The sequence below is a fragment of the Comamonas sp. wu1-DMT genome, from assembly GCF_040187805.1.
Taxonomy (GTDB): Bacteria; Pseudomonadota; Gammaproteobacteria; order Burkholderiales; family Burkholderiaceae_C; genus Comamonas; species Comamonas thiooxydans.
On the sequence record NZ_JBANEM010000006.1, the window covers coordinates 1 to 115343 of the forward strand.

A 115343-nucleotide genomic window follows, 5' to 3' on the forward strand; every position below is an offset into this window, starting at 1 on the left:
GAACTTGAAGATCTGGCCCGCGCGGCCGACTTCGCCAATGGCTTCGGGCAGGGTCTTGCCTTCTTCGCGGGCCAGCAGCTCGCCCAGCTCCGCCTTGCGTGCCAGGATCTCCGTGCCTATCTTGTCCAGGGCGTCGGAGCGCGCCTGTATGCCCGAGGTGGACCAGGCCGGAAACGCTGCAGCGGCAGCAGACACGGCGGCCTGCACATCGGATGCTCCGCCCTGGGCGTACGCGCCGATCAGATCGGACAGATCGCTGGGATTGGTGTTGGGGGAATAACTGTCAGCAGCCGTCCACTGGCCATTGATGAGATTGTCGTAGCGGGACATGGAGTTCTCCGTAAGAAAAAGAGGAACGCGAAGCAAGCGTCGTGCAAATCAGGGCGCGGCCCAGGCCAGAGACGCCGAGCAAGGGCCTGGCCGGCCGCGCCGCCCCGCAGCGATGGCGTCGTCCCCCTGGGGGGGGAAGGCGCACAGCGCCTCAGGGGGGAGGCATTACCTCACCATGCAAGGCCGTTTGTTGTCGAACTTCCAGCCGGGGATCAGGTGCTGCATGGCAATGGCGTCGTCACGCGCGCCCAGGCCGTGCTCCAGATACAGGGCATTGGCGCGCTTGAGCGCCTCGCGGTCCACGGTCACCCCCAGGCCGGGGGTCTTGGGCACCTCCACAAAACCGCCCTTGATCTGCAGGGGTTGCTGCGTGAGGTGCTGGCCGTCCTGCCAGATCCAGTGTGTATCGATGGCCGTGACCTTGCCGGGCACCGCGGCGGCCACATGGGTGAACATGGCCAGCGAGATGTCGAAATGGTTGTTGGAGTGCGAGCCCCAGGTCAGGCCCCAGTCGCGGCAGGTCTGGCCCACGCGCACCGAGCCGGCCATGGTCCAGAAATGGGGGTCGGCCAGCGGGATGTCCACGGACTGCAGCGACAGGGCGTGCACCATCTGGCGCCAGTCGGTGGCGACCATGTTGGTGGCCGTGGGCAGGCCGGTAGCGCGGCGAAATTCAGCCATGACCTCGCGGCCCGAGAAACCGCCTTCGGCGCCGCAGGGGTCTTCGGCATAGGCCAGCACGCCGCGCATATCGCGCATCAGGCGGATGGCGTCCTTGAGCAGCCAGCCGCCGTTGGGGTCCAGGGTGACGCGTGCCTCGGGGAAACGCTTGGCCAGCGCGGTCACGGCTTCGACTTCCTGCTCGCCGGCCAGCACGCCGCCCTTGAGCTTGAAGTCGTTGAAGCCGTAGCGTGCGTAGGCCGCTTCGGCCTGGCGCACGATGGCCTCGGGCGTCATGGCCGTCATGTGGCGCACCTGGGTCCAGTCGTCCGTGCCCAGCTTGTCTTCGCCGGGCTTGACGTAGTCCAGGCCGGTCTTGTCGCTGGGGCCCACGAAGAACAGGTAGCCCAGCATTTCCACGCGATCGCGCTGCTGGCCTTCGCCCAGCAGTGCGGCCACGGGCACGCCCAGGTGCTGGCCCAGCAGGTCCAGCAGGGCGGATTCGATGGCCGTGACCGCGTGCACGCCGATGCGCAGATCAAAGGTCTGCAAGCCGCGGCCGCCGGTGTCGCGGCCTTCCAGGGATTTCTGCAGCTCTTGCAGCAGCTGCAGGTGCTGGCCGATGGAGCGGCCGATCAACACCTGCTTGCTGTCCTCCAGCGCCTGGCGAATGCCTTCGCCGCCCGGCACCTCGCCCACCCCGGTACGGCCCGCGCTGTCGTGCACCAGCACGATGTTGCGCGTGAAGTAGGGCGCATGCGCGCCGCTGAGGTTCATGAGCATGCCGTCGCGGCCGGCGACGGGAATGACTTCGATGGCGGTGATGGTCGGGGTAGTGGACATGGGAAGACTCTTCAACAGACTCGGAGGGAAAGGGACATCACTGCGCGGCGGACCAAGGCACCTCGGCCGCTGGGCGGCCCGTGGCGATGAACTGCTGCAGATTCAGCAGCACCAGGTCGGCCATGGCACGGCGGGTTTCGTGGGTGCCGCTGGCGATATGGGGTGCCAGCACCACGTTGTCCAGGGCCAGCAGGGCCGGCAGGGGGCGGGGCTCGTCCTCGAATACGTCGAGGCCCGCACCGGCGATGCGCTTGTTCTCCAGGGCATCGGCCAGGGCGACCTCGTCGACCACGCTGCCGCGGGCCACGTTGACCAGGAAGCCCTGCGGGCCCAGCGCGGCCAGCACTTCGGCATTCACCAGGTGGCGCGTGCCTTCACCGCCGGCGGCGGTGATGACCAGGATGTCGGCCCAGCGCGCCAGCTCCAGCAGCGAGGGCAGGTACTGGTAGGACGAGCCTTCGACGGGGCGGCGGTTGTGGTAGGCCACTTCCATGTCGAAGCCCGAGGCGCGGCGCGCCACGGTGCTGCCGATGCGGCCCATGCCGAAGATGCCCAGACGCTTGCCGCTGGCGCGGGTGCGGATGCCAAAGCGGCCCCGGCTCCAGTCGCCGCGGCGCACGAAACGGTCGGATTCGCTGAGGCCGCGTGTAGCGTCCAGCAGCAGGGCAAAGGCCAGGTCGGCCACACAGTCGTCGAGCACGCCGGGCGTGTAGCCCACACGCGCGCCGCGGCGCAGCAGGGCATCCTTGTCCAGGGCATCGAAGCCCACGCCGAAGCTGCTCACGAACTTGAGCTTTGGCAGAGCGTCGACCACATGGGCGGGCAGGCCCATGGCGGCCGAGGTGACCAGGTATTCGAACTGCGCTCCATGCTCGGCCAAGAAACGGTCGGGATCGGCTTCCTGAGAAAGGATATGTACGTCATAGGCCTGAGCCAGTTCGGCGTCGAGTTGGGCCAGTGGCATCTGGCCGTATTGAAGAACGCGTGGTCGGATGGTCGCCATGCCTTGAAATCCTTGGAACTTGCGGGGACTGAAAGCCCCGGTGAAAAGGGCCTGCGTGGTGGCTGGCCTGCGGGAAACGGCCTGGGGGCCGTCCCGTTGTTTCTAGCTCAATCTGCGGTGATCTTGCGGGTATGGATCAGTTGCTTCCAGCGCTCGTTCTCCTGTGCCTGAAAGCGCGTGAATTCTTCGGGCGTGTTGCCCACGATTTCCAGCCCTTGTTCCACAAAGCGCTTGCGGATGTCGGGCTGCTGAACGGCGGCGATCGCGGCCTTGGACAATCTGGCCTTCACATCGACCGGCAGGCCCTTGGGAGCGGCCATGCCTTGCCACGAATAGACCTCGGCCCCCTTGACGCCGGACTCGGCCAGTGTGGGCACATCGGGCAGCACGGGCGAACGCTGGGTTCCGGTCACGGCAATGGCGCGCAGCTTGCCGCTACGCAGATGAGGCAGGACGGCATTGACGTTCTGGAAGGAAAAATCCACCTGTCCACCCAGCAGATCGGTGATGGCCGGTGCTCCGCCCTTGTAGGGCACATGCACGGCTTCGGTGCCCGTTTGCTGCCAGAACAGCTCGGCCGACAAATGATCCGAAGAGCCATTGCCGGAGCTTGCAAAACTGATCTTGCCGGGACTGGCCTTGAGCGCGGCAATCACCTCGCTCACGCTGCGGGCCTTTTGCGTCGGGCTGGCAACGAGCACATTGGGCGCCTGCACGGGGATGGTGATGTAGTCGAAATCCTTGCTGGCGTCATAGGGCACGTTCTTCACCATATGAGGGGTCACCACAAAAGGGCCCAGCGAAGCCACCAGCAGGGTGTAGCCATCGGCCGCCGCACGCTTGACGGCTCCCGCACCGATGGTGCCCGTGGCTCCAGGACGGTTTTCCACGACAAAGGGCTTGCCCAGTTGCTCGGCCATGCTCAGGGCCACCGCACGCGCCACTGTGTCGGTGGAGCCGCCAGCCGGGAACGGCACGATGATGTTCACGGGCCGGTCGGGAAAGTTGCCGGCCGCCTGGGCGGCCAGGGCCAGGGTGGCACCCAGCGTGATCAGTATCTTTTTCATGCCTTGTCTCCTGAAGACGCGGGGCCCGGTTCTTGGCCTGACCCCTGCATCGGGTCTTACTGGGGGCCGAGCTTGTCGATCAGTACCTTGAGTTCTTCCATCTCGGCAGGCTTGAGGTCGGTCAGGGGAGCGCGCACGGGACCGGCATCGTGGCCGACCAGCTTGGCGCCGGCCTTGATGATGCTCACGCCGTAGCCTTCGACACGGTTGCGGATCTTCAGGTAGGGCATGAAGAATTCCTTGAGCAGCTTGTGCTGCGTGGCCTGGTCATCGGTGCGCACGGCTTCGTAGAACGCCATCGCCGTCCTGGGGATGAAGTTGAAGACTGCAGAGGAATACACCGGCGTGCCCAGAGCCTTGTAGGCGGCCGCGTAGACCTCGGCCGTGGGCAGTCCGCCCAGATAGGCGAAGCGATCACCCATCTTCATGAAGATGGAGGACATGGTCTCGATATTGCCCAGACCGTCCTTGAAGCCCACCAGGTTGGGGCAGCGCTCGGCCAGGATGGCCAGGGATTCAGGCGTGAAGCGAGAGCGGTCGCGGTTGTAGACGATGACGCCGAACTTCACGCTCTTGCAGACCTGCTCCACATGGGCGATCAGGCCTTCCTGGCCGGCTTCGGTCAGGTAATGAGGCATCAGCAAAATGCCGTGAGCACCCAGTCGTTCAGCCTCCTGGGCATGGGCGATGGCATTGCGGGTGGGACCGCCGGCGCCGGCGATGATCGGCACCTTGCCACGGCAGGTATCCACGGCGGTCTTGATGATCTGGCCGTATTCCTCGCCATACAGCGAGAAGTATTCGCCCGTGCCACCGGCGGCGAACAGGGCACTGGCGCCATAGGGAGCCAGCCATTCAAGGCGCGCGGCATAGCCCTTGGCATTGAAGTTGCCCTGGGCATCGAAGTCCGTCACGGGGAAGGACAGCAGGCCGGAACTCATCACGTCTTTGAGGTCTTGGGGTGTCATGGTAATCCTTGAATAGAGGAGAGCAAAAAAGATCTGGCAGCTCAATCCAGCTGCAGTTGGGCGGCTTGCACCACGGTGCGCCAGCGCGCGCGCTCGGCGTTGAAGAATTTGTCGGTTTCTGCGGGCGTCATCGTGACGACCTCGGCACCCTGGCCGGTCAGTCGGGAGCGGACCTCGGTGGAGCGGATGGCAGCGAGCAACACCTGGTTCACACGCTGCACCACGGCTTCAGGCGTCTTGGCGGGCAGCACCACACCCTGCCAGGTGCCCGAGGCAAAACCCTGTGCGCCCTGCTCCGCCAGCGTCGGCACATCGACGATCAGGGGCATGCGGGTGTTCTTGGAAATGCCCAGCAGCTTGAGCTTGCCGCTTTGCACATGCGGATAGGTGGCCAGCATGCCGTTCATCAGCACCTGGGTCTGGCCTGCCACCGTGTCCTGCACCGACTGCACGCCGCCCTTGTAGGGCACATACACCCATTTGGCGCCAGTGATGCGGGCCAGCTCCACGCCAGCCAGATGGGGAGCACTGCCCGATGCGGTGACGGCAAAGTTCAGGTCCTGCTTCTTGGACAGCTCCACCAGCTCCTTGAGATTGCTGGCCTGGACGGAGGGGTGCACCACCAGCATATGGGGCGAATAGGCCAGCATGGCCGCACCACGCAGCGCCTTGGAAGGATCGAAGCTGAGCTTGGTATAGATCGAGGGAGAGATGGCCAGTGCACCGAGATCGCAGAGCAGCCAGGTATAGCCATCGGCCGGTGCACGGGCGACGAATTCAGCGCCCAGATTGCCATTGGCGCCGGGCTTGTTGTCGATCACCACGGTCTGCTTGAGCTCCTGGGAGATCAGCTGCCCGATGGAACGCGCAATGATGTCGGAGCTGCCGCCGGGAGGATAGGGAACGACCAGGCGGATGGGTTTGCTGGGCCAGGCATCGGCAGCCAGCAATGTGGACGACAGCAAACCGCCGGCCGCCAGGGCCAGCAGAGAGCGCAGAAAGTGCGAGCGTCGGACCATGGTGAAATGTCTCCTTGTTGTGGTCAGTCATCATACAACTAGGTTTTTCTGAACACCAAGACATTTTTTCTAAGGGTAAGCACGGGTCACCGCCGTTGATCAGGTTTCAGCGCGTGCGACTCTCATCCATTAAATACGCTTCAAACTCAATAATGAAGAGCGTTTCAAGCTATCATTTTTAAATCGCCTTCATATGTTTGGCGCAGCGGAGCCACAGCGACCGCCGGGTGCCGCGGGCAGTCCATCGCCCGTTGCTGCGGTCAGGCTCTTCCATCAAGCGCCCGCCCAGGCGCCTGGGCACGGCGGGCTCAGGACTCTGCGCTCAGACTCAGGCGCTGGGCCAGGCGCAAACGCTCCCGCGAGTTGGTCAGATGGATGCGCATGGCGGCGCGTGCCGAATCGGCATCCTGGCGCACGATGGCGGCATAGATCTCCTCGTGCTCGCGGTTCACCCGGCGCAGATAGTCGGGATCGCGTGCCGGCGTATGCATGGAGGCGATGCGATTGCGCGGAATCAACAGCGTCCCGAAATGCTGAAGGATGTCCTGAAAATACCGGTTGCCTGTGGCCTGCGCGATGCTCAGGTGAAAGGCCAGATCATGTTCGACGGTGTCGTGCCCCAGGGCGAAATGATGCTCGAACTCCTGCAGAGCCTCGCTCATTACCTTCAGATGGGCTTCACTGCGGCGCTGAGCAGCCAGACCGGCAGCCTCGGTCTCCAGACTGATGCGCAGCTCCAGCACGGCCAGCACATCGACGGACTCGCTGAGCTCGCGCGCGCTGAGCATGGGGCTTGCACTCTGGCGCGCGGGCAGCACAAACGTGCCTATGCCATGGCGGGTTTCGACCAGCCCCGCAGCCTGTAATTTGGACAAGGCTTCGCGCACCACGGTGCGGCTGACGTCATAGCTGCGCACGAGTTCGGACTCGGTGGGCAGCTTGTCCCCCTCATGCAGCAGGCCCTGACGGATCTTGTGCTCGAACTCCTCGGACAACAGATTCGCCAGACTGCGGCTGCCCTTGCTGGTTTTGCTGCGCAGCGCGTACCCCTCCGTCAGCGGCAAAGACGGGGTTGATTGGGGTAATTCCGATGTCTGAGTACTCATGAGCCTGATGATAATGGCTTTCAGTTGTACGACAACATACCACAAAGACTCCCTATTTCAACCTCGGCCCGCAGCTCCTGCGCCGCACCAGTCATCTCAAGATGAGCACTTCTCACCAGATCCGCCACATCCGCATCACGCCGATTGCCTTCCGTGATCCGCCGCTGCTCAACGCCGCCGGCATTCACGAGCCCTGGGCGTTGCGCTCCATCATCGAGATCGAGACTGCTTCCGGCCTGGTCGGCATCAACGAGAGCTATGGCGACCAGCCCATGCTGGATGCTCTGGCCAAGGTCGCACCGGCCCTGGTCGGGCTCTCGCCCTGGGCGCTCAATGAAATGGAGGCCCGTGTCGCCGCCCTGGTCACCCCGCCCAAGCTCACGGCCTCGGAATTTCTGGGTCAGCAGGTCTCGCTGGCCCCTGGCACCCATGTCTCCAAGACCGTGGCCAAGGTAGTCAGCGCCTTCGAGGTCGCCATGCTGGACCTGCAGGGCCAGATGGCCCAGGCTCCCATCGTCGACCTGCTGGGCGGACCCGCACGCGACCGCGTGCCCTACTCGGCCTACCTGTTCTACAAATACGCCGAACATGTGGGCCAGCCCTATGCACCCGACGCCTGGGGCGAAGCCCTGACGCCGGCCCAGCTCGTGGCCCAGGCCCGGCGCATGATCGACCAATACGGCTTCCAGAGCATCAAGCTCAAGGCCGGCACGCTGCCGCCCGAGCAGGAAGCTGCCGGCATCCTGGCGCTGGCCGAGGCTTTCCCCGGCACACCGCTGCGCATTGACCCGAATGGCAACTGGACCGTGGAAACCAGCCTGAAGATCGTGCAGCAGTTGCGCGGCGTGCTCGAGTACTACGAGGACCCTGCCCCGGGCCTGGATGGCATGGCCGCCGTGGCACGCGAGTGCGATGTGCCCTTGGCCACCAATATGGTGGTGACGGACTTTGCCGAGTTCCGCCGCAACGCCGACATGGGCTGCCCCGTGAAGATCGTGCTCAGCGACCACCATTACTGGGGCGGCCTACGTGCCACACAGCGCCTGTCCACGCTGTGCCGCACCTTCGACCTGGGCCTGTCCATGCACAGCAACTCCCATCTGGGCGTGAGCCTGGTGGCCATGACTCATCTGTGCGCCAGCGTGCCCCTGCTGACCTATGCCTGCGACACCCACTATCCATGGCAGGACGAGGAGGTCGTCGAAGGCGGCCGCCTGCAGTTCGAGCAGGGCAGCCTGCGCGTGCCCACCACACCCGGCCTGGGCGTGACCCTGGACCGCGAGGCCCTGGACCGACTGCACGACAACTATCTGCATTGCGGCATTCGCAACCGCGACGACCTGGGCCAGATGCGCAAATACGATCCGGAATTCACCGGCAAACAACCGCGCTTCTGAACTCCAGCCCCCTGCACATAGAGACCGCAAAGAGCAAACATCCAGCCCAAGCCGAGCTGGTTCGATCGCCCCCTTTCCACAGCGCAAAAAGACGCTTTTCAACCGGAGACAACCATCATGCAACGCCGCTCCCTGCTTCAATCCACCCTCGCCGCCAGCGCCCTGCTGCTGGGAACATCCCTTGTCGCCGCACCGGCCCTGGCACAGGGCAACTGGCCCACGGGCAAGCCCATCACCTATCTGGTGCCGTTCCCCCCCCGGCGGCAATACCGACACCCTGGCGCGCGTGATTGCGCAGCCGCTGAGCAAGGCCCTGGGCACGCCCGTGGTCATCGAGAACAAGGGCGGCGCCGGCGGCAGCGTGGGTTCGGCGCTGGCAGCACGTGCCCCGGCCGACGGCTACACCATTCTGGGCGGCACCATCAGCTCGCACGCCATCAATGTCAGCCTGTACTCCAAGCTGGACTATGACCCCGTCAAGTCCTTCACGCCCGTCGCTATGCTCGGCTCCGGCCCTCTGGTCCTGGTGGTGCCCGCCTCCAGCCCCTACAAGACTCTGGCCGACGTGCTGGCCGGCAGCAAGGCCAAGGCCTCCTCTGGCGGTCTGACCTCGGCCTCTCCAGGCAACGGCACCTCCAATCACATGGCACTGGAACTGCTGGCCTACCAGACCGGCGTGAAGTTCACCCATGTGCCCTACAAGGGCAGCGGTCCCGCCGTGCAGGATGTCATGGGCGGACAGGTGGACATGATGTTCGACACGGCCCTGGTTGTCGGCCCCCACATCCAGTCCGGCAAGCTGCGCCCCATCGCCGTGAGCAGCTCCAAGCGCCTGGAATCACTGCCCGATGTACCCACGATTGCCGAGGCCGGCGAGAAGGGTTTCGACATGGGCTCCTGGCAGGCCGTTTTCGCCCCTGCGGGCACGCCCAAGCCCATCGTGGACCGTCTGCATGCCGAAATCCTGAAGATCGTGGCCACTCCCGAAGTCCAGGCCCGCCTCAAGAACTTCGGCATGCTGCCGTCGAACATGAGCACCGTCGAGCTGGCCGACTACCAGAAGGCCGAGGTGAGCAAATGGGCCAAGGTGATCAAGTCAGCTGGAATAAAAGCTGAATGACCCCCTGAGGCGCTTCGCGCCGTCCCCCTTCTCACTTCGTGGAGGGGGACAACGCCTTCGCCGCAAGGCGGCTCTTGCTCGGCGTTCCTGAGTTGGGAACCTGAAGTCTGCGAGGGCTGCACTCCGATTGCGACAGGCACCTAAAAAATTGAGACATTGACATGAGTACCCCACTTCCGCTTTCCATCAGCATGCATCCGGCCGACAACGTTGCCATTGTTGCCAACGACGGCGGCCTGCCTGCGGGCACTGTGCTTCCGTCCGGCCTCACGCTGCTCGACAAGGTGCCGCAGGCGCACAAGGTGGCGCTGGTGGACATTCCCGAAGGCGGTGAGGTGCGCCGCTACAACGTGATCATCGGCTATGCGCTCAAGCCCATTGCTGCCGGCAGCTGGGTGCATGAGCGCTTGCTGCAGATGCCCGAGGCACGCTCGCTTGAGGGCCTGCCCATCGCCACCGTCAAGCCGCCCGTGCTGGAGCCGCTGACAGGCTATAGCTTCGAGGGCTACCGCAATGCGGACGGTACGGTGGGCACGCGCAACATCCTGGCCATCACCACCACGGTGCAATGCGTGGCCGGGGTGCTCGACTTTGCGGTGCGCCGCATCAAGTCCGAGCTGCTGCCACGCTACCCCCATGTTGACGATGTGGTGGGTCTGGAGCACAGCTATGGCTGCGGCGTGGCCATCGATGCCGTGGGAGCAGAGATCCCGCAGCGCACGCTGCGCAATATCAGCCGCAACCCGAACTTCGGCGGCGAGGTCATGGTGGTCAGCCTGGGCTGTGAAAAGCTGCAACCCGAGCGCCTGCTGCCGCCAGGCAGCTTTCCCATCGTCGACGAGCGTGAACCCGAACTGGACGTGGTCTGTCTGCAGGACGAGGCCCATGTGGGCTTTATGTCCATGATCGACTCCATCATGCGCCAGGCCGAGCAGCATCTGCGCCGCCTCGACGCCCGCCGCCGCGAGACCGTGCCTGCCAGCGCCCTGGTGGTGGGCGTGCAATGCGGGGGCAGCGACGCCTTCAGCGGCGTCACCGCCAACCCGGCCGTGGGCTTTTGCACCGACCTGCTGGTGCGCGCGGGCGCCACCGTGATGTTCAGCGAGGTGACCGAGGTGCGCGACGGCATAGACCAGCTCACCTCACGCGCTGCAAGCCCCGAAGTGGCCGAAGCCATGATCGAGGAAATGGCCTGGTACGACGCCTATCTGGACAAGGGCCGTGTGGACCGCAGCGCCAACACCACACCGGGCAATAAAAAAGGCGGATTGTCGAACATCGTCGAAAAGGCCATGGGCTCCATCATCAAGAGCGGTACAGCCCCCATCACCGGCGTGCTGTCACCGGGTCAGCGGCTGGCCGATCGCGACATCAGCCAGGGTCTGGTCTATGCGGCCACGCCGGCCAGCGACTTCATCTGCGGCACGCTGCAGCTGGCGGCCGGCATGAACCTGCATGTCTTCACCACGGGCCGCGGCACGCCTTACGGTCTGGCTCAGGTGCCGGTGATCAAGGTGGCCACGCGCAGCGACCTGGCGCGACGCTGGCACGATCTGATGGATATCAACGCCGGACGCATTGCCGACGGCGAGGCCACGATCGAAGACATAGGCTGGGAGATGTTCAGGCTGATGCTCGATGTCGCCAGCGGCCGCAAAAAGACCTGGGCCGAGCATTGGCAGTTGCATAACGCGCTGGTGCTGTTCAACCCGGCCCCGGTGACCTGAAGCCGTACGGCGCCCTCACCTCTGAAACGCTTGCAAATCCAGAGCGCTTTGCGAAGCTGTTGCCTGAGCTGCAGACAGAATCGCCAGAAACGCTGCCATGGCAGCGTTTCCGGTTTGCGCATGCGCCCTCAGGCCTGCATGGAGCCCGTCTTCAGATAGCGCTGATGCCAGGCATAAGCCTGGTCGAGCAAATGCGGCGTGTGCTTGCCCGGTGCGTCGCGCAGCGCGCGCTCCAGGTACTCGCTCATCGCCGCCTTGTAGTCGGGGTGCACGCATTTCTCGATGATCAGACGCGCGCGCTGCACCGGAGCCAGGCCGCGCAGATCGGCCAGACCCTGCTCGGTCACGATGACCTGCACGTCGTGCTCGGTGTGATCGACATGGGAGACCATGGGCACGATGCAGCTGATCTTGCCGCCCTTGGCCGTGGATGGCGTCATGAAGATGGACAGATAGGCGTTGCGTGCAAAGTCGCCGCTGCCGCCAATGCCGTTCATGATGGACGAGCCCATGACATGCGTGCTGTTGACGTTGCCGTACATATCGGCCTCGATCAGCGCGTTCATCGAAATCAAACCCATGCGGCGGATCAGCTCCGGGTGGTTCGATATCTCCTGCGGGCGCAGCATGATGCGCTGGCGGTAGTAGTCGATATTGGCCAGAAAGCGCTCCATGGCCGCCGGGCTCAGCGCCAGCGAGGTGGTCGATGCAGTATCGAGCTTGCCCGACTCCAGCATGTCCAGCATGCCGTCCTGCAGAACCTCGGTATAGGCGTTCAGGTGGTCGAACGGGCCCTTGTTCAGCCCCGCCAGCACGGCGTTGGCGATATTGCCAACGCCCGACTGCAGAGGCAGCAACTCTGGCGGCAAGCGGCCCGCCTTCACCTCGTGCTGCAAAAAGTCGATGATGTTCTCGGCAATGCGCATGGAGCCTTCATCGGGTGCCGTGAATGCCGCCAGCCTGTCGCGCTGGGCGGTGGGCACCACGGCAATCACCTTGCTCGGATCGCAATGCAGATAGGGCTCGCCGATGCGGTCGAACGGATGCTCCATGGGTATGGGCTTGCGCTTTGGCGGCACGGCCGCGCCGTAGTAGATATCGTGCATGCCTTCGAGTTCGGCGGGCTGTGCGCTGTTGACCTCGAGAATGATCTTGTCGGCCTGCTCCAGCCAGGTCTTGTTGTTGCCCACCGAGGTCGACGGAATCAGGCGACCGTCTGGCAAGACTCCCGCAACCTCGATCACCGCCACGTCAAGATGACCAAGGAAGCCGAACCACACATGCTGCGCCACATGGGACAGATGGATGTCCACATACTGCATGCGGCCCTCGTTGATCTCCTTGCGCACTGTTGGGTCCGACTGATAGGGCAGACGGCGTTCAATGCCATGTACCTTGGCCAGTGCGCCATCGAGTTCGGGCGAGGTCGAAGCCCCCGTCCACAGACTGATGCGGAAGTTTCCGCCGTTGGCGTTGCGCTCTTCAATGCGGCGTGCCAGTGCCTGGGGCACAGCCTTGGGTGCACCTGCGGGTGTGAAGCCGCTCATGCCCAGCGTCATGCCGGATTGAATCAGGCCGGCGGCCTGGTCCGCCGTCATGATGCGCTCGCGCAAGACAGGGCAAAGCACGCGATCTGCAGGAGAAGCGGTGGAAAAGGAAGTCTGCATGTAATGTGTCTCGTCTTGCCAGCCTTCTTGAAGAGGGATGGTATTTTTTTGTAGTTCAATGGTTGCACTTTGACTGGTGCAAACCCGGATTGAACTACGACACACAGAGAGTCGCCAAGCGTAGTTGACTAGAGAAAACCCCGATGCGCTTTCTTTAAAGAAGCCGACGAAGTTGGATTCATAACTCAAAAAAGTGAGCATTCATCGCTCAACGGATAAAGGATGAAAACTTGAAACCGCTGAAATCGACCACCATGGCAGAGTTGCCAGAATGCAGGCGGAAATTACAAAATATTTGCCCGTACTCACTGCCAGCAGACATAGGCTGACAAAACCACCATGGTTCAGCAACCAGAATTCGACACATGGCTTTTGATACCTCCGGCTGGCAGCACAAGCTGCGACGCCTCGCCCAACCCCTGCAACCGCTGATCGACTCCGTACAGCTCTGGCTGCAGGCCGACGGTCTGCGCATGAGTGCCGCCATGTCGTTTTACGGCATGCTGAGCCTGGCGCCGCTGTTGCTGGCCGTCGTGGGGCTGCTGGGCTGGTGGCTGGATCGCAGCTATGTGGAAAGCACCTTGATCAGCCAGATACAAAGCGTGGTCGGGGAGCGCGCGGCACAGGTCGTCAAGAGCGCTCTGGCCAGCGCCCAGAATGCCAATCAGGGCTCGCTAGCGTCCGTACTCGGTCTGGTGATGATGCTCTCGGGCGCCACCGGTGTATTTGTGGAGCTGCAGGCTTCGCTGGACAAGCTCTGGTCCATGGGCGAAGAGTCTCGCCCGCAGGAAAACAAGCCCTGGTGGAGCATGGCCATCTCACGTCTGTGGGGATTGAGCTATGTCGTGGGCCTGGGCTTTTTGCTGCTGGTGTCCATGGTGCTTTCGACCGCCATCCAGATGATCACCAAATGGGCCAATGACGAGTTGCAGCTTGTGCCGCTGGGCCCGCTGATGGGACTGATCAACGAGGGCCTGTCCTTCGGCATTGCGGTGCTGCTGTTCTGGGGTCTGATGCGCATGGGTAGCGGCATCAAACCCGTCACCAGATACCTGCTGCTGGGCTCGCTGACGGGAGCAGCCCTGTTCACCATCGGCAAACAGGCCCTGGCCTGGTATCTGTCCACCGCCGCCGTGGTATCGGCCTATGGCGCAGCCGGCTCGCTGGTGGTCGTGCTGATGTGGTTTTATTTCACCTCGGCCATCCTGCTGTTCTCGGCCGCCACGGCCAAGGCCTGCAGCAAATCCAAGGTCCAGCTGGGCATCCCGTTTGTCTCGCGCAAGCCGTCCAGCGCCACACCCATGGATGTGCAGCGTCTTCCCGAAAATGCAGGGGAGAACATATGAAGCCGCCGAGATCGACTGCCATACCTGGGCTCGCAACCATCTGCGTCATGTCGACAATGTAAAAAGGCCTGCTGATGCAGGCCTTTTGCTCGGGGCAAGGTGGAATCACTTTTCCACAAATGCACGCTCAATGACGAAGTCGCCGGGCGTGGTGGTGTTGCCTTCCTTGAAGCCGCGCTTTTCCAGCAGCTCCTTGAGTTCGGACAGCATGGCGGGGCTGCCGCACAGCATGACGCGATCGGTCTCGGGATTCAGATCGGGCAGACCCAGGTTTTGCGGGAAGGTGCCGTTGTTGATCTGGGCCGAGATACGGCCCTGGTTGCGGAAGGGCTCGCGTGTCACCGTGGGGTAGTAGTGCAGCTTGCCCTTGACGATATCGCCGAGGAATTCATGCTCGGGCAATTCCTTCTCGAACAGCTCCTGATAGGCCAGCTCCTGCACCTGACGCACGCCATGCACCACGACCACGTTGTCGAAACGCTCATAGGTCTCGGGGTCTCGCGCCACAGCCAGCCAGGGAGCCAGGCCGGTGCCCGTGCCGATCAGATACAGATTCTTGCCGGGCAGCAGATAGTCGATCAGCAGCGTGCCTGTGGGCTTCTTGCCCACGATGATGGTGTCACCCACCTGGATGTTCTGCAGCTTGGAAGTCAGAGGGCCTTCGGGAACCTTGATGGACAGGAACTCCAGATGCTCTTCGTAATTGGGGCTGGCGATGGAGTAGGCGCGCAGCAGGTTCTTGCCATCCACCTTCAGGCCGATCATGGTGAAGTGGCCGTTGGAAAAGCGCAGCGATGTGTCGCGGGTGGTGGTGAAGGAGAAAAGACGGTCGGTCCAGTGGTGGACGGACAGCACGCGTTCTTCAAGAAAAGCACTCATGATTCGTCTGAAATAAAAACTCTAAGCAGAAAACCTGCGCGGCAAATGCTGGGCGGTGGCGGGGCACTGCAGGTCAGGGCTGCTAGCGCGTTGGCTGCCGGTTGCCAAGCGGGACAAGACCTATATTGTCCGGCAATTGCACAGAAACGGGTGAATCACCCATCAATGTCTTGAGATCGAATAGTGATAAGCAGAATGAAGCTGTCCGATACTGCGGTATCGACGAAAAACTGCCCCGCCGTTCTTGACTCAGGGAAAACGCTGCTCTAGGATCATTCCCCACGCGCTTTGAACAAGCGCTTTATTTGTCTATATAAATGCTCAGATTGAGCATTAGTGATTGCGGCGACCCTGTGTCTCAGGCCATGGTCGCCCATCTAGAACCAAGGAGAATGACAATGCAGCTGCGCTGGTCCCTGCCCCTGCTGACACTGGCCGCCCTGCCCGCCTGGGCACAGGGCGTGATCAAGATTGGCGAAATCAACAGCTACAAGGCTCAACCCGCGTTTCTGGAGCCCTACAAGAAGGGAATGGAACTGGCGGTTGAACAGGTTAATGCCGCAGGCGGCATTGCCGGCAAGAAGCTGCAGCTCATCGTGCGCGACGACAACGCCACGCCGGGCGATGCCGTGCGTGCCGCCGAAGAGCTCTACACGCGCGAAAAGATCGATGTGCTCACGGGCAGTTTTCTCTCGCATGTGGGCCTGGCACTGACCGATTACGCCAAGCAGAAAAAGCGCTTCTTCCTCGCCTCCGAGCCGCTGACCGACAAGATCGTCTGGGCCGACGGCAATCACTACACCTACCGTCTGCGCGGCTCCACCTATATGCAGACCGCCATGCTGGTGGAGGAAGCGCTCAAGCTCAAGAAGAAGCGCTGGGCCATCGTCTACCCCAACTACGAATACGGCCAGTCCGCGGTTGCCACCTTCAAGACGCTGATGAAGGCCAAGCAGCCCGATATCGAGTTTGTGGCCGAGCAGGCACCTGCGCTGGGCAAGATCGACGCCGGCTCCGTCGTGCAGGCGCTTGCTGACGCCAAGCCCGATGCCATCTTCAACGTGCTGTTCGCCACCGACCTGGGCAAATTCGTGCGCGAAGGCAATACACGCGGCCTGTTCAAGGGCCGTGAAGTCGTGGGCCTGCTGACGGCAGAGCCCGAATACCTGGATCCGCTCAAGAAGGAAGCGCCTATCGGCTGGACCGTGACCGGCTACCCCTGGTATTCCATCAACACCCCCGAGCATGCCGCCTTCCTCAAGGCCTATCAGGCCAGGTTCAAGGACTACCCGCGCCTGGGCACCATCGTGGGCTACAACGCCATACAGTCGATTGCCGCAGGCCTGCGCAAGACCAAGGGTGACCCCGACACCGAAAAGCTGATTGCGGCCTTCAAGGGCCTGGAAGTCTCCACGCCTTTCGGCCCCATCACCTACCGGGCACAGGACAACCAGTCCACCATGGGCGCCTATATCGGCAAGACCGCCTATGACGAGAAGCTGGGACGCGGCGTGCTGGTCGACTACCACTATGCCGACGGCAAGAACTACCAGCCCACGGACGAGGAAGTGAAGAAGCTGCGCCCCGCGACTGCGAACTGATTCCGCTTCGGCGAAAATGCCAGGCCACCTGCACTGCAGCAGGTGGCTTTTTCATCTCCGAAAACACTATGTCGAGCTTCAGGAGCTACGCAGCATGAGTGCATCCGGCCTGCTGGCCCAGTTGCTCAACGGACTGGCCAGCGCATCGTCGCTGTTTCTGGTTTCGGTCGGGCTGTCGCTGATCTTCGGTGTCACCCGCACCATCAACTTCGCCCACGGCTCCTTCTATATGCTGGGCGCCTTCATCGCCTACAGCAGCGTGGACCGGCTTTCGCCCCATATCGGTTTCTGGCCCGCGCTGCTGCTGGCTCCGCTGGCCTGCGGCGCACTGGGGGCGCTGACCGAGACACTGCTTCTGCGCCGCATCTACAAGGCGCCAGAGCTGTTTCAGCTGCTGGCCACGTTTGCGCTGGTACTGGTCATCAAGGATGCGGCGCTGTGGCTGTGGGGCCCCGAAGAACTGTTCGGCCCGCGTGCCGCAGGGCTTGAAGGCTCGGTGGAGATTCTGGGCCGCCAGTTCCCCACTTACGATCTGTTCTTGATAGCTGTCGGCCCTTGCGTCCTCCTGGGCCTGACGCTTTTGTTGACCAGGACCCGCTTTGGCACCCTGGTGCGTGCCGCCACGCAGGACCGCGAAATGGTGGACGCCCTGGGCGTCAACCAGGCCTGGCTGTTCACCGCCGTCTTCGCATTGGGTACGCTGCTGGCAGGCCTGGGCGGCGCGCTGCAGCTGCCGCGCGAGCCCGCCAGCCTGGAGATGGACATGCTCACCATTGGCGCCGCGTTTGTGGTGGTCGTGGTCGGCGGCATGGGCAGCATACCGGGCGCCTTCATTGCGGCACTGCTGGTGGCAGAGCTCAAGGCCGTCTGCATCTGGCTGGGCGTGCAGGAGATCGCGGGCATTGAGCTATCGTTCTCCAAGCTCACGCTGGTGGTGGAGTTCCTGGTCATGGCCGTGGTGCTGATCTGGCGGCCCTGGGGCCTGCTGGGCAAGCCACAGGCGCTGGCACGCAACGCGGGCGAACCCGAGCAACCTCTGCACCGCGCAGGCCGTGGCGCATCGGCCGCCTGGCTGAGCCTGCTGACCTTGCTGGTGCTGCTGCCGCTGATGGCAAGCGGCGCCGAAGGCGGCAGCTATGCCACCGTGCTGCTGGCCGATATCTTTGTCGCCGCGCTGTTTGCGAGCAGTCTGCACTTCATACTCGGGCCCGGCGGCATGCACTCCTTCGGTCATGCGGCCTACTTTGGCCTCGGTGCCTACGGTGCGGCACTGCTGGTGCGTACGCTGGATTTGCCCATGGAAGCGGCGCTGTTGCTCGGCCCCCTGGCCGCCGCTGCGGGCGCCCTGCTCTATGGCTGGTTCTGCGTGCGGCTGTCGGGCGTCTATCTGACCATGCTGACGCTGGCGTTTGCGCAGATCAGCTGGGCCATCGTCTTTCAGTGGGATGACTTCACGGGCGGCAGCAACGGCCTGACCGGCGTCTGGCCCCCCGAATGGGCATCGCAGGGACCGGCGTTTTACTGGCTGGCTCTGGGCATCTGCGCGCTTGGCATCTATCTGCTGCGCCGCCTGCTGTTTTCGCCGCTGGGCTATGCGCTGCGCGCATCGCGCGACTCGGCTCTGCGGGCCGATGCCATCGGCATCGACGTGCGCCGCATTCAGTGGACGGCATTCGTGATCGCCGGGCTGTTTGCCGGTCTGGCCGGAGCGCTGTTTGCCTTCAGCAAGGGCGGCGTTGCGCCCGACACCATGTCTGTCACCAAGTCGGTGGATGCACTGGTCATGGTGCTGCTGGGCGGCGTGCAGACACTGGCCGGCCCCGTGGTGGGCGCGGCCGCCTTTACCTGGCTGCACGACACCGTGGCACGCAACACCGAATACTGGCGCGCGCTGATGGGGGCGACCATGCTGATTCTGGTGCTGCTGGCACCGCAGGGCATTGCAGGCTATGCACAACTGCTGTGGTCGCGCACATGTGGCAAGGTATGCGGCAAGGACAAAGCAGGAGCCAGGACATGAACCTGCTGCAAGTACAGAACCTCAGCAAGGCCTTTGGCGGCGTGAAGGCCGTGCAGCAGGTCTCATTCAGCCTGCAGGCAGGCGAGCTGCTGGCCCTGATCGGCCCCAACGGCGCCGGCAAGAGCACCACCTTCAATATGGTCGGCGGCCAGCTGCCGCCCGACAGCGGCCAGGTGCTGCTTAACGGCCGTTCCATCACCGGCCTGCCGCCGCGCGCCATCTGGCGCAAGGGCGTGGGACGCACCTTCCAGATTGCACAGACTTTTGCCTCGCTCAGCGTGGTGGAAAACGTGCAGATGGCCTTGCTGTCGGCCGATCGCAGGATCTTCAGTTGGTGGCCGCGTGCCGCCAGCCACCGGCGTGCGGACGCCCTGGCCCTGCTGGAACAGGTGGGCATGGCGGCTCAGGCCGATCGCCCCTGCAGCGCTCTGGCCTATGGCGATGTGAAGCGAGTGGAGCTGGCCATGGCGCTGGCCCATGATCCGCTGCTGCTGCTCATGGACGAACCCACGGCCGGCATGGCCCCGGGCGAGCGTGTGGCCCTGATGCAGCTGACGCGCCAGCTGGCGCAGCAGCGCCGCATGGGCGTGCTGTTTACCGAACACAGCATGGACGTGGTTTTCGGTCAGGCCGACCGTGTGGCCGTGCTGGTGCGCGGCCAGCTGCTGGCCGAAGGTAGGCCGCAAGCCATTCGCGACGACGCGCGCGTACAGCAGGCCTACCTCGGTACCGGCCTCGTTCTTGAAAAACAGCAATGAATCAAATGCATAGCAACCAGCGCTTGATGGATAAGGGCAAGAGCCCCAAATTGCTTGAAGTTCAGAACCTCGATGCCTGGTATGGCGCGGCCCATATCCTGCATCAGGTATCACTGGCCGTGGGACGCGGCGAGGTCGTGGCGCTGATGGGTCGCAATGGCGCTGGCAAGTCCACCACGCTCAAAAGCATTGCCGCCCTGGTTCCGCGCCGCGAGGGCAGCATTCGCTTCATGGGAGAGGCGATAGAGAAAAAAGCCTCGCACCAGATCGCGCAGCGCGGCCTGGGCTATGTGCCCGAGGATCGCCGCATCTTCACCGAGCTGACGGTGCTGGAGAACCTCGAGGTCGGCAAGCAAAAGCCTCGCCGATGGCCCGACGGCTCCGCCATGCCGCACTGGACGCCCGAAAAGCTTTTTGCGCTGTTCCCCAACCTGGGCGAGATGCCCGAGCGCCTTGGCGGGCGCATGAGCGGTGGCGAGCAGCAGATGCTGAGCGTGGCCCGCACGCTGATGGGCCAGCCCTGTCTGGTGCTGCTGGACGAGCCCTCCGAGGGGGTTGCTCCGCTGATCGTCGAGCAGATGGCGCGCACGATTCTGGAGCTGAAGGCACAGGGCATAGGCATCTTGCTCAGCGAGCAGAACCTGCCGTTTGCCGAAGTCGTGGCCGACCGGGCCTATGTGCTGGAAAAAGGCCAGATCGTGCACGCGGCCAGCATGGCCGAGCTGGCGAGCGACAAGGCGGCACGCCAGCAATATCTGGGCGTCTGAAACCCTGGTCTAGCGTAACGACAGCAAGGGCGTCAGCGGGCGCAAACGGGATGAGCGCAGCAGCTTGCCGGGCAGCAGGTAGCTCCCCCCGAAAATCGGCAGTTCCACTTCGGTGAAAACCACCTCTAGATCCACGCCGCTTTGCAGCCAGGCCTGCCAGACCAGCGTGGTGCAATAGACGCCCTGGCCCGAACCCTGCAGCTGAAACGGCTTACCCTGCTGCGCCATGGCCCAGGCCACGGCCCGCTCACGCGTGCCGGGGTCTGCCGTGACCTGATACAGGCGAAAGGCCTGAGCGCGCTGAACGCCCAGGAAAAAGTCCAGCGAATCCAGCACCACGGCATCGGGCTGGCCCTCGCGTTCGGACGGCGTGGCATGCAGCACCTGCCAGTGACCGGGCCGGCCCACCAGCATGCCCACATGGCTGAAGTCACCACCGTCCACGGCCTGCACCAGTTGGCTGACGTTCTCCGTACCCTGGCGAAAGATCAGATCACCCGGCGCAGCCTGCGGCGGCAGCTGCGGCGTTGCAAAAGCCAGGCCAGCACAGCAGGCCGACAGCGCCATCACAGCGGCCATTGCCAGCCGCCGAGAAATCACAGCTGCACTTTCCAGACGCCCTGTTCCTGGAACAGATTGATGCGCTCGCGGCGGGTGCTGCCATCACGATAGCTGACCAGCACCCTGAGCTTGATGACCTGCTCCTCCTCGGAAACTATTCTTTCCACCACTTCCACCTTGGCCAGACCGCCCTTGGCGTCGATCATTCCCTTGGCGCCAGCCAGCATGCGGCGCAGCTTGTGCTCAAAACTCGCCAGCTGATTCCTGGAAATATTGCGTGCCGAGATCAGGGCAATGCAGGTGTCGAAATCGCCAGCCGCCATCAGCGCGTAAAAGCGCTGGATCAGCGCATCCTGGCTTTGTTCGGGGGTAGTCGTGGCACAGGCCGACAGCCCCAGAGCCAGGGGCAGCGAAAAGGAGAAATGCAGACAGCAGCGGCGGGAAAGGGAGACAGAAGCAGACACGGACCGGGTACAGCAAAAGCAAAGAAGGCCGCAGTGTAGTCGCCACAACGGCCCTGCTCTTGCGTGCAGTCAGTGCACCGGCCTATTCGACCACCACTGGGCTGAACTCCGGTGGCGCGCCGAAGTAGGCACGCGGCGACGCAGGCTGCGCGCCATCGATGTCCTGCACGCCATACTCGCTGGCCAGCTCGGCCGTATAGAACACGCCGCCGGAGCGCTGCTCCAGACAGTCGGCATCGCCATGCAAGGCCAGTACCACCCGACCTATGAATTGCGGCGTTTCGGCGCTGTCGAAGCTGTCGCCGTACTTGTCGGGCTCGGCCGCGCAGACGCGTTCGGAGCGCTCGGTCCTGACCAGTCCGGGCCAGAGCGAAACCACACTCACGCCGGCAGGCCTGAAATCGTGGGCCATGTCGAAGCTCATCTTGTCCGTTCCGGCCTTGCCCGCGCCATAAGCCGGCCCATGCATATAGCAGCGGCTGCCTGCCGACGAGATATTGACCACCAGGCCGCGCGCCGCGATCAGCAGGCCGGCCGCGCAATGACTGGCCACGTAGGTGGAACGCAGACCCACATCGAGCAGCCCTGTCATCTCCAGCGGCTTCTGCCAGAAGGGGCCGGGAACGGTCAGCGCATCGGGAATCGCAATCGCACAATTGACCAGAATGTCGAGCCGACCATGCTCGCGGCGCACACGCTCGAACAGCGCCGCCACCTGGACATCATCGCCATGGTCACAGGCCACGGCAATGCCGTGGCCGCCGGCTGCCGTCACATCGGCAGCTGTTCTGCCTACCGTACCGGGCAGCGGCGAGTCGCCCTCCTTCACGCTGCGCCCCGTCACATAGACGGTTGCACCCGACGCACCCAGCGCCAGCGCCACACCCCGGCCCACGCCACGGCTGGCCCCCGTCACCACACATATCAAAGCCTGGTTCATGCTCTTCCCTTTGTGTCTTGAAGCAGCATGAATCTGGAGCAAACTGCGGCGCCCGGCAACGTCTGATAAGACTATGTCTTGCGATGCATGCGCTGCTGTGCCCGGGCGTGACGAGCCAACGTCTGCTGTGCCATGTGGAGCACCGGCGCATCGACCATGCGGCCGTCCAGCACGCAGACACCGCCGCCAGCCTCGGACAGCGCCTGGCACAGGCGCTGCGCATGGGCCACGGCTGCGGGGTCGGGGTCGAAGACGGCGTGCAGGGGCTGCACCTGGGCCGGGTGAATGCACAGCTTGCCGCCAAAGCCCATGCGCCTGGCGCGCGCCGCGTCCAATGCCAGTCGTTCGGGGTTGCGCGTTTCCACGGTCACGCCGTCCACGACCGCGCCAATGCCGGCGCGGCGCGAGGTCAGGACCAGGGCCATGCGCATGGGCAGCAGCTCTTCCTCCTCCAGCCCGCAGGCCATGCCTGCATCGACCTGGAAGTCCAGATGGCCGAAGGCCAGCCGCACCACCTGAGGAGCCGCGGCCAGGGTAGCCGCAGCGTCCAGTCCGGCCACGCTCTCGATCAGGGGCAGCAAGGCCGCCTGTGCCCCCGCAGCCCGGGCCACCGCATGCAGGGTCTGGGCACGCTCGGCCTTGGAGACCACGACGCCGGCCACGCCCATCTCCACCAGCTGCGTCAGCGCGCGCAGGTCCTCGGCATGCCAGGGTGTGCCTTCGGCGTTGATGCGCACCAGCAGGCGTGCGCGCTGCGTGCCTTCCAGCGCTTCCACGGCCTGGGCCAGCGCCTGGCGCGCGCCCTCCTTGTCGGCCGGTGCCACGGCATCCTCCCAGTCGGCGATCACCATGTCGGCACCGCTGTCCATGGCCTTTCCAAGGCGTTCGGGTCGCGTGGCAGGAACGAAAAGAAAGGAGGTGGCCTGTCGCGCCAGATCGTGCATGCGTATGTCCTTGAAGAATGGCTTATTCGGCTGAAACGCCGGCGGCCTTGATGACCTTGTTCCAACGCACCACTTCGGCCTGCAGATGGGTGCGCAGGCCTTCGGGCGTGGCCTTCTCAGGCGATACCAGGTCGGAGCTGAGCTCGGCGATGCGCTTTCTGACGTTCTCGTCCTTGATGGCCACGTTCAGTGCCTTGTTGATGGCCATGACCACCTCCTTGGGCGTGCCCTTGGGCGCATACATGCCGTGCCAGACCTTGACATCAAAGCCCTTGAGGCCCTGCTCGTCCAGCGTCGGGATATTGGGCAGCGACGACAGGCGCTGAGGTGTGGTCACGCCGAAGACCTTGGCGCGCTGACCGTCCTTGATCACGGGCACGGTCTGGGTGGTCTGGTCGCACAGCAGGTCCACCTGACCACCCATGAGGTCGTTCATCGCGGGGCCCGCGCCCTTGTAGGGCACGGTGGTGAGCTTGACGCCCGCCTGGTGCATGAACAGCATGCCGCACAACTGGGACACGGCACCGATGCCGGCATTGGCCAGAGAGACCTTGTCCTGGTTCTTCCTCACGTAGTCCAGCAGCTCGGCGAAGTTGTTGGCCGGGAAGTCCTTGCGCGACAGCAGGGTCATGGGGACGTCCAGCACCTGGCCGATGTACTCGAAGTCCTTGAGCGGGTCATAGGACAGTTTCTTGTACAGCGCCGGCGCCGTGGCCATGCCCATGTGGTGGATGAGGATGGTGTAGCCGTCCGCCTTGGCCTTGGCCACGCGGGCCGGTGCGATGGTGCCGCCCGCTCCCACGGTGTTTTCCACCAGCACGCTCTGGCCCAGCACCTGCCCCATGGGGATGGCCAGCAGGCGCGCCACCACGTCGGTAGGTCCGCCCGCACTGTAGGGAACGACAAGGACAACCGGCTTCTCCGGCCAGGAACTGGCTTGGGCGCCGGCGCATGCCGCCAGCGCGCAGGCGGCGGCCGCTGCGTGAACAAGGCGGCGGCGGAAAGGGTTTGTGCTTTGCATGGTTTGTCTCCTGTGCACTTTGGTGGAAGCGGGAGGCGCTCTGTGACGGCGCCTTTCCCGTGGATCCGCCGGCCTGGACCGGCGGGAAAACTCAGTCCAGCAGGCGCCGCACGCGCGGCCATTGCGCGACCTGCCACTGCCTTGCCACCGCTGCCTGGGCATGCTCGGCGGGCACATGGCCGCCGTAGGCGATCAGCCGCAGCGCCTTGGCCGTGATTTCCTCGCGCGACAGCGTGTTGCCGGGGTCGCCCTTGGGCTCGTCGACACGGCCCTTGAGCAAACGGCCATCCGTGGTCTGCACGCTGACCTTGCCTATCCAGCGTCGGGGATAGGCAGCGTCGACCTCGGCATCAAGCTCCATGCTCACCTTGTCGCGCAGCTCCACGGTTTCCTGTGCCAGATAGTCGCCGTCGAACTCCGTCAGCCCCGCATGGCCGTGACGCGCCGCCAGCGCCAGCACGGTACCCATGGAAAACTTGCTCTGGTGCACGGTGCTCGGCCTGACCACGGGGCCGAGCACATCGATGGCACCCTGATGCACATGACAGGTGACCTGGGCCAGGTCGGCGGGGGTCAGGTCATGGTCCTGCATGACCTGCAGCAGCGCATCGGCGGCCGGGTGGGTGTGGCGGCATGAGGCATGCCATTTGAACGAGGTCTCGGCCGTGGCCCAGCGTGTGCCCAGCCCGTCGCTGAGCCGTGCCGGGTCGGCATCCGTGGACATGCCTGCCGCCAGTCCCTGCGGCCCCGTGAAGATGTCCTGTGCGCCCGTGAAACCGTCCTGCGCCAGATAGGCCGACATCAGGCCCGCGGCGGCAGCATGCGCCGTGTGCAGCTGCTTGCTGTCGGCGCCTGTGCGCAGAAACTCCCACAGCCCCGCCGACTGCGTGCCGGCCGAGCCGAAGGCATGCTGCATCTGCTCGGGCGTCAGCTTGAGCAGACGGCCCACGGCGGCAGCCGCCGCCAGCGTGCCTGCCGTGGCCGTAGTGTGGAAGATGCGGTAGTGGCTGCGGCCCAGAAACTCGCCCACCCGGATGCCGACCTCATAGCCGGCCACACAGGCCTGCATAAGCTCGACGCCGCTGGCACCAAGGCTCTGCGCCACCGCCAGCGCGGGCGGGAAGACCACGGCCGCAGGGTGGAACACCGAGCCGTTGTGCACATCGTCCTGCTCGGCCACATGCGAGGCAGCGGCGTTGGCCTGGGCCGCCATCAGAGGTGAACTGGTGGCGGCACTGCCCAGTATCTCGCAGGGGCCCGCGGCCGGGCCCTGGGACAGCGCGAAGCGCGTGATGCTCTGCACGGGGCGCGCGTTCTGGCCTGCGAGAGCGGAGCCGAACCAGTCCACCCACAGATCCTCGGCGCGGCGCTGCACCTGCAGCGGGACATCCTCCCAGCACAGCGTGGCCGCGAACCGGGCCAGCGGATGAACGCTCACTTGGGTCTCGTTCTTCATGGAATCACTCCCGCGCATACGCTGCGCACAGCTTTCACAGAGTTGCTTCTTCGGCGTACAGGGCACGGATGCGCTCGGCCGACCAGCCCAGCTCGGCCAGGATGGCCTCGCTGTGCTCGCCTACGGACGGCACAGCCTCCATGCGGTAGTCAAAGGCGCTGTTGGCGCCGGGCGGCAGCAGTGCCTGCACCGGCCCGGCCGGCGTTCCCACGCTGCACCAGCGCTGACGCGCGGCCAGTTGCGGATGGGCCCACAGGCCGGCCATGTCGTTGACTCGCGCATTGGCAATGCCAGCCGCGTCCAGCCGCTGCACGACCTGGGCCGCATTCAGCGCGTTGAACACATCCAGAATCAGCGCTCGCAGCTCCTCGCGGTTGGCGTTGCGCTGCGCATTGCTGTCAAAGCGCGCATCGCTGGCCAGAGCAGGCTGCAGCAGCACCTGCTCGCAAAAAAGCTTCCATTCGCGCTCGTTCTGCAGGCCCAGCATCACCGTGCCGCCGTCGCCCGCCTCGAAGGGACCATAGGGGTAGATGCTGGCATGCGATGCGCCCGTGCGCGGCGGCGGCGGCGCGCCCTCCCAGGCGTAGTACATGGGGTAACCCATCCACTCGCCCAGCGCCTCCAGCATGGAGACATCGATATGGCTCCCCTCACCCGTGCGGCCGCGCAGCAGCAGGGCCGACAGGATGTTGGTGTAGGCGTACATGCCGGCCGCGATGTCGGCCACCGAGATACCGGCCTTGGACGGCACCTCGGGCGTACCCGTGACCGATAGAAACCCCGCCTCGCTCTGGATCAGCAGGTCGTAGGCCTTCTTGTCGCGGTAGGGACCGTCGGCGCCATAGCCGCTGATGTCGCAGACGATGAGCTTGGGGTTATGGACTTTCAGCACCTCCCAGGACAGACCCATGCGCGCGGCAGCGCCGGGTGCCAGGTTCTGCACCAGCACGTCAGCGCCTTCGAGCAGTTGCATCAGCGCCTCGAGTGCGTCGGGTCGCTTGAGATCGAGCGCCAGGCTTTGCTTGCTGCGGTTGATCCAGGTGAAGTGCGAGGACTGGCCGTTGACGCGCTGGTCGTAGCCGCGCGCGAAATCGCCGCTTCCCGGACGTTCCACCTTGATCACGCGCGCCCCCAGATCGGCGAGCTGGCGGGTGCAGAAAGGCGCAGCCACCGCATGTTCCAGCGAGACCACGGTAATGCCGTCGAGGGGTCGAAGACTATGCTTTTTCATCTTGGAAATCCATTGCACTTTGGCGAAACTCACGACCCGAACAACTGACGCGCTCAAAGCCAGGGACAGCAAGCAAGGGCCTGGGCCGGCCGCGCCGCCCCGCAGCGAGGCTGTCGTCCCCCTTTCAGGGGGAAGGCGCGCAGCGCCTCAGGGGGGTGTCGCACATCAAAACGAACGTGGCAGACCCAGCAGGTGCTCGGCCACATAGGAATAGATCAGGTTGGTGGAGATCGGCGCCACCTGATAGAGGCGGGTCTCGCGGAACTTGCGCTCCACGTCGTACTCGCAGGCAAAGCCGAAGCCACCGTGGAACTGGATGCAGGCATTGGCGGCCTCCCAGCTGGCCTTGGCCGCAAGATACTTGGCCATATTGGCCTGAGCTCCCATGGACTCTCGCGCGTCGAACAGTTCACAGGCCTTCCAGCGCATGAGATTGGCGGCCTCGACCTCGATGAAGGCATCGGCGATCGGGAACTGCACGCCCTGGTTCTGGCCTATTGGACGGCCGAACACCTGGCGGTCCTTCACGTAGTTCGTCACACGGTCCAGGAACCAGTAGCCGTCGCCTATGCACTCGGCCGCGATCAGCGTGCGCTCGGCGTTCAGGCCGTCGAGGATGTACTTGAAGCCCTTGCCTTCCTCGCCGATCAGGTTCTCCTCGGGAATTTCCAGATCCTCGAAGAACAGCTCGTTGGTCTCGTGGTTGACCATATTGAGGATGGGGCGCACGGTCATGCCCTTCTTCTCGGCCTCGCGCAGATCGACCATGAAGATGGACATGCCCTCGCTTTTCTTCTTCACTTCTGCCAGCGGTGTGGTGCGCGCCAGCAGAATCATGAAGTCGCTGTGCTGGATGCGGCTGATCCAGACCTTCTGGCCGTTGATCACATAGCGCCCGTCCTTCTTCACAGCGCTGGTCTTGATCTTGGTGGTGTCCGTGCCCGTGGTGGGCTCTGTGACACCCATGGACTGCAGCCGCCATTCGCCCGAGGCGATGCGCGGCAGGTATTTCTCCTTCTGCGCCGGCGAGCCATGGCGCAGCAGCGTGCCCATGTTGTACATCTGGCCGTGGCAGGCGCCCGAGTTGCCTCCGCAGCGGTTGATCTCCTCCATGATGACGCTGGCCTCGGTCAGGCCCAGGCCGCTGCCGCCGTACTCCTGCGGAATCAGCGCGGCCAGCCAGCCTGCGTTCGTGAGCGCGTTGACAAAGGCTTCGGGGTAGACGCGCTGCTCGTCGATCTTGCGGAAATACTCGTCGGGAAACTCCGCACACAGCGCACGGATGGCATCGCGGATCTCATGGTGGTTGTTGGAGCTGGTGTGTTCGATCATTTCAAGCCTTCTGGCGACAAACGCTTGTCCAGCAAGCGCTATCAGCTATGGGTTTCACTCTTCAAGCCACGGTGGCCGTGGCCTGCATGGTCAGAAGCCCTTCGTGGTCCTGTGCCCACAGGTCGATGGTCCTGCCGTCCTCGCGCGGCTTGCCGTGCACGCTGAAAGGGTGCAGGTCGAAGGTCGGTCGCAAGGCCTTGAAGTCGAACGCAACCACCCTGGCGCCGGGCAGCTGGCGGCGCAGCAGATCGAGCAGCAGCGTGGCAATCAGCGGACCATGCACGATCAGGCCCGGGTAGCCCTCGACCTGGGTCACGTACTGACGGTCGTAGTGGATGCGGTGACCGTTGAAGGTCAGCGCCGAGTAGCGAAACAGCAAGATGTCGTCGGGCACGATGGTGCGCGACCAGGCAGCCTGGCCCGCGAGCGGCGGCTGCTGCGGTGGCGGCACCGGATCGCCGGGCCTTGCAGCGGCCCGGTAGACGATGTCGTGCTCTTCGACCAGCGCCAGGCCGTCGTGATTCAAGAACCGGTGCTCCACCAGCACGAACAGCAGCTCGCCCGAGCGTCCGGTCTTGTGCAGCACGCTGCGGATGGTGGAGATGCGCTGCACCTCCTGCCCCACACGCAGCGGATTGTCTGCTTCCCAGCGCAGCCGCCCGCCCGCCCACATGCGGCGCGGCAGCGGCACGGGCGGCAGGAAGCCGCCGCGCCGGGGATGCCCGTCGGGGCCGATCTCGCTCTGGCGCGCATGCGGCAGGAAATACAGCCAGTGCCATAGCGCAGGCACGGCTGAGCCATCTTCAGGCACGGGATCGTCACGGTCCAGCGTGGCCGAGAGGGCACGCAGCGGAGCTGCGGTGATGACGTCGGACATGGTCTCGCTGCGCTCCTGCCAAGACTGGAGCTTGGTCATGGTGGCTGCGTCGATCTGGACAGTGTTCGGGTGCATGGATGGAAGTGCTGGAAGAGATTCAGTTCACCGTGGCGCCGGAGGTCTTCACGATCTGCGCCCATTTGGCGATGTCCTGCTTGAGGACGGCAGCCAGCTCGTCGGGCGTGACTTGACGCTCTGGCGTGCCCGCAAGCTCCACGCCCTGAGCCTGCAACTGGGCGCGCATGTCCTTGTCCGCCATGGCCTGCTGCATGCCTTCGCGCAGCCGGCTCATCACCGCAGGCGGCAGGCCGCGCGGCGCGAACAGGGCAATCCACAGCGTGCCGTTGTAGCCGGGCACGAACTCACCCAGCGATGGCACGTCGGGCAGCAAGGGCGAGCGCGCTGCGCTGCTGACCGCCAGTGCCCGCAGCTTGCCCGACTTGATGTACTGCAGCGTGGACGGCAGGCTGCCGAACAGCAGCGGCAGCTGCCCGCCCAGCACATCGTTAAGCGCCGGCGCCACGCCCTTGTAGGGGACATGCTGCAGCTGCACGCCGGCCATCTGGTTAAGCATCTCGCCCAGCAGGTGGTTGAGCGTACCGTTGCCTGCCGATGCATATTGCAACTCGCCGGGTTTGGACCTGGCCAGGGCCAGCAGCTCGGGAACAGTCCGGGCAGGAAATGATGGATGGGCCAGCAGCACATTGGGCACGGCGCCGATCATGCTCACCGGCGTGAAGTCGCCCACGGGATCGAAGCCCGGCGACTTGTAGAGTGCGGGATTGATGGCCTGGCTGCTGCTGATGGTCATCAGCAATGTATGGCCGTCCCTGGCGGCCTTCGCCACGGCCTGGGTACCGATGTTGCCACCCGCACCGGGGCGGTTCTCGACCACCGTGCCCACGGACAGCTTCTCGCCCAGTTTCTGTGCCACGATGCGGCCCACGATGTCATTGGTTCCGCCCGCTGCCTGGGGCACTACCAGCACGATGGGGCGGGCGGGATAGGAGGTCTGCGCCCAGGTCGGCAGGCCCAGGGTCAGCAGGGCGCCGGCGCAGAGGCTGCGGCGCGATACCGATGGAGTGGAGGGCGGGGCTGATCGGACTGGCACGGCGACTGTCTCCTCTTTTGGGGTTGATAGCCCTATGCTCGCTGGCGCCAGCTCTGTGCACAATCTCTGATATTGGAATCAAGCCTTTTGTTTTTCCGAAGCCTTGACTTGATTGGTATAAACCATGAGCCGCCATGCAATTCGATCTCAAGGATTTAAGACTCTTTGTTTTGATAGCACAGACAGGAAGCCTGACAAGGGCTTCTGAACAGTCTCACCTATCGCTTGCAGCCACCAGCGCACGTGTCAAGGCACTGGAGGAGCAGGCCGGCATGCCTTTGCTGATACGAGAGGCTAGAGGGGTAAAGCTGTCGGCACCCGGCGAGGCCTTTTTGCACCATGCGCGCGCCATGCTGCAGCATTCGCAGCAATTGCAAGCCGACCTGCAGGAGTACGGCGCGGGCCTGCGCGGCCATGTGCGCGTATTCGCCAACACCACGGCCGTGACGGAGTTCATGCCCGACATACTTGCGGCCTACCTCACCCAGCACCCGCACATCAGCGTGGACCTGCAGGAGCGCCCCAATGCCGGCATTGCCGCCGACATCCGCGACGGCCGCGCCGACCTGGGCATCGTGGCCGGCGAGGTGGACACGCACGGCCTGCGCGTGCTGCATTTCAGCACTGACCGGCTGGTGCTGGTGACCCCCGACACCGCGCGCTGGGCGGACATGAGCAGCGTGGCCTTTGCCGATGTGCTGCACGAGCGCTTTGTGGGCATGCACCGTGGCAGCACGCTGCAGACCTTTCTGGAGCGGCTGAGCCAGCAACTGGGCACCACGCTGAAGCTGCGCATACAGCTGTCCAGCTTCGACTCGATGTGCCGCATGGTCGCGGCAGGTGTGGGCGTGGCCGTGGTGCCCGAGACCGTGGCCCAGCGCTACCGCGGCCTGCCGCGCGTCTGCCGCGTGCCGCTGACCGACGCCTGGGCAGTGCGCCCCCGCTATATGTTGGTGCGCGAGGAACAGCAGGTATCGGTCCAGCTGCAGGAACTGATGGACGCCATCGCTGCCTACCATGAGCACGGCGAGAGCAACGTGACGCAGAGCGAATCTGGCCGCTAGAACGACGCCGCGGCGAGCACACGCGTGCGCAGCCGCGGCAGGTCGACGACGGTGATGCCGCCGTATTCGATCTCTATCAGGCCGGCCGCCGCCAGGCGCCGCAGCGCTGCGTTGCAGCGCTGGCGCGACAGGCCAGAGAGGTTGGCAATCTCTTCCTGGGACACCCGCAGGCGCGGGTCGCTTCCCGGATGCAGCCAGGGGTGGAACAGGCCTACCAGTGCACGCGCCACCTGACTGTCGGTATCGAGCAGATGGTGGGCCGCAAAGTTGCCCAGGAACCAGTGCATGCGCTCGTTGATCTGACGCAGCAAAAAGGCTTCGAAGCTGCGCTCGCTGCCGCGCAGCCATTCAAAGACCTCGGCAGGCATCAAGGCCACGCGGCTGTCGCGCAGAGCGATCACGTCCGCGGTGCGCGCCACTCCGCGCAGCACCGTTCCCTCGCCGAACCAACTGCCCACCGACAGGCCGCCCAGCGTGACAGAGCGGCCGTCGGCGCTGCTCACCGACCATTTGAGCAGCCCTTCGATGGCGCCATACCAGTGTCGAGGCGCATCGCCCATACGGCACAGCGCAGTGCCCGCGGGCAGGTCCACCTCGCGCATCTCGGCACGCACGCGTTCGCGCACGGCAAGGTCGAGCACGGGAAACCAGGCCGAGCCGGAGAGCAGTTCGTCGAGGGTGGGACGGGCCGCGGCCGTTGAGCGGTGATGGCGGGCGATGGTGAAGCTCCTTGCGTACTTACCCCGAGGTCAAATGTCATCGCAACGACTGATTCGTGCAGGGGTGAAAAAAATAATAGCTGACGACCCAACCCCACGCATCAGGAGACGCCATGAGCAAGCGCAAGGTGATCGTGACCATTGCCCCCACGGGCGGCATGGCCCACAAATCGCAGAACCCCCATCTCCCTACCCAGCCGGACGAGATCGCCGAGGACGTGGTGCGCTGCTGCAATGCAGGCGCCAGCGTGGCCGCCATCCATGCGCGCCGCCCCGACGACGGCGCCACCTGCAATGCCGACATCTACCGCGACATCAACACCCGCATCCGCGCTGCGGGCTGCGACATCGTGATCAACAACTCCACGGGCGGCGGCGTGCACGGCGACATGGTGCGCGAGCTGCAGGGCGGGCGCTGGGAAATCGCCTGGGAGGAGCGCATCAAGGGCATGGACGCAGGCGCCGAGATGTGCACGCTGGATGCGACCACGCTGAACCTGAGCTTCGGCGGGCGCGAGATCCTCATGGACACGCCGCTGTCCCGGGGTCGCGAGCTGGCCGTAGGCATGAAGGCGCGCGGCATCAAGCCAGAGTGGGAAGTCTTCGCACACACCCATATCCTGCAGGACGTGACGACGCTGATCGAGGAAGACCACGATGCCGCACCGCACTTCATCAACCTGGTGATGAATGTCCACCGCAACTTCCAGAACGCCATGCCGTTCTCGCCGCGCTATCTGCAGCAGATGGTGGACGTTCTGCCCGCCAACAGCATCTTCTGCGTCAGCGGCATCGGCCCCTCGCAGCTGGAGGCCAATGTGGCTGCGCTGCTGCTGGGCGGCCATGCGCGTGTGGGCCTGGAGGACAACCTCTACTACCGCCAGGGCGAACTGGCCACCAATGTGCAGCTGACGGAGCGCATCGTGCGCCTGATCCACGAGCTCGACATGGAGCCCGCCACACCCGAGGAGGCACGTCAAATCATGGGGCTACAACGCAGTGGCATGCCGCTGCCCGCGTTCGCGCCCGCCGCCATGGCACAGGCGGCCTGAGCCGCGCACGGCGCAGCACAGCTCACAAAACAACGAGGAGACAGCATCATGAACTTCACATGCAAGGCCCTGGCTGGCGCCATGACGCTGGCCGGTGCGGCCACGGCAGCAGCTCAGATTTCGGACGATGTGATACGCATAGGCTTCATCAGCGATATGTCGGGCGTATACCGCGACTACGACGGGCCGGCAGGCGCAGAGGCCATACGCATGGCCATCGCCGACATGGGCGGAGCCATCAACGGCAAGAAGATCGAGCTGGTGGCGGCCGACCACCAGAACAAGGCCGACATCGCCGCAGCCAAGGCGCGCCAATGGTTCGACGTGGAGCGCTTCGACATGCTGATCGGTGGCGTGAATTCGGGTGCGGCCATTGCCATGGCGGGCGTGGCGCGCGATAAGCGCAAGCCCTATTTCGTGGTCGGCTCGGGTGCTTCCAGCCTCACCAACGAGCAGTGTTCGCCCTACACGGTCATGTATGCCTACGACACGGTGGCCATGGCGCGCGGAACGGCCAGCGCCGTGCTCAAGAGCGGCGGCAAGCGCTGGTTCTTCGTGACGGCCGACTATGCCTTCGGCAATGCGCTTCAGGCCGATGCCGCCAAGGTGCTCGAAGCCGGCAGCGGCAACGTGGCCGGTGCGGTCAAGCACCCGCTGGGCGCCAGCGACTTCTCGTCCTTCATGCTGCAGGCTCTGGCGGCCAAGCCCGATGTGCTGGCCCTGGCCAATGCGGGTGGCGACACGGTCAACGCCATCAAGTCGGCGGCGGAATTCGGGCTGGCGCAGAAGATGAAGCTCGCGGGCATGATCATCACCATTCAGGACGTACACGCCCTGGGCCTGAAGACGGCAAAAGGCATGTATCTGACCGACAGCTGGTACTGGAACCAGAGCCCCGAGGCCAGCGCATGGGCGCGGCGCTTCTTCGACAAGCACAAGCGCATGCCCACCTCCTTCCATGCGGGCGACTACTCCGCCACGCTGCAGTACCTCAAGGCCGTGCAGGCCGCGGGCACGGACGATGGCACCAAGGTGATGGAACAGCTCAGGAAGACCCGATTCAACGACATGTTCGTCAAGGACGGCTGGCTGCGCGCCGACGGCCTGATGGTGCATGACATGCATCTGATGCAGGTGAAGACGCCAGCCGAATCCAGAGAGCCCTGGGACTACTACAAGGTGGTCGAGACCATCCGGGGCGAGGCCGCCTGGACTACCCGCGCAGAGACACGCTGCGCGCAATGGAAGACATCATGAGCGCGGCCACAACCGTGATACGGCACGTGGCCGTGGTCGGCACCGGCGTGATCGGTGCCAGCTGGGCAGCGTTCTTCCTGGCGCGCGGCCTGGATGTGACGGCCACCGATCCCGCACCCGGCGCCGAGCAGCGCCTGCGCGAAGCGGTGCAGCGCCACTGGCCGACCATGCAACGCATGGGGCTGGTGGATGGAGCTCCGCCCGAACGCCTGCGCTTCGATGCCGCACTGGAGCGTGCGCTGGACGGCTGCGACTTCGTGCAGGAAAGCGGCCCCGAGCGCGCCGACTTCAAGGCTGACCTCTATGCGCGCATGGACGCGGCCACACCATCCCGGGTACTGCTGGCCAGCAGCAGTTCGGGTCTGCCGGTCAGCGGCATGCAGGCCCGCTGCAAGACGCCGCAGCGCGTGGTTCTGGGCCATCCCTTCAATCCGCCGCACCTGATTCCGCTGGTGGAGGTGGGTGGTGGCGATGCCACCTCGCCAGACAGCATCCAGCGCGCCATGGACTTCTATGCAGCGCTGGGCAAGCGCCCCATTCATGTGCGGCGCGAAATCGCTGGCCACATCGCCAACCGTCTGCAGGCAGCGCTGTGGCGCGAGGCTTTTCACCTCGTTGACCAGGGGGTGGCCAGCGTCAGCGACATCGACACGGCCATCGCCCACGGCCCCGGCCTGCGCTGGGCGCTGATGGGGCCATTCATGAACCTGCATCTGTCTGGCGGACAGGGCGGCATGCAGCATCTGCTGGAGCACCTGGGCGGCCCCATCGAGAGCTGGTGGCGCGATCTTGGCAATCCAGCCATGACAGAGGCGCTCAAGGACAATGTGGTGCAGGGCGTGGCCGAGGCGCGCGGCATGCGCCGCGAGGAGGAGCTGGAGCGCACGCGCGACGAACTGCTGACCGACCTGATACGTGCCAAGGTCCAGGGCTCGCTGTTCTGAGCCCACATAAAGGAGCATGCATGCAAGCCATAGACTTCCTGTCCGACCCGCAGCAGGTCGCCCCGCCGCGCAGCCTGCGCATCGATCTCGACGACGGCAGCTTCGTGCTGCGATCGCCCGTGGCGCTCAAGCCCTATGCACGTTGCGTGGGCGAGTGGCTGGAACGCTGGGCGCGCGAGACCCCCGAGGCGCCGGCTCTGGCCGAGCGCACGCCCGACGGCAGCGGCTGGCGCATGCTCCGCTGGGGCGAGCTGCGCGAGGCCGTGGGACGCACGGCCCAGGGGCTGCTGGACCTGGATCTGCCCCCCGGCCCTGTGGTCATCCTGTCGGACAACGCCATCGATCACGCGGTGCTGATGCTGGCCGCCATGCACGTGGGCCGGGCAGCCTGCTCGCTGTCCAGTGCCTACTCGCGCACGGCGCGCGACTTCGGGCGGCTGCGCCAGATGCTCCAGGTGCTGCAGCCCGCGCTGATCTACGCATCGGACGCGCGCCTGTACGGACCGGCGCTGGCGGCCTGCGAAACCCGCGCGCCCTGCGTCTTCAGCGCACATGCACCGCACTGGCCTGGCGGGCTGGATTTCGAGGCGCTCATGGCCAGACCCGAGACGGCCGCCGTGCGCACTGCATACGAGGCCATCGCGCCCGACACGCATGCCAAATACCTGCTGACCTCGGGCTCCACAGGCACGCCCAAGGTGGTCATCAACACGCACCGCATGCTGTGCGCCAACCAGCAGCAAATGGCGCAGACCTGGCGCTTCCTGGAGCAGGAAAAGCCCGTGCTCGTGGACTGGCTGCCCTGGAGCCACACCTTCGGCGGCAACCACAACCTGCATCTGGTACTGGCGCACGGCGGCACGCTCTACATCGACGAGGGCCGGCCCGCACCGGGCCTGATCGAGAAGACGGTGCGCAATCTGCGCGAAGTCCGCCCCACGCTGTGGTTCAACGTGCCGCGCGGCTTCGACATGGTGCTGCCGCTGATGGAGGCCGACGACGCGCTGGCGGCAGACATGCTCTCGCGCCTTCGCCTGGCCTTCTATGCGGCTGCGGCGCTGGCCCCCTCGACCTGGAAGCGACTGGAGGCGGTGGCCCAGCGCGTGCGCCCGGGCCGCCCCCTGTGGCTGACCACGTCCTGGGGTTGCACCGAGACCTCGCCCGCGATCACCTCGGCCCACTGGCAGCTTGACAGCGCAGGCTGCATAGGTGCGCCACTGCCCGGGCTGGAGCTCAAGTTCGTACCCAACGGCAACAAGCAGGAAATGCGCGTGAAGGGCGTGTCGGTTTTCCCCGGCTACCGCGACGCACCGCGCGAAACGGCAGCGGCCTTCGACGAGGAAGGTTATTACCGCATCGGCGACGCAGGCTTCGTCGTGGACGAGCAGCGACCCGAGCGCGGCGTGATCTTCAACGGCCGCGTGGCCGAGGACTTCAAGCTCTCCAGCGGCACCTGGGTCTCGGTGGGAACGTTGCGCGTGGAACTGGTGTCGCGCCTGGCGCCATGGGTGCAGGACATCGTCATCGCAGGCCACGACCGTGACGAGCTGGGCCTGCTGGTATTTGCCACGCCCGCAGGCGCTGCCGCCCCCGAAACCCTGGCACAGGCACTGCGCCGCGTGATGCACGAGCAGCGCGACGCAGGCGCGGGCAGCTCGCAAAGCCCCGGCTGCGCGCTGGTGCTGGCCGATCCGCCGGACGCAGAGGCCGGAGAGATCACCGACAAGGGCTACGTCAACCAACGCGCGGTGCTGACGCGGCGCGCCGATGCGGTGCGACGTCTGTTCGCTTCAAAGGATGCATCGGTCATTCGCTGCAACAGCTAAAACCATAGCAGTCATCGCAATTCAGTATTCAAATCTTGGCAAAAACAATCCAGATCTGATGCATTACAAGCGATGACAGCTATCAAATCAGATGGTTACTCCAGGCGCACCGAAATCCGCTCAAGCCCGGTCAGGCGTGCTCCGCCTGCTCCAGCTCCTGCGCCAGCGTGCGCACGAGTTCGGCGGCGGGCATGGCGCGAGCCAGCGGTGCGCCCTGGCCGGCCCAGTGCGCGGCATAGTCGCTGCTGCCCTGCGCGCTGGCGGCCTGGTGCAGCGCCTTGCCTGCGTCATACACCATGGGATAGGCGGGCAGTGCTCCCGCATAGTCTCGTCCCAGCTGGTGCAGACGGTTGAACATGCCGCGCGCAGGACGGCCGGAAATGGCGGCGGTGATGGCCGTGTGCTGCGCGCTGTCGCCTTGCAGCTCGGCGCGGTAGGCCTGGCTGGCTGCGGATTCGGGGCAGAGGATGAAGGCCGTTCCCATCTGCACGGCGCAGGCTCCGAGCTGCAAAGCGGCAGCGATGCCTGCACCGTCCATGATGCCGCCTGCGGCGACCACGGGCAGGCGGGACTCGCGCGCCAGCAGCCGCACCAGCGCCAAAGTCCCCATCAGTCTGTCCTGCTCGGGCACGAAAGCGCCGCGATGGCCGCCCGCCTCCATGCCCTGAGCCACGATCACATCCACCCCGGCCTGCTCGATCTGGCGCGCCTCGTCGAGGCTGGTGGCGCAGGCCAGCGTGGTGATGCCGGCGGCGCGCAAGGCATCGACAAAGCCCTGCTCCGGCAGGCCGAAATGAAAGCTCACCACGGCAGGGCGCAGCTCCAGCAGCATGGCCTGCAACCGCTCATTGCCCAGCGCTGACTCGTAGATGCAGCGCAGGCCAGACGGCACGGACGCGCCGTAGCGCTCGAACTCTGGCGCAAGATAGTGCAGCCACTGTGCTTCGCGCTCCGCATCTGCTACCGGCGCACGGTGACAAAAGAGGTTGACGTTGAAGGGGCGATCGGTCAGCGCACGCGTCTGTTCGATGTGCTGGCGCGCCTGCTCAAGGCCGTAGGCGCCTATGCCGATCGAGCCCAGGGCGTATGCATTGCTCACGGCAGCCGCCAGCTGCGGGGTCGAGGTCCCGGCCATCGGGGCCTGAATGATGGGATGCTGCAGACCCAGGCCTGTCATCCACAAAGGTAGTTTGCTCATCGCACGTCTCCTGGTTGTCACTTCTCGATCCTGATCATTGCGCAGTGCGGGCCAGGCGGCTTGAGGCCACCAGCAGCGCCCCCAGGCCCAGCGCCGCGCAGCCCAGCACGAACAGCTGGCGATAGCTGCCGCTGCTGGCGTAAACAAATGCCATCAGATAGCCGGAGCTGGCCTGCAGCAGCGCAAATGCCGCCGTGGCGTAGCCCCACATTTTCTTGTGCTGGCCGGGGCCGATGAGCTGCATCAGATAGCCCGAGGTGATGGCAGCCATGCCAGGCGACAGCGCCCCCACCACAAAGCCCGACAGCGCATGGCCACCGAAACCGGCCCAGGCCAGCGGCAGGCCGATGGCCACGGCCTTGAGGGCATAGGCGCCCGTGGTCGTACCCCACCAGCCCCAGCGCGTGGCACAGTAGGCCGCACACAGCGGCCCGACCATCGCGCCAAGCCCGAAGAATGCCCATTGCGTCGAGGCATAGGCGCCGCCCAGCTGCAGCTCGCGATCCAGGTAGTCCACCCAGAACACGGTGTGCGGCACAAAGCCGAAGGCGTCGCAGGCATAGGCGACCAGCACCAGAATCACCGCCAGGCTCCACGGCGTTGTGCTGGAGGCTGGGACCGCCGTGGGCTGGATCGCCACCGGTGCATGCAGCGGGATCTGGCGCGCAGCATGCCGGCCGCTGTAAAGCGCCAGCGCAGACAGCGCCGTCAACGCCCACCAGACGGCACTCAGGCTGCTGCGCGCAAACATGGGCACCAGCGTGGCGGCCAGCAAGGCGCCCACGCCAATGCCGCAGAACATCAGCGGGCCCAGCGTGGCACGGCGCTGCGGCGCTGCTGCAGCCATGGCCACCGACGGGCCCAGCACCATCAGCGCGGCACCGGCAATACCCGAGAACAGCCGCCAGACAAAGAACAGGGCCATGGGCTGGGGCAGGCTGCAGCCTGCAAAGCTCAGCATCACGGCCACCCAGCAGATCACCAGCACGCGCAGCGCGCCCATGCGCTCGGCCAGCGGCGCGGCGACCAGGGCGCCGATCAGATAGCCGAGCAGATTGGCGGCGCCCAGATAAGCCACCTGCTCGCCGCTGAACCAGCCCGCATGCACCATCTGCGGCATCAGCGCGGTATAGGCGAAACGGGCCAGGCCGACGCCGCTCAGGGTGGCCATGAAGCCGGTCAACAGCAGGGGAAGTTCTTTGCGTTCGATCACAGCTCGGGTTATGGAGGGGAAATTGGCATCAAGCCTAAACGCTGCGACTCGATCATGTCCAATGATTCAAAATGATGACTTGCATCTCAATTTGAGATATTGGAGCCGCATATGCAACTCAAATCCCTGCGCATGTTCGAAGCCGTCTGCGAAAGCGGCAGCTTTGGTGCCGCAGCCCAGCTTCTGCACACCGTGCAATCCAATGTCACGGCCCATATCAAAAAGCTCGAGGACGAAGCAGGCGTGCAATTGCTCATGCGGGCCAACCCGGTCTTTCCGACTCCGGCCGGACGTACGCTGCTGGAATCTGCGCGGCAGATGCTGCAGTCGCATGACCAGGTGCTGGCCATGCTGCAAGCCCGGCAGTTTGCCGCCGGCCAGGTCAAGGGCGCCTTGCGCATAGGCTCGATGGAAACCACGGCCGCACTGCGTCTTCCGCCACTGCTGGCCGAGTTGCGCAGGCAGCATCCGGGTATCGACCTGGAGCTGGACGCCCAGCCCAGCGCCGCATTGCTGATGGAGCTGGCGGCTGGTCGCATCGACTGTGCCTTCATCAACGGTGCCGCACCACAAAACGAGCTGCAATCCTGGCCGGTATTTCGTGAAGAGCTGGTGCTGGTCAGCGGACAGCCGCTGACGCGCTTCCCCACCGCCGCAGAGTTCAGCAGCTCCGTGTTTCTGGCCTTTCGCCAGGGCTGCAGCTACCGCCAGCGGATCGAGCTGCTGATGGCTTCGATGGGGGTGACGGCGGTACGCATCATGGAGCTGGGCATGCTGGACACCATCCTCGGCTGCGTGGCCGCCGGCATGGGCTATGCGCTGCTGTCGCGCTCGCTGGTCGAAGCCCAGCAGCAGCGCTTTGGCGTGCACTGGATGACTCTGCCCGGCAGGAGCGGACAGGAGCTGGCCTTTGTCGACACCTGTTTTGTGACCGCTGCCGTACAAGGCTGGTCGCCGGCACTGCATGCATTTGCGCAGGTACTGGGTGTCAATCCGCAGGCCACACGGGCACAGCCCGTGGCGCTGGCTCTTGCCGCCTGAGAGCGGCAGGACATCACGGCTGCATCAGCGCTCGGCGGTATTGCAATGCCTCGGCCAGATGGGTTTGCGTGATGGAATCCGAGTCCGCCAGATCGGCAATGGTTCGCGCCACCTTCAACGCCCGGTGCGTGCCGCGCGCCGACCAGCCAAGGCGCGCTGCAGCCTTGTGGGCAAAGGTCAGCGCCTCGGGCTCCAGCTGCAGATGCGTGTCGAGCTGTGCCCCCTGCAACTGATGATTGGGCAGGCCCTGGCGCTGCAAGGCCTTGTCCCTGGCCGCGCTCACGCGTTGCTGCACGGCAGCGCTGCTCTCCCCTTCGGGCGCTGCCAGCAACTCCTCGGGCGACAGTGCCGCCACCTCCACATGCAGATCGATACGGTCCAGCAAGGGACCGCTGATGCGTGCCTGATAACGTGCCACCTGATCGGGCGAGCAGCGGCAGGCCCTGATGCGCGACCCCCAGAAGCCGCAGGGACAGGGGTTCATGGCTGCCACCAGCTGGAAACGGGCCGGAAACTCCGCCCTCTGCACGGCCCGCACGATGGTGATGCGCCCAGTCTCCAGCGGCTCGCGCAGGGCCTCCAGGGCGCTGCGCGCGAACTCGGGCAGCTCGTCGAGAAACAGCGCCCCGCAATGGGCATATGAAATCTCGCCGGGCCGGGGCGGAGAGCCGCCGCCGACCAACGCGATGGAACTGGCCGTGTGATGAGGAGCGGCAAATGGCCGCTGGCGCCACAGCTGCGGCGTGAAACGACCGCTGAGGCTGGCAATGGCGGCGGCTTCGAGCGCTTCCTCATCGGTCATGCCCGGCAGCAAACCCGCAAAGCGCTGGGCCAGCATGGATTTCCCCGAGCCCGGAGGGCCGATCATCAGCACACCATGTGCGCCGGCAGCTGCAATTTCAAGCGCGCGCTTGGCCTGCATCTGGCCGCGCACCTCGCGCAGATCCAGCGACGGCAAAGAAGCTTCAGCAGGTCTGGAGTGCACCCGCTGCCAGCCCTCCACGCCATCGCCATGCTCCGACAGGGTGCAGTCATGCGCGATGAACTGCCTGACCACATCCAGCAGATGCGCGGCGCCGAAGACTTCGATGGCCGGCACAAAGGCTGCCTCCAGCGCACTGTCTGGCGGCAGCACCAGCCGCACGCGCTGTTGCTGACGCTGCAGGGCCAGCGCAGTAGCCAGGGCGCCGCGTACCGGGCGCAGGGCACCGGTCAGCGACAGCTCTCCTGCAAACTCATAATCGGCGAGCCGCCGTGCATCGACCTGCCCGCTGGCCGCCAGAATGCCCAGCGCTATCGGCAGGTCAAAGCGGCCTGAGTCCTTGGGCAGATCCGCCGGAGCCAGATTGACCGTGATGCGCTTGTTGTTCGGGAACTCCAGCCCCGCATTGACGATGGCTGCGCGCACGCGCTCGCGGGCCTCCTTGACCTCCACATCCGCCAGACCCACCAGGGTGAATGAAGGCAGTCCGTTGGCCAGATGGACCTCCACCGTGACAGCCGGTGCCTGCAAGCCCAGCAGTGCACGACTTTGAACCAGTGCCAGACCCATCACGCTCCTCCCCTTCAAGCCGGACTGTAGGGCCTAGCGTATGCGCGGGCGGCTCAAACAGGCAATAGGGGTGTGCACAGGCCGTCAGCCGGCGGCGTCGTCGTCACGGGCAGGCTGTTTGCCCGCGGCCCGGCCACGGCGGCGCTCGGCCTTGGGAAAGCTGCCCTGCTCCTGCATGAGCGCCGCCCGATTGCGCACGCGCTCGAACACCTGCGACAGCACCTCAAGCTCGGCATCGCTGACGTCGCCGAGCAGCTCCTGGTTGATCGCCTGTATCTGCGGGAACAGCTGGGCGTGCAGCGCCAGCCCGGCGTCGGTCAGCTGCACCATGGCCTGGCGCCCGTCGCCGGCCATGCCCTGCTTGTGCAGCAGCCCCTTGGCAATCAGCGTGGAGATGGTGCGCGAGGTGCGCGTGCGATCGAGCTGCGCCAGCTCCGCGAGCCGGGACGGCTGCATGGCACCCTTGGTGGCCAGCAGGCCGATCATGCGCCACTCGCGCCGGGTGATGCCGAAGCCGCCCTCGCACAGGCGCACCACCATGGTTCCGGCCGAACTCATCAGGCGGGCCAGATGGTAGAGGAACAGATCGTCCAGCTCGGACGGCTGCCGCCAGGGGTGGCGCTGCGCCTTGGTCATGGGTCTTTGTGGGTTTTCTCTAGGAATGATGGATTAGATCCATTATCGAGTCACTGCTTACAGTGGCTCCAAAGAAAACGACAGGAGACACCATGCCTTGCACCCGTATCGCCCGCCGCACTCTGGCCGGGCTGGCGGCCGCCGCGCTTCTGACGGCATCCCATGCTGCCGACAATTGGCCCGCCAAGCCCATACGCATCATCGTTCCCACGCCGCCAGCCGGCCCTTCCGACATCGCCGTGCGCCCGCTCGCGGCGGCCGTGCAAAAGGCGCTAGGTCAAGCCGTGATCGTGGAAAACCGGGCCGGTGCCAACGGCAATATCGGTGCTGCCGAGGTCGCCCGAGCCCCGGCCGACGGCTACACCTGGCTGTGGGCCATGGACCCGGTGCTCACCGTCAACAAGCATATCTACAAGAACATCGGCTACTCCAGCGATGCCATCGTGGTGCTCAACGCCGCCGCCAGGTTCTCGCAGACCCTGATCTGCAACCCCGGCCTCGGCTTCAAGTCCGTCAAGGACATGCTGGAGGCCGCCAAGTCGCGCGAGCTGACCTATGCCACCGGCGGCGCGGGCTCGCCCGGTCATCTGGTCATGGAGTCCCTGCTGTCCAGCACCGGCGTGAAAATGGTGCATGTGCCCTACAAGGGGCCGGCACCGGCCATGCAGGACCTCATGGGCGGCCAGGTGAACTGCGGCTTCCTGGCGGCACCCACGGTGCTGCCACAGATACAGAGCGGTCGCGTCACCGCCCTGGCCACCTCGGGCCGCACGCGCTCGCCGCTGCTGCCGACGTTGCCCACGATTGCCGAGTCTGGCTACCCCGATTTCGACGGCACTTACTGGCTGTTGCTCGCCGCCCCCAAGGGCGTTCCTGCCGAGATCCAGAAGCGCTTTCTCGCAGCCATGGATGCCGCCATCCGCTCGCCGCAGCAGCAGGAGCGGGTGAAGGCCGTGGATATCGAGATGGTGGGCAGCAGCCCCGAGCAGGCCCAGGCCAGGGTGCGCGAGATCTCCGACAAATGGGAGGCGCTGACCCGCAAGATCAATCTGAAACCCGATTGATGCCCAAAGCCCGGGCGCCGGCCATCTGAGCATTTCAGGCCGGTGCCGGAGCCCACCTACACTGCCCGGTTTCCAATCATTAATGGTGTGAATTCGCGAGCCGGTACCAGCGCGGACCACAGACCAGGAGAGACATGACGATGCAAAGAAGAATCTTCGGCAAGCTCGCCGCGGGGCTCGGCCTGAGCGCAGGCTTGCTGGGCGGCGGCGCGCTGCAGGCCCAGGAGAGCCATGCCCTGTTTCCCAGCAAGACACCGCTGCGCATGGTGGTCGGCTATCCGCCCGGCGGCGCCACCGACCGCGTGGCGCGCATCGTGGCCGACCGGCTGCAGGCCCGCCTCGGCAGCCCGGTCATCGTGGAAAACAAGCCCGGTGCGGGCGGCCGTCTGTCAGCCCAGTACGTGAAGAATGCAGCAGCGGGCCAGCCCGCCATTTTGCTGGCCAATCCTGCCGTGATGGTGGTCGCGCCGCTGGTGTTTCCGGACTCGGGCTACGACCCGGAAAAGGACTTCCGTCCCATCAGCGAGGTGAACCGCTACGAGTTCGGTCTGGCCGTGGCCAGTGCCGTCCCCGTGAAGGAGCTGCCGCACCTGCTGGCCTGGCTCAAGGCCAATCCGCAGCAGGCCAATTTCGGCGTGCCGGCCACGGGCAGCCTGCCGCACTTTTTTGCGCTGATGCTGGGCGAGACCGCCAAGGTGCCCGTCGAGGTCGTGGGCTACAAGGGCTCGGGTCCGCTGCTCACCGATCTGATGGGCGGGCAGGTCCCCATCGCCGTGGACACTCTAGACACCCAGATCGCCCAGCACGAAGCAGGCAAGCTGCGCGTGCTGGCCACCTCGAGCGAGCGCCGCAGCACCATGGCACCCGGCATTCCCACGCTCAAGGAGCTCGGCGTGAACCTGGTCGGCACGGGCTGGAACACCTTGTTCGCGCCGCAGAGCATGGCGCCGGCCACGGTGCAGCGCCTGTCCCAACTGGTGCAGGAGGTGATGAAGGAAGCCGACACGCAGCACAAGTTCGCCGCCTCCAACCTGGTGCCCGTGGTCAGCAGCGCGCAGGACACGGAAAAAATGCTCAAGGCCTACCGCGCGCAATGGGCGCCGGTGGTTCAGCGCTCGGGCTTCAAGCCCTGATATTTGAGGAGCATCTATCGCTTGCTACCAAATATTTCCAGCATCAAATCCATCCAGAATTCTTGCATAACAAGCGATAAAAGCTCCTTTTTTTGAATGTTCCCCGATCTCCCATGACCGACTCCCGCCCCAATCTGATCTTCATCCTGGCCGATGACCTCGGCTATGCCGACCTGGGCTGCACCGGTGCGCGCGATGCGCACAACAACGCCACCGACGTCTCGCCACGCCTGGACGCCATGGCCGCCCAGGGCCTGCGCTTCACGCGCGGCTACTCCAACTCCTCGGTGTGCTCGCCCACGCGCTTTGCGCTGGCCACGGGCCGCTGGCAGTACCGCCTGCGCGGTGCGGCCGAGGAACCCATCGCCAGCGTACATGGCGACAAGGTGCTGGGCCTGCCGCCCGATCACCCCACGGTGGCCTCGCTGCTGCGCGATGCCGGCTACGCCACGGCCCTGGTCGGCAAATGGCACCTGGGCTACCCCCCGCATTTCGGCCCGCGCCTGTCGGGCTACGAGGAGTTCTACGGCTTTCATGCCGGCGGCGCCGACTACTTCGCCCACTGCGACCCGCGCGGGCGCCCCGACTTCTGGATCAACGAGGAGCCGCACACCGAAGACGGCTACCTCACCGATCTGCTGAGCCGCCGCGCGGTGGACTTCGTCAAGCGCCAGACGGCCGACCAGCCCTTCTATCTCTCGCTGCACTACAGCGCCCCGCACTGGCCCTGGCTGACGCGCGAGGACCGCGCCGAATCCGAGCGCCTGCAAGGCATGGGCAAGCATATCGACGGCGGCTCCATCGATACCTACCAGCGCATGATCCATCACATGGACGAAGGCATAGGCTGGCTGCTGGATGCGCTGGAGGAAAAAGGCATGAGCGAGAACACGCTCATCGTCTTCACCAGCGACAACGGCGGCGAACGCTTCTCCAATACCTGGCCCTTCGTGGGCCAGAAGATGGACCTGCTCGAAGGCGGCATCCGCGTGCCTTTGCTGGCACGCTGGCCGGCGCGCATGACGGCCGGTGCCGTCTGCGACACGCCCAGCCTGACCATGGACTGGTCAGCCACCTTCCTGGCCGCCGCCGGCGTAGCCGCACATGCCGACTATCCACTGGACGGCATCAGCCTGCTGCCCCTGATGCAGGATCAAAGCTGGATGCCCGAGCGCGACCTGGCCTGGCGCATGAAGCACCGCGAGCAAAAGGCCTTGATACGCGGCGACTGGAAATATCTGCAGATCGAGGGCATCGAATACCTGTTCCACATCGGCAACGACCCGCGCGAGCGCGCCAATCTGCGTGATCGTGAGCCCCGGAAACTGGCCGAGCTGCGCAGCGCCTGGGAGCGCTGGAATCAGGAGCTGCCGCCGATTCCGCAGGAAGCCAAGGTCTCGCTGGTGTTCACCAAGGCAGACCTGCCCCAGGCCAGCTTCTGAATTGCGGCCGCCCCCCAAGCCCATCGCCCAGCCGATGGGCTTTTTCTTTGCCTGCGCCCAGATAAAGAGCATGTGCTCACTTTCAAATCCCCTGATTGGTGCAAAAAGCCGGGGAAAAGCAGAGCCATGGCGGTGCACAGCAAAAACGCACCATCTTGGTGCAATGGATTCCAGCTAGCACCCAGGTGGCGAAAGTTGCGCTCAGCGATTGTGAAAACTCGTAGCTTTTTGTACTGGCAGCTATGGCCCGCTGCCTGTTCTGGGGCTTTGGACAGCGAACCGCGCCGCAGCCGCCGCAGAGACTGGCACGGTCTGTGCTTTGAGAGTTCATCCGAGATTTTTGCCACGAAATTTTCAAACCGGAGGAACCCTGAATGCCTAGTCCCGCTGCAAGCCGTTTCAAGACTTTCGCCAAGACTGCCGCCCTGGCCTGCGCCGTTGTCGCCCCCATGTGGGCCCATGCCCAGCTCTCCGCCAACGTTGCCCTGACCACCAACTACAAGTTCCGTGGTCAGGATCAGGACGCCAGCCGCACCAGGGCCGTCAAGCCTGCGCTGCAAGGTGGTTTTGACTACACGTTCGGCGACAGCGGCTTCTACGTCGGCAACTGGAACTCTTCCGTGGACTGGCTGCCCGGCAACTCACTGGAAACCGACTTCTACGGCGGCTACAAGTTCAAGGCCGCCGATGTGGACTGGGACGTGGGCATGCTGACCTATGTGTACTCGGGCAATGCCAACGGCAACACCACCGAGATCTACGGCTCCGGCACCTACGGCCCGTTCACGGCCAAGTATTCGCACACGGTGTCCAAGGACTACTTCGGCTGGGCCGGCGCCAAGGCGGGCTCGGGTCTCAAGGGCCGCAATACCGGTTATCTGCAGTTCTCCTACAGCCAGGAAGTGATGCCCAAGGTGACACTGAAAGCATCAGTTGGTTACACCCATTTTTCCAGCGACATCAAGGACCTGGGCGTTCCCAACTATGTGGACTACAGCGTCGGTGGTGCCTATGACCTGGGCGACGGCTTCTCTGCAGCAGCTGCGGTGACCGGCGCCAACAAGAAGGCCTACTTCGGCGATGTGAACAAGGCGCGTCTGATTCTGACGCTCTCCAAGACTTTCTAATTTTTCAGGAGCCCGTCATGAAAATGGTGATCGCCATCATCAAACCCTTCAAGCTCGACGAAGTGCGTGAAGCTCTTTCCCAAATCGGTGTTCAAGGCATCACCGTGACCGAAGTCAAGGGCTTTGGCCGTCAGAAGGGCCACACCGAGCTGTACCGCGGTGCCGAGTATGTGGTGGACTTTCTGCCCAAGCTGAAGATCGAGGCCGCGATTGCCGACGATCTGGTCGATGCCGCCATCGACGCCATCGAGGGCGCAGCCCGTACCGGCAAGATCGGCGACGGCAAGATTTTTGTGCAGGCGCTGGAGCAGTCGATCCGTATCCGTACAGGAGAAACCGGCGACGCGGCCCTGTAAAGGCCCAGTCTCTCTGGAACCGTTTTGAGAAAGATTGCCATGATCAAGAAACTATTGAGCGCAGGCCTGGGACTGGGCCTGCTGGCTGCCGGCGCCACCGGCTTTGCCCAGGAAGCTGCAACGGCTGCCGCCGCAGCAGCACCTGTGGCCGAAGCAGCGGCCGAGGCCGTTCCCACCCTGAGCGCCGGCGATACCGCCTGGATGCTGACCTCGACCATGCTGGTGATCCTGATGGTCATCCCCGGCCTGGCGCTGTTCTACGGCGGCCTGGTACGCAGCAAGAACATGCTGTCCGTGCTGGCACAGGTCTTCGTGATCTTTTCGCTGATCACCGTGCTGTGGGCCATCTACGGCTACTCGCTGGCTTTTGGCGGCGAGGGCAAGTTCTTCGCAGGCTTCGACAAGCTGTTCCTCATGGGCATCACGCCTGACACGCTGTCGTCCATGCTCAAGACCATCCCCGAATACGTGTTCGTGGCCTTCCAGTCCACCTTCGCCGCCATCACCGTGGCGCTGATCGTGGGAGCGTTTGCCGAGCGCATCAAGTTCGCGGCCGTGATCGTGTTCTCCGTGCTGTGGTTCACCTTCAGCTACATCCCCATGGCCCACATGGTGTGGGGCGGCGGTCTGCTGGGTGCCGATGGCGCGCTGGACTTCGCGGGCGGCACCGTGGTGCACATCAACGCCGCCGTGGCCGGCCTGGTGGGTGCCTACATGCTGGGCAAGCGCATCGGCTTCGGCAAGGAAGCCCTGCCTCCTCACAGCCTGACGCTGACCATGGTGGGCGCTTCGCTGCTGTGGGTGGGCTGGTTCGGCTTCAACGCCGGCTCCGCCGGTGCCGCCAACGGCATTGCCGGCCTGGCCTTCATCAACACCATCCTGGCCACCGGCGCCGCCGCCATCTCCTGGATCGTGGCCGAAGCGCTGCTGCGCGGCAAGGCCTCCATGCTGGGCGCCGCCTCGGGTGCCGTGGCCGGTCTGGTGACCATCACCCCCGCCGCCGGTTTCGTCGGCCCCATGGGCTCCATCGTCATGGGCATCATCGCCGGCCCTCTGTGCTTCTGGGGCGTGTCTGGCCTCAAGCACCTGCTCAAGGTTGACGATGTCTGCGACGTGTTCGGCGTCCACGGTGTCGGCGGTATCCTGGGTGCCATCCTGACCGGCGTGTTCTGCGCCAAGGGCCTGGGCGGTATCGAACCCGAGGGCTACAACATGGCCCATCAGCTGTGGGTGCAGGTCGAGAGCGTGCTGGTGACCATCGTCTGGTCTGGCGTGGTCTCCTTCGTGGCCTACAAGATTGCCGATCTGACCGTGGGTCTGCGTGTCTCGGAAGAGTCCGAACGCCAGGGCCTGGACATCACTTCTCACGGTGAGGTGGCCTACACCCGTTAAGCGGCAGGCTCTTCGCTAGTTCAGTTTCATTACGTTGCCCCGCAGTGCGAACTGCGGGGCTTTTTTATTCACGCCTGCTTTTCAAAAAAATCAAAGACCAGGCCTTCCTGCCCCGGGGGCGCCCCGGCTACCATGCAGGCCATGGATTCAGCCACCAGCCAAATCAATCAGCTCGGCGAGCGCATTCGCGCCGCTGCCAGTGACAAGACCCCGCTGCGCATCTGCGGCGGCGGCAGCAAGGACTTCTACGGCCTGCGTCTGCAGGGCGAGCCGCTGTCCACGCGCGCGCTCAGCGGTATCGTCAGCTACGAGCCCAGCGAGCTGGTGGTGACCGTTCGCGCCGGCACGCCGCTGGCCGAGCTGGAGGCAACATTGGCCAGCCAGGGCCAGTGTCTGGCTTTCGAGCCACCGCACTTCGGCGCCGCCAGCACCGTGGGCGGCATGGTCGCCGCAGGCCTGTCCGGTCCGTCGCGTGCCAGCGTTGGCGCAGTACGTGACTTCGTGCTGGGCCTGGAGATGATCAACGGCCAGGGCGAGCTGCTGCGCTACGGCGGCCAGGTCATGAAGAATGTGGCCGGCTATGACGTCTCGCGCCTGATGACGGGCAGCTGGGGCACGCTGGGCCTGATCACCGAGATCAGCCTCAAGGTCCTGCCCGTGGCTCCGGCCGAGGCCACGCTGCGCTTTGATAGCTGCAGCCAGGAGCAGGCTCTGGACTGGCTCAATCACTGGGGCGGCCAGCCTCTGCCGCTCAATGCCAGCAACTGGCTGGAAGAAGACGGCAAGGGCACGCTGTATCTGCGCCTGCGCGGCGCCCGCGCCGCCGTTCAGGCCGCCACGCTGCGCCTGGGTGGCGAGCGGCTGGACAGCGACGCCGTCGCCGCCGACTGGAGCGCAAGCCGCGATCTGAACCTGCCCTGGTTCCAACAGCGCGCTGCCGATCATTGCCTGTGGCGTCTGTCCACTCCTGCGACCGCAGCGCCGCTGCCATTGCCGCAAGGCGCGGCAGGCCCGTTCATCGACTGGCATGGCGCTCAGCGCTGGGTGCAGGCCCCGCGTTCGGCCGCCGCAGCCTTGCAGCAACTCGCGCAGGCAGTCGGCGGATCCGCTTCTCTTTTCAGAGCCGAGGACGCCAGCCAGACAAGCGCCAACAGCGATCTCGATGTGCATGCACAGGCCAGCCCGGCAGGCCGCACATCGGCACAGCTGCATGCCCGGCTCAAGCAGGCCTTCGACCCCGCCGGCATTCTCAATGTGGGCCGTCTCTCGGCGCATTGGTAAGAACAAGGACAGCACCCCATGCAAACCAATCTCGCGCCCGAATACCGTGCCACGCCAGAAGGTCAGGAAGCCGAAGCCATCTTGCGCAAATGCGTGCATTGCGGCTTTTGCACCGCCACCTGCCCCACTTACCAGACCCTGGGCGATGAGCTGGACGGCCCGCGCGGCCGCATCTATCTGATCAAGCAGGTGCTGGAAGGGCAAACACCCACGCGGGCCACGCAGCTGCATCTGGACCGCTGCCTGACCTGCCGCAACTGCGAATCCACCTGCCCCAGCGGCGTGCAGTACGGCCACCTGGTCGATATCGGCCGCAAGATCGTCGATGAGCAGGTCGAGCGCCCCACAGGCGAGAAGCTGCAGCGCTGGCTGCTCAAGGAGGGCATGAATTCCCCGCTGTTCGCCCCCGCGCTGAAGCTGGGCCGCGCCGTCAAAGGTCTGTTGCCGGAGTCTTTGGGCGAAAAAATACCGACCGTCCAGGATGCCGGGGCCTGGCCCGTGCGCGAGCATGCGCGCAAGGTGCTGCTGCTGGCAGGCTGCGTGCAGCCGGCCATGATGCCACGCATCAATTACGCCACGGCCCGCGTGCTGGACGCCGTGGGCGTGCAGACCGTGATTGCCGACAAGGCGGGCTGCTGCGGTGCGGTGAAATTCCACCTCAACGACCAGGACGGCGGCAAGGCCCAGATGCGCGCCAATATCGACGCCTGGTGGCCGCTGGTGGAGCGCGGCGAGGTCGAGGCGATCGTGATGAACGCCTCGGGCTGTGGTGTCACCGTCAAGGAGTACGGCCATCTGCTGCGGCTGGAGCCTCAATACGCCGACAAGGCCGCGCGCATCAGCGCCTTGACCCGCGACCTCAGCGAACTGTTGCCCGCCATGCTGCCCGAGCTGGTGGACAAGCTCAAGGACCGCGTCACGGTGCCCCCCGCTCCCGTGGCCTACCACCCGCCCTGCACGCTGCAGCATGGGCAGAAGCTGCGTGGCGGCGTGGAAGCGGGCCTGCGCGAGCTGGGGTTCGATCTGCGCGTGGCGCGCACCGAATCCCATCTGTGCTGCGGCTCTGCCGGCACCTACTCGGTGCTGCAGCCTGAAATCTCGCACCAGCTGCGCGACCGCAAGATCGCCGCACTGGACGAGCCGTTCGCCCCAGAAAAGCCCGCGGCGATTCTCTCGGCCAATATGGGCTGCATCGTCCATCTGCAAAACGGCACCGAGGTCCCGGTCATGCATTGGGTGGAGCTGCTGGATCAGGCCCTGGCCGCCGGCTGACACCCCCGCATGCCACTGCAGTTTGCAATGCTGGCATGATTGGGGGTTTTGTTTTCCCAGGCCCACGGGCTTTGCCATGACTGAAATCGTGTCTGAATCACAAGAGCAGAAAGCCTCGCAAGCGGCGTCGCAGCACAGCGTGCAGGACTCGCAGCCCGGCTCACGCTCGCGCCGAGGCGGCCGTGGCCGCCAGAACCCGGCTCCCGCAGCCAAAGCCGCCCCGCAGGCCGCACGTCCGCAACACCCCTTGCTGGAGCAGCTGGCACAGTGGCACCCGGCCCTGTTCGGCGAACAGCTGCTGCCCTTCAAGCGCGGCATTTTTGAAGACCTGCTGGCCGCCCACCCGGAGCTGGACAAGGACGCACTCAAGAGCGCGCTGCAGCAGCACACCCGCTCCGGTCGCTATCTGGCGGCCATGGCCAGCGGTCAGCAGCGCCATGACCTCGACGGCCAGCCCGTGGAAGCCACTCTGCCCGAGCATGTTCACCACGCGCTGATCGAAGTCTTCCGCCGCCGCCAGCAGCGCACGCAGGAAGACCTGACGCCCAAGCTGCGCAACCGCATCGTCATCGCCTACGAAGCCTCCGGTCTCACGCGCGAGGAATACGCCGAGCGCGTGCAGGGCCGTGACGAAAAGACCAACGCCCTGGTGGTAGATGCCCTGGCCGAGGCCGATGCCCGCGCCGCCAAGGACGAGGCGCTGCTGCGCTCCTTCCAGCTCAGCGGCCAGACTTCGGAGCAGGAGTTCGCCGAGATGTACGGCATGAATCCGCGTCAGGTCGTACAGCAGCTGGAACGCGCGCGTCGCCGTCAGCAGAATATTCAGTAAAAATAGCTGCTGGCGCGCATCAGACAGGCACCAGCAGCTATTGATTTTGAATAGATCAGGCCGCGCCGTAGCCCATGACTGCCTTGGTTTCGAGGAAATCGCGGAAACCGTGCTCGCCCCATTCACGGCCATTGCCTGACTGCTTGTAGCCGCCGAACGGCGCATTGAAGTCAGGCCCCGCGCCGTTGAGGTGGACCATGCCTGTGCGCAGGCGCGCGGCCACGCGGCGCGCACGCTCCAGGCTGCCCGATTGCACATAGCCCGAAAGGCCGTACACCGTGTCGTTGGCCATGCGGATGGCGTCTTCCTCGTCATCGTAGGGAATCATCACCAGCACGGGACCGAAGATTTCCTCGCGCGCAATGCTCATGTCATTGCTCACGTCGGCAAACACCGTGGGTTTGACAAAGTAGCCCTGGACCAGCCCTTCGGGGCGGCCTGTGCCGCCCACCACCAGGGTCGCCCCCTCTTCAATGCCCTTGCGGATCAGGGCCTGGATCTTGCCCCATTGCGCCTCGCTGACCACGGGGCCCATGTGCATGCCCTCGGCCAGCGCATCGGCCACGGTCGCTGCGCCGGCGACGCTACGGGCGATCTCCACGGCCTGCCCATGCAGGGCGCGCGGCACAAACATGCGCGTGGGTGCGTTGCAGCTCTGGCCCGAATTCATCAGCACCGCCTGCACGCCCTGGGTCACGGCCTTCTGCAGGTTGGCGTCATCCAGCACGATGTTGGCAGACTTGCCGCCCAGTTCCTGGGCCACACGCTTGACGCTGTCGGCTGCGGCCTTGGCCACGGCAATGCCCGCGCGCGTGGAGCCCGTGAAGGTCATCATGTCTATGCCGGGGTGGGAGGACATGGCCTCGCCCACACCGGGGCCGTCGCCGTTGACGAGGTTGAAGACGCCGGCCGACACGCCCGCCTCGTGCAGCACCTCGGCCACGAGCAGGGCGTTGAGCGGGGCGACCTCCGAGGGCTTGAGCACCATGGTGCAGCCGGCGGCCAGGGCCGGGGCGACCTTGCACATGATCTGGTTGATGGGCCAGTTCCAGGGCGTGATCATGCCGACCACGCCCACGGGCTCATGCACGACGGCCGTGCTGCCCTGCACATGTTCGAAGGCGAAGTTCTTGAGGACCTCGATGGTGGAGCTCAGATGGGCCACGCCCATGGCGGCCTGTGCCGCCTTGGACAGCCACAGCGGCGCCCCCATCTCCTGCGAGATGGTCTGCACAAAGTCGCCGTAGCGGCTCTGGTAGACCTCCAGCACCTTGGCCAGCAGGGCCAGGCGCTCTTCGCGGCTGGTGCGCGAGTAGCTCTCGAAGGCCCGGCGCGCGGCGGCCACGGCCTTGTCCACATCGGCGGCCGATCCCATGCTGATGCGGGCGATGGCTTGCTCGTTGGAGGGATTGATGACGTCCAGGCTGCGCGGGCTGACCGGATTCACCCATTGGCCGTCGATATAGAACTGCAGATGGTCTTGCATGAGGCTATTTCCTTGGTGTCGAGTCAAAAGAAGAGGTTTGCGATCCGGGGCCGCCGGTGCGTGGCTCGGGCGAACCGGCGGTCCGGCGCACCGGCGTGGTGAAGTGCAGGCTTCAGGGCTTGGGCCGGATGGCGTCCGCCGTGCCCTGGATGAAGGCCTTTATGGACTCCACGTCATCGCCCGACAGCTTGCCCGTGAAGTCCGGCATGCCGCGCGCCATGGCCGGGCCCTTGAAGACGAAGCTGGGCAGGTTCTCGATATAGCTCGCGTCCATATAGCCCAGGTTGGGAATATTGCCGCCGCGGTCCACGCCAGGCACGCCATGACAGAACACGCAGTTGGCCACGTACAGCATGGTGCCGGCCTCGACCTTGGCGGGGTCGTATTTCACGCCCTGCAGCAACCGGCCTGTGCGCTGGGCCACGAATTCCGGCATCCTGGCCTTGCCGCCCACGACGAAGGTATAGACCGTGCCCGGGCCCTGGCGCTCGGTGGCGCGCGCAGCCAGGCCGTAGACACCGCCCCAGCCCACGGCCACCGAGACATACTGCTTGCCGTCCACCATATAGGTGCTGGGCGCGGCCACCACACCGGTACCCGTGGGCGTTTCCCACAGCTTTTCGCCACTGGTCGCGTTGTAGGCCACAAGGCGGCCATCGGCCGTGCCTTGGAACACCACATTGCCCGCCGTGGTCAGCGTGCCGCCGTTCCAGGGCGAGACATGTTCCACACTCCAGGCAGCCTTTTGCGCAACCGGGTCCCAGGCCAGCAGGCGGCCAAAAGGCTTGCTCTTGGGCGGCTCGGCATTGAAGAACTTGGCCGTGTTCCAGCCCGTGCCCGACTGGGGCTTGCCCGGTCCGGCCTGGTTGAACTCCCACTTCTTGTCGTCCATCAGATTGACGGGCACGTTCTGCGCAGGCAGATACACCAGGCCAGTCTGGGGGTTGAAGGACATGGGGTGCCAGTTGTGCGCGCCATAAGGGCCGGGAACCGCGTCATGGGGCTTGCTGCCGTCGCGTGCCGCGGCAATGTTCATGGGCTTGCCGTTCTTGTCGTAGCCGCTGGCCCAGTTCACAGGCACGAAGTTCTTGGCCGAAATGAACTTGCCGTTGGTGCGGTCGAGCACGAAGAAGAAACCGTTCTTGGGCGCATGCAATATGACCTTGCGCGGCTTGCCGGCGATCTTGATGTCGGCCAGGATCATGGGCTGGGTGGAGGTGTAGTCCCAGTTGTCGCCCGGCGTTTCCTGGTAGTGCCACTTGTATTTGCCGGTGTCGGGATCCAGAGCCACGATGGAAGCCAGATACAGGTTGTCGCCGCCCTTGGGGCTGCGCACCTTGTGCGACCAGGGCGAGCCGTTGCCCGTGCCCACGTACATGGTGTTGAGCTCGGCATCGAAGGTCATGCTGTCCCACATGGTGCCGCCGCCGCCGGCCTCCCACCATTTGCCGCTGGGATCCCAGGTCCTGGCGGCGCGTTTCATGGATTCGTCCTCAAAGGGTTTGGACGGATCGCCGGGCACGCTGAACCAGCGCCATTTCTGCTCGCCGGTCTCGGCGTCATAGGCCGTGATGTAGCCGCGCACGCCATATTCGGCGCCGCCGTTGCCGATGATGACCTTGCCCTTGAACACGCGCGGCGCACCCGTGATGGTCAGCGACCCCTTTTGCCCCTCGAAGGTATTTTTCTGCCAGACCTCCTTGCCGGTGGCGGCATCGAGCGCGATCAGGCGGCCGTCCCAGGCACCCACAAAGACCTTGCCCTTCCACAGCGCCACGCCGCGGTTGACGACGTCGCAGCACCCCTTGAAGCCGGTGCTGCGGTCGACCTGCGGGTCATAGGTCCAGATCCTGTTGCCGGTACGGGTGTCGATGGCGTGCACAACGCTCCACGAGGCACTGACGTACATGATGCCGTCCACGACCACAGGCGTGGCCTCCACGCCGCGCGTGGATTCGAGGTTGTACGACCAGGCCAGGCCAAGGTCCTTGACGTTGGTGGCATTGATCTGATCGAGGCGGCTGTAGCGGGTCTCGGCATAGTCCACGCCGATGGTGGGCCAGTCGGGCGTCTTGGCGGCATTGGCGCTGATGAAAGCGCCATCGACTCGCTGCACGGCGGCCGCGGCCTGCGCCGCAGGGTCGGCTTGCGCGAGGGCCGCTGCGCTGCCCAGGCAGGCGGCCAGCATCCAGGCCATGCGGCCGGGCCGTCCATGAGAGTTGTCGATCAGCCGTTTCATCGAGGTCTCCTGTTGTGATTGCTATGCCGCAAAGCATGGTGTATCGCCTGTTTTTCTTCATGATCGGGATTTCCCCAGGCTAGAACTGTTCCATTGCGGAACACATTGACCGCTCCTGCGGACAGCCTGGACATGACATGAACGTTGATGAGCCACGCGCGATGGACGCGCTACAGCAGTGCTTCTCGAGCACCGGGGCGGAGCGGGCCTTGCAGGCTCGCCGCCAGTTCTTCGAGGCCGGCATACGCCCCTCGGGCCTGGTCAGCGAGGCGGTCATCCAGTCCTGGCTGCGCAGCCAGCGCCAGCACTGCCATGGACGGCGGCTGGCTCTGGCTCCGGTCAGCCCCAGCCGGCTGCATGCCACGCAGGAGCGCTGCCGCGGCCTGCTGCAGGCATTGCAGCACGAGTTGCCGACCCTGGAGCAGGCGTTAGCGGGCACCGGCACGCGCGTGATGCTGACGGACGACAAGGGCATCGTGCTCCATGTCTCCCCGGCATCCATGCGGCCCCGTGACGAGCGGGTCGGCCTGAATATGTCCGAGCAGGCCATGGGCACGAACGCACCGGGCATCGTCGCCGCCACCGGCCAGGCCTGCACCGTCACCAACGGCGAGCACTATTTCGACGAGCTGCACGCCTTCCGCTGCGCAGCAGCACCCATACGCGACGTGCACGGCCGCCTGGCCGGGGTGCTCAATCTGATGGTGGAGGAGCAGCATTTCAGCTTCGATGCCGGTCCCGTGGTCGGCATGTACGCCACGACCATCGAAAACACCTTGCTGCAGGCTCAGTCGCACGAGCATCTGGTGCTGCGCTTTCAAGTGACGCCAGCCCTGCTGCACACGCCGCTGCAGGCGCTGATGGGCGTGGCTGCCGATGGCCGCGTCGCCTGGATGAACGGCACCGCAGCCCAGCTCATCGGCCAGCCCTTGGATACAGCGTGCAGCGCGCAGGAACTGCTGGGCCATGATCTATCGCGCCTGCTGCAACTGAGCGGCCAGCCCAGCCCCGCGCCGCTGCGCCTGGCCAGCGGCCTGGGCGTCTGGATGCAGGCGCATCTGCAAACCTCGCATGGCCTTGGCTCGCACCTGGACGCCTGCAGCGCGGAAGACCTGGCCTGCCCTGCAACCACCGAAGCAACGCCCGTCGCCGAGGCGCAGCCTCTAGCGACGCTGCGCGAGCACAGCGCGCAGCTGATCAGGGAGACGCTGGACCAGCATGGCGGCAATGTCTCCCAGGCAGCGCGCGCCCTGGGCATCTCGCGCGGTACGCTGTACCGCCGCCTGCGCGGCGGTCGGGACTAGGGTTTCTGAGCCCATTCCCGACCCATGGTGCAAGACTCTTTTGCGTTCGCCCAGGGTTCCGCCCCGCCCCGCTCGGCCCCACAATCCTCGCCGCGCTGCACCGGCCTGCAGCCAAGGAGCGTGTATGTGGTTGGGTTTGTCGCTGTTTTATGTGGGTGCGGTGCTGTTTCTCAACGGCCTGTGGATGCTGGGCAAGATTGCCGACAAGGAAATCTGGGTCATCAATATCTTCACCGGGGTGGTGTCGCTATGCATCGGCCTGGCCAGCATCTTCGGCCCGGCGGCCGACGCGGCATCGGTCAAGAGCGGCGCTCTGACCCTGCTGTTCGCCTTCACCTATCTCTGGGTGGCTTTCAATCGCTTCAGCGGTGCCGACGGCCGAGGTCTGGGCTGGTTCAGCCTGTTCGTGGCGATCACCGCTGTTCCCGTCGCCCTCGATACGCTGACCAGCGCCAGCTCGGGGCTGGACTGGTGGATGGGCGTCAACTGGGCCGCCTGGGCCGTACTCTGGGCCTTGTTCTTTGCTCTGCTGGCCCTCAAGAAAAGCATTGAACGCCCCACGGGCTGGCTGTGCATTGCCCAGGGCGTGCTCACGGGCTGGGTACCCGGATACCTGATCCTGGCGGGGAAGCTGATGTAACCCCCTGAGGCGCTGTGCGCCTGGGCGGCCCCGCCTTCCCCCTCTCTCTTCGGGAGGGGGACGACACCTTCGGTGCGGGGCGGCGCGGCCGGCCCAGGCCCTTCCTCGGTGTCCTTGATGTGGTTTGGGCTATTTTTTCGGGGCTCTGCCCAAGGTGGCCAGCAAGGCTGCTCCCATGATGAGCGCACCGCCGGCCAGCGTGCGTGCGCTGAGCTGCTCGTGGGCGATGAGCACCGAGGAGATGCTGGCAAACACCACTTCCGACAGCATGACCACCGAGGTCACGCCCGAGGGCAGACGCGCTGCGCCAAATTGCAGAGCCCAGTTACCAAACATCAAAACCACGGCCAAGCCAAGTGCGAGAAAGCCCCAACTGCCATCAAAAGCAGGAAAGCCCGGCACCATGCCAGCGCTGCTGGCGCTCAAGGCGGTCAGCAGGCCCATGCTCATGCAGCCGGCAAACATGGCCAGCATGCGGGCCTGGGCCGGAATGCCTTGAAAGCGGCGCAGCAACACATTGGTCAGTGCAAACATGAAGCCGCCGAACACGGCCAGCGCATCGGCCAGGGTGAGACCGGCAAACAACCCGGAGAGCGAGGCATCGGCGGGCAGCAACACCAGCACCACACCGCCAAAGGCCAGCAACAAGCGCAGCAGCGCCATGGGCGTGGGCTTTTCGCCCAGCAGCTTCCAGGCCAGCAGCACCGCCCAGGCCGGCATGAGATAGAACAGAAGGATGACGCGCACCACGTCGCCAACGGTCACGGCCCAGTTGAAGGCCACGTTGTTCAGGCCCGAACTGGCAGCCAGCAGCAGGAGCACCGGGTATTGCCAGGCCTGCCTGAGGCTGGCCGGGCGCAGTATCAGCAGGCCGGCCAGCACCAGTGCATACATCGCTGCCGTGGCCCACAGCGGATGCAGTCCGGCCTCATGCATGAGACGAAACGGCCACCATGACAAGCCCCAGATCAGGGCATTGAGCAGCAGCGCAAATACAGGCAGTGGACTATGCATAAAAAAGGCTTCTAACGTTTGCTCTGCAAGCGTTAGAAGCTATTGATCGTGTAGTGAATGCAGCTTGTCGGCGCCAGCTGCAGAGCTTCAATGGCAGTCGCGGCGGGCGACTTCCAGCAGCTTTTCAACCTCTGCCGGGTGCCTTCTGCAATTATTCCAGTGCCAGATGCCGATCAGCACCATGCTAGCGGCAACCAGCAGACCGAATACCGTGATCGCACCAAAGGCAGTCAGCCCCATCTTGGTGGACAGGCTGTAGAAGCCGCCCATGGCCAGAATGGCCAGTTGCTCGTTGAAGTTCTGCACCGCAATCGAGCGGCCCGCGCCCATGAGATTATGGCCGCGATGCTGCAGCAGCGCATTCATGGGAACGACCAGAAAACCGCCCAAACCGCCAAGCAGAATGAGAAAGGGCACGGCCACCCAGAGATTGTCGATAAAGATCATGCAGACCACGAGCAGGCCCATGAGCACGCCCAGGGGGATCACACGCGTGGCGTTGTCCAGGCGCATGCGCATGGATGCCAGCACCGCACCGACGGCCGTACCGATTGCCACCACCCCCACCAGGGCCGAGGCCTGGGTGGTGCTGTAACCCAGAGCCGCAGCTCCCCAGGCCAGCACGATATAGCGCAAATTGCCCGAAGCCCCCCAGAACAGCGTGGTGGTGGACAGCGAAATCTGGCCCAGCTTGTCGGCCCACAGGCGCTTGCTGCACTGCCAGAAGTCGGGCAGCAGGCCCAGCAGATTGGCAACCAGGCTCTTGTTCGGGTCTTCGCGCAGCGGGCGCATGGCCACGCCCGTCAGCGGAATATGCAGATTGAACCAGGCCGCAACGACGTAGATCAGGATCAGCAGGGCAATTGCGGCCTCGGCTGGGGTGTCCACGCCGGTATTGAAATACGGGAAGTCAAAGCCCAGCAGATGCTGGGAAACGGTCGGCCCCACCAGTTGGCCGCCCACCAGCACGCCCAGAATGATGGAGGTGATGGTCAGCCCCTCGATCCAGCCATTGGCCTTGACCAGTTGAGAGGCCGGCAGCAGCTCGGTCAGGATGCCGTACTTGGCCGGCGAATAGGCGGCCGCGCCCAGCCCGATGACGGCGTAGGCGATCAAGGGATGATGGCCGAAGAGCATCATCAGACAGCCCATCACCTTGATGGCATTGCTGATGAACATGACCCTGCCCTTGGGCAAGGCGTCCGCAAAGGCTCCGACAAAGGGGGCCAGGACCACATAGAACAGGGCGAACATGGGCACCAGGGCAGCACGTTGCCACTCGGGGGCACCATTGGCACGCAACAGCTCTACAGCGGTCACAAACAAGGCGTTGTCTGCCAGCGAGCTGAAAAACTGCGCTGACATGATGGTGTAGAAACCGCGCTTCATGAATTAGCTGTAACTGGCACCGGACGGACCGATGCCAAGGAAATAATAGACCCCGTGGCAAGTGACTGGCGGTTATATCACGCAGGCTCCAGCTGACAGTGCCAGAATCCCACTGGTCTGATTGAGAAAAACCATGCCTCGTCCCATTACTGCCACCATCCATCCTGAAGCCGTTCGCCACAACCTGGAGCGGGTACGGCAAGCCGTCCCTGATGCCAAATTGTGGTCCGTGATCAAAGCCAACGCTTATGGCCACGGTATCGAAAACGTGTTTGAGGGTCTGCGAGCGACGGACGGTTTTGCCATGCTGGACCTCGACGAGGCCCAGCGCGTGCGCAATCTGGGATGGCGCGGCCCCATCCTGCTGCTCGAAGGCGTGTTCGAGTTGCGCGACCTGGAAATCTGCTCGCGTCTGGGCATCTGGCATGCAGTGCACTGCGACGAGCAGATCGACTGGCTGGCCGCCCACAAGACCCAGGTCGGCCACCGAGTTTTCCTCAAGATGAACAGCGGGATGAACCGGCTGGGCTTTACACCCGAGCGTTTTCGTGCGGCTTATGCGCGGCTGAACGCTCTGCCCCAGGTCGACGAGATCTCGTTCATGACCCACTTCAGCGATGCCGATGTGGAGCATGGCCTGGATCACCAGCTCAGGGTCTTTCACGAAACCACGCTGGACCTGCCCGGCGAGCGCAGCGTCAGCAACAGCGCAGCCACCTTGCTGCATGGTGATGAAAACAATGTGCGCTGCGACTGGGTGCGCCCCGGCATCGTGCTCTACGGCAGCTCGCCAGACTTTCCCACCCATGATGCGGCTCATTGGGGTCTTGAGCCGACCATGACGCTGTCGTCAAAAATCATCGGCACGCAGGAGCTGCATGCCGGCGACACAGTGGGCTACGGCTCGCGTTTTCAGTGCGACGGACCGCTGCGCCTGGGCGTGGTGGCCTGCGGCTATGCGGACGGCTATCCGCGCGTCTGCCCCACGGGTACGCCCGTGCTGGTGGACGGTGTGCGCACCCGCACGCTGGGCCGCGTCAGCATGGACATGATGGCTGTGGACCTGAGCCCTGTTCCCAAGGCCAGGCTGGGCAGCGAAGTCACGCTCTGGGGTCGCGCCAGCAATGGTGCCGTGCTGCCCATCGACGAGGTCGCCGCTGCTGCCGGCACGCTGGGCTACGAGCTGATGTGTGCCGTGGCTCCCCGCGTCCCCAAGCAGGTGGAGGGTGCGGGCAAGTAGACCGGCCTGCTCCCGACGCGATGCAGGCAGGTAGGCAGGCAGGCAGACAGGACCGCGCATCAGAGTCCGGAATGCGGCGCCAGGAACGACTTCGGCCGCAGCGCTCACGCACCGGCAGCTAAACAGCGTGGCGGCTTGGTGCGCTGTCCTGGCACAGGCTGGCGACTCTGGCAACGATGTCGTCAATCTGTGCCTCATCGCAGATCAGCGGCGGCAACAGCCGGATCGTGCGCTCACGGGTCACGGTAATCAGCAATCGCTGTTCGGCCAGCGCGCGGCCGACCAGCTCCTGGCAGTTCCGGTTCAACTCGATCCCAGCCATCAGGCCCAGGCCTCGGATGGCCTGCACACCCGGGTGTCCTCCCAGAGCCCGCCGCAGCCCGGCCAGCAGGCGCTCGCCCAGCTGTGCTGCCCGCTGCGCAATGCCGTCTCTTTCCATGATGTCGAGCACGGCACAGGCCACGCGGCATGCCAGCGGATTGCCGCCGAAGGTGGAGCCGTGCTGGCCGGGACAGAACAGGTTCGCGACGGAGCCACGCGCCAGACAGGCGCCAATGGGAACACCGTTGCCCAGTGCTTTGGCGAGGGTCATCACATCGGGCGTGATACCGGCGTGCCGGTGCGCGAACCAGGCCCCCGTACGGCCCAGGCCGGTCTGGATCTCGTCGAGCATCAGCAGCCAGCCCTGGCTGTCGCAGAGCTCGCGCAGAGCGCGCAGGTAGCCGGGACTGGCGACACGGATGCCGCCTTCGCCCTGTACGGGCTCGACCAGCACGGCGACGATACCTGGTACTTCCTGGGCCGCACGGCGCACTGCATCGATGTCGTCATAGGGCACGCGCACAAAGCCCGGCATCTGCGGCTCGAAGCCTTGTTGCTTGGCCGCGTTGCCCGTGGCGGCGAGTGTCGCCAGCGTGCGGCCATGAAAAGCGTTCTCCATCACGAGAATTTGCGGCTCGGCCACCTGCTTGCGATGCCCGCGCAAGCGGGCGAGCTTGAGAGCCGTCTCATTGGCCTCGGCACCCGAATTGCAGAAGAACACCTTTTCCATGTCGGCGAGCGCGCACAAGCGCTCGCCAAGCTGCTCCTGCCAGTCGATACGGAACACGTTGGAGGTATGCAGCAGCGTCGCGGCTTGCTCGGCCATGACGGCGGCGATCTCCGGATGTGCATGACCCAGGCTGGTGACAGCCACGCCGGCGATGGCGTCCAGGTATTCCACCCCCTGCTCGTCCCAAAGGCGGGCACCGCGACCGCGCACAAAAGAAACAGGTTGGCGGGCGTATGCCCTCATCAGATGGGAATCGGTTTGTGGCATGCAATGCTCCGGTGGGATGTAAAAGAAAACTGGCGGACATCAACCAGCTCAAGAGAACTCTGCAGCGGGCCAATGCCCGGTCTCAGCGGCAAAAATCGCGCGTTGCGCTTGCCGGGCATGGCGCAGCACCCGCAGGACCTGGCGGCAGATTGGCCGGCTTGCTACGGCCGCAACGCACCGCGCGGGTACAAGCCACCTGCGATTGCGCCTATGCCATATCAATCGGTAACGGATTCCGGCGTATCCGGATCAGAGCGCGTTGGCCAGTAATAGCTATCGGGTAACGGACGCGCGCCGAAGATGGCCTGCCCCACGCGCACCACGGTAGCGCCCTCCTCGATGGCGATCTCGAAATCGCCGGACATCCCCATCGACAGAGCATCCAGCTCCATGCCCGCAGGCGCGCTTTGCTGCAACCGATCGCGCAGCTCGCGCAGGAGAATGAAACACCGACGCACCCGTTCGGTCTCGGCGGAAAACAGCGCCAGCGTCATCAGACCACGCACGCGCAACGCGGAAAACACAGGCAGTTGCTGGATGAAGTCCGGAACAGCCTCGGGACTCAAGCCATATTTGCTGGCCTCGCCCGAGGTATTGACTTGCACGAACACGTCCAGCGACCGCCCTTGGGCCTGCAGATGCCTGTCCAGCGCCTCTGCCACGCGCAGGCTGTCCAATGCCTGGAACTCGCTGGCAAAACGTGCCACCAGCCTGGCCTTGTTGGTCTGCAGGTGGCCGATGACCGACCAGCGCAGATCGGCCAGGTCCTGCATGGACTCCCATTTCCCAAACGCTTCCTGTACCTTGTTCTCGCCCAGCAGGCGGCAGCCCGCTGCATAGGCCAGACGCAGGCTGGCTTGCGGCTTGGTCTTGCTGACGGGCAGCAAGCGCACGCTGGCTGGATCACGCCCCGCGCGCTGGCAGGCCGCTGCAATGCGTTCCTGCACGGTGGCGAGGTTGCGACGAAAGCCCTCTACCGTGCCGGCCTCGGGGTACAGGCCATGTTGATCGTGACGGGTCGGGGTTTCTGAAGTCATGGGCATCACCTCATCCTTTTTCCATGGCGGCTATCGCGGCCGACTGTGCGCTCCAAGGCAGCCGGCCGTTGAGGACGGCATAGGCGAGCAGCCCTATGACCAGGCCCCAGAAGGCGCCGCCAATACCCAGCAACGTGATGTTGGCGGCAGCAGCCAGGAAGGTGATCAACGCGGCCTCGCGCACCTTGGCATCCGCCAGGGCCGTGGCCAGGCTGGCGCCAATGGTGCCCAGCAGGGCGAGGCCTGCCAGCGTGGTGATGAAGGTGGCAGGAAAAGCCATGAAGACCGCCGCCAGCGTGACCCCGAACACGCCGACCAGGATGTAGCACATGCCTGCAACAACGCCGGCAATCCAGCGCCTGGAGGGATCTTCATGCGCCTGCGGGCCCGTAGCGATTGCAGCCGTGATCGCGGCGATGTTGAACGCATGCGAACCAAACGGAGCCATGAGCAGCGAGCCCAGGCCCGTGATCGTGACGATGGGATTGGCGCTGGTCTTGAAGCCATCGTTGCGCAGCACCAGCATGCCGGGCATGTACTGGCCGGTCAGCGTGATGAGAAACAGCGGCAGCGCGACGCTGAGCAGGGCATTGAGCGAGAATTCCGGCCTGGTGAACACTGGGGCAGCAAGCTGCAACTCCAGCCCGGACAGATCGACCCGATTCTGCGACAGCAAAAAGACCAGCCCCAGCACCAGGATGCCGACGACGGCATAGCGTGCCGAAATCCGTTTGAGCACCACATAGGTCGCGATCAGCAGGCCCGCCAACATGGGATCGACGCTCATGCCACCAAACGCCTTGATACCGAATTGCAGCAGGATGCCCGCGAGCAGTCCGGCCGCAATGCCGGCAGGAATAAGCCGGATGACGCGCTCGAAATATCCCGACAGCCCCAGCACCACGAAAGCCAGCGCGGAGACCAGGTAGGCCCCCACTGCTTCGGCATAGGGCGTGCTCGCAAGGGCAGTCACCAGGAATGCCGCAGCAGGTGTGGACCAGGCCGTGATGATGGGCTCGCGCGTCGCCCAACTGAGCAGCAGACCTGTCAGCCCTACGCCAATCGAGATCGACCATACCCAGGAGGCCGTCAACTCGGGGCCGAGGCCCGCCACCTTGGCCGCCTGGAACACAAGGATGAAGGTACCGCCGTAGTTGACGATGACCGAGATCAGGCCTGCCACGACGGGATGTGTGAGATCGTTCCAGCGAAGAGACGAAGGCGAGTGGGTGGTTGACATGGTCTTGCAAGGGCTCCCGGAAAAGTGATTGACCCCATGGGGTAGCAGATTTATAGAATCGAAATGGCCTGATACTCCCGGCCACTTTTTTGCAGGAATACAGACCATTTGTTCAAGCACGCCCAACTCGAATCCGTCAAAGCCTGGATCGGCGACCCCGCTCATGGCGCCTTGCCGCTGCATGTCCGCATCCAACGGGCCATACGGCAGCTGATCCTCGATGGCGCGCTGGACGTGGGCCGGCGCCTGCCGGCATCGCGAGCCCTGGCCCAATCCTTGGGTGTCTCGCGCGATACGGTGGAGGCCGCCTATGGCCAGTTGCATGCCGAAGGCTTTATCGAACGACGCACGGGCAGCGGCAGCTTTGTGTCCGAGCAGGTGCAACGCCTTCCGGGGCGTGGCCTGATGCAAAGTCCTTTGGCGCGCGTTCCCGCCCTGCGTTTGAGCCAACGCGGCGCAGCCATGTTCGCGGGCGGTGGCCTGCGTGACTTCCTCGCGCCACGCGCTTTTGCGCCCGGTGTGCCTGAGACACGCAACTTCCCGCTTCAGACCTGGGAGCGCCTGCAGCGGCAGGTGCTCAAGGAGCACGGCACCCGGGCTCTGCTGCACAGTCCACCGCAGGGCACCGAGGCTTTGCGCCAGGCCATTGCCGCCTATGTCAACCTGGAGCGCGGCGCGCGCGCCACGCCCGAGCGCGTGCTGGTGCTGACCAGTTCGCAACAGGCTCTGACCCTGTGCGCCAATGTACTGCTCGATGCCGGTGATCGCATCTTCATCGAAGACCCTGTGTATCACGGCGCACGCAAAGCCTTCGATGCGGCGGGGCTGGAATGTGTGCCCGTGCCGCTGGACGGCGACGGCATGCGGGTGGACTTACTGCAGACCCTACCCGCTGCCAGGGCGGTGTTCCTGACTCCATCCCACCAGTTCCCGACGGGCACCACGCTGGCTCTGGATCGCCGGCTGGCCGCCATAGCCTGGGCGCAGCAGGAGCAGGCCTGGATCATCGAAGATGACTACGACAGCGAATTTCACTACGCCGGCAAGCCCATGGCCTGCGTACAGGGGCTGGATCAGCACGAGCGCACGATCTATGTCGGCACCTTCACCAAATCGATGTTCCCTGGGCTACGCATAGGCTATATGGTGTTGCCGGCTTCGCTGGTCGCCCCCATGACGGTGGCGCGAACCTTGCTGGATGGACACAGCGCAGCGATTGCGCAATTGACGCTGGCGCGGTTCATCGAAGGCGGGCACCTGGGAGCGCATGTGCGTACCATGCGCGCCGTCTATGCCGAGCGACGCGATGTGCTGGCGCGGCTGGTGCGCGAGCATCTGGGCGACTTCCTCGAGCCACGGGTGCCGGCGGGAGGCATGCAGATGCCGTGCACCCTGTTGCACGGCATTGCTGAACGCGCCGCCGTGGATGGTGCGCGCAGGGCGGGCATAGACCTGCTCGGCTTGACGCAGCTGCATGCATCGAGCCCGCAACAGACGGGTTTTCTCATGGGATTTGCCGCTCACGCACCGCATGAACTGGAAGTCGCCGCGAGGAAGCTGGCGCAGGTGCTGCAGGCGCTACGCCACTGACAGCGACCGGCGCGCCAGCGCAAAACGGCCAGGCCTCAGCCGGCAAGCTCCTGCAGCGCCGCCAGCAATTGCTTCACATCGGCCTCGGTATGCAGCGCCGACAAGGCGATACGCAGCCGAGCCGTGCCCACGGGCACGGTGGGAGGGCGAATCGCGGGCACCCACAGGCCATGGCGGCGCAGCCCCTCCATAAGGCCGAGCGCAGCGTCGTTGCCGCCCACCACCAGTGCCTGCACGGCCGTGTCCGATGGCAAAAGCCGCCAGCCCTTGCCCTGCAACAAGGGCTGCAGACCCGCGCGCAGCTGGGCAATACGAGCCTGCAGCTGCTCACGCAAAGCGCTCTGCTCCTCAATCAGCTGCAGACTGGTTTGCAATGCACGCGCCAGCATCGCAGGGGCGGCCGTCGCAAAGGTGTAGCTGCGCGTTTTCTGCAGCAGCCACTCGATCAGCAACTCATGACCTGCCACAAAGGCGCCCGAGACACCGGCCGCCTTGCTCAGCGTGGCCATGTAAAGCACACGTGGCGAGGCCTTGACCCCTGTCAGCCCCGCAGCCGCGAGGCTGCCACGGCCTTGCGGGCCGAGCACGCCGAAGCCGTGGGCATCGTCGAGCAGCAGCAACGCGTCGTAGCGCTCGCACAATGCCAGCAGCCCCTCGATATCTGCCACATTGCCATCCATGCTGAAGACGGCATCGCTCACCACCAACTTGCGCTGCACCGGGCAAGCAGCCAGCAGTTGCTCCAATGCAGCCAGATCGCCATGCTCGAAACGGTGGATCTGGCCACGCGACAGGCGACAGCCATCGATCAGGCTGGCGTGGTTCAGAGCGTCAGAGAAAATGGCGTCGCCCGCCCCCACCAGCGCCGGGATGATGCTGGCATTGGTGGCAAACCCGGCATAGAAGTAAAGCGCACGGGGCAGCTGCACAAAGCGGGCCAGTTCCTCCTCCAGCGCGGCATTGGCCGTGCTATGGCCGTTGACCATGGGAGAGCCGCCCGAGCCCACACCGAAATCCTGCGCACCGGCGCAGGCCGCCTCAATCATGGCCGGGTGCTGTGCCAGCCCCAGATAGTCGTTGCTGCAGAACTGCAGCATGGGCTGCCCGTCGACCAGAATGCGCGCGCCTTGCAGGGGCGCTACGGTACGGCGGGTACGGCGCAGCGCGGCGGCGTCCAGGGCTGCCAGCTGCCGTGGAATATCCTGCAGCCAGAAATTGGAAGATGCTGTCATTGCCATTCCTTGGGTAAGGAGAAACTGGTCAGGCGAGGATCGGGAGTGGCCTGCCACGGAATATCGGCCAGCAGCGGCGCGCCAAGCCGTCCCAGCTGGTTGCGCAGCCAGTCCATGTTTTCCTCGGGCACCAGCATCTGCGGCTCCACACGGCTGGCCACCCAGCCCGCCAGCGGCAAGCCTGCTGCGCGAATCGCCTCGGCGGTCAGCACCGCATGGTTCAGGCAACCGAGCTTGAGGCCCACCACCAGCACCACTGGCAGTTGCAGCGCCACGGCCAGATCGGCAATGCACAGAGTCTCGGACAGCGGCACACGCCAGCCGCCTGCGCCCTCGACCACCACGGCATCGGCCTGCGCGGTCAGTTGCCGGTAAGCGTCCAGAATCGGCGCCAAAGTCACCTCCACGCCCGCGCGCCGGGCCGCGATATGCGGCGACATGGGGTCTGGCAGCAGCACGGGGTTGTCCAGCACTGCCGGCACGGCCAGCGTGGAGGCAGCACGCAGGGCTACCGTGTCTTCGTTGACCCAGCCCCCATGCCCGTCGGGCTCGGCGCCTGCGGCCACGGCCTTCATGCCCACCACGCGCGAATGGTGTCCTGCCAGTGCGTGCAGCAGTGCGCAGCTGGCCAGGGTCTTGCCCACACCGGTATCGGTGCCCGTGACGAAACAGCCGATCATGCTTTTCCCTTCTTCGCGGCAAGCTCCGCTTCCTGCTGCAAGCTGGTATTCAACGCGGCCAGCGCCGCCTGACCCAGGTGGGCGATATCGGTATCGTTCAGCACATAGGGCGGCATGCAGTACAGCGTGCGTCCTATGGGGCGCAGCAGCAGGCCCAGATCCAGCGCCGCCTGGTGGTAGCGCTGCGCAAAGTCCGGCAGGGAGGTATCGATGTCCCAGGCCCAGATCATTCCCTGCTGGCGCGGGTTGCTGACACGGGGGTGAGCATTCAGCCCGGCGAATGCAGCACTGATCTTTTCAGCCAGTTGCCGGTTGGCAGCCAGCTGGTCCAACTGCTCGAACAGCTCCAGCGTGGCCACGGCAGCGCGGCAGGCCAGGGGGTTTCCGGTATAGGAATGCGAGTGCAGAAAGCCGCGCGCAGCATCGTCGTCATAAAAAGCGGCATAGACCTCATCGGTCGTCAGCACGGCAGACAGGGGTAGCGTGCCGCCCGTCAGGCCTTTGGACAGGCAGATGAAGTCCGGCCTGATACCTGCCTGCTGATGGGCAAACAGGCTGCCGGTACGGCCAAAGCCCACGGCGATCTCATCCACCACCAGATGCACCAAATAACGGTCGCACAGCGCCCGGGCCAGACGCAGGTATTCGGCGTCATGCATGGCCATGCCGGCGGCGCACTGCACCAGCGGCTCCAGAATCAGGGCTGCAGTCTCCTGGTGATGCGCTTGCAGCCAGGACTCCAGACCCTCTGCTGCGCGGCGTGCCACATCGGCAGCGGTTTCGCCAGGCCGGGCCTGACGGGCATCGGGGCTGGGCACCGTGGCCGACAGACGCACCAGAGGGCCATAGGCATCGCGAAACAGCGCAATATCGGTGACCGACAGCGCGCCTACGGTCTCGCCGTGGTAGCCGCCGGCCAGACCCACGAAACGGTGCTTGGCAGAATGCCCCTGGTTGCGCCAGTAATGAGCGCTCATCTTCAGCGCGATCTCGGTGGCCGAAGCGCCGTCACTGCCATAGAACGCATGACCGAGGCCGGTCAGGCCGGCCAGGCGCTCGGACAGTTCGACCACGGGGGCATGGGTGAAGCCGGCCAGCATCACATGATCGAGCTTGCACATCTGCTCGGTCAGCGCCGCCCGGATATGCGGATGCGAGTGACCGAACAGATTGACCCACCAGGAACTGATGCCGTCCAGATAACGGCGGCCCTCGGTATCCACCAGCCAGGGCCCGGTGGCGTGGTCAATGGCAATCGGCGGCGCGGCTTCGTGCCGCTTCATCTGGGTGCAGGGATGCCAGACATGGCGCACGCTGCGGCTGGCAAGACTGTGTTCCATCAAAAACTCCTGAGGCGAATCACCCGCCTTGTCAAAACGCAGGCGCAGCGCGGCCTGGCCTGCACCGGAGGCAGGGCCATGCAATTTGCAATGAGAAAGCCCCGGCGCGATGGCCGGGGAAGAATCAGGGATCAGCTCGCGGCCGATGCCCCCAGGCCCTTGAGCCCCAGCTTGCGCATCAAGGTGGTATCGGCCTCCACATCGGGATTGCCGGTCACCAGCAGCTTGTCGCCGTAGAAGATGGAATTGGCTCCCGCCATGAAGCACAGGGTCTGCACGGCCTCGCCCAGTTGCTGGCGGCCCGCCGACAGGCGCACGCGGGCCTTGGGCATTGTGATGCGCGCCACGGCGATCACACGGACAAAGTCCAGCGGATCCACCGGCTCGCTGTCGGCCAGCGGCGTGCCGGGCACGGGCACCAGGCTGTTGATGGGCACGGACTCGGGATAGGGCTCCATGTTCGCGAGCTGGGCAATCAGGCCGGCACGGTGGACCTCGGTCTCGCCCATGCCGATGATGCCGCCGCAGCAGACGCTGATGCCCGCATCGCGCACGGCAGCCAGCGTGTCCAGCCTGTCCTGGTACTGGCGCGTGCTGACCACATCCTTGTAGTACTCGGGCGCGGTGTCGAGGTTGTGGTTGTAATAGTCGAGACCCGCATCGCGCAGCGATGCCGCCTGATGGGGCAGCAGCATGCCAAGCGTGGCGCAGGTCTGCATGCCCAGCCCCTTCACGGCACCGATCAGCTCGTTCATCTTCTCGATGTCGCGGTCCTTGGGCGCGCGCCAGGCAGCGCCCATGCAAAAGCGGGTGGCTCCGGCATCCTGGGCCGCCTTGGCGGCGCGGGTGACTTCCTCCACGCTCATCAGCTTCTCGGCCTTCACGCCCGTATCGAACTCGGCCGACTGCGGGCAATAGCCGCAATTCTCGGGGCAGCCGCCGGTCTTGACGGACAGCAGGGTCGCCAGCTCGATCTCGCCTGCAGGCCAGTTCTCACGGTGCACGCTCTGAGCACGGTGCAACAAGTCCAGAAAAGGCAGGTCCAGCAAGGACTGCACTGCCTCCACGGGCCAGCGCTGCGCTTCGGAGGCCGCGGCGGGCTTGGCCGGCGCATGCCAGTGCATGGTCTGGCTGCCGCAGGCGGCGGCTTGCTGCGCGTCGGCGGCGCGCACTGGGTTGTCTTGCTCGGGCACGGAATAGGACATCGCGGTCTCTCCTCAATCGGGGGAATGCCGCGCATTTTGGGCAAAAAAATCAAGGATTTACAGAGCCAGCATGCAAATAGTTGCCAGCCAAAGAGTTGCAGCAAGAAGCGCTATTTTTGAGCGCCATTTCAATGCATTTGACAGATTTTCAGCACTCATTAGAAACAGCCAGCCATAACTTCTGCCAAATTGAGCTCTTGTGCACTCAATTAAATGGAATACACCAGATTCAGACCTTGGATTTCAACGAGGAAGAGCGTAGATATCGGCAAAAAACACGGTTTTTGGCGATTTTTATCCGGACAAGGCCTGGATCAGGGCCAGAAACAGTGCTGTACCGCCCGTGCAAAGGCGCACAAACACCCCAAACTGGCGGATTTAATTCCCTCAACTCTTGTTGGACATTCGCACCGGGCGCAAAAAAGCCGCAGCAAGGCTGCGGCTGTGGGGCTGGAGGCCTGGGCTTAGAAGGCGTGAGCCATGCCCACGCCGAACGAAGTTCCCGAGTCCGCGCCGTACTCGTAGCTCTTGCGCCCCAGGCTGGCATAGAGCGTGGTGCGCTTGGACAGCGCGTAGTCGGCGCCCAGGGAGTAGAAATGATTGGTCTGCTCCTGCATGCGCTGGCGTCCATAACCGGCCTTCAGCGTGGTCTGTCCCATCTGATAGGTGGCGCCCAGCGTCACGGCCTTGGCCGAGAGTGCCGTCTGAGCCACGCGCGAATAGTCCCAGGCGGCCATCACGGCGGCTGCGCCAAAGCGGTATTTGCCAGCCACGAAAGTGTCTTTGTCACCGCTGCCGTTGCGCTCGAAGGCCAGCATGCCGCTCAGGCTGTCCGAGTCGTAGTTGAGAGAGGCCGAATAACCGCGCCCTTCGCGGCGCAAGGTCAGCGGCACCTCGGTGCGCTCCGGCGAGGCACTCAGATGCAGGGTGAAGCCGGCCACCGTGGGCGAGTCGTAGAAGATGCCATTGGCCATGCGCCCATACTCGGCGGTGCCGTTGTTGCTGTAGCGGTCGGTAGGCGTGAGGTAGTGCCACTGATACCAGGCCGGCGAGGAAATGCGGTTGAAATTGGCCCAGGGGTCGAACTTCCAGTCCTGCGACCACATGGCCGACAGGGCGCGGCCCAGGCGCAAGTGGCCAAAGCCGCCCTGCAAGCCCACCGTGGACTCGTCGTGCCAGAACGGCTTGCGGCCCTGATCCTCCAGGCGCCCGGTATCGATATCGAAACGTGCGCTCAGGCGGAAGGTGGCCTTGAGGCCACCGCCCAGGTCCTCCCAGCCGGCAATCGCAAGATTGCTGCGCTGAATCGTGCCGGCCTGCGCCGTGCCATCAAAGCCGCGATAGATGCCGCCGTCGATCAGACCGCCAATGCTGACGCTGGACGACTGGGCCGCCGCAGGCAGCACGGCAGACAAAAGAGTGAAACATGTGGAACAAGCAATGCCAGTACGCAAGCGCATGCCGGTGGTTCTCCTTGAATTGTGAAGTCACTGCCCCCGCAGCCAGCTCTTGGCACAGCAGAAGACAGAGAAGGTCGAAGACCTGTGAGATGAGGTGATGACAGGCAGTCAGGCCCTGCCTGATGCACTGAAGACAGCCGGAACATGGCTGGCAGCCTGGCTGCCAATTCCGACCCGAGAAGCCTGCTCAAAAAGCAGGCAACGGGAAGCATTATGAAAGTGCGGCCCGCGCAGAGTCCAGCCCTGCGTCAGCTTGGTTCAGCCGCTGCGCGCCACGCCGGAGGCTGCCCAGATGCGATTCATCTCGCTGCAAAACGGCTGGGCGCAGGGTGCCAGGCCCTGGTACTGGCAGCCTTCGGTCATGCACAGATGCGAACGGTGCTCGCCGCTGCGGCGCGGCACAGGCAGGGCATTGGCGGCCTGGGCCGCGGCCATCATCAGCCAGGGATCGGACTTGTTCTGCAGCAGTTGCTGCACTTCCTGCGCCAGCGCCGGTGCGGGCAGGTTCAGGGGCAGACCGGCCATCTGTGCCGGCGTCGCCTGAGCAGTGCTCGCCGTGACGGGCTGCAGCTCCAGCCACAGCAATGCGCTGGTGGCAAGTGTGCTGGTCGCCACCGACGACTGCGGCTGCACCACCAGAGCCAGAGGACCGCTGCTCAAGACACCCGGATCCGCCATGGGCAGACGCAGGGCCGTCCCCGGCCCCTGGACTGTCGGGATGCTTGCCGCGCCCACAGCCTGCGCCCAGGCGGCGGGCACCTGCAATGTCAGGGAAAAGCTGCGCTCGCCTTGCGGCGTGACCAGCGTGCCTTGTTGCACCAGCCAGTTCTGCAGCTGGGGCAGACGCGGTGCGGCAGCGCCACCTGCAGGTGCTGCCGCCATGCCCTGCTGTGCCTGCTCCAGCGCCACGGCCGCCGTGGGCGACAGGGCCGCGGCCGTCTGCAAAGCCGAGCTGGGCGGCTGCGCGCCAGACACCGCGGCCTGCGCCAAGGCCTGCATCAGCGCAACCGATCCCTGCTGGCCGGCCAGCAGCTGCAAGGGCTGTGCCTGTCCCTGCAGGCTGACCTGAACCTGCGCGAGCAGGCTTTGCACAAACTGCTGCACGGCCGCTGGCAGGCCCTGACTGGGCCAGCTTGCCGCAGGCGCACCGGGTTGGGCTTGCACCTGCAGTGCCAGCTGCGCAATCAGATGCTCAAAGGCCTGGAGCTTGAGGTTCTGCAAGGTTTGCGGCGACCACTGCACCATGCTGGTCGCCGGGGGCGTCGCCTGAGCGGCGGGCAGCTGCTGCGCTGCGGGAAGCTCCGGGACAGCGGCTGCTGCCACATCGCCGACCTGCACAGCCGCCTGGCCCGTGGGCACGGACACGGGCAGTACGGGGGCAACAGGTTGCAGTGGTGCAGTCATGCGGTCGACGGTGGCGGGGTATCAAAGCCGGAATCAGGCCATTGTGCCCGCCCCTGCGAATAAGCATCGGAAAAAGATGCTGCCAATGCTTGTGGCTCAAGCACCAGGGCTGCCCGGATCGTGCCGGGCCGCATGGTTCACGCCGGCGATCCGATGCGCGGATCAGGGGCGAACCATTCCAGGCGGAATCAGGCCTCGGCCGGGTAGAACAGCTTGCGCGTGGCCGTGGCCTGCACGGCCTTGGCAATGGCACCGATATGGTCGGGCGTGGTGCCGCAGCAGCCGCCCACGATATTGACCAGACCTTCGGCCGCGAACTCGTGCACCAGACGGCTGGTGATCTCGGGCGTTTCGTCAAAACCGGTGTCGCTCATGGGGTTGGGCAGGCCGGCATTGGGATAGCAGCTGATGAAGGTGTCGGGAGCCGCCTTGGCCAGTTCCTGCACATAGGGACGCATCAGCGTGGCGCCCAGGGCGCAGTTCAGCCCCACGGACAGCGGGTTGCTGTGGCGCACGCTGTGCCAGAAGGCCGTCACGGTCTGTCCGCTCAGAATCCGGCCCGAGGCATCGGTCACCGTGCCGCTGATCATGATGGGCAGGCGCTCGCCGGTCTGCTCGAAGGCCTCGTCCACGGCAAACAGCGCGGCCTTGGCGTTGAGGGTGTCGAAAATGGTTTCGACCAGGATCACGTCGGCGCCGCCTTCAATCAGCGCCAGCGTCTGCTCCAGATAGGCCTGGCGCAGCTGCTCGAAAGTGATGTTGCGCGCGGCAGGGTCGTTCACATCGGGGCTGATGGAGGCCGTCTTGGGCGTGGGGCCCAGGGCGCCGGCCACATAGCGCTTGTGATCGGGCGTGCTGTACTTGTCACAGGCCGCACGCGCCAGCTGGGCGCTCTTGAGGTTCATCTCATAGGCCAGGTCGGCCATGTGATAGTCCTCCTGCGCAATCGTGGTCGCGCCAAAGGTATTGGTCTCGATCAGATCGGCGCCGGCAGCCAGGTATTTCTCATGGATGTCGCGAATCACGTCGGGACGGGTCAGCGACAGCAGTTCGTTGTTGCCCTTGACGTCATGGGCGAAGTCCTTGAAGCGCTCGCCCGCACCGTCGGCACCGGCATAGCCCTCGCCGCGATACTGAGCCTCGCCCAGCTTGAAACGCTGAATCATGGTGCCCATGGCGCCGTCAAGAATGACGAGGCGCTTGGCAAGCGTTGCGGGCAGCTCCTGGGCTCGGGTGTAGGCGGGGGTGGGGTGCGACTGGCTCATAGAACGCCATTGTAGGAAAGCTGGCCGGCTTTGCCGGGCAGCCGGGCATTGCCCTGCCGCCAGCGCCTATTCCGATGGCTGGCCTGCCGGGTAGCGAGCCTTGGCCATGCGGAACGTCAGATTCCAGCGCTCATTGCCAAGCAGCGGGTGCTGGCCCTCCCTGAGCGGAGCGACGCCATGGAACACCAGGCGTGAGGGCCCGCCCCAGACCAGCACATCGCCATGGGTGAGCGCAAGGCGCCGGGTGGGGCTCTGACGCGTCAGCCCGCCCCAGAGGAAACGGCAGGGCAAGCCCAGCGAGACCGAGACTATGGGCGCAGCAAAGTCATGCTCGTCCTGGTCGCGGTGCAAGCCCATGCGCGCGCCCGGCTGATAGCGGTTGATCAGGCAGGCATCGGGTGCAAAACCCGGATAGCCGGCCAGCGCCGCCGCCCTGGCGGCCTGCTCGCCCAGAAAAGCCGGTATGGCAGGCCAGGGCTTGCCGGTCTGCGGATCGACGGCGCTGTAGCGATAGCCCTGCAGATCCGAAATCCAGCCCCAGCCGCCGGCGTTGGTGATCGCCACCGACATGAACTTTCCGCCGGGCACCTGCATGTTTCGAAATGCGGCCCGTGTCTGCAAAGCCGTCACATCGGCCACCCAGCGCTGCTCCTGGGCTGCCGCAAAACCGCGCAGCAGCACGGCACCGTCATCAATGATTTCGGCGGGCTGGGGTTCGTCAGGAAACAGCGAAAGCGTCATTGCAGCGCCATCATAGGCTTGGCCGGTGGCTGCCCCTCCCAGCCGCCGGCCAGCGCCTGATACAGCGCCACGGCGGCACGCAGACCGCGCGCGCGGCTGTCGGCCGCCGCGTCCTGGGCCGCGTAGAGGTCGCGCTGTGCGTCCAGCACCTCGTACAGGCCCACGCTGCCCAGGCGGTAGCGGCGCTGCGCGAGCTGCTCGGCCCGTGCACGCTGCTCGGCGGCCTGGGCCAGATGGGCGTCCTCGGTGCGGGTGCGCGTGAGAAGCACCAGGGCGTTTTCGGTGTCCTCCAGCGCCAGCAGCACGCTTTGCTGGTACTGGGCCAGCGCGACCTGGGCACCGGCCTCGCTGGCAGCGATGCGCGCGCGCACGCGGCCCACGTCGAGAAAGGACCAGTCCACACCCAGGAACACGCTGCGGCTCGCGCTGCCGGCCTCGAACAGCGCTCCCGTGCTGAGAGCGGAGCTGCCCAGCAGACCGCCCAGCGACAGGCGCGGGAACAGCTCGGCCGTGGCCACGCCCACCCGCGCCGTGGCGGCATGCAGACGCGCCTCGGCGGCGGCCACATCGGGACGACGGCGCAACAGGTCGGCGGGCGTGCCGGGAGCGATGCTCTGCGGCAACTGCGGCAAGGCGGCCGGCGCGTCCAGCGCTGCGATCAGTGCCTCGGGCACCTGGCCGGTAAGCACGGCCAGCCGGTGCTGTGCCATGGCGATCCGTGCCTGCAGCGCCGGAATGCGCGAGCGTGTGGTCTCCAGCTGCGCCTGGGCGCGCGCCAGGTCGAAGTCGGTGCCGCTGCCATGCGCCAGCCGCAGCTGCACCAGGCGCAGCGTATCTTGCTGATTGGCGGCATTGGCTTCGGCCAGATGCAGGCGCTGCTGCCAGCCGCGCAGATCGGCGTAGCTGGCCGCGACCTGGGCAGCAATGGCGACCTGCAGCGCAGCCAGATCAGCGGCGCTGGCACGCAGGTCGGCGCTGCCGGCCTCTATGCTGCGACGCACGCGACCGAACAGGTCCAGCTCCCAGCTCGCGTTGATGCCGGCGCTGTAGCTGCGCTGGCTGCGCGGCCCGCTTGGTGCCTGGCTTTCGCTGCGTCTTTGCTGCAGCGCCTGGCCCGACAGGGTGAGCGTGGGAAGCTGATCAAGACGACTTTCGCTCAGCAGGGCCTGGGCCGCATCCAGCCGCGCCAGCGCAGCGCGCAGATCCTGGTTGGCCCGCAGGGCCTGCTCGACCAGCTGCGTGAGTTGCGCATCCTGGAACTGACGCCAGAACGCGGCATCGGAGCCGATCTCTGGGGATGCCTGCTGCGGGACTGCGGACGGTTCGGCCCGCGCGAACTGCGCGCCGGCCTCAGGCGGCTCGGGTGCGCGGAAATCGGGACCGACGGCGCAGCCTGCGAGCAGGGCCGAAAGGCCCGCCACGGCCCATGCCAGCGCATGCCGGCGCAGAGGTTGGGAGATCTCAGACATGGCTGCCCTCCAAGGATGCGGGTGAAACAGGTGAAGCAGGATGGGCAGGCGTTCGGGTCGCCAGCGAACGCCCCGACAGGCGGCGCAGCGTGACGTAGAACACCGGCGTGAGGAAGAGACCGAACAGGGTCACGCCCAGCATGCCCGAGAACACCGTCACGCCCGTGGCCGCGCGCACCTCGCTGCCCGCGCCGCTGCCGATCAGCAAGGGCACGGCGCCCGCGATGAAGGCGATGGAGGTCATGACGATGGGACGCAGCCGCAGGCGGCAGGCCTGCAGCGCGGCATCGACGATGGGCGAGCCGCGCATCTCCAGCTCGCGTGCGAACTCCACGATCAAAATCGCGTTCTTGCAGGCAAGACCCATGAGCACCACCAGACCGACCTGCACGAAGACATTGTTGTCCCCTCCGGCCAGCCACACGCCGAACAGCGCCGCGCAGATGCACACGGGCACGATCAGGATCACGGCCAGCGGCAGGGTCCAGCTTTCGTAGAGCGCGGCCAGCACCAGAAAGACCAGCATCACGGCGATGACGAAGACCACGGCCGCGGCATGGCTCTGTTCGACCTGCTGGTAGCTCAGGTCCGTCCAGGCCAGCTCGATGCCGCGCGGCAGCGTGCGCTGCGCGATCTCCTGCAGCTTGATCAGCACCTCGGATGAGGACAGCAGGCGCGGATCGGAATCGCCGATCAGGTCGGCGGCCGGAAAGCCGTTGTAGCGCAGCACCGGATCGGGTCCGTAGCTGGGCACCACGGTGACCATGGAGCCTATGGGCACCATCTCGCCGCGCGCGTTTCGCGTGCGCAGCTGGGCGATGTCCTCCACGGCCTGGCGGTAGTCGGCATCGGCCTGCAGCATCACGCGCCAGACGCGGCCGAAGGCGTTGAAGTCGTTGACATAGACCGATCCCAGATAGGCCTGCAGGGTCTGGAACAGATCAGTCAGCGCCACGCCCTGGGCCTTGGCCTTGATGCGGTCCACCTTCACTTCCAGCTGCGGGATATTGGACTGGTAGCTGCTGACCGGGTAGGTCATGCCCGGCGTCTTGGCGATCTCGGCCTGGAAGGCCTGCAGCGCCTGCTGCAGCGCCGCGTAGCCCAGGCCTGCGCGGTCCTGCAGGAACAGCGAGTAGCCCGAGCCGTTGCCCAGGCCCTGGATGGGCGGCGGCATCAGCGCATAGGCGAAGCCGCCCTCGATCTGCGCGAACTTGGCACCCAGTTCGGCATTGATGGCCTCGGCGCTGCGTGTGCGCTCGCCGAAGGGCTTGAGCATGATGTAGGAGCTGGTCAGATTAGGCGTGGTCGTGGACTGCAGTGCATTGAAGCCCGCGAAGGCCGCGACCATGTCCACGCCATCCACGCTCTTGGCCGTCTCCACCATCTGGCGCGTGACCGCATCGGTGCGGTTCAGCGACGCCCCCTCGGGCAGCTTGGCGCCGGCAAACAGGTAGAGCTTGTCCTGCATGGGGATGAAGCCGCCGGGCACGGCATGGAACAGCACGGCAGTGCCGGCCAGCAGTGCCGCATAGACCGCGAACACCAGGCCGCGTCGGCGCAGCGAGCGACCCACCGAGTTCTGGTAGCCGTGGGCGCTGCGATCGAAGAAGCGGTTGAAGGGCCGGAAGAGCCAGCCCAGGCCCTTGTCGATGACGCGTGCCAGCGCGTCGCGCGGTGCGCCGTGCGGCTGCAGCAGCTTGGCCGCCAGTGCCGGCGACAGGGTCAGCGAATTGATGGCCGAGATCACCGTGGAGATGGCAATCGTCACCGCGAACTGCTGGTAGAACTGGCCCGTGACGCCGCTGAGAAAGGCCATGGGCACGAAGACCGCGCACAGAACCAGGGCGATGGCGATGATGGGCCCGGAGACCTCCTTCATGGCCAGATGGGCCGCCTCCTGCGGGCTGTGGCCTTGCTCGATGTAGCGCTCCACGTTCTCGACCACGACGATGGCGTCGTCCACCACGATGCCGATCGCCAGCACCAGGCCGAACAGCGTCAGCGTGTTGATGGAATAGCCCAGCAGGTACAGGCCCGCGAACGTGCCGATGATGGACACGGGCACGGCCAGCAGCGGAATGATGGAGGCGCGCCAGGTCTGCAAAAAGACGATGACCACCAGCACCACGAGGATCACGGCCTCGATCAGCGTGCTCTGCACGGCCTTGATCGAGTCGCGCACAAAGACCGTGGGGTCCCAGACGGATTCGAAGGCCACGCCTTCAGGCAGGTCCTTCGAGAGCCGGTCCATGGCCGCGTAGACCTGCTCGGCCACGCCCAGCGCATTCGCGCCCGGCGACAGGAAGATGCCCACGGCCGCCATGTTCTTGGTGTCGCTCCACGAGCGCAGCGTGTAGTCGCTGGCGCCCAGCTCGATGCGCGCCACGTCGGCCAGACGCACGACCTGACCGCCTTCGCCGCTCTTGAGCACAATGCTGCCGAACTCCTCGGCCGTCTTCAGCCGCCCGCGCACATTGATGGACAGCAGCTTGTCGGACTTCTGCGCACTGGGCTCGGCGCCCAGCTGGCCGGCCGAGACCTGGATGTTCTGCTCGCGGATGGCGGCAATCACCTCGCCGGCCGTGAGCTGGCGTGCCGCCACCTTGTGCGGGTCCAGCCAGACACGCATCGCATAGTCGCCCGCGCCGTAGATGCCCACGTCCCCCACGCCGGGAATGCGCGCCAGCACATCCTTGATCTTGAGCGTGACATGGTTGCGCAGGTACAGCGCATCATGCCGGCCATCCTTGGAGACCAGGCCCACGTACATCAGCGGCGTGGACGCCTGCTTCTGCGTGGTCACGCCGAACTGTCGCACCTCCTCGGGCAGCCGGCTCTGGGCCTGGCTGACGCGGTTTTGCACGCGCACGGCGGCGGTGTCGGGATCGATTTCGGGGCGGAAGGTGGCAACCACCTGCAGGCTGCCGTCCGAAGCCGCGACTGACTTCATGTACATCAGGCCTTCGACCCCGTTGATGGCTTCCTCCAGCGGCACGGCCACCGACTCGGCGACCTCCTTGGGATTGGCCCCCGGATAGGTGGCGCGCACGACCACGCTGGGCGGCACGACCTCGGGATATTCGCCCACCGGCAGCTGCGGAATAGCCACCAGGCCGACGGCGAACATGATGATGGAGAGCACGACCGCGAAGATGGGCCGGTCTATGAAGAATTTGGAGAAGTCCATGGCACTCCCTCCTTACTGCGCAGCGGCGGGCGTGGGCGGCACGGCCGCTGCCACCACCGGCCTGGGATTGACGGGCATGCCGGGGTAGTAGATGCGCTGCACGCCGCCCACCACCAGCCGGTCTCCCGCGGCCAGGCCTTTTTCCACCAGGCGCCGGCCATCGACCATGCGACCCAGCGTGAGTTCGCGACGCTCGGCCAGATTGCCTTCGCCCACTACATAGACGTACTTGCGGTCCTGGTCGGTGAGCACGGCCTTGTCGTCGATCAGCAGCGCCTGGGACTCGGCCTCCTCCCGGTCCGGGCCGCTTTGCATCTGCACGCGTGCGAACAGGCCTGGCGTCAGCATCCGGTCGGGGTTGGCCAGGCGCGCGCGCAACCGCATGGTGCCCGTGCCCGGCTGGAGCTGGTTGTCGCTGAAGTCCAGCGTGCCCGCATGGGAAAAGCCGCTGTCGCCGACCAGAGCCACGCGCACCGCGCGGCCCTGGCCGCTCAGGCCGGCCAGACCTGCCTTCTGGTAGCGCAGAAAGCTGTGCTCGTCGGCATCGAAATACGCATACACCGGGTCCTGCGAGACCAGGGTGGTCAGCACGCTCTGGTCGGCCTGGGCCATATTGCCCACGGTGAGCAGGGCGCGGCTGGCACGGCCCGTGATGGGCGCACGCACCTCGGTGAAGTCGAGCTGCAGCCGTGCGGTGGCCAGCTCGGCCTCGGCCGCACGCACCTGGGCCGTGGCCTGGGCCAGCGTTGCGGCCCGCGTGTCGGCTTCCTCGCGCGAGACCGCATTCTCGGCCACCAGCTGGCGCGCGCGCTGGTCCTGCGTCTGCGCCAGCCCGGCAGCGGCACGCGCGCGTTCGAGCTGTGCCTGGGCGCTGGCCAGGGCCGCGCGATAGGGCCGCTGGTCGATCACGAACAGCAGCTGGCCCTTCTTCACCTCCTGGCCCTCGGCGAAGGCGATGCGTTCGATATATCCCGACACGCGCGAGCGCAGCTGCACCGACTCCACGGCCTCGATGCGGCCGTTGAACTCGTCCCAGGGGCGTATGGCCTGCAAGGCGACCTCGGCCACCTGCACCTCGGGCGCAGGCGGCGGGCCGTTGCTGGCATGGGCATCGCCCGTGCCGGAACGGCCGCAGCCGGAAAGCAGGGCCAGCGCCGCCACGGCGCTGGCAAGCATGGTAGGCCGCAGCTGCGGTGCTTGGAAGACAAACATGAGACTCTCTCCTTCAGGAAACGGCCGTGCACGGCGTGCTGCGGCGCTTTGCGGGCACACCCGCCCCTGCGCGGCTCGTGGCGCGCAATGGACGTCGTGGGAAACAGGTTGGAAACGGGGCCTGCCGGCCTTCAGACCGCGGCCCCGGACACAGGCTGCAGCCCGGGCCACGCAGGCTGCAACGGTGCTCTGCGCTGCGCCAGAAAGCGCCGCGGCGAGCTACCCACCGCTTTGCGGAACATGGTCACGAAGGCCGGCGCACTTTCGTAGCCGAGGGCGTCTGCCACGGTCTGTATGCGCTGCCCTTCAGAGAGCTGCTGCAGCGCGGTAAGCACATGGAGCTGACGGCGCCACTGGTTGACGGTAAGACCTGTCTCGGCCAGAAACAGCCGGGTCATGCTGCGCTCGCTCATGCCTATGCGCAGCGCCCAATCGGCCAGCCGAGCCTGCAGCTGCGGCTCGGCACACAGGGCGCTGGCCATGCGGCGCAGACGCCGGTCACGCGGCATCGGCAGGTGCAGCCCCTCGGGCTGTGCCGCCTGGATCTCATCGATCAGCACCTGCATCAACCGGCCGTCGCCGTCATCAAGACGGTAGCGCTGCGGCAAGGCCTGCACGCGCTCCAGTAGCGCGCTCAGAAATGGCGATACCGCCAGCGCATGACAGGGGCCAGCCATGGGACGCGCCGCCCCCGCTGCCACGAATACGATGTAGCCGCTGGCAGCACCGCTGCAGCTGACGCGATGCGGCATTCCGCCTTCGATCCAGGCAGCGCTGCGCGGTGGCACCACGCAGACGCCAGCATCGGTCTCCAGCGTAATCAGCCCCGCATTCGTGACCATGAGCTGACTCTTGCTATGGGCATGGAAATCCATGCCCCAATCCCCCGGGCCCGACTTCATGGGCAGCACGATCACCGGGCGGTCCACCTGATCGGGGTCCCACATTCCAGGCCTGCCCTGCAGCAAGGCTTCATCCACGGCATTCATCGCTTTTCCCTCATTTCAATCGCTCTCAAGAAGCTCCAGCGCTCGCTCGCGCGCCTCTTGTGTGGAGGCCACCAGCAGCATCGGATAACCCCAGGCCTTGCCGAACATCTGCGCCAAGGCCTGGGCCTGCTCCCGCTTTTTCGCATCGGGCTCGGCGTGAACCAGAGCGCGAACCAGGCTTTTGAGCTCGCTGCGGCGGGCTTTCATCCAGAGCACTACCTGCTTGCGCTCCTCGGGCGAGTGCTCCTGCTGGGACATGTCTCCGTCGCTGTAGAAGACAAAGGCCTGGCCGCGATCTAGCAGAGCCGAGAAATCCGCCAGCAAGCGGTCCACCGGCTGGGCCTTGTCACGCTCGTAGCTCATGCGGACCAGTGGATAGCTGCTGCTGTCGATGTACATGGAAACTCCCGTCTATGTTGGCCAATAAAAATGCGTCTCATTACTTTATGAGTGAACAGGAGCGACGTCATTGCAACTTTCAGCCAAAGAATTTCTCAGTCCGGCCAACTGGCCTTCATGGACTGTCTCAGCGGACTTGCCCAGCTCCTGCGCTATCGATCACAATGGCCCACATTCTTCAAGTTCAAGTTAACTTGAAGTCAAGCACCAAGGAAAGACATCATGAAAATTGAGGATGATCCGCTGATGAGCATCAGCGACTTCGCGCAGCGCAGCGGCGTCAACGCATCGGCGCTGCGCTTCTACGAGTCGCTGGGTCTGATCGAATCGGTGCGCAGCAGCGGCGGAAGGCGGCGCTACCACCGCTCGGGCCTGCGGCGCATCGCCTACATCGTGTTTGCGCAGCGTGTGGGTTTCACGCTGGAGGAGATCGCCGCGCAGCTGGCACGGCTGCCGACGCGGCACGTGCCTACAGGCGGCGACTGGCAGAAGATGTCGCGCATCTGGCAGCAGCGGCTGGACGAGCGCATCGACGAGCTGCAGCGCCTGCGCGACAGCCTCAACCAGTGCATAGGCTGCGGCTGTCTGTCGCTCAAGGTCTGCAGCATGTACAACCCCGGCGACCAATGCCAGCGCGGCGGCCCAGGGCCCCGCCGCTGGCTAGGCGACGAGCTGCAGGCCGAGGGCCACTAGCCTGGGCTCAGCGGCCGCTGGCCTGGGCGAAAGCCAGCACGGCCTGCAGCAGACGCTGCATGGTGGGCTGGATACGCGCCGCGACCTCGGGCAGGTAGTCAAAAGGCATCTGCTCCTGCATATAGCTGGACTGTGTCATCTCCAGCTGCACGGCGTGAAAGCCCTGCTCCGGCTGACCATAGTTGCGCGTGATGAAGCCACCCTTGAAGCGACCGTTGAGCACGCTGGTGTGGCCCGGTGCCTGCCGTGCAATGTCCAGCAGTTGCTGGGCCAGCGCCGGCGCGCAGCTCTTGCCGTCGGCCGTGCCCAGGTTCAGGTCGGGCAGCTTGCCCTCGAAAAAGCGCGGCAGCACCGAGCGGATGCTGTGCGCATCCCACAGCATGGCCACGCCGTGCTGGCTCTTGATGCGATCGAGCTCGGAGCGCAGCTGCGCATGATAGGGCTGCCAGTAGAGTTCGCGGCGGCGCGCGACTTCCGCCTCGTCGGGCTCCAGGTCCTTGCTGGCATACAGGGGCTTGCTGTCGAAGCCGTCAACCGGACACAGCCCGGTCACGCTCTGGCCCGGATAGAGGCTGGCACCATCGGGCGGACGGTTCAGATCGATGACATAGCGCGAATGCGTGGCAACCAGAATGGATGCGCCCAGCGCCTTGGCGAAGTCGTAGAGCTGCGGCATATGCCAGTCGGTGTCGTGGACTTCGCGCCCTTCGGGCGTGAGCCTGGCCGCAATGTCGGCCGGTACATGGGTGCCGGTATGCGGCATGGAAATCAGCAGCGGTGCCGTACCCTGGTGGAAGACAAAGGGGGCGATGGCTTGGCTCATGGAGCGTCTCTCTTCTGTCAAAAATCTGAATGCAGCCGCCCTCAGGCGCCTTGCAGCAATGCCCTGCGGGCCAGGACAAAGCCCTGTTGCGCGACCTCGTGCAGCGCATGGCGGCCTGCCTGCACGCGCTGCTGGCCGCGAACCCAGACATCGGCTATGGCCGAGGTGCGATGGCTTGCAAACACATGGGCTGCATGGCCGCTGTCGGCTGGCAGGCCGTTGAGGGCCACATGCCGGGCATCGAGCACCACGAAGTCGGCCTGCTGGCCCACGGCCAGACCGGAAATGGCGCGGCCGGATGCCTGGGCACCGCCGGCCACCGCCTGCAAGGTCATGGAGGTCGCCACCTGGGGCTGGGCACCGCCGCCGAGCACATTGCGCTGGCGCAGGTTCAGGCGCTGGCTGTATTCGAGCATCAGCAGCTCTTCGGCCGCGTTGACCGTGGCGTGGCTGTCCGAGCCAATGCCCCAGCGGCCGCCATGCCTGAGCCACGCCGGCATATCGAAAATCCCATCACCAAGATTGGCTTCGGTGGTAGGACAGATGCCGGCCACGGCAGCGCTGCGAGCCGCGCCCGCATATTCCTCGGGCGTCATATGCGTGGCATGAACCAGGCACCAGCGCGCATCGACGGGCGCATGCTCGAGCAGCCATTGCACGGGGCGCTGACCGCTCCAGGCCAGGCAGTCGTCCACCTCCTGGGTCTGTTCGGCGATATGGATGTGCACCGGCGCCTTGGGCAGCATGGCGTGCAGGCCTGCGAGCGCGGTCTTGAGGCTGTCCGGCGGCACGGCGCGCAGCGAATGCGGAGCCAGGCCCAGGGCTGCCTGCTGCGCCCTGGTCACGGGCTCCAGCTGCTGCAGCAAGGAGAGCATGTTGTCCGTGCTGCGAATGAAGCGGGCCTGATCCTCGCGAGGCGGCAAGCCCCCGAAGCCGCTGGTCTGATAGAGCACGGGCAGCAAGGTCATGCCGATGCCGGTCTTCTGCGCCGCACGCAGCAGTGCCAGGGACAGGCTGGCATCGTTGGCATAGGGCTTGCCGCCTACATCATGGTGCACATAGTGGAACTCGCAGACCGAGGTGTAACCTGCCTCCAGCATCTCCAGGTACAGCCAGGTCGCAATCGCCTCCAGCGCCTCGGGCGTCATGCGATTGGCAAAGCCGTACATCAGCTTGCGCCAGCTCCAGAAGCTGTCCTGCGCCTGGCCACGGAACTCGGTCAGACCCCCGAACGCACGCTGGAAGGCATGCGAGTGCAGATTGGGCATGCCTGGGATCAGCGGGCCGGCCGCCTTGGCGGCTTCCTCCGCCTCTCCGGCCTCGCCGCTTTGCGGGTCCAAACCGGTCAGCACTTCGGTCAGCTGGCCGCTCTCGTTCCAGCTCAGCAGGACGTTGCGCGCCCAGCCTGTGGGCAGCAAGGCGTCTGCGGCAAACAAGGTACGCGAAATGGATGAGGATGCAGTCATGGTGATGGTCTCGATGAGGCGAAAAAGATCAAACCGCGCAGCTCATGCAGTCACGCGCTCAGTCTGCTCCATCGCAGCGAGCAAAGCCAGAACAAAACGCGCGTTGTCCTTCTCGGTACCTATGGATACGCGCAGAAAATTCTCGAAACCGGGCTCCTTCCAGGGCTTGACGATCACGCCCTGCCTGAGCAGCGCCTCGGTCACCGGGGCATTGGGACGGCCCAGGTCGAGAAACAGGAAGTTGGCTACCGAGGGCGCAATGCGCAGGCCTTGCAGCGGCTGGCCCGGCCCTGCCAGCGCCAGCAGCTGTCTGCGCAGATCTTCGCGCAGCGCCACCGTGGTCGCCACACCGCTGCGCATGTGCGCAGGGTCGTTCCAGGCCGCCAGCGCCGCGCGCTGGGCTGCCATGTTCACGTTGAAGGGCGAGCGCACCTTGTCCATCAGGCCCACCAGCTCGGCGCTGTCGGCCATGCCGTAGCCCACGCGCAGACCGGCCAGGCCCCAGGCCTTGGAGAAGGTGCGCAGCACGATCCAGGGTCCGACCCGCGCGTCCAGCATGGCCAGCACATCGGGGTAGTCATCGTCATGCAGCGCGTATTCGTAATAGGCCTCATCCACCACCAGCACGGTGTTGGCAGGCGTGGCCTCCAGAACCTGCGCAAACTGCGCCGCATCCATCATGCAGCCCACGGGGTTGGACGGGTTGGGCAGGAAGGCGATCTTGGGGGCCTTGGCCACGGCAGCGCACCAGGCGCCCAGATCGAAGCCCAGCTGCTCGTTCAGCTCCAGGAGCTCGACCTCCGCGCCCATCATCTTCGGATAGATTTCGTGCAGGCCGAACACGGGACGCTGGGTCACCACCAGATCGCCGGGAGCGAGAAAGACCTCGCAGAGAATCTTGATCAGGTCTTCCGAGCCGTCGCCGAACACCAGGTGCCCGGCGGGCAGCCCCGTGCGCTCGGCAATGGCGTCTCGCAAGGCCGTGCAGTTGGCATCGGGATAGTTACCCACATCGTTGGCCACCTCGGCAATCGCCCGGCGCACCGAGGCGCTGGCGCCAAAGGGGTTCTCGTTGCTGGCCAGTCGCGCGATATCGGTCACGCCATAGCGCGCCCGCACCGCTTCATTGGACAGGCCTGCGTTGTATGCGGGCAGCGGGCGAACCTGTGCACGGGCCAGCGAGGCCACCAGAGAATTCGTCATAGATCAAATACCTTTCCGGGATTCATCAGGCCCAGGGGATCGAGGGCCAGCTTGATGGCCCGCATCGCCGCCAGCTCCGCGGGCGTGCGGCTGTTGCTCAGATACGGCTTTTTGTGCAGGCCGATGCCGTGCTCCGCGGAGACGCTGCCCTGCATCTCGCCCACGATGCGGTAGAGAAGCTCCTCCACCTGCTCGCATTCGCCGTTGACGGTCTTGCCATCCACCGAGACATGGAGATTGCCGTCGCCCACATGACCGAAGTACAGCGCCTGGTGACCAGGCCAGCGAGCGGCAAAGGCCTGCATGCAGGCTTCGGCAAAACGGCCGATGTCGGCCTGGGGCAGGCTCACATCGAAGTTGATTGCGGGATGCATATTGTTGTTGAGCTCGGCCGGTGCCTCGCGCAGCTTCCACAGCTGCTGCACCTGGGCGACCGACTGGGCCACGATGGCATCGAGCACCTCGCCGGCTTCCATGGCCTCCTCGAGCACCTGCTGCACATCGCCTTGCAGCTGCGCCTCGTCCTTGCCGTCCACATTGATCAGGGCCAGCAAGGGGTAGCGCTGTTCAAAAGGCGCAGCGAGCTTGAGCCAGGCCATGGAAGCCTGCACAAAGCTGTCCCACATCAGCTCATAGGCCGCGACGCTGTTGCCGAAGCGCGATTGCATGCGCTTGAGCACGGCCAGCGCCGAGTCGAAATCGGGCATGGCCACCAGCGTCGTTGCCGTGGCCTGGGGCGCGGGACGCAGGCGCAGCAGCACGCGCGTGATGATGCCCAGCGTGCCTTCGGCTCCGATGAAGAACTGCTTGAGGTCGTAGCCCGTGTTGTTCTTGATCATGGGGCGCAGCATGGGCAGCACCGTGCCGTCGGCCAGCACCACTTCCAGGCCCAGCACCTGCTCGCGCATCATGCCGTGCTGCAGCACGCCATTGCCGCCCGCATTGGTGGAGACATTGCCGCCGATCTGACAGCTGCCGCGAGCGCCGAGATCGACGCCGAACACCATGCCGACATCGACGGCCGCCTCCTGCACGGCTTGCAGGGTGACGCCGGCCTGCACCTGCATCAGTCCGGTCTTGGCATTGATGTCCTCGATGCGGTTCATGCGGTCCAGCGACAGGGCCACTGCCCCCTCCATCGGAACCGCAGCACCGGCCAGGCCGGTCAGACCGCCCTGCGGGACCACCGCAATCCGGTGGGCGCTGCACAGACGCATGACGGCGCTGACTTCCTCCGTGGTCCGTGGGCGCACCAGCGCCAGCGGCTGCTGAGGCGGCGTGCCGCTCCAGTCGGTGCGGCACCGCTCGGGCGTGTCCGTGCCGCGCAGCGCGACATCGGCGCCCAGGGTGGAAATCAGTTCATTGAGAAATTGTTCGTGAGACATCAGCAACCTTTCGCGCTCCCCGCATTCAGGCTTTGGCTTGCTGTGCAATCAGACCCTGGCGCACCACCGTACAGTCAGGCTTGCTGCCGAACCAATAGGCCAGCTCTGCTGCCTGCTGCACAGGCCAGAGCACGAAATTGGCGGGGCGACCCACGGCAATCAGGCCTTGCTCGTCCTGCAGGCCCAGAGCCTGCGCGGCGTGCCGGGTGATGCCGGCCAGAGCCTCGGGAACCGTCAGACGGAACAGCGTGCAAGCCATGTTGGCCATGAGCAGCAAGCTCAAGCACGGGGAGGTACCCGGATTGTGATCGGTAGAAACGGCCATCGGGACCTTGGCGGCCCTTAATTCCTCAATCGGGGGCACTTTGGTGTCGCGCAGCGTATAGAAGGCCCCGGGCAGCAGCACAGCCACGGTGCCGGCCTTCTTCATCTCGGCGATGCCGTGCTCGGACAGGTGCTCGATATGGTCGCAGGACAGCGCGCCATAGCGGGCCGCGAGGGCTGCACCCTCCATATTCGACAGCTGCTCGGCATGCAGCTTGACGGGCAGGCCCAATGCCTTGGCCGCTTCAAAGACCTGCTCGGTCTCGGCCAGCGAGAAGGCGATGCGTTCGCAGAACACGTCGACGGCATCGATCAAACCTTCGGCAGCCAGTGCCGGCAGCATGACCTGGCAGACCAGATCCGTGTATTCCTGGCTGCGACCCGCGTACTCGGGCGGCAGCGCATGGGCCCCTAAAAAGGTGGTGCGCACGGTCACGGCACACAACTCGCCCAGGCGCCGTGCGGCGCGCAGCTGCTTGCGCTCGTGTTCCAGGGCCAGGCCGTAGCCCGACTTGATCTCTATGGCCGTCACGCCTTCGGCCAGCAACTGCTCGAGACGCGGCAGCGCCAGCGCCACCAGCTCGTCCTCCGACGCTTCGCGCGTGGCCCTGACGCTGGAGACGATGCCTCCGCCGGCCCTAGCCACTTCCTCGTAGCTGGCCCCGGCCAGGCGCATGGCGAACTCGTTGGCACGCTCGCCGCCATAGACCAGGTGGGTGTGGCAGTCGATCAGGCCCGGCGTGGCCAGGCGCCCTGCGCCATCATGCCGGGGCAGCGCCTGGTATTCGGCGGGCATGGCATCCTGCGGGCCCACCCAGACCATGCGGCCTTGTTGCACCACGAGACAGGCCAGCGTGCCCTCGGGAATATCCGCCACTTCGGAGACATACAGCTCCGGCGCCAGACGCAGGTTGTACCAGCAGCCGTCGGCAGAGACTGCGGGATGAGAAATAACTTGCGTCATGGCGATGCTCCTAGTGTTCGATTACGGCAATTCAAACCATGAAACTACTGATTTCATAGCTTCATGCGCTTGCCACTCCTGATTTTTCATATCAATACGCATTGAAACGTCCAATTCAAGGGTGCAAGCTGCTCGTGTTTTAGCTGTGCGGCGTCAGGCTGACCAGGATCAGCCTGGCCTGCTCGTCCTGCGCCAGCAGCGGCTCGGCCTGGGGGCTGGTCCACCAGAGGCCTTGACCGGCTTGCAGTATCCGCCCGTCGGCGCATTTCCAGCCCCCCTCCAGCACCATGCAAAGCCCTGCGGCGCTCAGCCCCGCCTCGGCCCGGCCGCCGAGCTGCTCCAGACTGGCCGACCACTGTCCGCGCCGGGTCATGACATTGAAGTCGCTGGACGGCCCGCCCAGCAGATCGCAATCCAGCGCCATATCGCCCGAAAAGGCGAATGGCTGCCAGCGCTCGGTCAATGCATGCTCGAGCCCGGCATGGGCGCTGTGCAGCCGTACCCCGTCGCCATCGAGCAGCATGATCTGGCGGTCTATGCCCGGAAATGCAGAAAACGGGCCGGCCTGGGCAATCGTGGCCACGCTCACGCGCCAGCCAAAGCTGTCCATGCCCGCACCCTGCGGCCAGCAGGCAATCTCGCGCGTGCTGCCGCCCCCGTTCTTCCACGGGCTGGGCGCAATCTGGTTCAGGTCAAAGCGTTGCACCGATCAAAAGCACAAAAAATTAAAACAAAACGCCGCGCTAGAACCGGCGTGCCCCAGCGCGGAAGTACCGAGCAGGGGCCGCAGCCGTCTGGCAAGCAATGATGCGTGTCAAGGCTTGTCCAGGAAGCCCAGCGCCGCCAGGCTCATGGCCTTCACGCCGGTCTTGATGGAAGGCTCCGGCAGCGGCGCGAACTGCGGCGAGTGGTTGAACACCAGCGGCTTGCCGCCGGGGCGCTGCGAGGCGGCCACTTCCTGCGGGTCGGTGACGCCGACCAGGAAGAACATCGAGGGCACGCCCTCGGCACCGTATTCGGCGAAGTCTTCGCTGGTGGTCAGCGGCGGCGTGCGCGTCACGTTGTCGGCCCCCAATGCGGCCTTCAGCACCGACTCGACCTTCGCCACGACGGCCGGGTTATTGACGGTGGCGGAGCTGGTGTCCGGCAGCGCGATATCGGGCTCCGGCGCGCCAGCCGCTGCGGCCGAGGCAAGCGCGACACGGCGCACGCCGTCGAGCAGTTGTGCCCGCACCGCCGGTGCGTAGCTGCGGATCGTGCCGCGCAGCACCACCCGGTCGGGGATGATGTTGCCCGAGCTGCCTGCCTGCATCGCGCCGATGGTGACGACGCCGAACTCCATCGGGTCCTTGTCACGGCTGACGACCGACTGCACGTCGACGATGAAGCGCGCGGCAATCATCACCGGATCGAGCGCCTTGTGTGGCGCCGAGCCGTGGCCGCCACGGCCCTTGAAGGTGATCTGCACCTCGTTGGCAGCCGAGGTCATCGGCCCCACCGCATAGCTGACGGTGCCGATGGGGCGCGGGTCGGTGTGCAGCGCCAGCGCCACGTCGGGCTTGGGAAAGCGGGTGAACAGGCCGTCGGCCAGCATGGCACGCGCACCGGCGCCGGTTTCTTCCGCGGGCTGGGCAACCAGCATGAGCGTGCCGCGCCACTGCGACTTCAGAGCCGACAGCGTGCGCGCCACGCCAACCCACGCCGCCATGTGAACGTCGTGGCCGCAGCTATGCGCCACGAAGGTCTCGCGGCCGTTCCAGGTGGTCTTGGTGCGGCTGGCATAGGGCAGGCCGGTCTTTTCCTCCATAGGCAGCGCGTCCATGTCGGTACGGACCATCACCGTGGGGCCCGTGCCGTTGCGCAGCAGGGCCACCACGCCGGTCTTGCCGACCTGCTCCGTCACCTCGAAACCTAGGCCGCGCAGCTCCTTCGCCAGCCGGGCGGCGGTACGGGTCTCGGCAAAGCCCAGTTCGGGGTGGGCGTGCAGATCCTTGTACAGCGTATCCAGCTGCGGGTACATCTGACCCAGCAGGCGATCGATCGCGGCGGGCTCCTGCGCGGCTGCCCAGCCGGGCACCAGCAGCGCCGCAGCCAGGGCAACGCCGCGCAGCAATGCGGGAGCACGGAGGATTCTCCGTTGAGTCATGTGCGCGGCGGCCATGGCGCTTACTTCACCATGGGCAGCTTCAGGCCCTGCTTGCGTGCGGTCTCGATGGCCAGCTCGTAGCCTGCGTCCGCATGGCGCATCACGCCCGAGCCGCAGTCGTTGACCAGCACGCGCGCCAGCCGTGCGGCGGCCTCATCGGTGCCGTCGGCCACGATGACCATGCCGGAGTGCTGCGAGTAGCCCATGCCCACGCCTCCGCCGTGGTGCAGGCTGACCCAGGTGGCGCCGCCGGCAGTGTTGAGCAGGGCGTTGAGCAGCGGCCAGTCTGAGACGGCATCCGTGCCGTCCTTCATGGCTTCGGTCTCACGGTTGGGGCTGGCCACGGAGCCGGTATCCAGGTGGTCGCGGCCGATGACGATGGGGGCCTTGAGTTCGCCGTTCTTGACCATTTCATTGAAGGCCAGGGCCGCCTTGTGGCGCTCGCCCAGACCCAGCCAGCAGATACGTGCGGGCAGGCCCTGGAAGGCGATGCGCTCGCGCGCCATGTCCAGCCAGCGGTGGGTGTGCTTGTTCTCGGGGAACAGTTCCTTGATCTTGGCGTCGGTCTTGTAGATGTCCTCGGGGTCGCCCGACAGTGCCACCCAGCGGAACGGGCCCTTGCCCTCGCAGAACAGCGGACGGATGTAGGCGGGCACGAAACCGGGGAAGTCGAAGGCGTTCTTCACACCCTCGTCGAAGGCCACCTGGCGGATGTTGTTGCCGTAGTCCACCGTGGGGATGCCCATGGCCTGGAAGTCCAGCATGGCCTGCACGTGCACGGCGCAGCCCTGGGCCGCGGCCTTGGTCAGCTTGGCGTGCTGGCTGGGGTCGGCAGCGGCTGCTTCCCACTGTGCCACGGTCCAGCCCACGGGCAGGTAACCGTTGATCAGGTCGTGGGCCGAGGTCTGGTCGGTCACGATGTCGGGCTTGGGGCCGCCGGCCTTGGCGCGCTTGACCAGCTCGGGCAGGATTTCAGCGGCATTGCCCAGCAGCGCGATGGAGACCGCCTCACCCTTTTCGGTGTGATGCTTGATCAGGGCCAGCGCGTCGTCGACGTCCTTGGCCTGCTTGTCCACATAGCGGGTGCGCAGACGGAAGTCGATGCTGGACTGCTTGCATTCGATGTTCAGCGAGCAGGCGCCGGCCAGCGTGGCGGCCAGGGGCTGGGCGCCGCCCATGCCGCCCAGGCCGGCCGTGAGAATCCACTTGCCGGTCAGGTCGTTGTTGTAGTGCTGGCGACCGGCTTCGACAAAGGTCTCGAAAGTGCCCTGCACGATGCCCTGGCTGCCGATGTAAATCCAGCTGCCGGCCGTCATCTGGCCGTACATGAACAGGCCCTTGCGGTCCAGCTCGTTGAACTTCTCCCAGGTGGCCCACTTGGGCACCAGGTTGGAGTTGGCGATCAGCACGCGGGGCGCGCCCGGATGGGTCTTGAACACGCCCACAGGCTTGCCCGACTGGACCAGCAGGGACTCGTCCTCATTGAGTTCCTTGAGGGAAGCCAGGATCTGGTCGTAGCACTCCCAGTTGCGGGCTGCGCGGCCGATGCCGCCGTAGACCACCAGGGCTTGCGGGTTCTCGGCGACCTCGGGGTCGAGGTTGTTCTGGATCATGCGGTAGGCCGCTTCGGTCAGCCAGTTCTTGCAGCTGAGCTGGTTGCCGCGAGGGGCGCGGATGACGCGGGTGGGGTCGATGCGCGAATCGTTAGGGGTAGTCATGGCTGCTCCTTTGACAGTAATGGAGAGAATATGGAAAAGGCGTTACGGCTCGGCTCGGAAGCGGGTTGCCTCGGCGTAGAAGTCGGGCTCGACGGCTGGGGCCGGGCTGCACTTGGGATAGATCATGGCCGCAGGCACCTTCATGGACCGCTTGGCCAGTGGGTAGTACACCAGCGATGTCACCAGCAGGCTGACGATCCAGGAGATGTCGGCACCGCCCAGCATGGAGGCGAGCGGACCCTTGTACAGCGCCTGGTTCAGGAACGGGATCTGCACCAGGATGCCCAGCACATAGCAACCCAGCGCCATGAAGTTGTAGCTGCCATAACGGCCCTGGGGGTCGTATAGCGCGGGAATGTCGACCCGCTCCTTGGACACCAGGTAGTAGTCCACCAGATTCACCGCGCTCCATGGCACGAAGACGGCGAGCAGCAGCAGCACGAAGTTCTTGAAGTTGTTCAGGAAATCGGCGCTGGCCAGCAAGGCCACCACCAGCGACAGCAGCACGAAGCCGACGATGTAGGCGATGCGCGCGACGGGCGAGATCTGCGTCTTGTTGTTGAAGCCGCTGACCGTGGTCAGGATGGTCATGAAGCCGCCGTAGGCATTGAGGCAGTTCACCGTGAGCTTGCCCGAGACGATCACCAGGTAGATCACGATGGCGGCCGGGCCGGCCAGGTCACCGATGAAGCCGACCTGGTTCTTCAGGAACTGGCCCCCCAGCGCGGCGACCAGCACGCCCAGCGTCATGGCGATCTGCGCGCCGATCACGCTGCCCATGAAGGTCGTGGTGAAGGCCCGCGACGTAGGCGTGTTGGACGGCAGGTAGCGCGAGTAGTCGGCGACGTAGGGCGCGAAGGTCATCTGCCAGCCGGCCGACAGCGCGATGGTGAGCAGGAAGCTCGCCCAGGTGAAGGGCTTCTGGCCGAAGGCGCTGGCCACGTCGTACTGCATGCCCAGGCGCACGGCCAGGTAGGCAAAGCCCAGCAGCCCGATCACCGTGGCCACGCGGCCGAGCACGTGGATGAGGCGATAGCCCACCACGGCCACGATGGCGGTCAGCGTGCCGAAGATGATCATGCCGGTCTGCGGGGCCGAGAAATCGAACATGCGGTTGATGGCCTGGCCCGAGAGAACCGTGCCCGTGGCCGCGAAGCCCAGGTACATGAGGATCACCAGCAGCAGCGGCAGGGCCGCGCCCTTGACGCCGAACTGCACGCGGCTGGAAATCATCTGGGGCAGGCCCAGGCGCGGGCCCTGGGCCGAGTGCAGGGCCATGACGATGCCGCCGAGGATGTTGCCGATCAGCAGACCGATGATGGCCGTCATGGCCTCCGCGCCGAACACGATGGCCAGCGCTCCGTCGACAATGGCCGTGATCTGGCAATTGGCTCCGAACCAGAGGGTGAACTGGCTGGAGGGCGATCCGTGGCGCTCGCTCTCCGGAACCATGTCTATGGTTCTGCTCTCGATGGCGCCAGAGGAACCCAGCGTGGCTGTATCAATACTCATGAATTGCTCCGTCAATCCCTCTGGATGTCTCTTATATGTCCGAACAACTTTCATTTATTTTCGCGAAGTTGTATAGACGAATTTTGTGATTTACTCCCACCCACGTCAATCATCTAGACAGCTTTTCTGATCCAAACAAACCCTATGTCGCGAACCGATACCACCGCCGCCGTACCTGCGTTCCAGCGCATCAAAGACCATGTGCTGCAGCAGATTCAAAGTGGCGTATGGCAGGAAGGCCAGGCCATCCCCAGCGAGGCCGCGCTGGTCAAGCAGTTCAATGTGGCGCGCATGACCGTCAACCGCGCGCTGCGCGAGCTCAGCGACGAAAAGACACTGACGCGCGTCCAGGGTTCGGGCACTTTCGTGGCCCAGCAGAAGTACCAGGCCACCCTGGTCGAGCTGCGCAATATCGCCGACGAAATTGGTGCACGCGGCCACCGGCACCGGGGGGAGCTGCAGCGGCTCGAGCGCTGCAAGGTCGATGCCGCCCTGCTGCGCCAGTTCGAGCTGAGCGCCGCCACCCATCTGTTTCACTCCGTGGTCGTGCACTTCGAGAACGATGTCCCCATCCAGGTCGAAGACCGCTATGTAAATCCGGCCGTGGCTCCCGACTATCTGAGCCAGGACTTTGCAAGCCAGACGCCCAATGCCTATCTGGTGCGCGTGGCTCCGCTGCAGGGCGTGAATTTCTCCATCGAAGCGAGCATGCCCACGGCCGAGGTGGCGGAGCTTTTGCGCATGGAGGTCACCGAACCCTGTCTGGTATTGCGCCGCAGAACCCGCTCCCAGGGCCAGGTGGCCTCGGTTTCGGCCCTGTGGCACCCGGCTTCGCGCTACCAGTTCGCGGGAAATTTCTGATCCCCCTGAGCGGCTGCGCCGCCTTCCCCCAAGGGGACGGCGCCCTCGCTGCGAGGCGGCGCGGCCGGCTGAGGCTCTTGCTCGGAACCCCTGGCCTGGGGCACCGGCGATTTTTGCGGTGTGGGTTGTAGGCAGCAGTTTCAGCGCTCCGTGCTCGGCAGAATGCTCTGCAACACCTCGGGCCAGGCGGTTTCCAGCGCCCACAGACGCATGATTTCGATATCGGGGGCCAGATAGCGGTCCTTGTCCAGGTAAGGCACCTGGCTGCGGATCAACGCGTACTGCTCCTCGATCAGCGGCGAGCTCTTGAGCCGGCGGTCGAAGTCCATGCCCTGGACCGCGGCCATGGCCTCCACGCCCACGATCACGGCCGTGTTCCTGACCATGTCTGCCAGGCGACGCGCGCCATAGGTGGCCATGGAGACATGGTCTTCCTGGTTGGCCGAGGTGGGCAGGCTGGTCACGCTGCTGGGATGGGCCAGACACTGGTTTTCGGCCGCCAGGGCTGCCGCCGTGACCTGGGCGATCATGAAGCCCGAGTTGACGCCGCTGTCCTCGATCAGAAAGGCCGGCAGGCGCGATAGTCCGGTGTCCAGCAGCAAGGCCATGCGACGCTCGGAGATGGCGCCGATTTCAGCGATCGCCAAGGCCATGATGTCGGCGGCGAAAGCCACGGGTTCGGCATGAAAGTTACCGCCCGAAATCACGTCGCCGTTGTCGAACACCAGCGGATTGTCCGAGGCGGCATTGGCTTCGATGACCAGCACGCGCGCAGCATGGCTGAGATTGTCCAGGCAGGCGCCCATGACCTGCGGCACGCAGCGGATGGAATAGGGGTCCTGCACGCGCCCGCAATTGGGGTGCGAGGGGTCGATGGCACTGCCGTCCAGCAGGGAACGCACGGCAGCCGCCACGGCGATCTGTCCATGCTGGCCTCTGGCCTCGTGGATGCGCGCATCGAAGGGCTTGATGGAGCCCTGTATGGCTTCCAGCGTCAGGCAACCGGCCACCAGGCCTGCGGCCAGCACGCTTTCGGCCTGGAACAGACCCGCCAGCGCCAGCGAGGTGGAGACCTGGGTTCCATTGAGCAGCGCCAGCCCTTCCTTGGGGCCCAGCACAAAGGGCTCCAGGCCGATATGCTGCATGGCCTCACGGCCGGAAACGAGCTTGCCGCCCACCTTGGCCTGCCCCTCGCCGATCAGCACACAGGCCAGGTGCGACAGCGGCGCCAGATCGCCCGAAGCGCCCACCGAACCCTTAGAGGGAATCACGGGCAGGACATCGGCATTGGCCAGCGCCAGCAGCGCGTCCACCAGCGCCGTGCGGGCTCCCGAATGCCCGCGGGCCAGACTCACGGCCTTGGTGGCCAGCACCAGGCGCACCACATGATCCGGCAGCGGATCACCCGTGCCGACGCTGTGCGAAAGCACCAGATTGCGCTGCAGCTCGGCCAGACGCTCATGGGCAATCTTGGTCGAAGCCAGCTTGCCGAAACCGGTGTTGATGCCGTAGACCACCTGGTCTTCATCGACGATATGCTGCACATGCGCCTCGGCCTTGCGCATGGCCGCATAGGCGGCCTGCGCCATGCTGAGCTGCACGCCGCCGTCCTGAATTCGGCGCAGCTGAGCCAGCGTGAGCTCGCCGGGATGCAGTTCCAGTTCGGAGTTCCAGAGCTCTTGGGTGGTGGTAGTGTTCATGGCTATACCTGTCTATACAGTCAAGAGAAACAAAAACGTACTGAGGGATTCAAGGGCCTGGCCGGGATCAGCCGCCGTGCACTGAATCGGTTCGGAAACGGCTACCGAGTCGGTAGCGCATGCCCGGATGCACGCAATGCACCCAGGTGATAGGGACGCCGCGCAGCCAGGTACGGCGCGTGAGCATCAGACAAGGCTGGTCGAGAGCCATCTGCAACAGTCGGGCCTGCTCGGCCGTAGGCAAGATCGCATCGACCACATGCTCGATCTGGTCGTACTGCACATTGCGCACCAGATAGACCGAGGGTTGCACGGCAGAGAAATCCTGGTCCATGAAGTCGGGGACCAGACGGGGGTTCACATAGCGGTCTTCGATCTGAACCGGCAGCTCGTTTTCGAAGTGCACGCCATGCAGATGAAAGACCGAGGCGCCGACCGCCAGGTCCAGCGCCGCGGCGACCTCGGGCGAGGCGGACTCGCGGCGCATGTCGAGCAGCTCGAAGCGATGGTCATGCCCGCGCTGGGTGATCTCTTCACCGATATTGGCGATGCGCAGCAGGGTCGATTGCGGCTTTTCCTCGGCCACGAAAGAGCCGACCCCCGCCACACGCACGATCACGCCCTGCTCTGCCAGTTCGCGCAGCGCACGGTTCACCGTCATGCGCGCCACGCCGAACTCGTTGACCAGCTCCTGCTCGGAAGGCACGCGCGCACCGGCCGCCAGCGAACCGTCGCCGATCTTGCGCAGCACATGGTCCTTGACCTGCTGGTACAGGGCCATTGGCACCTCCGCTGTCGGTGAGGAAAAACGAGTAGCGGTGAGGCGGGAAGGCATGGTGTGGACTGTGGTCATGAAAACCCTCAGTGTGCAGCAGCCGCCAGCGCCTCGGCGCGAATCTCTTCTGTCAGTCGGGCTTTAAGCTCCATGAATTCCGATGATGTCTTGACCGTGTAGTGACGTGGATGTGGCAAGTTCACAGGAATGTCGGCTTTGATGCGGCCCGGGCGGGCGCTGAATACCGCCACGCGGCTGGCCATGAAGATGGACTCGTCGATGTCGTGCGTGACGAAGATCACAGTCTTGCGGTGCTTTTCCCAGATGCCCAGCAGCAACTCCTGCATGACCACCCGGGTCTGGTTGTCCAGCGCGCCAAACGGCTCGTCCAGCAGCAGGATCTTGGGATCGTTGGCCAGCGCCCGTGCTATGGCCACGCGCTGCTGCATGCCACCAGACAGTTGCTTGGGAAAGTGCTGCTCAAAGCCGCGCAGCCCCACGCTGGCGATGAAGTACTCGCTGATCTCCTTTTGCTGGGCCTCAGGCACTCCCTTCTCGCGCAGACCGAAACAGATGTTCTGGCGCACGTTGAGCCAGGGAAACAACGTATAACTCTGAAACACCACGCCACGGTCAGCGCCCGGCCCTTCGACACGATGGCCATCGAGGAGTATCTCGCCGCCAGTGGGCGTCTCCAGCCCCGCCACCAGCCGCAGCAGCGTGGACTTACCGCATCCCGAAGGCCCCAGCACGGTGATGAAATCGTTGTCAGCCACCTCCAGGCTCGTGGGCTGCAACGCCGTGGTGGGAGAGGCTCCCCGGGCCGTGCCCTGGAAGACCTTGGTGACTTGGCGTATGGACAGGCGGCTCATCGCATCAGGCTCCAGGGGAAAAGCAGTTGGTTCAGCTTCTTGAACAGCAGGTCCGAAGTCAGGCCCACGAGGCCGATGATGACGATGCCGGCAATGATGTTGTCGGTGGCCATCAACGCCTGGCTGTCCATGATCATGTGGCCTATGCCCGAGGCAGCGCCGATCAACTCGGCGACCACCACATAGGTCCAGCCCAGACCCAACACCTGGCGCAAGGCCTCGGCGATTTCGGGAGCAGCACCGGGCAGCAGCACGCGCCGGATCACGCTGGAGTCGGTGGAGCCCAGCGTGTAAGCGGCTTCGACCAAGTCACGCCGCGCATTGCCGACGATCATCATCACCATCAGCGTGAGCTGGAAGAAGCAGCCGATGAAGATGATGGACAGCTTCTGCGCCTCGCCTATGCCCACCCACATGATCAGCAGCGGGATGAAGGCAGAGGCCGGCAGATAGCGCGCGAACGAGACGAAGGGCTCGAATATGGCCTCTATGGGCTTGTATGCTCCCATCGCAATGCCCAGGGGCACGGCGATCACGGCCGCCAGCACAAAGCCGCCCATCACCCGCCATACCGTCATGCCCACATCGTTCAGGAAGCCGAATTCGGTGAACAGTTTCCAGGCCGCTTTCAGCGCTTGCAAGGGCGATGCCAGGAAATGGGGAGCGACGATGCCGGCCACCGTCAGGAACGTCCAGAACAGCAGGAATAGCGCGAAAAATGCCACCCCCAGAAAAAGGCGGACACGAGGTTCTATCGGATGCAGCAGCTTCATCTTGCGAGGTCCGTGGGAAGCCGGCGCAGCGGCGGGCTCTCCCGCCACCGCCTGCTTGTCTATGGAACTGACGGAGACCATGGTCACTTCCTCAGGAACTGGGTGTCAAACAGGCTGTCGAGATTGGCGGGAATGGCACGGATCACGCCGGTTTCCAGCAGCAAGGTGGCTGCTTCCTTGTTGAAGGCCTGGATCTCCCCATTGAAAAAGCGAATGTTGGCCTCGCGGTCGGCCCACTTGATCTTGCTTTGAGAGGTCTCGAACTGCTCGGCCGTCTGCTTGAGGTCGGCCCCCATGATGGTGAAGGCCTTGGTCCTGTCCTTCTCGATCATGTCCAGCGCCTCGAAATAGCCTTCGGTCAGCGCCTTGGCGGCTTTGGGGTTGTCCTTGAGGAACTTTGGCGTGCAGCCGAAGGTGTCGAACACCATGGAGTACTGCTTGGAGTCGGCAATCAGCTTGCCCTTGTCGGGCTGGCTGCGCACCAAGCCCAGATATGGCTCATAGGTCATGGCTGCGTCCAGTCCGCTGTTGCCTGCGATCAGCGCATTGGCTGCCTGGGCTGGTTCCAGCGTCACCATCTTCACATCCTTGAGCGTCATGCCGTGCTTCTTGAGGATCCAGGCCAGCGAGAAATACGGATTGGTGCCGGGCGCAGACACTCCAATGGTCTTGCCCTTGAGATCCTCGACCTTCTCGATGCCGGGCCTGGCCACGATACCGTCGGCACCCATACCCTGGTCCATCTTGAAGATCTGGGTCGTGGCCACGCCGTTGGCGTTCCAGACGATCCAGGTCTCGGTTGAAGTGGCGGCACATTGCACGTCGCCCGAGGCGATCGCCAGATGGCGATCCTTCTGAGGGATCTTGCGGATGCTCACATCAAGCCCCAGCTTCTTGAAGATGCCTGCATCCTTGGCCAGCGTCAGCGGGCCGAAGCCCGTCCAGCCGGACATGGCGACGGACACCTTGGTTTCCTGCGCCAGGACCGCCCCGGACAGACCTGCTGCCAACGAAAGAGCCAGCACGGTTTTCTTCATCATGGACATGGAATATTCCTCTCGACGAGATTGACAACACTGCGCAGGCGCCTGGTGCGGCCGGCCTGCCTCCACCTGGGACCTAGACAGCCGGCGCGCCATCGCGCCAGACCACAGGGAACATCGGGTCATCGAAGGGATCGCCATGCTTCATGGTAAGTCCCTTGATCGGTGGCGATCCTTTGCCGCCGCGGTCTGCATAGACGGCGTCATCACCCACCCAACGCGCCGAGAACACCCTGCGCGCGATCTGCGATCGGTTACCGGGTGCGCCGTGCACGGTTCGGAAATTGAAGGCGATCACGTCGCCAGGCTCCATGTCCCAGCCCGCGATATCGAACTGGTCGCGTGCCGCATCGATGTCTGGCAGCGCGGCATAGCTGTCGTTCTCATACAGGCGCGTGCCGTCGAAGCGCATGGGCCGAAAATCCTGGCCCCAGCGGTGCGAGCCGCGCACGCACTCCATCACCACCGAGCGCACCACAGGATCCAGCGGCGTCCAAAAACTCACGCTCTGCCGGCCATCCACGCAGTAATACGGCTGGTCCTGGTGCCAGGGGGTAACGGTGCTGCCTCCAGGCTGCTTGACCAGCACATGGTCGTGAAAGAAGCGCGCTGTGCGCGAGCGCATCAGTTGCGCGGCCAGTGAGCCAGCCGGAGAGCGCAGCACGAAATCGCTGAATTCAGGGATACGCTGCCAGTTGCATAGATCCTGAAAAAAGGCCGCCGAACCGTCGGCAGGCACCACCGAGCGTTCCATGGGGCCCGGATCGGCCATCAGCCTACGCACGCCCTCGCGCAACGGCTCCATCCAATCGTTGAACGCCTGACGGATCACGATGACGCCGTCGCGCTCGAATGCGGTGATGTCCTCCTCGGACAACTGCATGTGCTCCACAACTGCCATGTCAAACCCCAATAGAACTGTCTATACATTTCCCGACAAAGCAGGATGTGTGCCAGTCTCATCGCTGTGTCTGCCACCTGTCTTACCGGAAGCTGCATGCAACTCCAGGTGCGGATTCACGCTTTGTCTGGTGCAAAGAGCGAATGGGCTGCACCGGTTCTGTGCATTTCTTCCTTCTTGCGCCCATGCCTCCGGACTCGAGAATCCTAGAGTTGCACATACCTGTATATACATATCTTCCCTGTCCGGGAAATCGCGGGGGAGCCTTGCTGCAGCCCTGGTCCGGCCTTCAGCCTGCGCGCGCGAACACCGAGCGGGCCACGGGCAGCAGCGGCTGGATCAAAGGGGAAGCCATATCCCTCGGGAAAGCCACCACCACCGACTGCCGGGCCACCGGACCACGCAAACGCCGGCAGCCCAGGCGCTTGCCGTCTTGCGACTTGTCCACCACAGGTCTCGTCGTCAGCAAACCGACACCCAGGCCATTGGCCACGAGAGAGCGAGCCATCTCCAGCGATCCGGTCTCGAAGGCGATCTGTGGCGTGGCGCCCGCCTCGCGGAACAGAGACAGGAAATACTCGCGACTGTGAGGCAGGCCTATCAGCACCAGGGGGCAGAGCGCCAAGTCTGTCAGGCGCACCGTGGCCTTGTCCGCCAGGGCATGGCCCCAAGGCAGCAGCGCATAGGGCGTCAGGTCCGCCACATGGGCCATATCCAGGCGCGGACGCGCCAGACCAAGGTCGTATTGCAGCGCTGCATCGAGTTCGCCACGCTCCAGCCGCCGCGTGAGACTCTCGATGTCGCCATCAACGAGTTCGATCTCCACCTGCGGGTAGCTTTTGCGCATCTGCGCCACGATGGCCGGCACCCAGCGCGGCCCCAACGTGCTCAGATAGCCCAGGCGCAGCAGTCCGGCCATAGCCTGTGTGCGCGGCCCCTGCAGCAGCCGTGCGCGCTCTATCAATGCCTGCGCCTCACGCTGACGTGCGCTGCCCGCGGCCGTCAAGTCCATACCGCGGGCATGGCGACGCACGAACAGCGGCTCACCCCATTGGGCCTCCAGGTCGGCAATCGCCTTGGAGATGGAGGGCTGTGAAACATTGATGGCCAGCGCCGCCTTGGCCGTGCTGCCGTGGCGTGCGGCGGCGACAAAATATTCGAGCTGGCGCAGATTTATCTGAATCAATTTTTTGAATCCAGTGAATGGGAAATGAATATTTTCCATTGATTCATGTTTTGGGCAGCATGCAGGCATCGCTTCAGATCAACAGCAGGACTCCCATGCTTGCATCAACCGAAAAAACTGCCTCCCGTCCGCTGGACGGCATCCGCATCCTGGACTTCACCCGGGTTCTGGCGGGCCCCATGTCCACGGCCTTGCTGGCCGATCTGGGCGCGGAAGTCGTGAAGGTGGAGCCGCCTCAGGGCGACGACTACCGCGCCATCGGGCCCATGAAGAATGGGCAAAGCGCCTTGTTCACGGTCATGAATCGCAACAAGCAAAGCCTGGTGCTGGACCTCAAGCATGCGGATGCGGTCGCCGTGGTGCATGAGCTGGCCCGGCAGGTCGATGTGGTGGTCGAGAACTTCAGGCCGGGCGTGGCCGAGCGCCTGGGCATCGGCCCCGAAACGCTGCGCGCCCTCAATCCCCGGCTGGTGTATGTCAGCGTCTCCGGCTTCGGCCAGACCGGCCCGCTGGCCCATCGCCCGGCCTACGACATCATTGTTCAGGCCATGAGCGGCCTGATGGAAGCCACCGGCGAACCTCAAGGCGCGCCCACCCTGGTCGGTGAAGCGGTCAGCGATGTGGTTGCCGGCCTGTTTGCCTCCTGGGCGACACTGGCAGCCCTGCTGCAGGCGCAGAGAACCGGCACCGGCCAGCATGTCGATGTCGCCATGTTCGACACCACGCTGAGCTTTCTGGCGACATCGATGTCGCGCTATCTGTTCACCGGCCTGCCTGCACGGCGTGTGGGCAACCGGCATCCGCTCTCGGCGCCGTTTGGCGTCTACAGGGCTCGGGACGGCCACTACGCCCTGGCCGTGCTCAACAAGAAGCTGTTCGATGCCACTGCGGCCGCGATGGAGCAGCCCGAGCTGGCCAGCGATCCGCGTTTTGCCAGCGATGAAACCCGCTCGGCCAACGAGCCTGCATTGCGCGCCGCGCTGGAGGGCTGGAGTACGCAGCACGATGTGGCCGATGTGATGGCGCGGCTCGAAGCCGCAGGCGTTCCCGCAGCCCCCATCTGGAACATAGAGCAGGCCCTGAACTCCGAGCAGATCCGCTCGCGTGGCCTGCTCTGCGAGGTCGAGGACGAGCGCCTTCCGGGCCTGCAGCTGCCGACACAGCCCGTGCATTTCAACGGCGCTTTGCCCAATCGTGCGCAACGCGCACCGGCCCTGGGCGAGCACACGGAGCTGCTGCTGCAAAGCTGGTTGGGCCGCAGCACGGACGCCATTGCCGCCTTGCGCGAAGCAGGCGCTTTGGGTTGATTTTGATTGACAGAAAACAAGGAGAGACCGCCATGTCATTGATTCGTCTGGGCGCGACCGAAGAAGATCAGGCCGTTGCCGATGCCGTTGCACGCTTTGCCGAGGAAACCCTGGCGCCCGTGGCCCAAGCCATGGACGAGGAGGCTTTTTCTGCCACACGCCATGTGCCCGGCCTGTCCGCGCTGGGCGTGATGGGCATGAATCTGCCGGAACGCTTTGGCGGGCCGGGCGTCACCCCCACCGCCATGCTGATGTCGCTGGTCGCCATCTCGCGCGCCTGTGCCGCGACCTCGTCCATGATCGGTGCTCACTACCTGGGCACGGATGCCGTTCTCATAGCTGGCGACGAGACGCAGCGCGAGCAATGGCTGCCGCGCTGCGCCAGCGGGGAATGGCTGGCGGCCTTTGCGCTGACCGAGCCGCGCGGTGGCTCCCACCCTGCAGACATGCGTACCCGGGCCGTGCGCGACGGCGACGACTATCTGATCACGGGCGTCAAGCACTTCATCTCGAATGCGGCGGAGGCCCGCTTCATGGTGGTGTTCGCCAAGACCGATGCGGAGGCTGCGGCACGCGGGGTCAGCGCCTTCATCGTGCCGCGCGATCTGCCCGGCATACAGATTTCGTCGCCCGAGAAGCTCATGGGCATTCGCGGCGGCCATGCCTTTGAAGTCTCGCTGGACAGCGTGCGCGTTCCTGCCGCCAACCGCCTCGGTGCCGAGGGCAGTGGCTTCAAGACCGCCATGAAGGTGCTGGACAACAGCCGCCTGGACGTGGCTGCGACCTCTCTGGGCATCGCCGAGGCCGCGCTCAAGGCAGCGGCCGACTGGGCCAACCAGCGTCTGGTGGGCGGCGAACCGATAGCCAACAAGCAGGGCATACAGTTCAAGATCGCCGACATGAAGCTGCGCCTGGAAGCCGCCTGGGCGCTGACCATGCAGGCCCTGGCACTGCGCCAGCAGGGCCAGCCCTTCACCCAACAGTCGGCCATGGCCAAGCTGTTCGCCTCGGAAATGGTGGGCTTCGTGACCGACGAGGCGCTGCAGATCCATGGCGGCTACGGCTATACCCGTGAAATGCCCCTGGAGCGCTATGTGCGCGACGCCCGCATCCTGCGCATCTACGAAGGCTCTTCCGAGATTCAGCGCACCATCATTGCACGCTCCGTATTGAACGCCTAGAACGCGCAGCGGCACCCGGCCGGATTTGCTGGTGTAATCCACTCCATGGACAAACACTCTTCGATGTCGCTGCACGGGAAAATTCTCACCGAGATTGAACAGAACATTCTCAGTGGCCGCTGGCCACCCGGCTATCGCATTCCGTCGGAGATGGAGCTGACCGTCCATTACCAATGCTCGCGCATGACGGTGAGCAAGGTGCTCAACAAGCTGGCAGAAGCCGGTCTGCTGGTGCGCAAGCGCAAGGCGGGAAGCTTTGTGACGCGCCCGCAAACCAGCTCTGCCGTGCTGGAGATTCCCGATCTGCGCCAGGTGGTGCTGGGCATGGGGCAGGAGTATTCGAGCAGGCTGCTTGGCCGCACGCAGCGGCGCAGCACGCGCGAGGACATGGAGGCCATGCGCATGGCCCGGCCTGCCCCCATCGTCCATGTGCTGTGCCTGCACATGGCGGGATCGCGTCCGTTCTGCATCGAAGACCGCCTGATCAATCTCGAATCCGTGCCGGACGCCGAGCACGAGCCTTTCACCGAGCACAGTCCCAGCTCCTGGATGGTCAACCACGTGCCCTGGAGCTCGGCCGAACACCGCATTCGTGCCGAAGCGGCCAGCGAGGAAACCGCCGGCTTGCTGGAGATCAAGCCCGGCTTTCCCTGTCTGGTGATCGACCGCCGTACCTGGACCGGGCAGTTGCCCATCACCTTTGTGCGCCTGACCTATCCCGCCGATCTCTACGAGCTGGATGCGCATTTTTCGCCCTCCACCATAGGGCAGGCTGGCTGATTGCGCATAACCCGGCCTGGGCAGCGCGCCGGGTCGCGGCGCACAATAGGGCCAGTTCTGATGCTTGCACCAGAGGCCAAATCGGCCTCTTCCCCATATCCAGCAAGCGCTACCAGCTATCGATTCAAGAGTACCCGGTGTCTTCCGCGCAATCCATTCTGCAAGCCGTTTTTGGCTACGAGCAATTCCGTGGCCCCCAGCAGGCCATCGTCTCGCATGTCATCAACGGCGGCGATGCGCTGGTGCTCATGCCCACGGGCGGCGGCAAATCGCTGTGCTACCAGGTTCCGGCCATTGCGCGCCAGCAGCTCGGCCATGGCGTGACGATCGTGGTCTCGCCGCTGATCGCGCTCATGCACGACCAGGTCGGTGCGCTGCATGAGGCCGGCATCAGCGCCGCCTATCTGAACTCCACCCTGAGCTACGACGAGACGCAGGAGGTGGAGCTGCGCCTGCAAAGCGGCGACATCACCCTGCTCTACGCCGCGCCCGAGCGGCTGAACACGCCACGTTTTCTGGGTCTGCTCGACGATCTGCATGCCCAGGGCAAGCTGTCGCTGTTCGCCATCGACGAAGCGCATTGCGTGAGTCAGTGGGGACACGACTTCCGCCCCGAATACCGCGCGCTGAGCGTGCTGCACCAACGCTATGCCGAGGTGCCACGCATCGCGCTGACGGCCACGGCCGATGCGCTGACGCGCGCCGACATCATCGAGCGCCTGCAGCTGGAAGCAGCCCAGCATTTCATCAGCAGTTTCGACCGCCCGAACATCCGCTACAAGATCGCCGAGAAAAAAGACGTCAGCAACCAGCTGCTGCGCTTTATCGAACGCGAGCACGAGGGCGAGGCCGGCGTGGTCTATTGCCAGTCGCGCAAGCGTGTCGAGGAGCTGGCCCAGACCCTGGTGCAAAACGGCATCAATGCCCTGCCTTATCACGCCGGCCTGCCCCAGGAAATGCGCCAGAATCATCAGGACCGTTTTCTGCGCGAAGAAGGCGTGGTGATGTGCGCCACGATCGCCTTCGGCATGGGCATCAACAAGCCCGATGTGCGCTTTGTGGCCCATGTGGACATGCCCAAGAACATCGAGGGCTACTACCAGGAAACCGGCCGTGCGGGCCGCGACGGCCTGCCCGCCGATGCCTGGATGGCCTACGGTCTCAGCGACGTGGTCAACCAGCGCCGCATGATCGACGAAAGCCCGGCCGAAGAACAGTTCAAGCAGGTGATGCGCGGCAAGCTCGATGCCCTGCTCGGTCTGGCCGAGGCCACGGACTGCCGCCGCGTGCGGCTGCTGGCCTATTTTGGCGAGCAGTATGGACAGGAGCCGAGCCTGGATGGCAAGCCACTGCAGGCCGTTGCCCGCACCCATTGCGGCAACTGCGACAACTGCCTGGAACCGCCGGCGCTATGGGATGGCACGGATGCGGCACGCAAGCTGCTGTCCACCATCTTCCGCGTGCACGAAGCCAGCGGCCTGACCTATGGTGCGGGCCACATCATGGACGTGCTGCGCGGCAAGGAGACGGACAAGGTCACGCAGTACGGGCATGACAAGGTATCCACCTTCGGCATCGGCAAGGAGTATTCGGAGCCACAGCTGCGCGCTGTGATGCGCCAGTTGCTGGCCACGGGGGCCCTGGGCCTGCACAAGGTGGTGAGCGAGAACAGCGGCCATGTGTTTGACACCTTGTGCCTGGCCGCGGGCTCGCGTGCCGTGCTCAAGGGCGAGGTGCAGGTACAGCTGCGCGAGGCCGTGGCCGCATCGCGCAGCAAGAAGCAGGGCAAGAAGTCCGCTGCCAATGCAGCTGCGGTCAATCTGGGTCCCGACGCACAGGTGCGCTTCATCAACCTCAAGGCCTGGCGCGCCGAAGTGGCCAAATCTCACAATCTGCCGGCCTATGTGATCTTCCACGACGCCACCCTGGCATCGATTGCCGAACTCAATCCCCAGAGCCTGCAGGAGCTACAGGGCGTCAGCGGCATGGGCGCCAAGAAGCTCGATGCCTATGGTGCCGAGGTGCTGCGCGTGGTGGCACTGGGCTGATCGGCCCGGATTCGGCAGCAGTCTGGACGCCGCCTCAAGGACCTGCAGCAAGCCGCGCCCCGGACCTTGAACAGGGTCGGGCAAGCTGCTGCTGGCAGCTGCGCGCGCCCGGACACCTGTTGCCGCCGTTTGCGGCGCTGGAAATCGCCCGACGCAGAGCTCTCCACAATTCCCACACAAATGCTCGACAGCCCGGAAATATTGCAAACGCACACTGCTGCCGCATACCGTTGACCGAATCCATTTTTGCGGAGCGCTTTCTGCTGTGATCAATACTGCCCAATTGCTGGCTGACGAAGCCAAATACTGCTCGTTTGGCGACACCGTCCACTACGTCAATCCTCCAAAGATCTTCACGGGCTGCGAAGGCAGCTATATGTACGACGATGCCGGCACGTCCTACCTCGATCTGCAGATGTGGTATTCGGCCGTCAACTTCGGCTACAAGAACAAGCGTCTTGAAGCCAAGATGATCGAGCAGCTGCAGGAGCTGCCCCAGGTGGCCAGCCAGTATCTGCACCCCACCAAGATCGAACTGGCCAAGTTCATTGCCGAAGACGCCAAGAGCAAATGGGGCCACGACGGCCGCGTGCACTTCAACGTGGGCGGCGCGCAAGCCATCGAGGACTCGCTGAAGGTCGTGCGCAACGCCAGCGGCGGCAAGAGCCTGATGTTCGCGTTCGAAGGCGGCTATCACGGCCGTACGCTGGGCGCGTCCTCGATCACCTCCAGCTACCGCTATCGCCGCCGTTTCGGCCACTTCAGCGACCGCGCGCAGTTCATCCCCTTCCCCTACCCCTTCCGCCGCCCCAAGGGCATGACGGCAGAGGAGTACGCGGAATCCATCGTGGCCGACTTCCGTCGCAAGTTCGAAAACGAATACCACGCGGTCTGGGACCCCAAGACCAACCAGTGCGAATACGCAGCCTTTTACATCGAGCCCATTCAGGGCACCGGTGGCTACGTGATCCCGCCTGCCAACTTCTTTACCGGCCTGAAGAAGGTACTGGACGACCACGGCGTACTGCTGGTGGTCGATGAAATCCAGATGGGCTTCTGGCGTACCGGCAAGCTGTGGTCGGTGGAAAACTTCGGCATCCAGCCCGATGTGCTGGTGTTTGCCAAGGCCCTGACCAATGGCCTGAATGCGCTGTCCGGCCTGTGGGCACGCGAAGAGCTGATCAACCCCACGGTGTTCCCGCCCGGATCCACCCATTCCACCTTTGCCTCCAACCCGCTGGGTACGGCCCTGGGCCTGGAAGTCATGAAGATGACCCACGAGATGGACTTCGGTCGTCAGGTGCGCGAATCGGGTGCCTACTTCCTCGAAGGCCTCAAGGAGCTGCAAAAGCGCCACAAGGAAATCGGCGATGTGGACGGCCTGGGCCTGGCGCTGCGTGCCGAAATCTGCACCGAGGACGGCTTCTCGCCCAACAAGGCGCTGCTGGACAAGATGGTGGACATCGGCCTCGAAGGCGGCCTGGAATACCAGGGCCAGAAACGCGGCCTGGTGCTGGACGTGGGCGGCTACTACAAGAACGTGATCACCTTCGCGCCTTCGCTGATGATTTCGCGCAGCGAGATCGACGAAGCCATGGTGCTGCTGGATCAGTTGCTGACCAAGGCTAAAAAGGCGTAACCCCCTGAGCGGCTTTGCCTAGGCGGCCCCGCCGCTTCCCCCTCTGTCTTCGGGAGGGGGAAGACAGCCTCGCTGTGCGGCGGCGGGGGCCGCCCAGGTCTTGCTCGTTGTCTCTTGCTTGGGTTGTGCCAGTTTTCTGCGCTGCAGACACACTCAGGCGCCATCAAAACCGACTACAAAAAGGCGAAATGGCGACGGAAAATTTCCGCAACCAGCTCGAACCCAGTGGCTTGCTGCAGCAGTTCTCCAACCATCCTCCAGAAGGCTTTGCCTTGCTGAAGGAATGGCCGGCGCCAGCATTCACCGCCCCCTTCGATTTGCTGACCACCGCAGAAGACGCGCTCAAGGCGCGTCTTCTGTCGTTGCCGGGCGGGCGCTGGCTGAGCTCCAGGCTCAGGCTGAAGACGGACTTCATCGGCAGCACGGTCAGCGAGTATGCGCCCCTGCCCCAGGGCGTGGATGCGGCCACGCTGGCGCGGCAACTGCGCGCCGTGGCGGGCCGGACCATGCTCACCATCGTCAAGGATCTGCCGCAGGCATCACCCCTGCTGAGCGCCAGCGACAACGACTTTGCCAAGGCCTTGTCCCAGGCACTGGCCGAGCAAGGCTTTGTGGCGCTCGAAGGCCAGGCACTGGCCTATGTACCTCTTGGCTTTGCCAGCACGGACGAGTATCTGGCCGGCCTGTCCAAGAACCGCCGCAGCAGCCTCAGGCGCAAGCTCAAGAGCCGCGCACAGCTCTCCGTCCAGCGTATCCCTACCGGCGCAGCCTTTGCCGCTGATGCCCAGGTGGACGCCTACTATGCGCTGTTTGATGCTGTGTATGCGCAAAGCGACATTCACTTCGACAAACTCACGCGCGGCTTCTTTGCCGACTTACTGCGCGATGCGGACAACGGCGGCATCGTGTTCGAGTACCGGGATCGGCAAAGCGATGCTCTGCTGGGCTGGAATCTGTGCTTCGAGCATGACGGCAGGTTGATCGACAAATACATAGGTCTGTGCTACCCCGCAGCGCGCGAAGCGAATCTCTATTTCGTGAGCTGGATGGTCAATCTCGAATACGCACTGGAGCGGGGCCTGTCCCACTATGTGGCGGGCTGGACCGACCCGGAAGTCAAGGCCCAGCTCGGCGCCAGCTTCACCATGACGCAGCATCTGGTCTTCATCCGCAATCCCGTGCTGCGCGCCTTGGGGCGACGCTTCTCCGGTCTGTTTGAAAGCGATCGCCAGTGGAGTGACAAGCCATGATGCAACAAACACCTGTGGTGCTGGATGTCGATGGATCGGTAGGCCCGCTGCTCCAGGAGAAGCGGCTTGCGCTCGCCCAGTGGCAGGAACTGGTGCGCTTTGGCTGCGGCCTGCGCAGCTTCAGGCGCTTCAGCCTGGCCATGCAGGAGCAGTTGCCCGCGCAGCACGGTACCGTGCTCATGGGCAGCGGCGACTTTCACCATCTGAGCTGGCCGCTGATCGAGCGCTGCATCGCCCAGAAGGGCTTCAGCGCCAAGCATCCGCTGCGCGTGGTGGTGCTGGACAACCACCCGGACAATATGCGCTTTCCCTGGGGCGTGCACTGCGGCTCCTGGGTGCGACGCGTGGCCATGCACCCGGCCGTGTCGCAGGTCCATGTGGCAGGCATCACCTCGCAGGACATAGGCTCGGGCCACGCCTGGGAAAACTATCTGCGGCCGCTGCGCGCCGGCAAGCTCACCTACTGGAGCTGCGGCGTGGACACCGGCTGGGCCCGGCGCCTGGGCGCGGGCAAGGCGTTTCGCAGCTTTGCCAATATCTCGGAGCTGGTACAGGCGCTGTCCAACCATCTACATGACTGGCCGCAGGACACCTATCTGAGCATAGACAAGGATGTGTTCGCCGCCGAAGTCGTGCGCACCAACTGGGACCAGGGCCGGATGCTGGAAGAGCAGGCCGTGCAGCTGATCGATGCGCTGCGCGGACAGATCACGGGCAGTGATATCACGGGTGACGTGTCGTCATGGCACTATGGCACTTGGTGGAAACGACTGATGAGCGCGGGCGACGGCCAGGACACACAGATTGACGCCGCTACGCTGGCCGGCTGGCAGGCCGGGCAGCATGCATTGAACCAGCGGCTGATACAGCACATAGCGCTCAGCAGCACGAGTTAGAGCGATTCCACCGACCACTTTTCAACACTTCGCTTCAAGGAGCTGACATGCTGGACCGGTTGACCGAAAAATTGCTGCAACAGGTATTTGCACCTCTGGTCAAAACGGGACGGCTCGAAGTCACCACCCCTTCAGGCAAGGCGCTGATCTTCGGCGACGGCGGCCAACCCCAGGCGCGCCTGCGTTTTGCCGACAGACGCGCCGTCATTGCACTGCTGCGCGATCCCGACCTCAACTTTGGCGAGCTGTTCATGCAGCAGCGCCTGCTGGTCGAGCAAGGCACGGTCTATGACGTGCTGGAGCTGGTGCTACGCGGCGCCAGGCAGGTGCCCGTCAGCGCCACGGTACGCTTGCTCGATGCCTGGCGCATGAAGCTGCGGCCCTTGCTGCAGAACAATCTGCGCGGCAAGTCGCGTGCCAACGTGGCGCATCACTACGATCTGGACGACCGGCTCTATCAGCTGTTTCTCGACAGCGAGCGCCAGTACTCCTGCGCCTATTTCGAGCAGGGTAACGAAGACCTGGAAACGGCACAACTGGCCAAGAAGCGCCATATCGCCGCCAAGCTGCTGATCGAGCCGGGCCAGCGCGTGCTCGACATAGGCTGCGGCTGGGGCGGTCTCTCGCGCTATCTGGCCGAGGTGGGCGGTGCCGGCCATGTCACAGGCATCACGCTGTCCACGGAGCAGCTGGCCGGCGCGCAGTCCAGGGCCTCGCAATCCATCCATGGCGAGCGGCTGGAGTACCGGCTGGAAGACTACCGCGACACACAGGGGCCGTTCGAGCGCATCGTCTCTGTCGGCATGTTCGAGCATGTGGGCACGAGATTCCATGACGCCTTCTTCCGCAAATGCCATGAGCTGCTCAGCGAGGACGGCGTGATGCTGCTGCACTTCATCGGCAACAGCGATGTGCCCGACTTCAACAATCCCTGGATAGAGCGCTACATCTTTCCCGGCGGCCATATCCCGTCGATGTCGGAGTTCACGCCGGCCATAGAGCGCGCGGGGCTGGTGATCTGCGATATCGAGGTGCTGCGCCTGCACTATGCCCAGACCCTGCGCCTGTGGCGCGAGCGTTTCATGGCACGCCGTGCCGAAGCCGCCGCCCTGTATGACGAGCGCTTCTGCCGCATGTGGGAGTTCTATCTGTCCATGTCGGAGACCGCGTTCCGCTATCAGGACATCGCCATCTTCCAGGTTCAGCTGGCGCGCAGGCAGGATGCCGTACCGCTCACGCGCAGCTATATCGCCGAGCGCGAGACAGCACTGAAAGCCAGGGAGTCCGGACAGAAATGCAGAGTCTCCGCCATGACGGATCCCACTGAAGCAAGGGAAAATATCGCTTGATTCCAACGATCTTGTCAGAAGAAAAGCTCATGAAAACCCGGGAATCTTCCAGCTCTCAACGGAAAAATCCTTGCGCACCAGCTTTTCATTGAGCAGGAAGCGTTTGGCCTCGGAGATCAAATGCAAGCCTTGCTCCGGATAGGCCTGAGCGGGCAGATTACTCAATGCCACAGAGGCTTTGACCGCAGGCACCGGGAAACCGCTGGCCTCGGCATGAAACGCCAGATACGCTGCGCTGTCGCTACGAATCTCCCCCAGGGCAATGCTGCGTGCGCGACCCCAGGTAGCAGGAAATTGCGGCAACCTCGCAAGCAGTTTGGGAGAAATCACAATGACCGATGTGCCCAGCAGCGTCGGATACTGCGCAGCCTCTGCCAGAACCGGAAAGCCTTGCTGCGCCAGCAACGGCCCCATATTGATAGGTGCGGCAAACGCAGCCACATCCCCACGCTCCAGCGCCGGTGCACCGTCGCGCGGCAGCATATGCACCACCTTGACCCTGCCGCTCAAACCATGCTGCCTGAGCAGACCCAGCACAAAGCGGTGCATGTATGAGCCCAGAGCCACGCCAACGACTTTGCCCTTGAGCTCCTCCACCGTCTTGATGCCAGCCTTGGGCGTCAGCAGCCAGGTGTTCATGCCCACGCAATCAAAACCCAGCAACTTGCCTTGAAAGCCTTGCGCATGGGCGACCACTGCGGGTGTGTCGCCATAGATGCCGATGTCCAGATGGTCGGCAATGAATGCTTCGTTCAAGTCCGGTCCATTGGGAAACACACGGGTCACGACCTGGGAGAAGCCCAACGTGCTCAGTTCTCGCTGCAAGATGCCCTGCTGCAGCGCCCAGCCCGTGGC

General features: G+C 64.8%; 97 protein-coding genes and 1 pseudogene (1 of these 98 running past the window's edge). 37 read left to right on the forward strand and 61 right to left on the reverse strand.

What is annotated here, in order from left to right; all coding sequences use genetic code 11:
• The 7 genes from V8Z78_RS10405 to V8Z78_RS10435 form a co-directional block, all read right to left on the reverse strand.
• Window positions 1-330 (reverse strand): aldehyde dehydrogenase family protein (locus V8Z78_RS10405; protein ID WP_349731326.1); only part of this gene is annotated, 330 nt, incomplete at its 3' end.
• A gap of 165 nt (window positions 331-495) precedes the next feature.
• On the reverse strand, window positions 496-1833 hold the full coding sequence (locus tag V8Z78_RS10410; protein WP_349731327.1) for an enolase C-terminal domain-like protein: 1338 nt from the start codon (window positions 1831-1833) through the stop codon (window positions 496-498).
• A gap of 37 nt (window positions 1834-1870) precedes the next feature.
• Window positions 1871-2836, reverse strand: coding sequence for a 2-hydroxyacid dehydrogenase (locus V8Z78_RS10415; RefSeq protein ID WP_003070429.1), 966 nt, complete (start codon window positions 2834-2836; stop codon window positions 1871-1873).
• 107 nt (window positions 2837-2943) lie between these two features.
• Window positions 2944-3903 carry a Bug family tripartite tricarboxylate transporter substrate binding protein gene (locus V8Z78_RS10420; protein ID WP_349731328.1) on the reverse strand — a complete coding sequence of 320 codons (960 nt, stop codon included), beginning with the start codon at window positions 3901-3903 and terminating at the stop codon, window positions 2944-2946.
• A 56-nt stretch (window positions 3904-3959) separates the two neighbouring features.
• Window positions 3960-4871, reverse strand: a complete 912-nt coding sequence (gene kdgD, locus V8Z78_RS10425) for a 5-dehydro-4-deoxyglucarate dehydratase (RefSeq protein WP_034351488.1) — start codon at window positions 4869-4871, stop codon at window positions 3960-3962.
• Window positions 4872-4912: 41 nt separating this feature from the next.
• Entirely contained in the window at window positions 4913-5890 is a 978-nt protein-coding gene (locus tag V8Z78_RS10430; RefSeq protein WP_349731329.1) for a Bug family tripartite tricarboxylate transporter substrate binding protein, read from the reverse strand.
• Window positions 5891-6198: 308 nt separating this feature from the next.
• Window positions 6199-6996, reverse strand: coding sequence for a FadR/GntR family transcriptional regulator (locus V8Z78_RS10435; protein WP_034347898.1), 798 nt, complete (start codon window positions 6994-6996; stop codon window positions 6199-6201).
• A gap of 101 nt (window positions 6997-7097) precedes the next feature.
• Here V8Z78_RS10435 and V8Z78_RS10440 point away from each other — a divergent pair, with 101 nt between their 5' ends.
• The 3 genes and pseudogenes from V8Z78_RS10440 (at window position 7098) to garD (ending at window position 11240) form a co-directional block, all read left to right on the forward strand.
• Window positions 7098-8393, forward strand: coding sequence for a glucarate dehydratase family protein (locus V8Z78_RS10440; protein WP_349731330.1), 1296 nt, complete (start codon window positions 7098-7100; stop codon window positions 8391-8393).
• Window positions 8394-8510: 117 nt separating this feature from the next.
• Window positions 8511-9513 (forward strand): annotated as a pseudogene (locus V8Z78_RS10445) (Bug family tripartite tricarboxylate transporter substrate binding protein).
• 161 nt (window positions 9514-9674) lie between these two features.
• A complete protein-coding gene (gene garD / locus V8Z78_RS10450) occupies window positions 9675-11240 on the forward strand; it encodes a galactarate dehydratase (RefSeq protein WP_349731331.1) in 1566 nt (521 codons plus the stop codon).
• Window positions 11241-11368: 128 nt separating this feature from the next.
• Here the strand turns inward: garD and scpC are convergent, their stop codons facing one another.
• Window positions 11369-12907, reverse strand: coding sequence for a succinyl-CoA:acetate CoA-transferase ScpC (gene scpC, locus V8Z78_RS10455; RefSeq protein ID WP_349731332.1), 1539 nt, complete (start codon window positions 12905-12907; stop codon window positions 11369-11371).
• A 365-nt stretch (window positions 12908-13272) separates the two neighbouring features.
• Between scpC and V8Z78_RS10460 the strand changes: the two genes are divergently transcribed.
• The gene (locus tag V8Z78_RS10460; RefSeq protein WP_279090428.1) at window positions 13273-14253 is read left to right on the forward strand and encodes a YihY/virulence factor BrkB family protein; all 981 of its coding nucleotides are present in this window, start codon (window positions 13273-13275) and stop codon (window positions 14251-14253) included.
• A gap of 105 nt (window positions 14254-14358) precedes the next feature.
• Here V8Z78_RS10460 and V8Z78_RS10465 read toward each other — a convergent pair whose 3' ends face one another.
• Window positions 14359-15132, reverse strand: a complete 774-nt coding sequence (locus V8Z78_RS10465; protein WP_003059561.1) for a ferredoxin--NADP reductase — start codon at window positions 15130-15132, stop codon at window positions 14359-14361.
• A gap of 398 nt (window positions 15133-15530) precedes the next feature.
• On the opposite strand from V8Z78_RS10465, the gene V8Z78_RS10470 reads away from it, so the two are divergent.
• The 4 genes from V8Z78_RS10470 (at window position 15531) to V8Z78_RS10485 (ending at window position 20278) form a co-directional block, all read left to right on the forward strand.
• On the forward strand, window positions 15531-16733 hold the full coding sequence (locus V8Z78_RS10470) for an ABC transporter substrate-binding protein (protein ID WP_279090431.1): 1203 nt from the start codon (window positions 15531-15533) through the stop codon (window positions 16731-16733).
• Between the two features lie 94 nt (window positions 16734-16827).
• On the forward strand, window positions 16828-18753 hold the full coding sequence (locus tag V8Z78_RS10475; RefSeq protein ID WP_349731333.1) for an ABC transporter permease: 1926 nt from the start codon (window positions 16828-16830) through the stop codon (window positions 18751-18753).
• Entirely contained in the window at window positions 18750-19511 is a 762-nt protein-coding gene (locus tag V8Z78_RS10480) for an ABC transporter ATP-binding protein (RefSeq protein ID WP_003070441.1), read from the forward strand. The genes V8Z78_RS10475 and V8Z78_RS10480 overlap by 4 nt, the downstream gene beginning before the upstream one ends.
• Window positions 19508-20278 (forward strand): ABC transporter ATP-binding protein, encoded by a 771-nt coding sequence (locus tag V8Z78_RS10485; protein WP_057094373.1) that lies wholly within the window; start codon window positions 19508-19510, stop codon window positions 20276-20278. The genes V8Z78_RS10480 and V8Z78_RS10485 overlap by 4 nt, the downstream gene beginning before the upstream one ends.
• A gap of 9 nt (window positions 20279-20287) precedes the next feature.
• Here the strand turns inward: V8Z78_RS10485 and V8Z78_RS10490 are convergent, their stop codons facing one another.
• The 10 genes from V8Z78_RS10490 to V8Z78_RS10535 form a co-directional block, all read right to left on the reverse strand.
• Entirely contained in the window at window positions 20288-20857 is a 570-nt protein-coding gene (locus tag V8Z78_RS10490; protein WP_231879762.1) for a YiiX/YebB-like N1pC/P60 family cysteine hydrolase, read from the reverse strand.
• Window positions 20858-20874: 17 nt separating this feature from the next.
• Window positions 20875-21303 carry a DUF4878 domain-containing protein gene (locus tag V8Z78_RS10495; RefSeq protein ID WP_003070444.1) on the reverse strand — a complete coding sequence of 143 codons (429 nt, stop codon included), beginning with the start codon at window positions 21301-21303 and terminating at the stop codon, window positions 20875-20877.
• An 82-nt stretch (window positions 21304-21385) separates the two neighbouring features.
• The gene (locus tag V8Z78_RS10500; protein WP_202788058.1) at window positions 21386-22243 is read right to left on the reverse strand and encodes an SDR family NAD(P)-dependent oxidoreductase; all 858 of its coding nucleotides are present in this window, start codon (window positions 22241-22243) and stop codon (window positions 21386-21388) included.
• 71 nt (window positions 22244-22314) lie between these two features.
• Complete coding sequence (locus V8Z78_RS10505; protein ID WP_280040772.1) at window positions 22315-23187, reverse strand: HpcH/HpaI aldolase/citrate lyase family protein; 873 nt, start codon at window positions 23185-23187, stop codon at window positions 22315-22317.
• Window positions 23188-23209: 22 nt separating this feature from the next.
• Window positions 23210-24208, reverse strand: coding sequence for a tripartite tricarboxylate transporter substrate binding protein BugD (locus V8Z78_RS10510; RefSeq protein WP_057094367.1), 999 nt, complete (start codon window positions 24206-24208; stop codon window positions 23210-23212).
• A 91-nt stretch (window positions 24209-24299) separates the two neighbouring features.
• Window positions 24300-25664 (reverse strand): MmgE/PrpD family protein, encoded by a 1365-nt coding sequence (locus V8Z78_RS10515; protein WP_349731334.1) that lies wholly within the window; start codon window positions 25662-25664, stop codon window positions 24300-24302.
• 34 nt (window positions 25665-25698) lie between these two features.
• On the reverse strand, window positions 25699-26895 hold the full coding sequence (locus V8Z78_RS10520; RefSeq protein ID WP_057094847.1) for a CaiB/BaiF CoA transferase family protein: 1197 nt from the start codon (window positions 26893-26895) through the stop codon (window positions 25699-25701).
• A gap of 165 nt (window positions 26896-27060) precedes the next feature.
• Window positions 27061-28227: an acyl-CoA dehydrogenase family protein gene (locus V8Z78_RS10525; RefSeq protein WP_349731335.1), complete on the reverse strand. Its 1167-nt coding sequence runs from the start codon at window positions 28225-28227 to the stop codon at window positions 27061-27063.
• 61 nt (window positions 28228-28288) lie between these two features.
• The gene (locus V8Z78_RS10530) at window positions 28289-29179 is read right to left on the reverse strand and encodes an HTD2 family dehydratase (RefSeq protein WP_349731336.1); all 891 of its coding nucleotides are present in this window, start codon (window positions 29177-29179) and stop codon (window positions 28289-28291) included.
• Between the two features lie 22 nt (window positions 29180-29201).
• Window positions 29202-30215 carry a Bug family tripartite tricarboxylate transporter substrate binding protein gene (locus tag V8Z78_RS10535; protein WP_046461174.1) on the reverse strand — a complete coding sequence of 338 codons (1014 nt, stop codon included), beginning with the start codon at window positions 30213-30215 and terminating at the stop codon, window positions 29202-29204.
• A 134-nt stretch (window positions 30216-30349) separates the two neighbouring features.
• Here V8Z78_RS10535 and V8Z78_RS10540 point away from each other — a divergent pair, with 134 nt between their 5' ends.
• Window positions 30350-31279: a LysR substrate-binding domain-containing protein gene (locus tag V8Z78_RS10540; protein WP_012836702.1), complete on the forward strand. Its 930-nt coding sequence runs from the start codon at window positions 30350-30352 to the stop codon at window positions 31277-31279.
• On the opposite strand, the gene V8Z78_RS10545 is transcribed toward V8Z78_RS10540, so the two are convergent.
• The gene (locus V8Z78_RS10545; protein WP_231879761.1) at window positions 31276-31920 is read right to left on the reverse strand and encodes a Crp/Fnr family transcriptional regulator; all 645 of its coding nucleotides are present in this window, start codon (window positions 31918-31920) and stop codon (window positions 31276-31278) included. The two genes, V8Z78_RS10540 and V8Z78_RS10545, sit on opposite strands and share 4 nt — an antisense overlap.
• 191 nt (window positions 31921-32111) lie before the next feature.
• On the opposite strand from V8Z78_RS10545, the gene V8Z78_RS10550 reads away from it, so the two are divergent.
• Genes V8Z78_RS10550 through V8Z78_RS10565 form a run of 4 tightly spaced genes read left to right on the forward strand, consistent with a single transcriptional unit; the run spans window position 32112 to window position 37077 of the window.
• Entirely contained in the window at window positions 32112-33050 is a 939-nt protein-coding gene (locus V8Z78_RS10550; RefSeq protein WP_057094355.1) for a beta-keto acid cleavage family enzyme, read from the forward strand.
• A gap of 48 nt (window positions 33051-33098) precedes the next feature.
• Window positions 33099-34307, forward strand: coding sequence for an ABC transporter substrate-binding protein (locus V8Z78_RS10555; protein WP_349731337.1), 1209 nt, complete (start codon window positions 33099-33101; stop codon window positions 34305-34307).
• Window positions 34304-35251: a 3-hydroxyacyl-CoA dehydrogenase NAD-binding domain-containing protein gene (locus tag V8Z78_RS10560; RefSeq protein WP_349731338.1), complete on the forward strand. Its 948-nt coding sequence runs from the start codon at window positions 34304-34306 to the stop codon at window positions 35249-35251. Before V8Z78_RS10555 ends, V8Z78_RS10560 begins: the two co-directional genes overlap by 4 nt.
• Before the next feature lie 20 nt (window positions 35252-35271).
• Window positions 35272-37077, forward strand: coding sequence for a feruloyl-CoA synthase (locus V8Z78_RS10565; RefSeq protein WP_279091103.1), 1806 nt, complete (start codon window positions 35272-35274; stop codon window positions 37075-37077).
• 130 nt (window positions 37078-37207) lie between these two features.
• Here the strand turns inward: V8Z78_RS10565 and V8Z78_RS10570 are convergent, their stop codons facing one another.
• Both V8Z78_RS10570 and V8Z78_RS10575 read right to left on the reverse strand, forming a co-directional pair.
• The gene (locus V8Z78_RS10570; RefSeq protein ID WP_057094347.1) at window positions 37208-38275 is read right to left on the reverse strand and encodes an NAD(P)H-dependent flavin oxidoreductase; all 1068 of its coding nucleotides are present in this window, start codon (window positions 38273-38275) and stop codon (window positions 37208-37210) included.
• 34 nt (window positions 38276-38309) lie between these two features.
• Window positions 38310-39488, reverse strand: a complete 1179-nt coding sequence (locus tag V8Z78_RS10575; RefSeq protein WP_179627242.1) for a YbfB/YjiJ family MFS transporter — start codon at window positions 39486-39488, stop codon at window positions 38310-38312.
• A gap of 111 nt (window positions 39489-39599) precedes the next feature.
• Here V8Z78_RS10575 and V8Z78_RS10580 point away from each other — a divergent pair, with 111 nt between their 5' ends.
• Window positions 39600-40529, forward strand: a complete 930-nt coding sequence (locus V8Z78_RS10580) for a LysR substrate-binding domain-containing protein (RefSeq protein WP_057094342.1) — start codon at window positions 39600-39602, stop codon at window positions 40527-40529.
• A gap of 13 nt (window positions 40530-40542) precedes the next feature.
• On the opposite strand, the gene V8Z78_RS10585 is transcribed toward V8Z78_RS10580, so the two are convergent.
• Both V8Z78_RS10585 and V8Z78_RS10590 read right to left on the reverse strand, forming a co-directional pair.
• Window positions 40543-42081: a YifB family Mg chelatase-like AAA ATPase gene (locus V8Z78_RS10585; protein WP_349731339.1), complete on the reverse strand. Its 1539-nt coding sequence runs from the start codon at window positions 42079-42081 to the stop codon at window positions 40543-40545.
• Between the two features lie 84 nt (window positions 42082-42165).
• Window positions 42166-42717: a MarR family winged helix-turn-helix transcriptional regulator gene (locus tag V8Z78_RS10590; protein ID WP_057094338.1), complete on the reverse strand. Its 552-nt coding sequence runs from the start codon at window positions 42715-42717 to the stop codon at window positions 42166-42168.
• Between the two features lie 92 nt (window positions 42718-42809).
• On the opposite strand from V8Z78_RS10590, the gene V8Z78_RS10595 reads away from it, so the two are divergent.
• From V8Z78_RS10595 to V8Z78_RS10635, 9 genes are all read left to right on the forward strand, one after another.
• Entirely contained in the window at window positions 42810-43781 is a 972-nt protein-coding gene (locus tag V8Z78_RS10595; protein ID WP_012836691.1) for a tripartite tricarboxylate transporter substrate binding protein, read from the forward strand.
• A 140-nt stretch (window positions 43782-43921) separates the two neighbouring features.
• Window positions 43922-44914 carry a Bug family tripartite tricarboxylate transporter substrate binding protein gene (locus tag V8Z78_RS10600; RefSeq protein ID WP_349731393.1) on the forward strand — a complete coding sequence of 331 codons (993 nt, stop codon included), beginning with the start codon at window positions 43922-43924 and terminating at the stop codon, window positions 44912-44914.
• Between the two features lie 113 nt (window positions 44915-45027).
• Window positions 45028-46356 carry a sulfatase family protein gene (locus V8Z78_RS10605; protein WP_280006456.1) on the forward strand — a complete coding sequence of 443 codons (1329 nt, stop codon included), beginning with the start codon at window positions 45028-45030 and terminating at the stop codon, window positions 46354-46356.
• A 374-nt stretch (window positions 46357-46730) separates the two neighbouring features.
• Window positions 46731-47483, forward strand: coding sequence for a TorF family putative porin (locus tag V8Z78_RS10610; protein ID WP_052057548.1), 753 nt, complete (start codon window positions 46731-46733; stop codon window positions 47481-47483).
• Between the two features lie 17 nt (window positions 47484-47500).
• A complete protein-coding gene (gene glnK, locus V8Z78_RS10615) occupies window positions 47501-47839 on the forward strand; it encodes a P-II family nitrogen regulator (protein ID WP_003059648.1) in 339 nt (112 codons plus the stop codon).
• A 39-nt stretch (window positions 47840-47878) separates the two neighbouring features.
• Window positions 47879-49231 carry an ammonium transporter gene (amt, locus tag V8Z78_RS10620; protein WP_280006457.1) on the forward strand — a complete coding sequence of 451 codons (1353 nt, stop codon included), beginning with the start codon at window positions 47879-47881 and terminating at the stop codon, window positions 49229-49231.
• A 132-nt stretch (window positions 49232-49363) separates the two neighbouring features.
• Window positions 49364-50512 carry a glycolate oxidase subunit GlcE gene (gene glcE, locus V8Z78_RS10625; RefSeq protein ID WP_280006458.1) on the forward strand — a complete coding sequence of 383 codons (1149 nt, stop codon included), beginning with the start codon at window positions 49364-49366 and terminating at the stop codon, window positions 50510-50512.
• A gap of 18 nt (window positions 50513-50530) precedes the next feature.
• Window positions 50531-51784 carry a glycolate oxidase subunit GlcF gene (glcF, locus tag V8Z78_RS10630; RefSeq protein WP_003071768.1) on the forward strand — a complete coding sequence of 418 codons (1254 nt, stop codon included), beginning with the start codon at window positions 50531-50533 and terminating at the stop codon, window positions 51782-51784.
• A gap of 76 nt (window positions 51785-51860) precedes the next feature.
• Complete coding sequence (locus tag V8Z78_RS10635) at window positions 51861-52613, forward strand: ProQ/FinO family protein (protein ID WP_349731340.1); 753 nt, start codon at window positions 51861-51863, stop codon at window positions 52611-52613.
• Window positions 52614-52668: 55 nt separating this feature from the next.
• Here V8Z78_RS10635 and V8Z78_RS10640 read toward each other — a convergent pair whose 3' ends face one another.
• Together V8Z78_RS10640 and V8Z78_RS10645 are read right to left on the reverse strand one after the other, a co-directional pair.
• Entirely contained in the window at window positions 52669-54099 is a 1431-nt protein-coding gene (locus V8Z78_RS10640) for an aldehyde dehydrogenase family protein (RefSeq protein WP_349731341.1), read from the reverse strand.
• A gap of 112 nt (window positions 54100-54211) precedes the next feature.
• Window positions 54212-56338 carry a PQQ-dependent dehydrogenase, methanol/ethanol family gene (locus V8Z78_RS10645; RefSeq protein WP_046461157.1) on the reverse strand — a complete coding sequence of 709 codons (2127 nt, stop codon included), beginning with the start codon at window positions 56336-56338 and terminating at the stop codon, window positions 54212-54214.
• Window positions 56339-56499: 161 nt separating this feature from the next.
• Here V8Z78_RS10645 and V8Z78_RS10650 point away from each other — a divergent pair, with 161 nt between their 5' ends.
• Both V8Z78_RS10650 and V8Z78_RS10655 read left to right on the forward strand, forming a co-directional pair.
• Complete coding sequence (locus V8Z78_RS10650; protein WP_349731394.1) at window positions 56500-57642, forward strand: helix-turn-helix domain-containing protein; 1143 nt, start codon at window positions 56500-56502, stop codon at window positions 57640-57642.
• 124 nt (window positions 57643-57766) lie between these two features.
• Complete coding sequence (locus tag V8Z78_RS10655; RefSeq protein ID WP_057094325.1) at window positions 57767-58282, forward strand: AmiS/UreI family transporter; 516 nt, start codon at window positions 57767-57769, stop codon at window positions 58280-58282.
• A gap of 129 nt (window positions 58283-58411) precedes the next feature.
• Here V8Z78_RS10655 and V8Z78_RS10660 read toward each other — a convergent pair whose 3' ends face one another.
• Together V8Z78_RS10660 and lplT are read right to left on the reverse strand one after the other, a co-directional pair.
• The gene (locus V8Z78_RS10660) at window positions 58412-59296 is read right to left on the reverse strand and encodes a DMT family transporter (RefSeq protein ID WP_280031067.1); all 885 of its coding nucleotides are present in this window, start codon (window positions 59294-59296) and stop codon (window positions 58412-58414) included.
• An 87-nt stretch (window positions 59297-59383) separates the two neighbouring features.
• Entirely contained in the window at window positions 59384-60685 is a 1302-nt protein-coding gene (gene lplT, locus V8Z78_RS10665; protein ID WP_003070514.1) for a lysophospholipid transporter LplT, read from the reverse strand.
• Between the two features lie 133 nt (window positions 60686-60818).
• Between lplT and alr the strand changes: the two genes are divergently transcribed.
• The gene (alr, locus tag V8Z78_RS10670; RefSeq protein ID WP_003070517.1) at window positions 60819-61925 is read left to right on the forward strand and encodes an alanine racemase; all 1107 of its coding nucleotides are present in this window, start codon (window positions 60819-60821) and stop codon (window positions 61923-61925) included.
• A 118-nt stretch (window positions 61926-62043) separates the two neighbouring features.
• Here the strand turns inward: alr and V8Z78_RS10675 are convergent, their stop codons facing one another.
• The 3 genes from V8Z78_RS10675 to V8Z78_RS10685 all read right to left on the reverse strand — a co-directional run bounded on the left by V8Z78_RS10675 (window position 62044) and on the right by V8Z78_RS10685 (window position 65520).
• Complete coding sequence (locus V8Z78_RS10675) at window positions 62044-63243, reverse strand: aspartate aminotransferase family protein (RefSeq protein ID WP_349731342.1); 1200 nt, start codon at window positions 63241-63243, stop codon at window positions 62044-62046.
• Window positions 63244-63461: 218 nt separating this feature from the next.
• Entirely contained in the window at window positions 63462-64286 is an 825-nt protein-coding gene (locus V8Z78_RS10680) for a YggS family pyridoxal phosphate-dependent enzyme (RefSeq protein ID WP_279090758.1), read from the reverse strand.
• A 4-nt stretch (window positions 64287-64290) separates the two neighbouring features.
• Window positions 64291-65520: a benzoate/H(+) symporter BenE family transporter gene (locus V8Z78_RS10685; RefSeq protein WP_349731343.1), complete on the reverse strand. Its 1230-nt coding sequence runs from the start codon at window positions 65518-65520 to the stop codon at window positions 64291-64293.
• A gap of 108 nt (window positions 65521-65628) precedes the next feature.
• Between V8Z78_RS10685 and pdxR the strand changes: the two genes are divergently transcribed.
• A complete protein-coding gene (pdxR, locus tag V8Z78_RS10690; RefSeq protein WP_349731344.1) occupies window positions 65629-67110 on the forward strand; it encodes a MocR-like pyridoxine biosynthesis transcription factor PdxR in 1482 nt (493 codons plus the stop codon).
• A 35-nt stretch (window positions 67111-67145) separates the two neighbouring features.
• Here pdxR and bioF read toward each other — a convergent pair whose 3' ends face one another.
• The 13 genes from bioF to V8Z78_RS10755 all read right to left on the reverse strand — a co-directional run bounded on the left by bioF (window position 67146) and on the right by V8Z78_RS10755 (window position 83693).
• Window positions 67146-68342 (reverse strand): 8-amino-7-oxononanoate synthase, encoded by a 1197-nt coding sequence (gene bioF, locus V8Z78_RS10695; protein WP_349731345.1) that lies wholly within the window; start codon window positions 68340-68342, stop codon window positions 67146-67148.
• A complete protein-coding gene (gene bioD, locus V8Z78_RS10700; RefSeq protein WP_179627252.1) occupies window positions 68339-69022 on the reverse strand; it encodes a dethiobiotin synthase in 684 nt (227 codons plus the stop codon). The genes bioF and bioD overlap by 4 nt, the downstream gene beginning before the upstream one ends.
• Complete coding sequence (bioA, locus tag V8Z78_RS10705) at window positions 69019-70362, reverse strand: adenosylmethionine--8-amino-7-oxononanoate transaminase (RefSeq protein WP_280031072.1); 1344 nt, start codon at window positions 70360-70362, stop codon at window positions 69019-69021. The genes bioD and bioA overlap by 4 nt, the downstream gene beginning before the upstream one ends.
• 131 nt (window positions 70363-70493) lie before the next feature.
• Window positions 70494-71486, reverse strand: coding sequence for a biotin synthase BioB (bioB, locus tag V8Z78_RS10710; protein ID WP_280031107.1), 993 nt, complete (start codon window positions 71484-71486; stop codon window positions 70494-70496).
• 545 nt (window positions 71487-72031) lie between these two features.
• The gene (locus V8Z78_RS10715; RefSeq protein ID WP_003070535.1) at window positions 72032-73027 is read right to left on the reverse strand and encodes a porin; all 996 of its coding nucleotides are present in this window, start codon (window positions 73025-73027) and stop codon (window positions 72032-72034) included.
• A 258-nt stretch (window positions 73028-73285) separates the two neighbouring features.
• Entirely contained in the window at window positions 73286-74431 is a 1146-nt protein-coding gene (locus V8Z78_RS10720) for a Fe-S oxidoreductase (protein WP_280031073.1), read from the reverse strand.
• Window positions 74432-74619: 188 nt separating this feature from the next.
• Complete coding sequence (locus V8Z78_RS10725) at window positions 74620-75696, reverse strand: homocysteine S-methyltransferase family protein (protein ID WP_003070538.1); 1077 nt, start codon at window positions 75694-75696, stop codon at window positions 74620-74622.
• 66 nt (window positions 75697-75762) lie between these two features.
• Complete coding sequence (alkB, locus tag V8Z78_RS10730; protein WP_280031074.1) at window positions 75763-76437, reverse strand: DNA oxidative demethylase AlkB; 675 nt, start codon at window positions 76435-76437, stop codon at window positions 75763-75765.
• Complete coding sequence (locus V8Z78_RS10735) at window positions 76434-77906, reverse strand: efflux transporter outer membrane subunit (RefSeq protein WP_280031075.1); 1473 nt, start codon at window positions 77904-77906, stop codon at window positions 76434-76436. Before V8Z78_RS10735 ends, alkB begins: the two co-directional genes overlap by 4 nt.
• Window positions 77899-81093: an efflux RND transporter permease subunit gene (locus tag V8Z78_RS10740; RefSeq protein WP_349731346.1), complete on the reverse strand. Its 3195-nt coding sequence runs from the start codon at window positions 81091-81093 to the stop codon at window positions 77899-77901. The genes V8Z78_RS10735 and V8Z78_RS10740 overlap by 8 nt, the downstream gene beginning before the upstream one ends.
• Window positions 81094-81105: 12 nt before the next feature.
• Window positions 81106-82305, reverse strand: coding sequence for an efflux RND transporter periplasmic adaptor subunit (locus V8Z78_RS10745; protein WP_349731347.1), 1200 nt, complete (start codon window positions 82303-82305; stop codon window positions 81106-81108).
• 131 nt (window positions 82306-82436) lie between these two features.
• Window positions 82437-83294 carry a helix-turn-helix domain-containing protein gene (locus V8Z78_RS10750; protein ID WP_349731348.1) on the reverse strand — a complete coding sequence of 286 codons (858 nt, stop codon included), beginning with the start codon at window positions 83292-83294 and terminating at the stop codon, window positions 82437-82439.
• A gap of 15 nt (window positions 83295-83309) precedes the next feature.
• Window positions 83310-83693, reverse strand: coding sequence for a hypothetical protein (locus V8Z78_RS10755; RefSeq protein WP_349731349.1), 384 nt, complete (start codon window positions 83691-83693; stop codon window positions 83310-83312).
• Between the two features lie 222 nt (window positions 83694-83915).
• On the opposite strand from V8Z78_RS10755, the gene soxR reads away from it, so the two are divergent.
• Window positions 83916-84386, forward strand: coding sequence for a redox-sensitive transcriptional activator SoxR (gene soxR, locus V8Z78_RS10760; protein ID WP_302092807.1), 471 nt, complete (start codon window positions 83916-83918; stop codon window positions 84384-84386).
• A 7-nt stretch (window positions 84387-84393) separates the two neighbouring features.
• Here soxR and hutG read toward each other — a convergent pair whose 3' ends face one another.
• The 9 genes from hutG to V8Z78_RS10805 all read right to left on the reverse strand — a co-directional run bounded on the left by hutG (window position 84394) and on the right by V8Z78_RS10805 (window position 95927).
• Window positions 84394-85209, reverse strand: coding sequence for an N-formylglutamate deformylase (gene hutG, locus V8Z78_RS10765; RefSeq protein WP_003070554.1), 816 nt, complete (start codon window positions 85207-85209; stop codon window positions 84394-84396).
• Between the two features lie 41 nt (window positions 85210-85250).
• A complete protein-coding gene (locus V8Z78_RS10770; RefSeq protein WP_349731350.1) occupies window positions 85251-86675 on the reverse strand; it encodes a formimidoylglutamate deiminase in 1425 nt (474 codons plus the stop codon).
• A gap of 42 nt (window positions 86676-86717) precedes the next feature.
• Window positions 86718-87878, reverse strand: a complete 1161-nt coding sequence (locus V8Z78_RS10775; RefSeq protein WP_349731351.1) for a histidinol-phosphate transaminase — start codon at window positions 87876-87878, stop codon at window positions 86718-86720.
• Window positions 87875-89263: an FAD-binding oxidoreductase gene (locus V8Z78_RS10780; protein WP_349731352.1), complete on the reverse strand. Its 1389-nt coding sequence runs from the start codon at window positions 89261-89263 to the stop codon at window positions 87875-87877. The genes V8Z78_RS10775 and V8Z78_RS10780 overlap by 4 nt, the downstream gene beginning before the upstream one ends.
• 25 nt (window positions 89264-89288) lie before the next feature.
• The gene (hutI, locus tag V8Z78_RS10785; protein WP_349731353.1) at window positions 89289-90551 is read right to left on the reverse strand and encodes an imidazolonepropionase; all 1263 of its coding nucleotides are present in this window, start codon (window positions 90549-90551) and stop codon (window positions 89289-89291) included.
• 139 nt (window positions 90552-90690) lie between these two features.
• On the reverse strand, window positions 90691-91257 hold the full coding sequence (locus V8Z78_RS10790; protein ID WP_003070573.1) for a HutD/Ves family protein: 567 nt from the start codon (window positions 91255-91257) through the stop codon (window positions 90691-90693).
• A 108-nt stretch (window positions 91258-91365) separates the two neighbouring features.
• Window positions 91366-92697 carry an amidohydrolase gene (locus V8Z78_RS10795; RefSeq protein WP_349731354.1) on the reverse strand — a complete coding sequence of 444 codons (1332 nt, stop codon included), beginning with the start codon at window positions 92695-92697 and terminating at the stop codon, window positions 91366-91368.
• A gap of 20 nt (window positions 92698-92717) precedes the next feature.
• Window positions 92718-94415 (reverse strand): urocanate hydratase, encoded by a 1698-nt coding sequence (gene hutU, locus V8Z78_RS10800; protein WP_003069512.1) that lies wholly within the window; start codon window positions 94413-94415, stop codon window positions 92718-92720.
• Between the two features lie 42 nt (window positions 94416-94457).
• A complete protein-coding gene (locus V8Z78_RS10805) occupies window positions 94458-95927 on the reverse strand; it encodes a purine-cytosine permease family protein (RefSeq protein ID WP_280040725.1) in 1470 nt (489 codons plus the stop codon).
• A 144-nt stretch (window positions 95928-96071) separates the two neighbouring features.
• Here V8Z78_RS10805 and hutC (V8Z78_RS10810) point away from each other — a divergent pair, with 144 nt between their 5' ends.
• Window positions 96072-96788: a histidine utilization transcriptional repressor HutC gene (gene hutC / locus V8Z78_RS10810; RefSeq protein WP_003069516.1), complete on the forward strand. Its 717-nt coding sequence runs from the start codon at window positions 96072-96074 to the stop codon at window positions 96786-96788.
• A 140-nt stretch (window positions 96789-96928) separates the two neighbouring features.
• Here the strand turns inward: hutC (V8Z78_RS10810) and hutH are convergent, their stop codons facing one another.
• From hutH to V8Z78_RS10845, 7 genes are all read right to left on the reverse strand, one after another.
• Window positions 96929-98488: a histidine ammonia-lyase gene (gene hutH, locus V8Z78_RS10815; protein WP_349731355.1), complete on the reverse strand. Its 1560-nt coding sequence runs from the start codon at window positions 98486-98488 to the stop codon at window positions 96929-96931.
• A gap of 67 nt (window positions 98489-98555) precedes the next feature.
• Window positions 98556-99269, reverse strand: coding sequence for a histidine utilization transcriptional repressor HutC (gene hutC, locus V8Z78_RS10820; protein ID WP_012836655.1), 714 nt, complete (start codon window positions 99267-99269; stop codon window positions 98556-98558).
• Between the two features lie 80 nt (window positions 99270-99349).
• Window positions 99350-100135: an ABC transporter ATP-binding protein gene (locus V8Z78_RS10825; RefSeq protein ID WP_012836654.1), complete on the reverse strand. Its 786-nt coding sequence runs from the start codon at window positions 100133-100135 to the stop codon at window positions 99350-99352.
• Window positions 100132-100989 (reverse strand): ABC transporter permease, encoded by an 858-nt coding sequence (locus tag V8Z78_RS10830; protein WP_349731356.1) that lies wholly within the window; start codon window positions 100987-100989, stop codon window positions 100132-100134. The genes V8Z78_RS10825 and V8Z78_RS10830 overlap by 4 nt, the downstream gene beginning before the upstream one ends.
• A 2-nt stretch (window positions 100990-100991) precedes the next feature.
• Entirely contained in the window at window positions 100992-101954 is a 963-nt protein-coding gene (locus V8Z78_RS10835) for an ABC transporter substrate-binding protein (protein WP_012836652.1), read from the reverse strand.
• Between the two features lie 73 nt (window positions 101955-102027).
• Window positions 102028-102852: a phytanoyl-CoA dioxygenase family protein gene (locus V8Z78_RS10840; RefSeq protein WP_279086914.1), complete on the reverse strand. Its 825-nt coding sequence runs from the start codon at window positions 102850-102852 to the stop codon at window positions 102028-102030.
• A 289-nt stretch (window positions 102853-103141) separates the two neighbouring features.
• On the reverse strand, window positions 103142-104038 hold the full coding sequence (locus V8Z78_RS10845) for a LysR substrate-binding domain-containing protein (RefSeq protein WP_349731357.1): 897 nt from the start codon (window positions 104036-104038) through the stop codon (window positions 103142-103144).
• Window positions 104039-104055: 17 nt separating this feature from the next.
• Between V8Z78_RS10845 and V8Z78_RS10850 the strand changes: the two genes are divergently transcribed.
• The 8 genes from V8Z78_RS10850 to V8Z78_RS10885 all read left to right on the forward strand — a co-directional run bounded on the left by V8Z78_RS10850 (window position 104056) and on the right by V8Z78_RS10885 (window position 114488).
• Window positions 104056-105345, forward strand: a complete 1290-nt coding sequence (locus V8Z78_RS10850) for a CaiB/BaiF CoA transferase family protein (protein ID WP_349731358.1) — start codon at window positions 104056-104058, stop codon at window positions 105343-105345.
• A 32-nt stretch (window positions 105346-105377) separates the two neighbouring features.
• Entirely contained in the window at window positions 105378-106526 is a 1149-nt protein-coding gene (locus V8Z78_RS10855) for an acyl-CoA dehydrogenase family protein (RefSeq protein ID WP_349731359.1), read from the forward strand.
• A gap of 45 nt (window positions 106527-106571) precedes the next feature.
• Window positions 106572-107306, forward strand: coding sequence for a histidine utilization transcriptional repressor HutC (gene hutC / locus V8Z78_RS10860; RefSeq protein ID WP_231879760.1), 735 nt, complete (start codon window positions 106572-106574; stop codon window positions 107304-107306).
• 137 nt (window positions 107307-107443) lie between these two features.
• Entirely contained in the window at window positions 107444-109354 is a 1911-nt protein-coding gene (recQ, locus tag V8Z78_RS10865) for a DNA helicase RecQ (RefSeq protein WP_003069534.1), read from the forward strand.
• A gap of 265 nt (window positions 109355-109619) precedes the next feature.
• Window positions 109620-110993 carry an aspartate aminotransferase family protein gene (locus V8Z78_RS10870; protein WP_057094282.1) on the forward strand — a complete coding sequence of 458 codons (1374 nt, stop codon included), beginning with the start codon at window positions 109620-109622 and terminating at the stop codon, window positions 110991-110993.
• Between the two features lie 188 nt (window positions 110994-111181).
• Window positions 111182-112243, forward strand: coding sequence for a GNAT family N-acetyltransferase (locus V8Z78_RS10875; RefSeq protein WP_046461139.1), 1062 nt, complete (start codon window positions 111182-111184; stop codon window positions 112241-112243).
• Window positions 112240-113139 (forward strand): arginase family protein, encoded by a 900-nt coding sequence (locus V8Z78_RS10880; protein WP_349731360.1) that lies wholly within the window; start codon window positions 112240-112242, stop codon window positions 113137-113139. Before V8Z78_RS10875 ends, V8Z78_RS10880 begins: the two co-directional genes overlap by 4 nt.
• A 47-nt stretch (window positions 113140-113186) precedes the next feature.
• Window positions 113187-114488 (forward strand): SAM-dependent methyltransferase, encoded by a 1302-nt coding sequence (locus V8Z78_RS10885; RefSeq protein ID WP_057094281.1) that lies wholly within the window; start codon window positions 113187-113189, stop codon window positions 114486-114488.
• 27 nt (window positions 114489-114515) lie between these two features.
• On the opposite strand, the gene V8Z78_RS10890 is transcribed toward V8Z78_RS10885, so the two are convergent.
• A protein-coding gene (locus tag V8Z78_RS10890) for an ABC transporter substrate-binding protein (protein ID WP_280006480.1) crosses the window boundary here: on the reverse strand, window positions 114516-115343 show its 3' portion. The gene runs 177 nt beyond the window's last position; only the last 828 of its 1005 coding nucleotides appear in the window; the start codon falls outside the window, past its right edge — the gene reads right to left on this strand; the stop codon is at window positions 114516-114518.

What these genes read in the sequence shown, in the direction of transcription:
- V8Z78_RS10410 (WP_349731327.1), bottom strand. Translation starts at nt 1,833, where the DNA reads ATGTCCACTACCCCGACCATCACCGCCATCGAAGTCATTCCCGTCGCC.
- V8Z78_RS10415 (WP_003070429.1), bottom strand. Translation starts at nt 2,836, where the DNA reads ATGGCGACCATCCGACCACGCGTTCTTCAATACGGCCAGATGCCACTG.
- V8Z78_RS10420 (WP_349731328.1), bottom strand. Translation starts at nt 3,903, where the DNA reads ATGAAAAAGATACTGATCACGCTGGGTGCCACCCTGGCCCTGGCCGCC.
- kdgD (WP_034351488.1), bottom strand. Translation starts at nt 4,871, where the DNA reads ATGACACCCCAAGACCTCAAAGACGTGATGAGTTCCGGCCTGCTGTCC.
- V8Z78_RS10430 (WP_349731329.1), bottom strand. Translation starts at nt 5,890, where the DNA reads ATGGTCCGACGCTCGCACTTTCTGCGCTCTCTGCTGGCCCTGGCGGCC.
- V8Z78_RS10435 (WP_034347898.1), bottom strand. Translation starts at nt 6,996, where the DNA reads ATGAGTACTCAGACATCGGAATTACCCCAATCAACCCCGTCTTTGCCG.
- V8Z78_RS10440 (WP_349731330.1), top strand. Translation starts at nt 7,098, where the DNA reads ATGAGCACTTCTCACCAGATCCGCCACATCCGCATCACGCCGATTGCC.
- garD (WP_349731331.1), top strand. Translation starts at nt 9,675, where the DNA reads ATGAGTACCCCACTTCCGCTTTCCATCAGCATGCATCCGGCCGACAAC.
- scpC (WP_349731332.1), bottom strand. Translation starts at nt 12,907, where the DNA reads ATGCAGACTTCCTTTTCCACCGCTTCTCCTGCAGATCGCGTGCTTTGC.
- V8Z78_RS10460 (WP_279090428.1), top strand. Translation starts at nt 13,273, where the DNA reads ATGGCTTTTGATACCTCCGGCTGGCAGCACAAGCTGCGACGCCTCGCC.
- V8Z78_RS10465 (WP_003059561.1), bottom strand. Translation starts at nt 15,132, where the DNA reads ATGAGTGCTTTTCTTGAAGAACGCGTGCTGTCCGTCCACCACTGGACC.
- V8Z78_RS10470 (WP_279090431.1), top strand. Translation starts at nt 15,531, where the DNA reads ATGCAGCTGCGCTGGTCCCTGCCCCTGCTGACACTGGCCGCCCTGCCC.
- V8Z78_RS10475 (WP_349731333.1), top strand. Translation starts at nt 16,828, where the DNA reads ATGAGTGCATCCGGCCTGCTGGCCCAGTTGCTCAACGGACTGGCCAGC.
- V8Z78_RS10480 (WP_003070441.1), top strand. Translation starts at nt 18,750, where the DNA reads ATGAACCTGCTGCAAGTACAGAACCTCAGCAAGGCCTTTGGCGGCGTG.
- V8Z78_RS10485 (WP_057094373.1), top strand. Translation starts at nt 19,508, where the DNA reads ATGAATCAAATGCATAGCAACCAGCGCTTGATGGATAAGGGCAAGAGC.
- V8Z78_RS10490 (WP_231879762.1), bottom strand. Translation starts at nt 20,857, where the DNA reads ATGGCCGCTGTGATGGCGCTGTCGGCCTGCTGTGCTGGCCTGGCTTTT.
- V8Z78_RS10500 (WP_202788058.1), bottom strand. Translation starts at nt 22,243, where the DNA reads ATGAACCAGGCTTTGATATGTGTGGTGACGGGGGCCAGCCGTGGCGTG.
- V8Z78_RS10505 (WP_280040772.1), bottom strand. Translation starts at nt 23,187, where the DNA reads ATGCACGATCTGGCGCGACAGGCCACCTCCTTTCTTTTCGTTCCTGCC.
- V8Z78_RS10510 (WP_057094367.1), bottom strand. Translation starts at nt 24,208, where the DNA reads ATGCAAAGCACAAACCCTTTCCGCCGCCGCCTTGTTCACGCAGCGGCC.
- V8Z78_RS10515 (WP_349731334.1), bottom strand. Translation starts at nt 25,664, where the DNA reads ATGAAGAACGAGACCCAAGTGAGCGTTCATCCGCTGGCCCGGTTCGCG.
- V8Z78_RS10520 (WP_057094847.1), bottom strand. Translation starts at nt 26,895, where the DNA reads ATGAAAAAGCATAGTCTTCGACCCCTCGACGGCATTACCGTGGTCTCG.
- V8Z78_RS10525 (WP_349731335.1), bottom strand. Translation starts at nt 28,227, where the DNA reads ATGATCGAACACACCAGCTCCAACAACCACCATGAGATCCGCGATGCC.
- V8Z78_RS10530 (WP_349731336.1), bottom strand. Translation starts at nt 29,179, where the DNA reads ATGCACCCGAACACTGTCCAGATCGACGCAGCCACCATGACCAAGCTC.
- V8Z78_RS10540 (WP_012836702.1), top strand. Translation starts at nt 30,350, where the DNA reads ATGCAATTCGATCTCAAGGATTTAAGACTCTTTGTTTTGATAGCACAG.
- V8Z78_RS10550 (WP_057094355.1), top strand. Translation starts at nt 32,112, where the DNA reads ATGAGCAAGCGCAAGGTGATCGTGACCATTGCCCCCACGGGCGGCATG.
- V8Z78_RS10555 (WP_349731337.1), top strand. Translation starts at nt 33,099, where the DNA reads ATGAACTTCACATGCAAGGCCCTGGCTGGCGCCATGACGCTGGCCGGT.
- V8Z78_RS10560 (WP_349731338.1), top strand. Translation starts at nt 34,304, where the DNA reads ATGAGCGCGGCCACAACCGTGATACGGCACGTGGCCGTGGTCGGCACC.
- V8Z78_RS10565 (WP_279091103.1), top strand. Translation starts at nt 35,272, where the DNA reads ATGCAAGCCATAGACTTCCTGTCCGACCCGCAGCAGGTCGCCCCGCCG.
- V8Z78_RS10570 (WP_057094347.1), bottom strand. Translation starts at nt 38,275, where the DNA reads ATGAGCAAACTACCTTTGTGGATGACAGGCCTGGGTCTGCAGCATCCC.
- V8Z78_RS10580 (WP_057094342.1), top strand. Translation starts at nt 39,600, where the DNA reads ATGCAACTCAAATCCCTGCGCATGTTCGAAGCCGTCTGCGAAAGCGGC.
- V8Z78_RS10585 (WP_349731339.1), bottom strand. Translation starts at nt 42,081, where the DNA reads ATGGGTCTGGCACTGGTTCAAAGTCGTGCACTGCTGGGCTTGCAGGCA.
- V8Z78_RS10590 (WP_057094338.1), bottom strand. Translation starts at nt 42,717, where the DNA reads ATGACCAAGGCGCAGCGCCACCCCTGGCGGCAGCCGTCCGAGCTGGAC.
- V8Z78_RS10595 (WP_012836691.1), top strand. Translation starts at nt 42,810, where the DNA reads ATGCCTTGCACCCGTATCGCCCGCCGCACTCTGGCCGGGCTGGCGGCC.
- V8Z78_RS10600 (WP_349731393.1), top strand. Translation starts at nt 43,922, where the DNA reads ATGCAAAGAAGAATCTTCGGCAAGCTCGCCGCGGGGCTCGGCCTGAGC.
- V8Z78_RS10605 (WP_280006456.1), top strand. Translation starts at nt 45,028, where the DNA reads ATGACCGACTCCCGCCCCAATCTGATCTTCATCCTGGCCGATGACCTC.
- V8Z78_RS10610 (WP_052057548.1), top strand. Translation starts at nt 46,731, where the DNA reads ATGCCTAGTCCCGCTGCAAGCCGTTTCAAGACTTTCGCCAAGACTGCC.
- glnK (WP_003059648.1), top strand. Translation starts at nt 47,501, where the DNA reads ATGAAAATGGTGATCGCCATCATCAAACCCTTCAAGCTCGACGAAGTG.
- amt (WP_280006457.1), top strand. Translation starts at nt 47,879, where the DNA reads ATGATCAAGAAACTATTGAGCGCAGGCCTGGGACTGGGCCTGCTGGCT.
- glcE (WP_280006458.1), top strand. Translation starts at nt 49,364, where the DNA reads ATGCAGGCCATGGATTCAGCCACCAGCCAAATCAATCAGCTCGGCGAG.
- glcF (WP_003071768.1), top strand. Translation starts at nt 50,531, where the DNA reads ATGCAAACCAATCTCGCGCCCGAATACCGTGCCACGCCAGAAGGTCAG.
- V8Z78_RS10635 (WP_349731340.1), top strand. Translation starts at nt 51,861, where the DNA reads ATGACTGAAATCGTGTCTGAATCACAAGAGCAGAAAGCCTCGCAAGCG.
- V8Z78_RS10640 (WP_349731341.1), bottom strand. Translation starts at nt 54,099, where the DNA reads ATGCAAGACCATCTGCAGTTCTATATCGACGGCCAATGGGTGAATCCG.
- V8Z78_RS10645 (WP_046461157.1), bottom strand. Translation starts at nt 56,338, where the DNA reads ATGAAACGGCTGATCGACAACTCTCATGGACGGCCCGGCCGCATGGCC.
- V8Z78_RS10650 (WP_349731394.1), top strand. Translation starts at nt 56,500, where the DNA reads ATGGACGCGCTACAGCAGTGCTTCTCGAGCACCGGGGCGGAGCGGGCC.
- V8Z78_RS10655 (WP_057094325.1), top strand. Translation starts at nt 57,767, where the DNA reads ATGTGGTTGGGTTTGTCGCTGTTTTATGTGGGTGCGGTGCTGTTTCTC.
- V8Z78_RS10660 (WP_280031067.1), bottom strand. Translation starts at nt 59,296, where the DNA reads ATGCATAGTCCACTGCCTGTATTTGCGCTGCTGCTCAATGCCCTGATC.
- lplT (WP_003070514.1), bottom strand. Translation starts at nt 60,685, where the DNA reads ATGAAGCGCGGTTTCTACACCATCATGTCAGCGCAGTTTTTCAGCTCG.
- alr (WP_003070517.1), top strand. Translation starts at nt 60,819, where the DNA reads ATGCCTCGTCCCATTACTGCCACCATCCATCCTGAAGCCGTTCGCCAC.
- V8Z78_RS10675 (WP_349731342.1), bottom strand. Translation starts at nt 63,243, where the DNA reads ATGCCACAAACCGATTCCCATCTGATGAGGGCATACGCCCGCCAACCT.
- V8Z78_RS10680 (WP_279090758.1), bottom strand. Translation starts at nt 64,286, where the DNA reads ATGCCCATGACTTCAGAAACCCCGACCCGTCACGATCAACATGGCCTG.
- V8Z78_RS10685 (WP_349731343.1), bottom strand. Translation starts at nt 65,520, where the DNA reads ATGTCAACCACCCACTCGCCTTCGTCTCTTCGCTGGAACGATCTCACA.
- bioF (WP_349731345.1), bottom strand. Translation starts at nt 68,342, where the DNA reads ATGACAGCATCTTCCAATTTCTGGCTGCAGGATATTCCACGGCAGCTG.
- bioD (WP_179627252.1), bottom strand. Translation starts at nt 69,022, where the DNA reads ATGATCGGCTGTTTCGTCACGGGCACCGATACCGGTGTGGGCAAGACC.
- bioA (WP_280031072.1), bottom strand. Translation starts at nt 70,362, where the DNA reads ATGGAACACAGTCTTGCCAGCCGCAGCGTGCGCCATGTCTGGCATCCC.
- bioB (WP_280031107.1), bottom strand. Translation starts at nt 71,486, where the DNA reads ATGCACTGGCATGCGCCGGCCAAGCCCGCCGCGGCCTCCGAAGCGCAG.
- V8Z78_RS10715 (WP_003070535.1), bottom strand. Translation starts at nt 73,027, where the DNA reads ATGCGCTTGCGTACTGGCATTGCTTGTTCCACATGTTTCACTCTTTTG.
- V8Z78_RS10720 (WP_280031073.1), bottom strand. Translation starts at nt 74,431, where the DNA reads ATGACTGCACCACTGCAACCTGTTGCCCCCGTACTGCCCGTGTCCGTG.
- V8Z78_RS10725 (WP_003070538.1), bottom strand. Translation starts at nt 75,696, where the DNA reads ATGAGCCAGTCGCACCCCACCCCCGCCTACACCCGAGCCCAGGAGCTG.
- alkB (WP_280031074.1), bottom strand. Translation starts at nt 76,437, where the DNA reads ATGACGCTTTCGCTGTTTCCTGACGAACCCCAGCCCGCCGAAATCATT.
- V8Z78_RS10735 (WP_280031075.1), bottom strand. Translation starts at nt 77,906, where the DNA reads ATGTCTGAGATCTCCCAACCTCTGCGCCGGCATGCGCTGGCATGGGCC.
- V8Z78_RS10740 (WP_349731346.1), bottom strand. Translation starts at nt 81,093, where the DNA reads ATGGACTTCTCCAAATTCTTCATAGACCGGCCCATCTTCGCGGTCGTG.
- V8Z78_RS10745 (WP_349731347.1), bottom strand. Translation starts at nt 82,305, where the DNA reads ATGTTTGTCTTCCAAGCACCGCAGCTGCGGCCTACCATGCTTGCCAGC.
- V8Z78_RS10750 (WP_349731348.1), bottom strand. Translation starts at nt 83,294, where the DNA reads ATGAATGCCGTGGATGAAGCCTTGCTGCAGGGCAGGCCTGGAATGTGG.
- V8Z78_RS10755 (WP_349731349.1), bottom strand. Translation starts at nt 83,693, where the DNA reads ATGTACATCGACAGCAGCAGCTATCCACTGGTCCGCATGAGCTACGAG.
- soxR (WP_302092807.1), top strand. Translation starts at nt 83,916, where the DNA reads ATGAAAATTGAGGATGATCCGCTGATGAGCATCAGCGACTTCGCGCAG.
- hutG (WP_003070554.1), bottom strand. Translation starts at nt 85,209, where the DNA reads ATGAGCCAAGCCATCGCCCCCTTTGTCTTCCACCAGGGTACGGCACCG.
- V8Z78_RS10770 (WP_349731350.1), bottom strand. Translation starts at nt 86,675, where the DNA reads ATGACTGCATCCTCATCCATTTCGCGTACCTTGTTTGCCGCAGACGCC.
- V8Z78_RS10775 (WP_349731351.1), bottom strand. Translation starts at nt 87,878, where the DNA reads ATGACGAATTCTCTGGTGGCCTCGCTGGCCCGTGCACAGGTTCGCCCG.
- V8Z78_RS10780 (WP_349731352.1), bottom strand. Translation starts at nt 89,263, where the DNA reads ATGTCTCACGAACAATTTCTCAATGAACTGATTTCCACCCTGGGCGCC.
- hutI (WP_349731353.1), bottom strand. Translation starts at nt 90,551, where the DNA reads ATGACGCAAGTTATTTCTCATCCCGCAGTCTCTGCCGACGGCTGCTGG.
- V8Z78_RS10795 (WP_349731354.1), bottom strand. Translation starts at nt 92,697, where the DNA reads ATGACTCAACGGAGAATCCTCCGTGCTCCCGCATTGCTGCGCGGCGTT.
- hutU (WP_003069512.1), bottom strand. Translation starts at nt 94,415, where the DNA reads ATGACTACCCCTAACGATTCGCGCATCGACCCCACCCGCGTCATCCGC.
- V8Z78_RS10805 (WP_280040725.1), bottom strand. Translation starts at nt 95,927, where the DNA reads ATGAGTATTGATACAGCCACGCTGGGTTCCTCTGGCGCCATCGAGAGC.
- hutC (WP_003069516.1), top strand. Translation starts at nt 96,072, where the DNA reads ATGTCGCGAACCGATACCACCGCCGCCGTACCTGCGTTCCAGCGCATC.
- hutH (WP_349731355.1), bottom strand. Translation starts at nt 98,488, where the DNA reads ATGAACACTACCACCACCCAAGAGCTCTGGAACTCCGAACTGGAACTG.
- hutC (WP_012836655.1), bottom strand. Translation starts at nt 99,269, where the DNA reads ATGGCCCTGTACCAGCAGGTCAAGGACCATGTGCTGCGCAAGATCGGC.
- V8Z78_RS10825 (WP_012836654.1), bottom strand. Translation starts at nt 100,135, where the DNA reads ATGAGCCGCCTGTCCATACGCCAAGTCACCAAGGTCTTCCAGGGCACG.
- V8Z78_RS10830 (WP_349731356.1), bottom strand. Translation starts at nt 100,989, where the DNA reads ATGGTCTCCGTCAGTTCCATAGACAAGCAGGCGGTGGCGGGAGAGCCC.
- V8Z78_RS10835 (WP_012836652.1), bottom strand. Translation starts at nt 101,954, where the DNA reads ATGTCCATGATGAAGAAAACCGTGCTGGCTCTTTCGTTGGCAGCAGGT.
- V8Z78_RS10840 (WP_279086914.1), bottom strand. Translation starts at nt 102,852, where the DNA reads ATGGCAGTTGTGGAGCACATGCAGTTGTCCGAGGAGGACATCACCGCA.
- V8Z78_RS10850 (WP_349731358.1), top strand. Translation starts at nt 104,056, where the DNA reads ATGGGAAATGAATATTTTCCATTGATTCATGTTTTGGGCAGCATGCAG.
- V8Z78_RS10855 (WP_349731359.1), top strand. Translation starts at nt 105,378, where the DNA reads ATGTCATTGATTCGTCTGGGCGCGACCGAAGAAGATCAGGCCGTTGCC.
- hutC (WP_231879760.1), top strand. Translation starts at nt 106,572, where the DNA reads ATGGACAAACACTCTTCGATGTCGCTGCACGGGAAAATTCTCACCGAG.
- V8Z78_RS10875 (WP_046461139.1), top strand. Translation starts at nt 111,182, where the DNA reads ATGGCGACGGAAAATTTCCGCAACCAGCTCGAACCCAGTGGCTTGCTG.
- V8Z78_RS10880 (WP_349731360.1), top strand. Translation starts at nt 112,240, where the DNA reads ATGATGCAACAAACACCTGTGGTGCTGGATGTCGATGGATCGGTAGGC.
- V8Z78_RS10885 (WP_057094281.1), top strand. Translation starts at nt 113,187, where the DNA reads ATGCTGGACCGGTTGACCGAAAAATTGCTGCAACAGGTATTTGCACCT.